Origin of the sequence: Pyxidicoccus caerfyrddinensis, assembly GCF_010894405.1 — a bacterium.
GTDB classification, from domain to species: domain Bacteria; phylum Myxococcota; class Myxococcia; order Myxococcales; family Myxococcaceae; genus Myxococcus; species Myxococcus caerfyrddinensis.
In genome coordinates, this window is sequence record NZ_JAAIYA010000020.1 from 1 (window position 1) to 115343 (window position 115343).

At 68.9% G+C, this 115343-nt stretch carries 93 protein-coding genes and 1 pseudogene (1 of these 94 running past the window's edge); 52 read left to right on the plus strand and 42 right to left on the minus strand.

What is annotated here, in order from left to right:
• Positions 1-55 precede the first annotated feature (55 nt).
• The 5 genes from G4D86_RS36580 to G4D86_RS36600 all read right to left on the minus strand — a co-directional run bounded on the left by G4D86_RS36580 (position 56) and on the right by G4D86_RS36600 (position 6436).
• Positions 56-451, minus strand: coding sequence for a hypothetical protein (locus G4D86_RS36580; RefSeq protein WP_240360665.1), 396 nt, complete (start codon positions 449-451; stop codon positions 56-58).
• Between the two features lie 371 nt (positions 452-822).
• Positions 823-2016, minus strand: coding sequence for a hypothetical protein (locus G4D86_RS36585; protein WP_163998772.1), 1194 nt, complete (start codon positions 2014-2016; stop codon positions 823-825).
• Positions 2017-2228: 212 nt separating this feature from the next.
• Positions 2229-3653: a lipase maturation factor family protein gene (locus G4D86_RS36590; protein WP_163998774.1), complete on the minus strand. Its 1425-nt coding sequence runs from the start codon at positions 3651-3653 to the stop codon at positions 2229-2231.
• A 126-nt stretch (positions 3654-3779) separates the two neighbouring features.
• Complete coding sequence (locus tag G4D86_RS36595) at positions 3780-4328, minus strand: SgcJ/EcaC family oxidoreductase (RefSeq protein ID WP_163999022.1); 549 nt, start codon at positions 4326-4328, stop codon at positions 3780-3782.
• A gap of 92 nt (positions 4329-4420) precedes the next feature.
• Entirely contained in the window at positions 4421-6436 is a 2016-nt protein-coding gene (locus G4D86_RS36600) for a right-handed parallel beta-helix repeat-containing protein (protein WP_240360666.1), read from the minus strand.
• Between the two features lie 137 nt (positions 6437-6573).
• Here G4D86_RS36600 and G4D86_RS36605 point away from each other — a divergent pair, with 137 nt between their 5' ends.
• Entirely contained in the window at positions 6574-6840 is a 267-nt protein-coding gene (locus tag G4D86_RS36605) for a hypothetical protein (RefSeq protein WP_163998775.1), read from the plus strand.
• A 77-nt stretch (positions 6841-6917) separates the two neighbouring features.
• On the opposite strand, the gene G4D86_RS36610 is transcribed toward G4D86_RS36605, so the two are convergent.
• Positions 6918-8525, minus strand: a complete 1608-nt coding sequence (locus G4D86_RS36610) for a patatin-like phospholipase family protein (protein WP_163998777.1) — start codon at positions 8523-8525, stop codon at positions 6918-6920.
• Between the two features lie 141 nt (positions 8526-8666).
• Positions 8667-9329 carry a QsdR family transcriptional regulator gene (locus G4D86_RS53975; RefSeq protein WP_163998779.1) on the minus strand — a complete coding sequence of 221 codons (663 nt, stop codon included), beginning with the start codon at positions 9327-9329 and terminating at the stop codon, positions 8667-8669.
• Positions 9330-9429: 100 nt separating this feature from the next.
• Between G4D86_RS53975 and G4D86_RS36620 the strand changes: the two genes are divergently transcribed.
• The 4 genes from G4D86_RS36620 to G4D86_RS36635 are packed head-to-tail and all read left to right on the plus strand — an operon-like array spanning position 9430 to position 15080.
• Positions 9430-11520, plus strand: a complete 2091-nt coding sequence (locus G4D86_RS36620) for a 3-hydroxyacyl-CoA dehydrogenase NAD-binding domain-containing protein (protein WP_163998781.1) — start codon at positions 9430-9432, stop codon at positions 11518-11520.
• Positions 11521-11538: 18 nt separating this feature from the next.
• Complete coding sequence (locus tag G4D86_RS36625; RefSeq protein ID WP_163998783.1) at positions 11539-12717, plus strand: acetyl-CoA C-acyltransferase; 1179 nt, start codon at positions 11539-11541, stop codon at positions 12715-12717.
• A gap of 2 nt (positions 12718-12719) precedes the next feature.
• Complete coding sequence (locus G4D86_RS36630; RefSeq protein WP_163998785.1) at positions 12720-13925, plus strand: acyl-CoA dehydrogenase family protein; 1206 nt, start codon at positions 12720-12722, stop codon at positions 13923-13925.
• 12 nt (positions 13926-13937) lie between these two features.
• A complete protein-coding gene (locus G4D86_RS36635; protein ID WP_163998787.1) occupies positions 13938-15080 on the plus strand; it encodes an acyl-CoA dehydrogenase family protein in 1143 nt (380 codons plus the stop codon).
• Positions 15081-15142: 62 nt separating this feature from the next.
• On the opposite strand, the gene G4D86_RS36640 is transcribed toward G4D86_RS36635, so the two are convergent.
• Entirely contained in the window at positions 15143-15823 is a 681-nt protein-coding gene (locus G4D86_RS36640; RefSeq protein WP_163998789.1) for a winged helix-turn-helix transcriptional regulator, read from the minus strand.
• 55 nt (positions 15824-15878) lie between these two features.
• Between G4D86_RS36640 and G4D86_RS36645 the strand changes: the two genes are divergently transcribed.
• Positions 15879-16451, plus strand: coding sequence for a GNAT family N-acetyltransferase (locus G4D86_RS36645; protein WP_205520033.1), 573 nt, complete (start codon positions 15879-15881; stop codon positions 16449-16451).
• Between the two features lie 19 nt (positions 16452-16470).
• Here the strand turns inward: G4D86_RS36645 and G4D86_RS36650 are convergent, their stop codons facing one another.
• Positions 16471-18162, minus strand: coding sequence for a long-chain fatty acid--CoA ligase (locus tag G4D86_RS36650; protein WP_205520036.1), 1692 nt, complete (start codon positions 18160-18162; stop codon positions 16471-16473).
• Positions 18163-18192: 30 nt separating this feature from the next.
• Here G4D86_RS36650 and G4D86_RS36655 point away from each other — a divergent pair, with 30 nt between their 5' ends.
• Positions 18193-18462, plus strand: a complete 270-nt coding sequence (locus G4D86_RS36655) for a hypothetical protein (RefSeq protein ID WP_163998770.1) — start codon at positions 18193-18195, stop codon at positions 18460-18462.
• A gap of 15 nt (positions 18463-18477) precedes the next feature.
• Here G4D86_RS36655 and G4D86_RS36660 read toward each other — a convergent pair whose 3' ends face one another.
• On the minus strand, positions 18478-18756 hold the full coding sequence (locus tag G4D86_RS36660; protein ID WP_163998790.1) for a DUF6289 family protein: 279 nt from the start codon (positions 18754-18756) through the stop codon (positions 18478-18480).
• Between the two features lie 329 nt (positions 18757-19085).
• Here G4D86_RS36660 and G4D86_RS36665 point away from each other — a divergent pair, with 329 nt between their 5' ends.
• On the plus strand, positions 19086-21419 hold the full coding sequence (locus tag G4D86_RS36665) for a Kelch repeat-containing protein (protein ID WP_163998792.1): 2334 nt from the start codon (positions 19086-19088) through the stop codon (positions 21417-21419).
• Positions 21420-21633: 214 nt separating this feature from the next.
• Here the strand turns inward: G4D86_RS36665 and G4D86_RS36670 are convergent, their stop codons facing one another.
• From G4D86_RS36670 to G4D86_RS36685, 3 genes are all read right to left on the minus strand, one after another.
• Positions 21634-23472, minus strand: coding sequence for a T9SS type B sorting domain-containing protein (locus tag G4D86_RS36670; protein ID WP_163998794.1), 1839 nt, complete (start codon positions 23470-23472; stop codon positions 21634-21636).
• 655 nt (positions 23473-24127) lie between these two features.
• Positions 24128-24805 (minus strand): transposase, encoded by a 678-nt coding sequence (locus G4D86_RS36680; RefSeq protein ID WP_163998796.1) that lies wholly within the window; start codon positions 24803-24805, stop codon positions 24128-24130.
• 56 nt (positions 24806-24861) lie between these two features.
• Complete coding sequence (locus G4D86_RS36685; RefSeq protein WP_163998798.1) at positions 24862-25527, minus strand: dihydrofolate reductase family protein; 666 nt, start codon at positions 25525-25527, stop codon at positions 24862-24864.
• Between the two features lie 196 nt (positions 25528-25723).
• Between G4D86_RS36685 and G4D86_RS36690 the strand changes: the two genes are divergently transcribed.
• The gene (locus G4D86_RS36690) at positions 25724-26275 is read left to right on the plus strand and encodes a hypothetical protein (protein WP_163998800.1); all 552 of its coding nucleotides are present in this window, start codon (positions 25724-25726) and stop codon (positions 26273-26275) included.
• Positions 26276-26524: 249 nt separating this feature from the next.
• Positions 26525-27961 carry a serine/threonine protein kinase gene (locus G4D86_RS36695; protein ID WP_163998803.1) on the plus strand — a complete coding sequence of 479 codons (1437 nt, stop codon included), beginning with the start codon at positions 26525-26527 and terminating at the stop codon, positions 27959-27961.
• A gap of 951 nt (positions 27962-28912) precedes the next feature.
• Here G4D86_RS36695 and G4D86_RS36700 read toward each other — a convergent pair.
• The 7 genes from G4D86_RS36700 to G4D86_RS36730 form a co-directional block, all read right to left on the minus strand.
• Entirely contained in the window at positions 28913-29209 is a 297-nt protein-coding gene (locus tag G4D86_RS36700; RefSeq protein ID WP_163998804.1) for a hypothetical protein, read from the minus strand.
• A 201-nt stretch (positions 29210-29410) separates the two neighbouring features.
• Complete coding sequence (locus G4D86_RS36705) at positions 29411-30415, minus strand: fasciclin domain-containing protein (RefSeq protein ID WP_163998806.1); 1005 nt, start codon at positions 30413-30415, stop codon at positions 29411-29413.
• A 1582-nt stretch (positions 30416-31997) separates the two neighbouring features.
• Complete coding sequence (locus tag G4D86_RS36710; protein ID WP_163998808.1) at positions 31998-33104, minus strand: hypothetical protein; 1107 nt, start codon at positions 33102-33104, stop codon at positions 31998-32000.
• Between the two features lie 134 nt (positions 33105-33238).
• Positions 33239-34282 (minus strand): hypothetical protein, encoded by a 1044-nt coding sequence (locus G4D86_RS36715; RefSeq protein WP_163998811.1) that lies wholly within the window; start codon positions 34280-34282, stop codon positions 33239-33241.
• A gap of 103 nt (positions 34283-34385) precedes the next feature.
• Positions 34386-35324: a right-handed parallel beta-helix repeat-containing protein gene (locus G4D86_RS36720; protein WP_163998813.1), complete on the minus strand. Its 939-nt coding sequence runs from the start codon at positions 35322-35324 to the stop codon at positions 34386-34388.
• Positions 35325-35465: 141 nt separating this feature from the next.
• On the minus strand, positions 35466-37418 hold the full coding sequence (locus G4D86_RS36725) for a PAS domain-containing sensor histidine kinase (RefSeq protein ID WP_240360667.1): 1953 nt from the start codon (positions 37416-37418) through the stop codon (positions 35466-35468).
• Positions 37419-37622: 204 nt separating this feature from the next.
• Complete coding sequence (locus tag G4D86_RS36730; protein ID WP_163998814.1) at positions 37623-37826, minus strand: BTB/POZ domain-containing protein; 204 nt, start codon at positions 37824-37826, stop codon at positions 37623-37625.
• Between the two features lie 323 nt (positions 37827-38149).
• Here G4D86_RS36730 and G4D86_RS36735 point away from each other — a divergent pair, with 323 nt between their 5' ends.
• Together G4D86_RS36735 and G4D86_RS36740 are read left to right on the plus strand one after the other, a co-directional pair.
• Positions 38150-38749, plus strand: a complete 600-nt coding sequence (locus G4D86_RS36735; protein ID WP_163998816.1) for a hypothetical protein — start codon at positions 38150-38152, stop codon at positions 38747-38749.
• Between the two features lie 130 nt (positions 38750-38879).
• Complete coding sequence (locus G4D86_RS36740) at positions 38880-39914, plus strand: hypothetical protein (protein WP_163998818.1); 1035 nt, start codon at positions 38880-38882, stop codon at positions 39912-39914.
• A 30-nt stretch (positions 39915-39944) separates the two neighbouring features.
• Here the strand turns inward: G4D86_RS36740 and G4D86_RS36745 are convergent, their stop codons facing one another.
• Positions 39945-41846 (minus strand): hypothetical protein, encoded by a 1902-nt coding sequence (locus tag G4D86_RS36745; protein ID WP_163998820.1) that lies wholly within the window; start codon positions 41844-41846, stop codon positions 39945-39947.
• Between the two features lie 241 nt (positions 41847-42087).
• On the opposite strand from G4D86_RS36745, the gene G4D86_RS36750 reads away from it, so the two are divergent.
• A complete protein-coding gene (locus G4D86_RS36750) occupies positions 42088-44022 on the plus strand; it encodes a lysyl oxidase family protein (protein WP_240360668.1) in 1935 nt (644 codons plus the stop codon).
• Positions 44023-44228: 206 nt separating this feature from the next.
• Positions 44229-45365: a nucleoside hydrolase gene (locus tag G4D86_RS36755; protein ID WP_163998822.1), complete on the plus strand. Its 1137-nt coding sequence runs from the start codon at positions 44229-44231 to the stop codon at positions 45363-45365.
• Positions 45366-45396: 31 nt separating this feature from the next.
• Here G4D86_RS36755 and G4D86_RS36760 read toward each other — a convergent pair whose 3' ends face one another.
• From G4D86_RS36760 to G4D86_RS36775, 4 genes are all read right to left on the minus strand, one after another.
• Complete coding sequence (locus G4D86_RS36760; RefSeq protein WP_163998824.1) at positions 45397-46626, minus strand: Kelch repeat-containing protein; 1230 nt, start codon at positions 46624-46626, stop codon at positions 45397-45399.
• Between the two features lie 15 nt (positions 46627-46641).
• Entirely contained in the window at positions 46642-47505 is an 864-nt protein-coding gene (locus G4D86_RS36765; protein ID WP_163998826.1) for a hypothetical protein, read from the minus strand.
• 39 nt (positions 47506-47544) lie between these two features.
• Positions 47545-48432 (minus strand): hypothetical protein, encoded by an 888-nt coding sequence (locus G4D86_RS36770; protein WP_163998828.1) that lies wholly within the window; start codon positions 48430-48432, stop codon positions 47545-47547.
• A 251-nt stretch (positions 48433-48683) separates the two neighbouring features.
• A complete protein-coding gene (locus G4D86_RS36775; RefSeq protein WP_163998829.1) occupies positions 48684-49709 on the minus strand; it encodes a helix-hairpin-helix domain-containing protein in 1026 nt (341 codons plus the stop codon).
• A gap of 135 nt (positions 49710-49844) precedes the next feature.
• Between G4D86_RS36775 and G4D86_RS36780 the strand changes: the two genes are divergently transcribed.
• Together G4D86_RS36780 and G4D86_RS36785 are read left to right on the plus strand one after the other, a co-directional pair.
• The gene (locus tag G4D86_RS36780) at positions 49845-50687 is read left to right on the plus strand and encodes a hypothetical protein (protein ID WP_163998831.1); all 843 of its coding nucleotides are present in this window, start codon (positions 49845-49847) and stop codon (positions 50685-50687) included.
• 115 nt (positions 50688-50802) lie between these two features.
• On the plus strand, positions 50803-52359 hold the full coding sequence (locus G4D86_RS36785; RefSeq protein ID WP_163998833.1) for a hypothetical protein: 1557 nt from the start codon (positions 50803-50805) through the stop codon (positions 52357-52359).
• Positions 52360-52431: 72 nt separating this feature from the next.
• Here G4D86_RS36785 and G4D86_RS36790 read toward each other — a convergent pair whose 3' ends face one another.
• Positions 52432-53679, minus strand: a complete 1248-nt coding sequence (locus G4D86_RS36790) for a sterol desaturase family protein (protein WP_163998835.1) — start codon at positions 53677-53679, stop codon at positions 52432-52434.
• A gap of 67 nt (positions 53680-53746) precedes the next feature.
• Between G4D86_RS36790 and G4D86_RS36795 the strand changes: the two genes are divergently transcribed.
• Positions 53747-54334, plus strand: coding sequence for a Crp/Fnr family transcriptional regulator (locus tag G4D86_RS36795; RefSeq protein ID WP_163998837.1), 588 nt, complete (start codon positions 53747-53749; stop codon positions 54332-54334).
• Positions 54335-54503: 169 nt separating this feature from the next.
• Positions 54504-54908: a DUF1622 domain-containing protein gene (locus G4D86_RS36800; RefSeq protein WP_163998839.1), complete on the plus strand. Its 405-nt coding sequence runs from the start codon at positions 54504-54506 to the stop codon at positions 54906-54908.
• Positions 54909-54920: 12 nt separating this feature from the next.
• On the opposite strand, the gene G4D86_RS36805 is transcribed toward G4D86_RS36800, so the two are convergent.
• Positions 54921-56318, minus strand: coding sequence for a DUF2254 domain-containing protein (locus tag G4D86_RS36805; RefSeq protein WP_163998840.1), 1398 nt, complete (start codon positions 56316-56318; stop codon positions 54921-54923).
• A gap of 283 nt (positions 56319-56601) precedes the next feature.
• Between G4D86_RS36805 and G4D86_RS36810 the strand changes: the two genes are divergently transcribed.
• On the plus strand, positions 56602-57219 hold the full coding sequence (locus G4D86_RS36810; protein ID WP_163998842.1) for a hypothetical protein: 618 nt from the start codon (positions 56602-56604) through the stop codon (positions 57217-57219).
• A 58-nt stretch (positions 57220-57277) separates the two neighbouring features.
• Here G4D86_RS36810 and G4D86_RS36815 read toward each other — a convergent pair whose 3' ends face one another.
• Entirely contained in the window at positions 57278-58063 is a 786-nt protein-coding gene (locus G4D86_RS36815) for an alpha/beta fold hydrolase (RefSeq protein ID WP_163998844.1), read from the minus strand.
• Positions 58064-58391: 328 nt separating this feature from the next.
• Here G4D86_RS36815 and G4D86_RS36820 point away from each other — a divergent pair, with 328 nt between their 5' ends.
• The 13 genes and pseudogenes from G4D86_RS36820 to G4D86_RS36880 form a co-directional block, all read left to right on the plus strand.
• Positions 58392-58685, plus strand: a complete 294-nt coding sequence (locus G4D86_RS36820; RefSeq protein ID WP_163998846.1) for a hypothetical protein — start codon at positions 58392-58394, stop codon at positions 58683-58685.
• Positions 58686-58841: 156 nt separating this feature from the next.
• Entirely contained in the window at positions 58842-60704 is a 1863-nt protein-coding gene (locus G4D86_RS36825; protein ID WP_240360669.1) for a hypothetical protein, read from the plus strand.
• A gap of 1 nt (position 60705) precedes the next feature.
• A complete protein-coding gene (locus G4D86_RS36830; RefSeq protein ID WP_163998848.1) occupies positions 60706-61707 on the plus strand; it encodes a hypothetical protein in 1002 nt (333 codons plus the stop codon).
• A 10-nt stretch (positions 61708-61717) separates the two neighbouring features.
• Positions 61718-63310, plus strand: coding sequence for a DUF1501 domain-containing protein (locus G4D86_RS36835; protein WP_163998850.1), 1593 nt, complete (start codon positions 61718-61720; stop codon positions 63308-63310).
• A gap of 190 nt (positions 63311-63500) precedes the next feature.
• A complete protein-coding gene (locus G4D86_RS36840; RefSeq protein ID WP_163998852.1) occupies positions 63501-64691 on the plus strand; it encodes a Kelch repeat-containing protein in 1191 nt (396 codons plus the stop codon).
• A 53-nt stretch (positions 64692-64744) separates the two neighbouring features.
• A complete protein-coding gene (locus tag G4D86_RS36845; RefSeq protein ID WP_163998854.1) occupies positions 64745-64972 on the plus strand; it encodes a hypothetical protein in 228 nt (75 codons plus the stop codon).
• Between the two features lie 53 nt (positions 64973-65025).
• Positions 65026-67320, plus strand: a complete 2295-nt coding sequence (locus G4D86_RS36850; RefSeq protein ID WP_163998855.1) for a hypothetical protein — start codon at positions 65026-65028, stop codon at positions 67318-67320.
• Between the two features lie 93 nt (positions 67321-67413).
• Entirely contained in the window at positions 67414-68172 is a 759-nt protein-coding gene (locus tag G4D86_RS36855; protein WP_163998858.1) for a DcrB/PsbP domain-containing protein, read from the plus strand.
• A gap of 3 nt (positions 68173-68175) precedes the next feature.
• Complete coding sequence (locus G4D86_RS36860; RefSeq protein WP_163998859.1) at positions 68176-69252, plus strand: energy transducer TonB; 1077 nt, start codon at positions 68176-68178, stop codon at positions 69250-69252.
• Between the two features lie 172 nt (positions 69253-69424).
• Positions 69425-71497 (plus strand): alpha-amylase family glycosyl hydrolase, encoded by a 2073-nt coding sequence (locus G4D86_RS36865; protein ID WP_163998861.1) that lies wholly within the window; start codon positions 69425-69427, stop codon positions 71495-71497.
• A 102-nt stretch (positions 71498-71599) separates the two neighbouring features.
• Positions 71600-73375, plus strand: a complete 1776-nt coding sequence (locus G4D86_RS36870; protein ID WP_163998863.1) for a serine hydrolase domain-containing protein — start codon at positions 71600-71602, stop codon at positions 73373-73375.
• Between the two features lie 72 nt (positions 73376-73447).
• A complete protein-coding gene (locus G4D86_RS36875; protein WP_163998865.1) occupies positions 73448-74593 on the plus strand; it encodes an acyltransferase family protein in 1146 nt (381 codons plus the stop codon).
• A 240-nt stretch (positions 74594-74833) separates the two neighbouring features.
• Positions 74834-76870: pseudogene (locus G4D86_RS36880) on the plus strand (Kelch repeat-containing protein); the annotation flags it as partial.
• Between the two features lie 28 nt (positions 76871-76898).
• Here the strand turns inward: G4D86_RS36880 and G4D86_RS36885 are convergent.
• Positions 76899-77297 (minus strand): hypothetical protein, encoded by a 399-nt coding sequence (locus tag G4D86_RS36885; RefSeq protein WP_163998868.1) that lies wholly within the window; start codon positions 77295-77297, stop codon positions 76899-76901.
• 166 nt (positions 77298-77463) lie between these two features.
• Between G4D86_RS36885 and G4D86_RS36890 the strand changes: the two genes are divergently transcribed.
• The 4 genes from G4D86_RS36890 to G4D86_RS36905 all read left to right on the plus strand — a co-directional run bounded on the left by G4D86_RS36890 (position 77464) and on the right by G4D86_RS36905 (position 80398).
• Positions 77464-78231 carry a polysaccharide lyase family 20 protein gene (locus G4D86_RS36890; RefSeq protein ID WP_163998870.1) on the plus strand — a complete coding sequence of 256 codons (768 nt, stop codon included), beginning with the start codon at positions 77464-77466 and terminating at the stop codon, positions 78229-78231.
• Between the two features lie 199 nt (positions 78232-78430).
• Positions 78431-78580 (plus strand): hypothetical protein, encoded by a 150-nt coding sequence (locus tag G4D86_RS36895; protein WP_163998872.1) that lies wholly within the window; start codon positions 78431-78433, stop codon positions 78578-78580.
• A gap of 382 nt (positions 78581-78962) precedes the next feature.
• Positions 78963-79895 carry a DUF2381 family protein gene (locus G4D86_RS36900; protein WP_163998874.1) on the plus strand — a complete coding sequence of 311 codons (933 nt, stop codon included), beginning with the start codon at positions 78963-78965 and terminating at the stop codon, positions 79893-79895.
• 11 nt (positions 79896-79906) lie between these two features.
• Entirely contained in the window at positions 79907-80398 is a 492-nt protein-coding gene (locus G4D86_RS36905) for a serine/threonine protein kinase (RefSeq protein ID WP_163998876.1), read from the plus strand.
• 144 nt (positions 80399-80542) lie between these two features.
• On the opposite strand, the gene G4D86_RS36910 is transcribed toward G4D86_RS36905, so the two are convergent.
• The 3 genes from G4D86_RS36910 to G4D86_RS36920 all read right to left on the minus strand — a co-directional run bounded on the left by G4D86_RS36910 (position 80543) and on the right by G4D86_RS36920 (position 83722).
• Entirely contained in the window at positions 80543-81202 is a 660-nt protein-coding gene (locus G4D86_RS36910; RefSeq protein WP_163998878.1) for a hypothetical protein, read from the minus strand.
• 154 nt (positions 81203-81356) lie between these two features.
• Positions 81357-82049 (minus strand): LytR/AlgR family response regulator transcription factor, encoded by a 693-nt coding sequence (locus tag G4D86_RS36915; protein WP_163998880.1) that lies wholly within the window; start codon positions 82047-82049, stop codon positions 81357-81359.
• Complete coding sequence (locus tag G4D86_RS36920) at positions 82046-83722, minus strand: sensor histidine kinase (protein WP_163998881.1); 1677 nt, start codon at positions 83720-83722, stop codon at positions 82046-82048. Before G4D86_RS36920 ends, G4D86_RS36915 begins: the two co-directional genes overlap by 4 nt.
• A 129-nt stretch (positions 83723-83851) precedes the next feature.
• On the opposite strand from G4D86_RS36920, the gene G4D86_RS36925 reads away from it, so the two are divergent.
• From G4D86_RS36925 to G4D86_RS36935, 3 genes are all read left to right on the plus strand, one after another.
• Entirely contained in the window at positions 83852-85258 is a 1407-nt protein-coding gene (locus G4D86_RS36925) for an alpha/beta fold hydrolase (RefSeq protein ID WP_163998883.1), read from the plus strand.
• 140 nt (positions 85259-85398) lie between these two features.
• Positions 85399-86433, plus strand: a complete 1035-nt coding sequence (locus tag G4D86_RS36930; protein ID WP_163998885.1) for a ComEC/Rec2 family competence protein — start codon at positions 85399-85401, stop codon at positions 86431-86433.
• Between the two features lie 2 nt (positions 86434-86435).
• The gene (locus tag G4D86_RS36935) at positions 86436-92201 is read left to right on the plus strand and encodes a hypothetical protein (protein WP_163998886.1); all 5766 of its coding nucleotides are present in this window, start codon (positions 86436-86438) and stop codon (positions 92199-92201) included.
• A gap of 14 nt (positions 92202-92215) precedes the next feature.
• On the opposite strand, the gene G4D86_RS36940 is transcribed toward G4D86_RS36935, so the two are convergent.
• Positions 92216-93529 (minus strand): aminotransferase class I/II-fold pyridoxal phosphate-dependent enzyme, encoded by a 1314-nt coding sequence (locus G4D86_RS36940; protein ID WP_163998888.1) that lies wholly within the window; start codon positions 93527-93529, stop codon positions 92216-92218.
• Positions 93530-93626: 97 nt separating this feature from the next.
• On the opposite strand from G4D86_RS36940, the gene G4D86_RS36945 reads away from it, so the two are divergent.
• Both G4D86_RS36945 and G4D86_RS36950 read left to right on the plus strand, forming a co-directional pair.
• Entirely contained in the window at positions 93627-95087 is a 1461-nt protein-coding gene (locus G4D86_RS36945; RefSeq protein WP_163998891.1) for a circularly permuted type 2 ATP-grasp protein, read from the plus strand.
• Positions 95057-96424: a hypothetical protein gene (locus tag G4D86_RS36950; RefSeq protein ID WP_163998892.1), complete on the plus strand. Its 1368-nt coding sequence runs from the start codon at positions 95057-95059 to the stop codon at positions 96422-96424. Before G4D86_RS36945 ends, G4D86_RS36950 begins: the two co-directional genes overlap by 31 nt.
• A 24-nt stretch (positions 96425-96448) precedes the next feature.
• Here G4D86_RS36950 and G4D86_RS36955 read toward each other — a convergent pair whose 3' ends face one another.
• The gene (locus G4D86_RS36955) at positions 96449-98377 is read right to left on the minus strand and encodes a M4 family metallopeptidase (protein ID WP_163998894.1); all 1929 of its coding nucleotides are present in this window, start codon (positions 98375-98377) and stop codon (positions 96449-96451) included.
• A 200-nt stretch (positions 98378-98577) separates the two neighbouring features.
• Between G4D86_RS36955 and G4D86_RS36960 the strand changes: the two genes are divergently transcribed.
• Both G4D86_RS36960 and G4D86_RS36965 read left to right on the plus strand, forming a co-directional pair.
• Positions 98578-100833, plus strand: a complete 2256-nt coding sequence (locus G4D86_RS36960) for a S41 family peptidase (protein WP_240360671.1) — start codon at positions 98578-98580, stop codon at positions 100831-100833.
• Positions 100834-100919: 86 nt separating this feature from the next.
• Positions 100920-101198, plus strand: a complete 279-nt coding sequence (locus tag G4D86_RS36965; RefSeq protein WP_163998896.1) for a hypothetical protein — start codon at positions 100920-100922, stop codon at positions 101196-101198.
• Positions 101199-101263: 65 nt separating this feature from the next.
• Here the strand turns inward: G4D86_RS36965 and G4D86_RS53260 are convergent, their stop codons facing one another.
• From G4D86_RS53260 to G4D86_RS36980, 3 genes are all read right to left on the minus strand, one after another.
• Entirely contained in the window at positions 101264-102175 is a 912-nt protein-coding gene (locus G4D86_RS53260; RefSeq protein WP_240360672.1) for a peptidoglycan-binding domain-containing protein, read from the minus strand.
• Positions 102176-102375: 200 nt separating this feature from the next.
• Positions 102376-103185, minus strand: coding sequence for a LytR/AlgR family response regulator transcription factor (locus G4D86_RS36975; protein WP_163998898.1), 810 nt, complete (start codon positions 103183-103185; stop codon positions 102376-102378).
• Positions 103182-104276, minus strand: coding sequence for a sensor histidine kinase (locus G4D86_RS36980; RefSeq protein ID WP_163998900.1), 1095 nt, complete (start codon positions 104274-104276; stop codon positions 103182-103184). Before G4D86_RS36980 ends, G4D86_RS36975 begins: the two co-directional genes overlap by 4 nt.
• A 317-nt stretch (positions 104277-104593) precedes the next feature.
• On the opposite strand from G4D86_RS36980, the gene G4D86_RS36985 reads away from it, so the two are divergent.
• The gene (locus tag G4D86_RS36985; protein ID WP_163998901.1) at positions 104594-105070 is read left to right on the plus strand and encodes a hypothetical protein; all 477 of its coding nucleotides are present in this window, start codon (positions 104594-104596) and stop codon (positions 105068-105070) included.
• 100 nt (positions 105071-105170) lie between these two features.
• Here the strand turns inward: G4D86_RS36985 and G4D86_RS36990 are convergent, their stop codons facing one another.
• The 3 genes from G4D86_RS36990 to G4D86_RS37000 are packed head-to-tail and all read right to left on the minus strand — an operon-like array spanning position 105171 to position 106928.
• Positions 105171-105842: a hypothetical protein gene (locus tag G4D86_RS36990; protein WP_163998902.1), complete on the minus strand. Its 672-nt coding sequence runs from the start codon at positions 105840-105842 to the stop codon at positions 105171-105173.
• A gap of 30 nt (positions 105843-105872) precedes the next feature.
• Positions 105873-106328, minus strand: coding sequence for a hypothetical protein (locus tag G4D86_RS36995; protein WP_163998904.1), 456 nt, complete (start codon positions 106326-106328; stop codon positions 105873-105875).
• A gap of 48 nt (positions 106329-106376) precedes the next feature.
• The gene (locus G4D86_RS37000) at positions 106377-106928 is read right to left on the minus strand and encodes a hypothetical protein (protein ID WP_163998906.1); all 552 of its coding nucleotides are present in this window, start codon (positions 106926-106928) and stop codon (positions 106377-106379) included.
• Between the two features lie 19 nt (positions 106929-106947).
• On the opposite strand from G4D86_RS37000, the gene istA reads away from it, so the two are divergent.
• The 7 genes from istA to G4D86_RS37035 all read left to right on the plus strand — a co-directional run bounded on the left by istA (position 106948) and on the right by G4D86_RS37035 (position 112802).
• Positions 106948-107700 carry an IS21 family transposase gene (gene istA, locus G4D86_RS37005; protein ID WP_275899189.1) on the plus strand — a complete coding sequence of 251 codons (753 nt, stop codon included), beginning with the start codon at positions 106948-106950 and terminating at the stop codon, positions 107698-107700.
• Positions 107701-107928: 228 nt separating this feature from the next.
• Positions 107929-109365, plus strand: a complete 1437-nt coding sequence (locus G4D86_RS37010; protein WP_163998910.1) for a hypothetical protein — start codon at positions 107929-107931, stop codon at positions 109363-109365.
• A gap of 161 nt (positions 109366-109526) precedes the next feature.
• Positions 109527-110033: a DUF4139 domain-containing protein gene (locus G4D86_RS37015; RefSeq protein ID WP_163998911.1), complete on the plus strand. Its 507-nt coding sequence runs from the start codon at positions 109527-109529 to the stop codon at positions 110031-110033.
• Positions 110034-110160: 127 nt separating this feature from the next.
• Positions 110161-110487, plus strand: coding sequence for an IS66 family insertion sequence element accessory protein TnpA (tnpA, locus tag G4D86_RS37020; RefSeq protein WP_163998914.1), 327 nt, complete (start codon positions 110161-110163; stop codon positions 110485-110487).
• Positions 110481-110846 (plus strand): IS66 family insertion sequence element accessory protein TnpB, encoded by a 366-nt coding sequence (tnpB, locus tag G4D86_RS37025; RefSeq protein WP_163998915.1) that lies wholly within the window; start codon positions 110481-110483, stop codon positions 110844-110846. The genes tnpA and tnpB overlap by 7 nt, the downstream gene beginning before the upstream one ends.
• A 58-nt stretch (positions 110847-110904) precedes the next feature.
• Positions 110905-112398, plus strand: coding sequence for an IS66 family transposase (gene tnpC, locus G4D86_RS37030; protein ID WP_163999040.1), 1494 nt, complete (start codon positions 110905-110907; stop codon positions 112396-112398).
• Positions 112399-112547: 149 nt separating this feature from the next.
• On the plus strand, positions 112548-112802 hold the full coding sequence (locus tag G4D86_RS37035) for a DUF4139 domain-containing protein (protein ID WP_163998917.1): 255 nt from the start codon (positions 112548-112550) through the stop codon (positions 112800-112802).
• Positions 112803-112823: 21 nt separating this feature from the next.
• On the opposite strand, the gene G4D86_RS37040 is transcribed toward G4D86_RS37035, so the two are convergent.
• Positions 112824-114032, minus strand: coding sequence for a hypothetical protein (locus G4D86_RS37040; RefSeq protein ID WP_163998919.1), 1209 nt, complete (start codon positions 114030-114032; stop codon positions 112824-112826).
• 91 nt (positions 114033-114123) lie between these two features.
• On the minus strand, positions 114124-115008 hold the full coding sequence (locus G4D86_RS37045) for a hypothetical protein (protein WP_163998921.1): 885 nt from the start codon (positions 115006-115008) through the stop codon (positions 114124-114126).
• Between the two features lie 37 nt (positions 115009-115045).
• On the opposite strand from G4D86_RS37045, the gene G4D86_RS37050 reads away from it, so the two are divergent.
• Positions 115046-115343, plus strand: partial view of a hypothetical protein gene (locus G4D86_RS37050; RefSeq protein ID WP_163998922.1) — the 5' portion only. Its footprint extends 122 nt past the window's final position; 298 of the gene's 420 nt are visible here — the first part of the coding sequence; its start codon is at positions 115046-115048; the stop codon falls past the right edge of the window.

The following is a 115343-nucleotide window of genomic DNA, read 5'->3' on the forward strand; positions in this document are numbered from 1 at the left end:
CGCGGGCGGATGGGCTGAGCGGGCGCCGGGCTCCCTGCCAGCGGCGCCCGCGCCCTCAGGGCTCCGGAGGCGCCATCCCCGGGCACTGACCCGGTGTCATCTGCTCCGCGTTCCTGTGGATCTCCTCGCTCAGCCGGTCCTGATGCTTGGGGTCGCTGGCTCTGTAGGTGATGACGACTCCGCTCGGGACGTCCTCGATACGGGCAGCGGACGGAACACTCGGCGCACCCGCCGAGCCCGGGAGGCCACTGCCACCCATGTTCTTGTATTCGACCCCGGGCGGCTGAGCCTCTCCCCGGCGCCCCGCCGTGCCGCGCTCCTGCTGCCGCTGCATCAGCTGGCGGCTGAGCTCGCGCACGTCCGCCACCTGGTCTTCCTCGGAGGTGACGATGGTGAGGGCCACGCCTTCAGGCGTGTCCTCCGCTCGCGCCTGGGCCCCGGGGACAATCATGGGGCAGTCATGCTCGAGCTGAGGCGGGCGGAGTGGCTCCTGGGGTGGGGCCTCCTTCGAGGCGGTAGCCTCTGTCTCTGGAGGGTACTGCTGAGAGGTCGTTGCACTCTTGGAGCAGCCGACCGCGAAGCACAGCGCCGCCGAGACAGCGAGCACCGACGGAAGTCTGGACGAGAACATGATGGCCTCCTCTGCCGTGAGTCCTGTGCGGAGAAGGTGGGGAGCGGCACACGGGCCACGCAACGTGGCACCGCATGCCAGGCTCCCCCGCCCCAGGGGGCAGGCTCATGTCGTCCAGCCCTCGCGTGCGGGGACACCCGGGCCTTGCGTCTGCCCGGGCCTGTCAGCACCCGGGCAGGTTGCGGCCTGGCCTACAGGCCGTCCGGGTAGCAGAACCCGTAGGTCCGGTCGTTCCCTCCGCCGGGACGCCCGTAGCTGACGTAGCCGAGCTCCTCACCGGGGCCACACTCCGAGCGCGCGCGCGCATAGCGGCGGCACACGCCCCGCCCCGAGCCCGTCAGGTCCAGGCAGACGCCTCGCGCGCCCTCGACGCCGCAGAACTCGGCGAAGCCGACGCTGCATGTCTCCCCGATGAGCGCGGGGTCGAAGGCAAAGCCGATGGGCTCCATGACCGACTGCGCGTTGCACAGGCCGTAGACGCCGCACACGGTGCCGCTCGGGCAGCCGGGGTCCGCCGCCATGTAGTCGCACGTGGCCAGGCACTGCGGCGCGTCGGTATAGGCGTCGGTGCAGGCGTAGCCCCGCGCGCAGTCCGTGGACGCAAGCGCGTTCTCACTCGCCGCCGTGTACGTGCACGCCTCGCCCTGCGTCTTCGTGCCGAGCGACTTCTCCAGCGTGCCGTCGTCGGCCGCGTAGTCGTTGGCGACGCAGGTGTGGCCCGGCAGGTTCGCCGTCAGCGAGCCCTCACGCGGGTCACACCCTCCGGCGCGGACCGTGTTCCACGTCGCGAAGCGAATCCACCGGCACTCGCCCCCCGCCACCGCTGCGCTTCCGGTGTACGGGGCGGACAGCGGCGCCGCCGCCACCGACTCACGCAGGACGACGTTGGAGAGCGCGCCCACCGTCTGCTGCGGGGAGACCTTGAGCGCGAGCAGCAGCGCGCCCGACTCGGCGACGAACATCTTCTGTCCCGTCGTCCCGGAGTCCTGGAGGCCCCACACGCACTGCTCGCACGTGAAGAGGTTGGTACCGCCCGCGGCCAGGTCATGGAGCCCCGGCGCCGTATTCACGTCCAGCCGGATGCGAGCGAGGTCCGCGACCGCGGGGTCCCCCAGGTTCGAGAACTCACCGCGATACGTCGGCTGCGAGCCGTACAGCACGGGCGTCAGCTCGATGCCGTTCTGGAGCTCGCCCAGGGTGATTTCCGTACACCCGGCGGGCGGCGACAGCAGCGCGGCCTGTTGCTGTGCCACCTGGAGGGCCTCCTGCTCCGGCGCGGCGACCGGCGCCTTCGTTTCCTGACCGCAGCCCACCATTGCCGCCAGCAGGATTGCACTCCATCGCCACTGATTTACAGATGCAACTCCCAGGTCATGAGAAGTCACGATGTCGTCTCCCAGATGTTGGTACACGCGTGTTGGTTGGTGTCTCCCCAGAACTTCGGGGAGGGGCACGGGTACGTGAATTGATGTGTCGGTTTCAACGGGCCAGGGTCGGTGCGTCGCGGATACTTTCCGCGTGAAGGCCAACGGCGCGCGTGACGCGACTTCCGCTTCGGCCGTACGTCTGTCGTTTCCGCGCGGGGCGTGTCGGGCCGTCAGCCGAGGAGCATCATCGGAGGGTGGTACTCGCCCAGGCGCGTGCGCTCCCACCATGCGCCCGTGTCGCGCCGCTCCTTCCAGGTCGTGAAGCGGTAGCGGTAGAGGGTCGCCCGGACCGCGCGCGGCGGGTGTTGAGGGAAGGGGTTGCGCCGCAGCAGGCGGAGCGTCGCCGGGTCGTTCTGGAGGAGCTTCACCAGGAACGGCCGGAACCACCTGGGCGCATACGCCGGCGAGAGCGCGGCGAACCACATGAGCCAGTCGAGCCGCAGGTGGTACGGCGCCCACTGTGGCGGTCGCCGCTTCGGGTCGGTCGGCTTGCCCCGGAACTCGTACTCACGCCACTGCGTGTCCGGGGTGATGCGCTCGTCGCTCGTGCCTTCGACGACGACCTCGTAGCGCTCGCGGGTGATACTGCCGAAGGCCCCATACGTGTTCACGAGGCGCAGCGGCTCGAAGCTGGCGTTCATCACCTGCTCCCGTGAGAAGAGGTTGCGCGCGGGACGGTAGGAGAGCGCGACGATGAGCGCGGAGACCGCGAGGACGAGCGCCTCGTGCCAGGGGACGACCGTCGTCCCGGCACGCTCGAGCGGCAGCACCCGCGCGAGCACGGAGTCGTCGAAGGCGGAGAAGGCGAGGACGATGGTGACGAAGTTGAGCCAGGAGTAGTTGCCGCTCAGGAGGAGCCACGCCTGGGTGAGCGCGATGAAGAGCCCCGCGAAGGTGGCGATGGGCTGTGGGAAGAAGAGAAGGACGGGCGCGACGAGCTGGGCGAAGTGGCTCCCGAGCACCTCGGCCCGGTGCAGCGGCGCGGGCAGGCGGTGGAAGTACCAGGAGAGCGGGTTCGGCATCGGCTGCGTCTCGTGGTGGTAGTCGAGGCAGGAGAGGTCGCGCCAGCAGGGGTCTCCGCGCAGCTTGATGAGCCCTGCCCCGAACTCGACGCGGAACAGCAGCCAGCGGAAGAGCCAGAGGAGCGGGGCGGGCACCGCGCTCCACGCCGGGCCGAGGAACGCGGCGAGGAAGCCGGCCTCAAGGAGGAGCGACTCCCAGCCGAAGGAATAGAAGGTCTGCCCGACGTTGACGATGGAGAGGTAGAGCGCCCAGAGCACGAGCCAGACGGCCATCGTGAGGGGCACCGGCCACGCGTCGGGAAGCCCGAGCACGAGGGTGAGCGACAGGCCGATGCCTGCGAGCGCGACCACGACCAGCAGGCGGTCGGAGTACCGGAAGTGGAACACGCTCGGCGCGTCGAGAAAGCGCACCCGGGTGAGGTAGCTCGGGACGGGGAGGAGGCCCTTCTCCCCGAGCAGCGGTCGGAATTGTTCCAGCGCGACGAGGAAGGCGAGGAGGTAGCCGAGTCCCAGGCCCCGCTGGAGCACGAGCCGCGCAAGCCAGGCGTCCGATGCATGGAACCACTCAGGCATTGCTCAACGCTATGGCCGTGCTCGTGCACCTTCGGGAGTGGCGGCGCGCCGACCCGGTGACGCCCTGGCGCCAGGGCGGCGCGGGAGGCACGCGCCTGCCCGGGCCGTGCTCCCATGTGCCTGCCGTCAATGTCCGGCAGGTACCGGCGAGCCCCCAGCCGGGACAGGCGCGGGCGCGGGCTTCACGTCGGTGTTCTGGCCCGCGACGATGAGCCACCGGCCGCGGGTCTTCTTCAGCACGTACCGCATCTGGGTTCGCAGCACGCCCGGCGTGGTGGCCTGCACGCCGGGAGGCAGCCCGGCGTAGCCAGTCACCTGGTGCTCCGTGTCGACCACCGCCACGCCTGCGTCGAGGAAGAGGAGCTTGCGCACCGTCACCTCGCTCCGGCTGCCCTTGAAGAGGGTGCCGAAGACGAAGGCGTGGCGCTTCTCGATTTCGGCGCGGCCGCTGAAGATGGTGCCGACGATGTTGATGAACTCGGCGTCTTCGGCGAAGTCCTTGCTCCACGCCGCCGCATCCTGGCGGTTCCAGGCCTCGGTCTGCTCGGCCACGAGCTTGCGGAGGGCCGCTTCGTCCTGCGTGCGCGCTCCGGCCGGGGCCGCACCGGCCAGGGGGGAGAGGGCGAGGGTCAGGAACACGGCAACGACAGTCACGGGGGAGAAATAGGCTCGAATCACACGGCCTCCAGGGGCGCCAGGATGGTTCTCGGTTCGAAGGGCAGCATGACTCCGCTCGGGGGCTCCGTGAAGGCTGCGCGCCGCGAAGCTCAGGGCCTTGGCCCGTACACCGGCAGCGCGGCGCCCACCTCATGAGCCCCGAGGTCCGGCGCGGCGCCGCTGAAGCCATCCGTGATGCCTGGAAGGACCTGGCCCGCGTTCTCCGCGGACGAGCCCGCGCGGACGCGCAGGTCGGGCGCCGCGTACTGCGTCATCGGCGCGGCCGGGTAGGCGACGCTGGCGGCGAAGACGCCGAGGTCCACCTGTACGGCGCTCTTCTCGCTGGTGCTGGCGCGCAGCGTGCTGAGGTTGGTGAAGCGGGTGCTTCCCCAACTGCCAGTGAGCTCGCCCGTGGTGGAGCCGAAGCCATCATGGTCCAGGCTGGAGTTGGTGGTCACCAGGTCGGGGATGTGCAGCGCGCGCCCGGAGCCGCTGCTGTAGCCATTGAAGGTGCCGCCTGGCCCGCCGAGGAACAGGTTGTTGCGCGAGTAGAGGTGGGCCACCGGCCGGCCCGCGTAGATTCCCAGCGCATCGCCGTTCTTCACCACCGTGTTGTGGAGGAGCACGTCACCGGTGCTGCCGCGGTAGAGCTTGAAGGCGATGTGGACCGGGTTGTAGACGACGTTGCGCACGAACCAGGTGGGCCCGCCGAGCCCTGGCTGCGATGACAGCGCGATGAAGTTGTTGGTCAGGCGGTTGCGCACGATGCGGCAGTTGTGGAAGCAGAAGTCCGCCTCGATGCCGTCGTCCGCATTCTCCCGGAGGTCATTGTTCAGGATGTCGATGCTGAACTGGTCCACCGCCTCGCCGTCCTCCAGCAGGGAGATGCCATCGCGGAAGCCGGTGACCCGGTTGTGCTGGATGACGTGCCCGGGGCCTGTGACGGCGATTCCCTCGCCCAGGTTGTTGCCGTTCACGCCCAGCGACGACTCGGCCCAGGTGGTGAGGCCCGTCACCACGTTGTCGGCGATATAGGCGTTCTCCGCCCGGAGGTACGTCACGATGCCGTCGCCCCCGGAGCTGGCGCTGGCGTTGACGGTGCAGCGGGTGATGGCGAGGTGGTTCGAGCCATTGAAGCGGATGCGCCCGTTCACCGTGAGCCCTACGAGGTGCACGTAGCTCTGGTTGAAGACGTTGAGCGGCCCGTTGACGACGGCGCCCGCGGTGCCACGAAGGACGATGGGCTTGCCGGCGGTGCCACTCCGGGACCAGTCGAAGCCGCTGTAGATTCCCGCGCCGAACTCCAGGACGTCACCCGGCTGGGCGCTCGCGGTGACGGTGGCGAACGTGCCGGGCGTCACCGCCTTGACCGGGGCGCCCGCCATGGCCGCCGGCACCGCCCGGGTGGTGCCGCTCACCGTGCGCGTCGTCGCTCCACCGTCCGGGTCCGTGAGCGTCAGCTCCAGCTCATAGGTCGTCCCCGGCTGCAGGTCGAACACGCTGCCCGAGTGGCGACTGGTCCAGCTGAGGCCTTCGTTGCCGCCAGCGGGCACGCGGCGCAGCGGCAGCGACTCGCGCCAGGGCGTGGTGCCCGATGGCCGGTAGCGCACCGTCACCAGGCCATTGGCATTGTCATCCCCGCTGAAAGCCCACTCCACCGTCAGGTGGTTCAGCGTCGGATACGGAAGGCGGACCTCGCCGGCCACGGTGGCATTGCCGTCACTGCCGGTACCTCCATCCGGGGGGGCCTCCAGCTCCAGGGTGGTTGCCTCGGTGGGGGCGGAAGCCTCGCTGACGTTCCCCGCGGCGTCGAAGGCGGAGAGCCGGTAGCGGTAGAGCGTCCTCGCGGCGAGGTTCGAATCCTGGTGGGCGAACCCCGTCTGGGTTCCCACCACCGCGAAGTGGGTGCAGCCCTCGCCCGTGCACCGCTCGATGCGGTAGCCCGTCACGCCGACATCGTCGGTGCTCGCCGTCCAGGCCAGGGCGATCACCGAGCTCGAGACGGGGCCGGCGCGCAGCATGCCGGGTACGGAGGGCGCATGGGTGTCGAGAACCTCTGGCGGCCCTCCGTCTCCGCTCCCGTTGCATCCGGCCCACACCAGCAGCCCGACCGTCCACCCCAGCATCCGATGCGCCTGATGGTTCATAACCTCTCGCGAAGCGGCGACTGGAATCGCGCCGTGCGGAGAATTCCGCGAAACTTGACGGATGCGTCCCATGCTGCGTGCATCCCGTTTCTACCAGAGTGAAAGGGGTTTCACGCATGTTCCGACGTGTCGTCGTGTCCGCGTTCGTTGTCTCCGCCATGGGGCTGCTGGGCTGTGGCGGAGGGGCCGTTCCCGACAGCAGCGGGGACGACGCAGCGCTGCAGCAGGACCCGTCGGCGCTCGAGACGCCCTGCTCGCAGCTCCAGAACCGGGGCTGTGGTCCGTTCTCCGAGCTGTCCTGTCAGTTCCCCGATGGGCAGCCCGGCTGGTGCATGTGCCAGGACTTCCCCCACAACCAGTGGCAGTGCTTCTACCTGGACTGACCTCCAGCCCACGCGTGGACGTGCGACGGCCCGCCTCGGACATCCGGGGCGGGCCGTTGTGTCGTCGGGGCAGGAAGCTAGGCCGCGACGGAGGGCTGGGCCTCGGGCGCGCGGACGCCCTGGTTGAACCCCGCCCACTCCTTGCGCAGCCGCTGGAAGAGGCCGTACAGCGGCTGTCCCTCGGATTCGTACTGCCCCTTGCGGTGCTCGACGATGTGGCGCAGCAACACGAAGCAGACGGTGGCCTCTCCGGCGGACTCCAGCGTGGTGAACTGGCTGGCATTGCTGAACCAGAGCGTGGTGGGCATCTGACAGGCCTGCTGGGACAGTGCCACCAGGTGCGGCCCGGGCTGCAGCCACGGGTACTCGGTGAACAGGCGGGGACGGTTCACCGTGAGCGCGTAGATGAGGTTCGACATCCGCCGGTCCTTGAAGTCCTGGGCCTGGTACACGCGGTCGAACACCAGTCCCCGCACCCGCTTCATGAACACGCTGGAGGTCAGCGCCAGCAGCGAGCTGCCGCGCAGCACCAGCATCTGCGCGAGCTCCGCCACCGTGAGCTTCATGAACGACGGCCAGGCGTCCATGTCCAACGTCTTGCGAAGCATCGCGTTGACGTCATGCAGGCGTCGGTGGGCCCAGACCAGCGCCGCCGCCACGGACGCGGTCAGCGCACCGGGCATCAGGTACAGGAAATAGTCCTCGGGGCTCCAGGTGCCCGTGCGCGCGGCCTCGAAGCCATGCCACGCCAGGATGGCCGCGCAGGCCAGCGTCAGGAAGAACAGCCCCCAGCCCATCCTCGAGACGCCGTTCAGCGTCACCCAGCCCCGCTTCGTCGGGTCCTCGGGGATGTTGTAGATCTCGTCTTCCTGCACGCTGACGTCCGAGATGAGCAGCGTGGGCGGGTTGGGCGTCCCCTCGAAGGCCAGCATCAGGCTGTCGACGCCCTGGTTGTCGTAGATGCCGCCATCCATCAGCGGCAGCCCGCCATTGAAGCCCGGCGCCAGCTCACCGAGCGCGGCGCTGAGCGGGAAGTCCTGGGGCCAGTGGAACTGCTGCGGGAAGACCAGCGGCTCGAAGCCGCCGGGGAAGCAGGACGACGCGGCCGCGATGTCCGCCAGCCGGACGTGCTGGGCCACCGAGCGCGGCAGCTTGTAGTTGATGTTGCCCAGGAGCGCGGCCGGGTTGTTGCTGCGCCGGAAGCGGAAGTCCAGGCCGGTGTGGAACTCGGTGGAGTTGAAGATGGCCTCCTGGAACTGCAGCCCGCTCGCGCCGAGGACCTCGCCGAAGCACCGCTCCCCGAGGAAGTCCGGCCGGGCATACACGTCCGCGGCGGAGCGGATGAGGCTGGCCCAGTTGTGGCTGATGTGGTCGCGGTTCGAGGTGAGCTCGCCCAGCGCCTCGCCAATCACGTTGGTCCGCTTCAGATACGCCGAATAGCCGTCGTAGAACTCCGTGAAGGGCTTGCCGTCAATCTGGCTCACCACCCAGGCCAGCCCGGTGAGTGTTCCGCCGGACACGGTGGACAGCCCCACCACGTCGGGCAGCAGTCCCACGGTGTCCAGGAACCGCAGCGTCCCCAGGTGGAATGCCGCCGCGCGATAGCCGCCGCCGGACAATGACACCGCGATGGGTCCGAGCGGACCGTGGGGCTTCGAGGTGGATAGCGTGGATTCGGAGCTCATGCGGGGGCATTTCAGCAACGTCCATGCCGCCTGGGAAGGTGGGCCCCTCCGCCTGGAGTCTCCGCGGGTAGGGGGCGGTGAGGCCCCGGGAGACTGCGTGCGGTGGGGACGCGGCGCGTCCCGCACGTACGCGGCAGGTCGCTACCTCGGCTTGCCGCCGAGCAGCACGAGGATGGCGGCGGCGGCCTGGTCGATGGCCGGCTCACGGCCGCTGATGACATCCGCGTACACGAACGCCTCTCCGATGCGCACGATGACGTAGGCGAGGGTATCAATCGGCAGGGGCGGGGTGAGGTGCCCGCGCTCCACCTGGTCCATCAGGTTCTCACGCACCAATTCCACGTTGCGGCTCTGCACCGTGCTGCTCTTCGAGGTGAGCACCCGCAGTGCGTACTCGGGGTCGTTCTCGATGAAGCGGCGCAGCGGAGCGAAGGAGCGGATGCCCTCCATCAGCCGCTCGCTGACGCCCGCCACATAGTCCGCGCCCTTCGCGCCGCGCCCCCTCACCTCGGCCCGGGCCTTCTCCATGAAGGGCACCTGGAAGGACCAGATGATTTCGCCGATGAGCAGCTCGCGGCTGCCCACCCAGCGGAACAGCGTCGCCCGCCCCACGCCCAGCTCCTTCGCGAGCGCCCCGATGTCGATGCGCTCCCCGGCCAGCCACTTCTTCCGCGCCAGCTGGAACGCGTCCAGGGGCGTGGCCTTCGCCTTCGCTCCTCCGCCCGCCAGCTCCCGTGCCAGCCGGGTCGCCTTCGGAGGCGCGTGCCGCTTCCTGCCGGCGGCCCTGGGTCGAGATGTTGCCATGAATCGGTAATAGCCGTCTTGACATGAAAACTCAACGTGAGTCACTTTGACGGAGTGACTCACCCGGCTCGCGGCGCGCGGCTGCGAGAGAGGAGCTGACATGAGCAGCACCCACTACGCGCAGCACGGCAGTGTGGCCGTCATCCGCCTGGACAACCCGCCGGTGAACGGCCTTGGCCACGCGGTGCGTGCCGGAATCCTGGAGGGGCTCCGGAAGGCGGAAGGCGACCCGGCGGTGAAGGCCGTCATCCTCATCGGCTCTGAGCGGGCCTTCTCGGGCGGCGCGGACATCCGCGAGTTCAACACGCCGAAGGCGCTCGCCGAGCCCCACCTGGGCACCGTCATCCACTACGTGGAGTCGTCCTCACGGCCGGTCATCGCGGCCATCGGTGGCGCGTGCATGGGCGGCGGCCTGGAGCTCGCGCTCGGCTGTCACTACCGCGTGGCGCAGCCCGGGGCGCAGATTGCCCTGCCGGAGGTGAAGCTGGGCCTCTTGCCCGGCGCGGGCGGCACGCAGCGGCTGCCGCGCCTCGTCGGCGTGGAGGCGGCCCTCAACATGATTGTGTCCGGCGCCACCGTCCCCTCCGAGCAGCTCAAGGGCACCGCCCTCTTCGACCACTTCGTCGAGGGAGACCTGCTGGAGGGCGCGCTCGCCTTCGCCCGGGTCGTCATCGAGGAGGGCCGGCCGCTCAAGCGGGTGCGAGACGTCACCGTGACGCACCCCAGGCCGGAGGCATTCTTCCTGTACGCCCGCACGGCCGTCGGGGCGGCGTCGAAGAACTTCCCCGCGCCGCTCAAGTGCGTGGACGCCGTTGAGGCCGCCGTCACGAAGGGCTTCGACGAGGGCCTGCGGGTGGAGCGCGAGGCCTTCGTCAACCTCATGCAGACCTCCGAGTCGCGCGCCCTGCGGCACGCGTTCTTCGCCGAGCGTGCCGCCTCCAAGGTGGCCGGGGTGGGGGAGGACACGCCGGTCCGCGCCATCCAGACGGTGGGCATCATCGGCGCCGGCACCATGGGCACCGGCATCGCCATCAACTTCCTCAACGCCGGCATCCCCGTGGTGCTCCTGGAGATGAAGCAGGAGGCGCTGGAGCGCGGGCTCGGCTCCATCCGCAAAATCTATGAGGGCCAGGTCGCCAAGGGGAAGCTCAAGGCCGACAAGGCGGAGCAGCGGCTCGCGCTGCTCAAGCCGACGCTGTCCTACGAAGACTTCCGCCAGGCCGACCTCGTCATCGAGGCGGTGTTCGAGGAGCTGTCCGTCAAGGAGGCGGTGTTCCGCAAGCTGGACGAGGTCTGCAAGCCGGGGGCAATCCTCGCGAGCAACACCTCCACGCTCGACCTGAACCGGATTGCCGGCTTCACGCGGCGGCCCCAGGACGTGGTGGGTGCGCACTTCTTCAGCCCCGCCAACGTGATGAAGCTGCTGGAGGTCATCCGCGGCGAGAAGACCGGCAGCGACGTGCTCGCCACCGTCATGCAGCTCGCCAAGAGCATCAAGAAGACCGCGGTGGTGTCGGGCGTCTGCGACGGCTTCATCGGCAACCGCATGATTGCCATGTACCAGCGTGAGGCGCTGGTGATGCTGGAGGAGGGCGCCTCGCCCCAGCAGGTGGATGGCGCCATCGAGGCGTTCGGCTTCGCGATGGGGCCGCTGAAGATGGCGGACCTGGCGGGCGGTGACATCGGCTGGGCCATCCGCAAGCGTCAGTACGCGGAGCGCCCGGAGATGCGGCGCGTGCTCATCGCCGACCGGCTGTGCGAGCTGGGGCGTTTCGGCCAGAAGACCGGCTCCGGCTTCTACCGCTACGAGCCCGGCCGCCGCGATGCCCTGCACGACCCGGCGGTGGACGCGGTCATCGACGCGTGCCGCCAGGAGCTGGGCGTCGCGCCGCGCAAGCTGAGCGACGAGGAAATCGTCCAGCGGTGTGTCTACGCGCTGGTGAACGAGGGCGCGCGCATCCTGGACGAGGGCATTGCCCAGCGCGCCTCGGACATCGACCTCGTCTACCTGACGGGCTACGGCTTCCCGGTGTTCCGTGGCGGCCCGATGCTCTACGCCGACTCCGTGGGGCTGATGAACGTGGTGCGCGCGATGGAGGGCTTCGCGGCCAACCCGCGCGGCCACCGCGCGTTCTGGCAGCCCGCGCCCCTGCTCGCCCGGCTCGCGGCCGAGGGCAAGACCTTCAACTGATTCATGCGGGAGACACTCATGACCGACGTCGCAATCGTATCGACCGCCCGCACCGCGCTGGCGAAGTCCTGGCGCGGCGGCTTCAACATGACCCACGGCGCCACGCTGTCGGGCCACGTCATCCAGCACGCCGTGCAGCGTGCGGGCGTGGACCCGGCCGAGGTGGAGGACGTCATCTTCGGCTGCGCCCTCCCCGAGGGCTCCACCGGCAACGACGTGGCGCGCATGGCCGCCATCCGCGCGGGCCTGCCGGTGAGCGTCGCCGGCGTCACCGTCAACCGCTTCTGCTCCTCGGGCCTGCAGGCCATCGCCATGGCCGCCCAGCACATCCTCGTGGATGGGGCAGGGGTGATGGTGGCCGGCGGCGTGGAGTCCATCTCCACCGTGCAGGCGAACGTCAACACCCTGTACCTGAAGGAGGAGTGGCTCGCCCGGAACAAGCCCGAGCTCTACTGGACCATGCTGCAGACCGCGGAGACGGTGGCGACCCGCTACAAGATTTCGAAGGAGGCCCAGGACGAGTACGGCGTGCGCAGCCAGCAGCGCGCCGCGGCGGCGCAGGCGGCGGGGCGGTTCAACGACGAAATCGTCCCGCTCACCACGCTCATGGGCACCGCCGACAAGGCCACGGGCGCCCTGGGCACCCGCGAGGTGACGGTGGCCGCCGACGAGGGCATCCGCCCGGACACGACACTCGAAGGGGTGAAGGGCATCCGCTCGGCCGTGGCCGGCGGGGTGGTGACGGCGGGCAACGCGAGCCAGTTCTCCGACGGTGCCTCCGCCTGCGTGCTGATGGACGCGAAGCAGGCCGCGCAGCGCAACCTGAAGCCGCTGGGCTACTTCCGCGGCTTCGCGGTGGCGGGGTGCGAGCCGGACGAGATGGGCATCGGTCCGGTGTTCGCCGTGCCGAAGTTGCTGAAGCGGGCCGGACTCAAGGTGGACGACATCGGCTTGTGGGAGTTGAACGAGGCGTTCGCGGTGCAGGTGCTCTACTGCTGCGACAGGCTGGGCATCCCCGACGAGCGGCTCAACGTGGATGGCGGCGCCATCGCCGTGGGGCACCCCTATGGCATGTCGGGCGCGCGCCTGGTGGGGCACGCGCTCATCGAGGGCAAGCGCCGAGGCGTGAAGCACGTGGTCGTCACCATGTGCGTTGGCACCGGCATGGGCGCGGCCGGACTCTTCGAGGTGGCCTGAACATGGACCTGAACGACACTCCCGAGCAGTCAGCCTTCCGGCGCGAGGTGCGCGCCTTCCTCGCGGCCCAGCTTCCTCCGGCGTTGAGCCACAAGGTTCAACACCGCCTCCGGCTCGGCAAGGAGGACACGGTCCTCTGGCAGCGAATCCTCCACCAGCGCGGGTGGGGCGCGCCCGGGTGGCCGAAGGCCTTCGGCGGCACGGGCTGGAGCGCGATTGAGCAGCACATCTTCGAGGAGGAGGCCGCGGACGCGGGCGCGCCCCGGCAGCTCGACTTCGGGCTGAGGATGGTGGCGCCGGTCATCATGGCCTTCGGCAACAAGGCGCAGCAGGAGCGCTTCCTGCCCCGCATCCTCAGTGGCGAGGACTGGTGGTGCCAGGGCTACTCGGAGCCGGGCGCGGGCTCGGACCTGGCCTCGCTGCGTACGCGCGCCGAGCGCAAGGGACAGCACTACGTCGTCAACGGCCAGAAGGCCTGGACGACGCTCGGGCAGCATGCGGACTGGATTTTCTGCCTCGTGCGCACCAGCACCGAGGGGCGGCCCCAGGAGGGCATCTCCTTCCTGCTCATCGACATGAAGAGCAAGGGCATCACCGTGCGCCCCACCATCATGCTGGATGGTGAGCACGAGGTGAATGAGACGTATTTCGACGACGTCGAGGTGCCTGTCGAGAACCTCGTGGGCGAGGAGAACCGGGGCTGGACGTACGCCAAGTTCCTCCTCGGTCACGAGCGCACGGGGCTGGCCAACGTGGGCCAGTGGAAGCGGCTGCTCAAGCGACTGGAGACGGTGGCCCGCCGCGAGACGGCCTCCAATGGCCGGCCGCTCATCGAGGACGCGCGCTTCCGCGACAAGGTGGCCCAGGTGAAGGTGGAGCTGCTCGCGCTGGAGGTGACGCTCCTGCGCGTGCTGTCGGCGGAGGCGAAGGACGCGAAGAAGGGGCTGGGGCCCGTCGCCTCGGTGCTGAAAATCAAGGGCACCGAAATCGGCCAGGCCATCTTCGAGCTCACGATGCAGGCCAGCGGGCATGACGCCCTGGCGTACCTGCCCGAGGCGCTGGAGCCGGGCTACTCCGGCCCTCGCGTCGGAGGCGAGCACGCGGCGGCGGCGGCGGGTGACTACTTCAACATGCGCAAGCTGAGCATCTTCGGCGGCTCCAACGAGATTCAGCGCAACATCATCTCCCAGATGCTCCTGGGCCTGTGAGGCGAGGCGGACATGGACTTCAGCTACACCGAGGAACAGCAGGCCCTCCAGGACTCGCTCCGCCGCTTCCTGGCGAAGGAGTACGACTTCGAGAAGCGGCGCCAGATTTCCCGCTCGGCCGCGGGCTACAGCAAGGAGCATTGGAGGACGCTCGCGGAGATGGGCGTGCTCGGGCTCGGCATCCCCGAGGCCCACGGCGGGATGAATGGCAGCCCCGTGGACACGATGCTCGTCATGGAGAGCTTCGGCCGCGCGCTGGTGCTGGAGCCGTACCTGCCCACCGTGGTGCTCTGCGGCGGGCTGGTGCGGGACGCGGGCACGGAGGCGCAGCAGGCGGCGTTGCTGCCCGCCATCGCCATGGGCGAGTTGCTGATGGCCTTCGCCCACTACGAGCAGGGAAGCCGCTACGCGCTGGAGCACGTCGCCACCACGGCGAAGCGGGAGGGGAACGGGTATGTGCTGAACGGGGCCAAGTCCCTGGTGCTCTCCGGGCTGCAGGCCGGCAAGCTCCTCGTCTCGGCGCGGACGGCCGGAGGCGCGCGTGACAGGGCGGGCGTGTCGCTCTTCCTCGTGGACCGCGAGGCTCCTGGCGTGAGCGCCCAGGGCTACGTGACGCAGGACGGAGGGCGCGCGGCGGAGGTGAAGCTGGCGGACGTGCGCGTGGGCGCGGACGCGCTGCTCGGGCTGGAAGGCGGCGCGCTGCCGGTCATCGAGCGCGCGGTGGACCTGGCCATCGCGGCGCTGTGCGCCGAGGCGGTGGGGGCCATGGACGCGCTGCTCGAAACCACGCGCGAGTACCTGAAGACGCGCAAGCAGTTCGGCACGCCCATCGGCCGGTTCCAGGTGCTCCAGCACCGGATGGCGGACATGCTGATTGCCATCGAGCAGGCCCGCTCCATGGCCATGGTTGCCGCGGTGAAGGTGCAGTCCGAGGACGCCGCCGAGCGGCGGCGGATGGTGTCCTCAGCCAAGGCGCTGGTGGGGCAGTCCGCGCGCTACGTGGGGCAGCAGGCCGTGCAGCTCCATGGCGGCATGGGCGTCACGGACGAGCTGGCTGCGGCGCACCTGTTCAAGCGACTGACGGTCATCAACGCCACCTTCGGCGACGCCGACCATCACCTCGCGCAGGTGAGCGACTCGCTGCTGGTGGCGTGAGCCAACCGCGAGCCGTGCTCATGGGACGCGGCCGCGTTCAGGGAGGACTCGGTGCCGGCGAGTCATCCCTCGGCTGCGGGGGTGACCGCCGCGAAGGCGTAGCGCTCGAACCACTTCGGGAAGGCGCGCACCCACTCCCGCCGACCTTGGACGACCATCCCCGCCGAGCGCGCGTCGGCGAGTGAGAGGTCGCCGCGCCACCAGGCCGTCAGGGTGCGGAGCGGAGCGCGCACGACCAGCTCCTCTGGGAAGCCGGGATTGACGGAGCACAGCGACACCTCGCTCCGGCGGAGGAGCAGGTAGCGCACGGCCGCGCGCCCCCGGGTGTCGGTCAGCTCGAGCCGCGCCAGGACGGGGACGGAGGGAAGGGCTTCGGCGTCCACCCGGCGCCGCATGTCCCAGACGAGCGCGTCCACGTCGAGCTCCTCGCGAGGGAGCTCCCGGGGGAGCCAGCGCTGCCCCCAGGTTCCGAGCTCGCGCACGACGCCCACGAGCTCCTCTCCCGCGCGGGTGAGCACGTACGAAGGCCCCTCGTCGCCGTCATCGCGCGCGACGACGCCCGCGTCGACCAGCTCGCGCAGCCGCGCGGAGAGCATCGTGCGGGAGATGCGTGGAATGCCGCGGCGCAGGTCGCCGAAGCGCCGGCTCCCGCAGAGCAGCTCGCGGACGATGAGCAGGGTCCATCGCTCACCAAGCAGGTCGAGAGCGCGCGCGATGGAGCAGAACTGGCCGTAGGTCTTCATCGGCCGAGGGTACCGTGAAGCCGCCGGGCACCCGGTCCGGATTTCGTACCGCCCCATGAGCAGCGGTCTCCCTATCGTCCAGGCCTCTTCAACAGCCGAGGGCCGCGCGATGCAGAGCCACGTCACCATCCGGGAAGCGAGAAGCGACGAGTTCGAGGGACTGGGGCAGTTGATGGTCTCCGTCTACTCGCGCCTGGAGGGGTTCCCTGGGCCGGACGAGCAGCCGAAGTATTACGAGCTGCTGGCCCACATCGGGCGGATGTCCGAGCGCCCCGCCACCCGGCTCCTCGTGGCTGTCAGCGGGGACGCGCTCGTCGGCGGAGTGGTCTACTTCTCGGACATGGCGCAGTACGGCTCGGGCGGGAGTGCCACGCGGGAGAAGGACGCCGCCGGGTTCCGGTTGCTGGCGGTGGACCCCGGGGCGCGCGGGCTGGGCGTGGGCAGGGCCCTGGTCGAGGCCTGCATCGCCCGGGCGAAGGAAGACGGGGTGAGTCAGGTCATCATCCACACTACGCGCGCGATGACGGTGGCCTGGAAGATGTACGAGCGGATGGGCTTCGAGCGCTCTCCCGACCTGGACTTCAGACAGGAGGCGCTCGAGGTTTTCGGGCTGCGCCTGCGGCTGTAGGAGCGCGCGTCCGCGGTGCCTACGGCTTCGCCAGCTCCTGGTCCTGGAGGAGCTTCCACAGCACCTTGCCGGTAGCCGTCTTCGGCAGCGTGTCCACGAACTCCACCACCCTGGGGACCTTGTAGGCGGCCATCTTCTCCTGCGCCCACTGGATGATGTCCTCACCCGTCGCCGTCGCGCCGGGCCGCTTCACGATGACCGCTTTGACTGTCTCGCCGCGGTACGCGTCCTTCGCCGCGATGATGCAGCACTCCTGGATGGCCGGGTGCTGGTACATCATGGACTCCACCTCGGCGGGCCAGACCTTGAAGCCGCTCGCGTTGATCATCCGCTTCAGGCGGTCGGTGAAGAAGAAGAACCCCTCCTCATCCATGTAGCCCAGGTCCCCGGAGCGGAAGAACCGCTTGCCGTCGAGCTCGGCGAAGGACTCCTCGGTCTTCTGCGGGTCGTTCCAGTAGCCCTTGAACACCTGCGGGCCGTGGATCCATATCTCCCCGACCTCGCCCCGTGGCACCTCCTTGAAGGTGATGGGGTCGACGATGCGCGAGTCGACGTTCAGGTAGGGGACGCCCAGGCATTGCTGCTTCATGCGCCGGCGCGGGTTGATGTGCGAGGCGGCCATCGTCTCGGACAGGCCATAGCCTTCCAGGTATTGCTGGCCGGTGAGGTCGAGCAGCTTCTGCGCGATGGCCGCCGGCATGGCCGCGCCGCCACCCGACACGAGCCTGATGCCGGAGAGGTCGTATTCACCCAGTCGCGGGTTCGAAAGGAAGTCGATCATCATGGTCGGAATCAGCGTCCACGACGTCACCTTGTAGCGGGTGATGAGCTGGCCGGCCGCGTCTCGGTCCCAGCGCGGCAGCATGACCACGGCGCCGCCGGAATAGACCATCGCGTTCATCACCGACTGCATGCCCGTCACGTGGAAGACCGGCAGCACCGCCAGCGCGACGTTGTCGGGCACCACCGGCCCGCACCAGGTCGGCGTGGCCATCGCGTTGAACATCACCGTGCGGTGCGTGTGCACGCAGCCCTTGGGCCGTCCGGTGGTGCCGGAGGTGTAGGGCATGCACGCGAGGTCATCCGGGCCGGCCAGGTGCTCGCGAGGCGTGTGCTTCGCGGCCAGCGCTTCCTTCCAGGGCACCACGCCCGGTGCGGCGGGCACGGAGTAGGGGGCGCGCACGAAGTCGGGCACGTTCAGCTCGGTCGGCTCGAGCAGGGAGTCGGAGTAGGCCGCCACCACTGCCTTCGTGAGGCACGTCTTTCCAAGCAGCGGCGCGACGCGGGAGAAGATCTCCTGCGAGGCGATGGCGACCTTCGCGCCGCTGTCGGTGACGTAGTGCTGAAGCTCCTCGGTCAGCAGCATGGGATTGACCGGGACGACCATCGCGTCAGCACGGAGGATGGCGTAGAAGGCGATGAGGAACTGCGGGCTGTTCTGCATGTCCAGCAGCACGCGGTCGCCGCGCTGCACGCCACACTCGTTCTGCAGATAGCCGGCGAGCGCGAGCACCTCCTCATGCACCTGCGCGTAGGTCCGCACCGTGTCGTAGAAGACGACCGCGGGCCTGTTCGGGTAGCGCAGCGCGGAGACCTGCAGATTTACATACAGGCTGGTGTCGGGGATGGAGATGGAGTGAGGCAGGCCCACCGGCCAATGGGCGTGGTGGGCGGTGTTCATCGCCTTCGCGTCTGGATTGGGAATCATCATCGGACCGGCGACCTCCTGGAGCGGGTCGTCATGGCACGAACGCGATGGCGAGGACCCATCCTAAAGGAGGGGAATGACCGGCAGCGGAACAAACAGGCACCGCTGGTAGCGCACGGGGCCGCGCCAGTTGCCCCGTCGCTCATCGGCATCCGCCACGGCCGGGGACGGGCCTTCGTTCTCCAACTGCAAGCGCAGACGGCGCTCTGTCAGGTGGCCATCGAGGCGAACACGCGCCGGGCTGCCGACACCGTCGCGGCTTCGCACGCGCCGGCCGTGGCGCAGCTCACCCAGGTCGGCTGAGCACTCCGCGCACGGTTACGGGCAGTCGCCGGAAACCTCTCGGTAGAACGCGGTGGACCGTCCCCAGCTGCTGGGGCCGTCGCAATCACACATGCGCTCGCCCACGGCCACGGTCATGGCCGCGTCGTCGTAATAGATCCACTTGTGGTAGGTCCCGACTTCGTTGCAGATGAACTGATCCTCGCGGGTCTCCAGAGAAGGCGATTGCTCCTCCGCGACCTCCATGCCGCCACAGCCAGCCAACAGCATTCCCGCGGCCAGCAGCAGTCCTCGTGCGACGTGCTTCCCTGTCATGTGTTTCTCCGTGCAAGACGCCTGTACCGCCGTGGCACAGGGTCTGCGGTAGGAGAGCTGGCGACTTGGAAAATGATGCAGAGAATCCGCGGAGGACGTGGACGTCGGCTCCGGTGAGCCAGGAGCTGCTCCAACGGATCGTCACCTGCCCCGCGAGCCGGCAGCTCTCTTCTGGAGACAGAACCAGGCGAAGGCGCCGCGCCCCCGCTCTGGGGGCGCTTCCCTGCGTCATGCGGATTGTCTGCATCATTTTCTCATTCGCTGGCTCCTGAAATGGAAGTGAACCCGGCACGATCCCGGTCCCCGGGTTCTCTCGGAAAGGTTCCCCCATGACGCGAATGACAAAGCATGTGTGGCTGTACCTGACAGCCACACTCCTGGCCCTCGTGGCCGGGTGTGGCGCGTCCTCCCCGCAGGAGGAGGACACCACGGGCTCAGCCCAGTTGTTTGGCACCACGGCGCAAGCCATCACCTCCGCTGACGTCACCCTGGTGCGCGTCACGGTGTCCGCCGCCGACATGCCGGCGCGCACCGCCGAGCTCGTCAAGACCAACAACCAGTGGAGCGGCCTCCTCGGCATGCTGCCAGCGGGCACCGGCCGCACCTTCTCCGCCGAGGCCTTCAACAGCAGTGGCACGAAGATGTACGCCGGCTCGGCCACGGGCGTCACCATCCTCGCCAGGCAGACGACGGCCGTCTCCATCACGCTGCAGGACGTCAGCCCCGCGGCGCCCTTCGCCAACGCCGCCCCCGTCATCTCCTCGCTGTCCGCCGCCCCCGGCACTGTCGAGCCCGGTGGCACTGTCACCCTCACCGCCTCCGCCTCCGATACCAACCCGGGCGACACCCTCACCTATGCCTGGAGCGCGCCCTCGGGCACCTTCGCCCAGCCCTCCAGCCTCTCCACCACCTGGACGGCTCCCTCGTCCGCCCTCACCGTCCCCCTCACGTTGACGGTGACGGACTCCAAGGGCCTCCAGGGCAAGGTGACCTTCAACGTCAACGTCACCTCCGGCAATGGGGACGCCGCTGTCAACGCCTCCCTCAATACCTGGCCGCAGGTGAGCAACCTCTCCGCCAGCGCCACGGCCCTCCAGGTGAATGAGTCCACCACCGTCTCCGCCACCGTTTCCGACAACGATGGCGACACCCTGGCCTACAGCTGGGCGGCCTCTTGCGCTGGCACGTGGACCAACGCCACCTCCGCCACCGCGCAATTCACCGCCACGGCGTTGCCCGGCAGCAGCACGTGCAACAACTGCAACCTCACTGTCACCGTCACCGACTTCCGCAATGGCCAGGCCATTGGCGGCCAGACCACGGGTACCCTCTCCATTTGCGTGGGCCCCAAGAAGACGGCCGGCTTCCCACCCGACATCACCGAAACCCTCCAGTCCGCCGCCTCCACCTCCGCCAACGGCACGGTGGTTTTCCGGGTGAAGGCCGTGGACCCGCAGGCGAGCGCGATGAGTTTCTCCTGGGCCTCCACCACGGGCACTACCGGCACGCCCACCACCACCGCCGACTCCAGCGAGGTGGCGTGGACGGCGCCCTCCTGCACGCAAACGGGTGTCACCCCCACCATTACCGCTACCGTCACCAATACCTACGGCCTCTCGTCCACCCAGAGCTTCGCGGTGACGGGGCTGCTTGCCTGCGATCCCTCGGGTTGGGCCTCAGCGGGCGCCATGAGCTCGGCCCGTTCCTCCTTTACCGCCACACAGCTCGCATCAGGCAAGGTGCTTGTCGCAGGTGGCAACAATGGCAGCGGTTATCTCTCCTCCGCTGAGTTGTACGACCCAACGACCCACTCCTGGTCCCCCGCTGGGAACATGGCCACTGCACGCTACCAGCACACGGCAACCCTGCTCTCGTCCGGCAAGGTACTTATCGCGGGAGGCAACAATCCCTGGGGGCTCTCCTCCGCGGAGCTATACGATCCAGCCACCAACGCCTGGTCTTCAGCCGGCTCGATGGCCCAGGTGCACTCCGCCCATACCGCCACCCTGCTCCCCTCCGGGAAGGTGCTCATCGCGGGGGGCGACAATTACCAGGTGAGCACCATCGCCGCTGCGGAGTTGTACGACCCGGCCACCAACTCCTGGTCCTCCGCCGGCTCCATGAGTTCGGCACACTGGGGCCACACCGCCACCCTGCTCTCCTCGGGCAAGGTGCTCATCGCGGGGGGCAGGGGGAGCACCCCCATCGCCGCTGCGCAGTTGTACGACCCAGCGACCAACTCCTGGTCCTCCGCCGGCTCCATGACCTCGGCGCGCCTCTCCCATACAGCCACCCTGCTCTCCTCCGGAAAGGTGCTCATCGCGGGGGGCTACAATGGCAGCAGCGCGCTCTCCGCCGCGGAGTTGTACGATCCGGCCGCCAACTCCTGGTCCTCCACTGCATCCATGGCAGCGGCCCGCTATTCATACACCGCCGCCGCGCTCTCCTCCGGCAAGGTGCTCGTCTCAGGTGGCAATAGCGGCAGCAGCGCTCTGTCTTCCGCGGAGTTGTACGATCCTGTCACCAACTCCTGGTCCTCCACTGCATCCATGGCAGCGGCCCGCAGCGGTTACGCCACCGTCCGGCTTTCCTCCGGTCAGGTGCTCGTCTCGGGGGGCCAGAATTCAGGTACCCTCTCGTCCGCAGAGCTCTACTCCCCCTGAGAGAACCGGCCGTTGTAGCTGCCCGTTCGAGATGCTCTCTCCGTCCAGCCTGTGACCCGGAACAGGGAGGGCCGTCATGGGCTTGCCCCACGAAACCCGGGGCAAGCCCATCCGGCTTGAAGGCATCATTGCATGCTAAGCATTGGGCCGTGGACGCGTTTGGAGGAGCCCGCGCAGCCGAGGTAGGAGCGGCATGCGCGGGCCACGGGCTGGCCTACCGGATAAGTGTCACCGTTCCGGAGGGCCTGTTGTCACCCGTCGTGGCGTTGTAGAGGTTGCCCCAGCATCCACTCATCGAGACCCGCCAGGCAAAAACACCCCCCGGCTGTGGGGTGCCATTGAAGGTGCCATTCCAGGAGTACGCCTGCTGGGTGGGGCCCTGGGAATAGAAGACCTCCTGTCCCCAGCGGTTGAACACCCAAAACTCGGATTCCGGGTAGTCCTCAAGGTTGATGGGCCTGAAGTAGTCATTCAGACCATCGCCATCCGGGGTGAAGGCGTTGGGCACGTAGACCTTCCGCGGGTTGTGATGTGCCACGGTCTGGGGGCTGGATGCCGAGCAGCCGTAGTTGGTGTTCGTCACCGTCAACATATAGGAGTAATTGATGGGGGGCGCCGGAGGCCCATTGGGTGGCGGCGTGGAGCCTGCCGAAGGCAGGGTGGCGTATGGAAGGGCCGAGGCCGTGTTGCTGAGATACGTGGACGGCGACCAGTTGAAGGTGAAGTTCTGGGAGACGGACGGATCCGCGAACTCCAGGTAATACGACGCCGGCAGACTGCCTGAGGCGGCACTCCCGTTGCAAGAATAGAGCCTGTAGGTCTTGGGTACCACCACCATGCGCTGCACGAAGTATGTGAGTGGGTTTGAGACAACAGATTGAGAGGGATTCGAGGTCTCGTAGCTCAAGATCCGGTACTGGTAGATACCGGGGGTGGGCTCCGTGTGGGCGGTCGTGACGGAGGTGGCGCCGGGGATGTTGCCCCAGGTCGCACCATTATCGGGGCTACGCTGCCATTGGAAGGACGGCGAGGTGAAGGGCACCGTGGAAGGCCACCAGGAGTACAGGTTTACCGAGCCGTTGTTGCAGGTATGTGCCCTGTCGACCACCACGCCGTTCTGGAACGAGGCGATGATGGAAGGGTAGCAGGGCGCGAAGGAGATATCGTCAATCACCAAGTCGTTTCCGGAGTTGCTCTGGTTCCGGTTCACGATTGCCACCTGGACGTCGGTGACCCCCTGTGGCAGGTCGAACATGAAGCCGACCCGCTGCCACTGGAAGGTTGACGTAAAGGGGATGACGATGTCACCGCTGGTGCCCAGCAGGCCGCCGCCAGGGGCATAAACCTCGAAGCGGACGCGGGGTTCTTGAAAGCCCGAGGTATTGATGAGGTTTCCCACCCAGGCAGAGAACTCATACTGAAAGGCGGAGGTTAGCCCGCTGACGGTGGTCCGGTAGAATTCTCCCCGGCGGTCGTCCGCGTCTACCATCAGGAAGTAGCCGTTGGTGTCATTCGGGGTGTGGTCCTCCGGGATGCCATGCCAGAGGCTCCTGCACCCCACGGAGCTGTTCGTGTTGGTGTATTGGTCGGGGCTGATCGCACAGCTCGGGTTATAAGTGTAGGTCGTCGAGCCACCCGTCAGGGGCGGCCCGGGGTTGCCACCACTGCCGAAGTCCTCCGCGACGGCGGGGGGGCCCAGGATGCCATTGCAGAACTCCGATTCGCTCGTGTTGGTGTTGAGCAGTTCCACAGCCAGCCCGCCGGACTGGCTGCCAAGATCCTCATAGACCTCGACAGTCCCTTGGAGATCGCTGTTGTTCTCGGCGGTATTCCATTGGATAGTGGCGGATTGCCTGTCGGACGCAAGGACAGTGCCGTTGCTGGCGGACCATGTGACGTTCGCATACCTCTCATACGTGCTGTCCCAGTAAGGCCATTGGACGAAGTAGGTCTCCACGGCGCCCTGCTGGACGCGGGTGTTGCCGGTGACGATGTTGTCGGCAAGGGATGGAAAGGATAGGAGACAGGAAATCAAGAGCAGCAAGTGTTTCATGTGTCAGGCTCGGTTCGAGGCGGATGTCTGCGCTGCCAGAGAGAAATAGGAGGAAGCCTGTCGTTCCCTGGGAGTCCAACGTGAACGAGGCTCTCACATTTTCTTGGAATCTGAAACAGGTCTGTCCGTGTGGGTAGTGGGCCTGGAGCGGTACTCGCGGGGCTCTGTCGCTGGCTGAGTAGCGTGCTCCCGGGACGAGCCACTAGAAACTCCATGCAGGAGTTGAATGTGGGGACCGGCTTAGAGGGGGAGGGAGGGTGCGGAGGGGCCGAGGAGGGCCGCTGACGGGGCCGCCCGAGCAATGCTCCTGGCCGGTGGACAGGCGGCGCAGCCCCTTTGGGGTACGCGACTGTCCAGGCCGCGCTCCCCTCAGGTGCGTGGCAGGGACCGGGACCTCTTGGCTGTCTTGCGCCTCAGCACCCCGCGGCCTGGGGTGGCCCTCGTGCCGGGGCCCACCTCGCACATGCCGTGGGCAAGCCCAGGTGATCCAGAATCGCCCGCACCCCTGGTGCTTCCTTCACGTACGCCAAGACCCTCAAGCCTGCCTCCACATCTCACGCAGGCAAACACGTCGAGCGCGAACGTCCGGCGCAGCAGCCCGGCCCAATCCACTCGCGGCGTCCGCTCCTTCTTCGCTTCCACCTTCGCCGCCGCCTCAGGCGGTGGGCAAAGCCTCTTGTGGCTTCGGCCCTGCCCACGCTTGGGGGAGCAGAAATGGCCGGAGTTTGGCGCCCGGAGCGAAGACGCCGTGGAATCTTGTGAGGTTCGCCCTCGGCGGGGGGACCAGGGACGCCAGGCGACCCAGCAACTCCAACTCGGTGAAGAAGAGGTGCGTGGTGCCGCCCGGCAGCGGGCGCTTCAGCCGATAGGCGATGCGACCGTCCTCCGCTCGTGACAGCCGCTCCAGCGCCAGCGCCAGCGCACCGCGCGCGCCGTAGCGGCATCGCCGTTCCAGTCCCTGCCTGTCGTTGGCATGCAGGTGCGTGTTGGCGTGCAGGGAGAAACCCTCCAGCAAGGCGCACCGCGGCTGCTTGCTGGGAGGCAGCCGGACGTCCACCTCCGTCCAGCGCAGCCGTTGCTGCAGGGAGTGCGCCTGGTACGCCTGCAGCGCGTCCTCAGTCCCTTGCGCGTGCAGGGCCCCTCTTTTCTCCAGCAGGCGCAGCACCCGGTGACGCACCACCCTCAGCAGCGGCTCCACCTCACCTTGCGTAGGCGGCGGCAACGCCTCGAAGCGCATGCCGCCCTCCCCCGGCACGAACAAGCCGTCCGGTACCCGCGAGTGGAAGTGCGGCGTTACCTGCAAGGCGGAGCCGAAGAACTGGATGAACGACACGGCTCCGGCCTGCCCGCCACGTAGGCCCTGCCGCCGTGCCCTCCGACGCTTTGGAGTTACTTCGTCAGGACAACATGCGTGGCCAGGCTCGTGGAGACGTGCTCCGTGCACTTGTAGCCGAGGCTCACCGTATCGATGCCGGCGAGGAGGTGCTCGCCACTGCCGAGGAGCACGGGAGAGATCGCGAGGTGGAGCTCGTCGATCAGCCCCGCGGTGAGGTACTGGCGAATGGTGGCAACGCCGCCGCCGAGTCGGACGTCCTTGCCCTGAGCTGCCTCCGTCGCGCGTTTCAGCGCGGCGTGGATTCCATCGGTCACGAAGTGGAACGTCGTTCCGCCCTCCATCGTGATCGGCGCGCGAGCATGGTGCGTGAGCACGAAGACGGGCACATGGTAGGGCGGGTTGGCTCCCCACCAGCCCTTCCAACTGTCGTCGGACCAGGGGCCACGCATCGGCCCGAACATGTTGCGGCCGAGGATCCAGGCGCCGACGTTCTCGAAGCCGCGCGCGACGAAGTCGTCGTCGACGCCTGCTCTACCCGCTTCGTTGCCGATCATCTCTCCGGCGAAGTCGCTGTGGATCTTCTGGAACGTTCGCGTGCCGAAGACCCACTGGTGCAGCGCGGTGCCTCCGACTCCCAGCGGATTGTCCAGATCCTGGCCGGGACCGGCGCCGTAACCATCGATCGAGATTGAGAATGCGTTTACCCGAAGCCTCGACATGAGCGTAACTCCTTCTGGCACAGGCATCGCCTGCGACCCTTGGACCAACCGTCTTCTGAAGTGGCGACGAACGAGGCAGGGCCAGATCGACACGCCCGCTGTTTTTGCTGCGGCGCTTCGGGCCGGCGCATTCCTGGCTGACCCCGGACAGGCCCGGTACCCTGCGCGCCTCTCTCTCTCGAAGGAGCCGCACCCGGTGTCCATCCGCAGAACGACCGCCAGCACCCGCAATGCCACCGTCAGCGCCATTCTCGACCCGGCCCTGGGCAGCGCGCGCGACGCGCTCCAGGTCTTCCTCGAGAAGGCCCTGCGCGCCCAGTTCGGCGCCGACTGGCAGGCGACGCTGGAGCGCGACCGGCTGGCGCAGGGCCGCCCCGCGAGCGAGCGCTGGGACTGGGGCAGCATCAGCTATCGCCTCGGGCACTTCCGCTCCCCGCAGGCCACGGGCAGCGGCGCGGTCACCGAGTCGCTCGTCGCGCTCGCCCGGCTCGCCAAGGCCTACCGCAACCTCTTCCAGCACGAGGAACTCACGGACGCGCAGGTGCGCCACGCCATGGAGGGGCTCGCGCTGCTGCAGGAGGCGCTGGGCAACAAGACGCGCGCGGCCGAGACGCGCGCCTCGCTCGAGGTGTGGGCGGGCCCGGCCCGCGCCGCGAAGCGCCCGGCGCGCAAGGCCCCGGCGGCCGCGAAGCGTGCGAAGCCCGCGGCGAAGAAGAAGGCGCCGAAGGCGAAGAGCGCCCGACGCTAGCCGCGGGGCTCGGGAATAGGGGCGCAGGCGAGCGTTGAGGCGCAGCCCGACGCCCCGTGGACATGCGCGCCCGAAGCCGCGCGCGGCCCACCTCGGGCGGCACCTCGCAGTCCTGCACGGCGTGCCGGCCGTTCACCGCGGGCCTCAGGGGGATGAAACGCCACGCTCCACCTGGCGGATTGCTTTGGGGGTCGAGGACCTTGCGAGTAGCCTGACCGTACGCGGAGTGGACCGCCTACGAGGCCATTCATGGAGTCCGAATACCTCAATCCGGCAAGCCTGCCCCCGGGGACGTCCATCGGCCGGTGGCGCCTGCTGGAGCAGCGCGGCCGGGGCGCCTACGGCGTTGTCTACCGGGCCGAGAGCCTGGAGGAAACTCCGGGTGTCGTGGCCCTCAAGCTGGCTCTGTACCCCGGCGATGCCCGCTTCGTGCGTGAGGCCGAGCTGCTCTCTCGCATCCACCATCCCGCTGTTCCGCGCCTCTTCGACCACGGACAGTGGCAGCCCCGCGACGGCGCGCCCTACGCCTGGCTCGTCATGGAATGGGTCGAGGGCGTGCCGCTCTATGACTGGGCCGTGGCGCAGCGCCCGTCGTCACGGCAGGTGCTCCACGTCCTCGCCCGGTTGGCGCGGGCATTGGAGGCCACCCATGCCGCCGGAGGTGTCCACCGGGATGTGAAGGGTGAAAACGTCCGAGTGCGACGTGCGGACGGACAGCCCTTCCTCGTGGACTTCGGCTCGGGGCACCACCTGGGCGCTTCCACGCTGACGTGGCAGCCGTTTCCTCCCGGCACTCCCGTCTACCGCGCTCCCGAGGCCTGGCGCTTCGTGCTGCGCTCCGCCAAGCCTCCCTCCGTCGCCTATGCGCCCGGCCCCGCCGATGACGTCTTCGCCCTGGGGGTCACTGCCTACCGGCTCGTCACCGGCAAGTACCCTCCCTCGGCGCATCCGCGTGGCGACGACGCCTGGCTCTGGCACCCAAAGAAGCTGGCGCTCTGGACTGCCAGCACGATCAACGCCCGCTGCGCTCCGGAGCTGAGCGCCCTGGTGTCCCGGATGCTCTCGCTCCGACCGGAGGCACGGGGCCGTGCGTGGGAGATATCCGAGGCACTGGAGCGGGCTGCACGGCAGGCGGGGCCTGAAGCGGATGCGCCTCTCTTCACCGGGGACGAGGCGAGACCCGCGGGCCTCTTTCCTCCGGTCCAGCGCGTGACGGTGCGGCGACCTCCTCGCGTGGCGAGGCGGCCATGGTTCGTCGCGGCCAGCCTCGGTGCATCCCTGGCCCTGGGCGCGGGAGTGTTGTTGAGCACGCGGTCGGTCGAGCCGTCTGAGAAGACATACGTCGCGGAGGGTGAAGAGGCGAAGGATGGAGGCACGGTCGCCGTCGGAGACGCCGCGCTGACGGCACCCGTCGCTCCCGAGCGAGCACCCTCCATGGGGACGTCCATCCGGGCTGAGCTGCCGCCGAAGCCCTTCCCAGCTCAGCGCAGACCCGATGGTGCGGGACGATGCCCCGGTAAGGAAATGGTCGCAATCAACGGCGGCTGCTGGGCGAAGTTGCTTGTGGAGCTGAAGGACTGCGAAGCCACGGACGGCTTTGCGTACAAGGGCGAGTGCTATGTCCCCGTCTGGGCACTGCGACGCCCTTCCACCTCAGGACCCACGAATCGCGACGACGCTCCATAGCGGGTAGGGCCGAGGTACCGGCTGCGGTGAGAAAGTCGCGAAAGAGGGAGTCCACCGTGCTCGCGTCCTGGGATGGGACGTCCCCCTTCAGCCGGCCCGTGAATGAGGTCCCCCGGGCCGCCTCGGTGTCTGTGAAGCAGGCCTTCAGGCCAGGCGGTTCAGTAGTAGCAGTCGCAGCTCCCGTCGTATTGACAAATGCCAGCCCGGGCGCCGATCTCTTCGCATGCCGCCTGGCAGCGGGCCTGGCAGTCATTCATGAGGGGCATTGCTTCGGGGCTGGAAAACGCCTGCGTGGCACCGAACGACATCACAAAACCAGCGGCGACGGCGAGCACGACCTGACCAGTCTTCTTCGCGGAACGAAACACAGAGACCTCTCGGAATGGGTTGGCGGGCTTCTGGCACGACGGGGCAAAGGCTAGCGCGAACGGGGTCCCGACGGTATGCCCCCCGTCACTCAATCGTGGAGTTCGTGACGCGGATGGGGTGTCCGCGTGGTTCGAGATCTGGGGATAGGGTCTCGCACCAGGAGCCGCCCTGGTTGTCAAAGACAGCGTCCACTGCCGGTAGGGCACGCGTGCGTATTCCGACCATGCCGATCAGCGATTCCGACCGAAGCCGATCACCCGTTCCGGAGCATGCCGATCACCGGGATGACGACGCTGGTGGGGGCTACTTCGCCGCCTACTTCCCTCTGGGCACACGCCGGCCCAAGCGGCCCAGGCAGGCAGCAGGCCGCAGGGGTGTGGGCGTCCAGGGCACTGCGGGTGCTTGGGGCTCAACCCCACGAGCTCTGGGGGGGGCCCTGCGATGAGCAACCTGGAGCAGCCCGAGGCGGTGAACGCCGCCATCTCCACGTTCCTGGACGAGATGACGGGAGACCCGCTCCAGGCGGTGTGAGGGATTGAGCAATCCCTCACGGCCATGTCTGGGGTTGCGTCCCGGGCGCGCTCAGCTCTCGGCGGTGGGCGCGGACTCGGACACCTGCGGCTCCTCGCATACGGGCGCCGCGTCGTCGGAGGTCTCCATCTCCTCGCTCACGGAGGCCTGCGGCGCGCTGGGGGCGCGACAGTAGTCGATGCAGAGTTGCTCGGCGCCGCAGGTGGTGACGACGGCGCCGATGTTGCAGCGGAGGTCGCAGGGCACGCCGCAGCCACAGTAGCCTTGGCATTGAGCCGCGGCGGCCGGCAGCGGCGCGAGGGCCAGGAGCAAGGCGGAGGCGAGCAGCGACTTGAGCACGGTACGCATGGACAGCTCCTTTTGGTGGACTGCCGCGTCAGCCTCAGGGGATTGTGGTTCGGAGTAAATACGTACTTCCGCGTAACGCGCCGGGATACACCGCTTGTGATTGAAGCGGTGGGCAAAGCCTCTTGTGGCTTCGGCCCTGCCCACGCTTGGGGGAACTCCCAGCACGAACTGCGGGCCAGGTGCAGGTCTACTTCTAAAGCGTCAGTCGTAGATGACCTTGTCGATGGGAATGATGATGCCGTTAGGCGCGCTGAGGGGCGTGCCGGTGGTGTTGGACCGGTGGATGCGGAGGTACTCGTCCTTCACCAGGATCTTCAGCGCCTCTCCCGCGACGGGCTGAACGGACTTCAGCTTCGCGAGCTGCTCGTAGGTGTAAGAACCGGAGACGATGTGCCGGAGCCAGAAAGCCTGGATTTCTTCCTTCGAGAAGCCTTCGCCAGCGAGTTGCTTCTTCACCCTCTTGGCCATCTGGCCGTACGCTTCGTCGGTGGGGGCCAACACCACGTAGGGACCGGCTCCCGTGAGCCACGTCGTCCCGCCGCTGTCTTCGAGGGCTTTCAGGAAGCCAGAAAACTGGCCCGCCTCTTCCAACACATCCTTCAGCGTGGTCCCGCCCCTGGACGGCTTCGGGGCCTCCAGCGGCGTTGCCGTTGCGACCTCGGCGGCGCGTTGAGACGACTCTTCAGTGGGGGCCTGTTGGGGCGCAGTCCCACCGTTGGCTCTCCGGGCTTCCTCGGCGACCAACCACTCCGGTTCGGCGAACTTGCGGAAGAGGTCATCCTTGAAGAGGAGCGGGGTGAGCTGCTCACAGTCAAGGTGGTTCCGGTCATTCCACATCTCGATGCTCACCTTGCTGTTGTAGCTGCCGTTGACGTCTCGGACCTGGTTGACCCGATTGAGCTCCCAGCTGCAGTTGTTTCCGATGCCGAAGTACCCGTGCAGCAGGTGGACCTGGACCAGGGGAGCGTTCTCTGACACGCGCTGGACAAAGCAGCAGGTCCCGTCTTCGTAGTATTCCGCTTTGCCCTCCGGCAGCCAGTGTGGCACCGCGGTCCAGTACGACGTGTACCCTGTATCGTTGTCGCGATGATGCACAGGCGGGCGATGGCCCGAGTATTCGACCTTCGGAGGGATGGGGGTGGAGGAGTAGAAGGCCTTGCATGCTTGGAGGGATAGCAGCAGGAACAGAAAGAGGACTCGGCGCATGGCCACCATCCTCCGCCGCTCGTTTCCGAGGAACAAGCCCTTCTCACACGTTACTGCCGGAGCGCGACTCCGGCGGCGACTGCCACAGCCAATGCCTCCGCCGACCTCGGCAATGGCCGCATATCCACGCCGACTGCACCCCTACCAGCCGCTCCCGAGTATAGGACGGACAGCTCACCTGGAGCGGGCGGAAGAGGCGCCACATGCGGCGGCGCAGGGGCCGCCCCGGATGGCAGACGGGTACGTGGCGTTGCACCCACCCTTGGCGCTGGGGCGGGCCTGATTGATGGGCTCCTGCTGCGTCGGGTCCAGCAGAGCCCGCAGGAGACTGGCTGGGCGACTGGCGTGTGGCCGCTGGAGGTCTCACCAGAAGCAGGAGCCCGCAACGACGGGGCACGTCGAACACTTACGATACGTCTTCAAGCGCCATGCCGCTCGTGTGGCGTGGTGGAACGCTCAGCCACGCCACACAGGCTTCAACGCACGAGCCGCGTCAACTCAGCCACGGCACGGGCCGTACTCGGCATGCGTGCCTACGATGGATTGATAGTTCCTCGTGGAATTGCCCTCATAGGTCTCCTCGATGCTAGAGGGCGGGCTGCTGCAAGTATTGTAGGTCTCAGTGCGGCGATACACATTGCATGTCTCGGTATAGTAGCCATAGATAGGGTAGTAGCAATAGCCGCCCGACGCCTGGCCAAGCCAAAAGGAGATGTCGGTATACAACAGCGTCGATGAACAGTTGCGCGTCACCGTGCCCAGATTCGTGCTGCTGCATTGTGCGCAGTCACTAAAGCAACTTGAGCAGTTCTCCCCAGCCGAGCAGGTTCCGTCCCCGCAGACGGGATTCTGATACATGCAAGTATTGTAGACGTCGTAGCACGTCATGGTTCTTTGATTGCGCAAGTACTCATCGTCATACTGGTTTGCATATCCCAGGCAGTCATTCAGTTGTGTGCCGCAACTGTTGGGCACCGGGGCCGGCGGGGGCCCTGCCGGGCACGTTGCAGAAGCGCTCCCCGCCGAAACCAACATGGCCATTGTAAAGGCTGCGAAGGTCCATCCAAGATTCAGAGACATGCAGATTTTCCTTAAGCTCCTGATAGTCAGGAGAGTTTGGGGTGCGTCCCCGGAGTGAGCCGACGAGGAGGAAAATGATGCGGAAAATCTGATGGCGTCCGTAGAACACGAGGAAAATCGGGCGCTTATGGCGTATCTTGTGCCGGACAGTGGCCTCGCCGTGGACGGACGTGGAATTCTGGCGAGGATGGCTTCTCGGTCTACCCCTGGCGACTGAGAACCGGACCCACCTGTAGCAGGACGCCACCGGGACGACGACGGGCAATCGGGTGGTGTCTACGCCGGTGGCCCGCGGGACTGTTGGTCAGTAGATTGTGTGGAATTCGATTTCTGTTGTAACTTGATTTGAATGCCAGGCATGATTGCGTCTGTTTTTGGGCAGGCACACTCGCATCGGCACCGAGGGCGGCAGCCAGCCCAGTCCCGTCCGGCTCAGCACCAGCGGCGTCCAGCCCAACCCGGAGAACGACACCGCCAGCACGTAGATGCGGCCGACAGGCCGTCACACCCTGACAGGCGCCCCCGTGTCCTCATGCGTCGGTGCCCTGGCATCCATGAGACCCGCCTGGGTTTCCGCGACGGGTGGCTCAACCTTGCGACTGCGCGGGTCCAGGCTGTCTCCGGCGAGCTTGGGAGGAGGGGCATTGGGAGGCGCCTTCTTCTCGTCCGCCAGGCCGGCGACCCGCTTCACGACGCCGAGGAAGAACGGCTCGGAGAAGCCCGCGAGGAAGCCGAAGACGGTGTGGTGCTGCCAGGTGAAGGAACTCACGTCGAGGTTCGCCACCTGGATGAGCCCGCTCGTCAGCACGGCGAAGAGCAGCATCGCGGCCGTCGCGCCCACGAAGGGCTGCGCGGTCAGCACGGGCCAGAAGGCGCGGAGCTGCCGGATGCTCATGACTTCGTCCCGCAGCGAATAGACACCGCCGAGGACCGACCCCAGGGCTCCGGCCGCCATCGCCGTCAGGAGGAGGGTGTTCACGGGGCCGTCAAAGGGCTTCCCCTCCCAGAGCGCCATCACTCCCGCCAGGCCGAGCACCACGCCGAGCACGGCCGTCACCGCGAAGAAGTAGTTCGCGCGGAGCTGCTCATTCGCGCGGTCATGTCGCCAGGCGTCCATCCGCTGCTGGTAGAGCGTGGCAAGCCGGTCGACGACCACCTCCCGCCGGCCCGGTGAGAGCGCTTCGCCCGTCTTCTCGGCCGCCGCGCGCTGCTCTCGGAGCTCCTTCAGCTCCGCTTCGCCTTCGAGCAGCGAGGACAGGTGCGCGTCTGGCGCGAAGTAGAGCAGTGCGATCTTCAAATCCTCGGCGGCATCCCACGCCGCGTCGCGGCCGAGCTTGCCGGTGATGCGCTGGAGGACGGAGGTGACCGCCTGGACGGGCGGAGGCGGCCTGGCCACGGCGGCTCCGAGCTCCAGATACACCCGGAGCTCGACGAGGCGCGAGGAGACCCGCGAGAACGCCTTCACGAGCTCCGGGTCCTTCTTCTTGAACCCCGGCACCTTCCACGGATTCGCGAGGAAGGCGTTCACCGTCTGCTCCGTCTCCTGAAGCTTCTGGGCCAGGTCGTTCGCGTTGCCGGACGTGGACTGCGCAGCGGGGATTGGCTCCATGGCAAGCCTCCGACAATCAGACAGCCTGACGAGCATAGGCCGGTTGGGGACCCTGGCGGCGGCGTGCTGGAATGACAAAGGCCCGGGGCCGCTCCTGGCGACCACCGGGCCTTTCTCAGTGCTTCAGGACGCCGTTACTTGTTCGGGTTGTCCACGCCGTTGCTGGTCCAGGTGTAGCGCTGAATCCAGTCACCGCCGACGCCAAGGCCCGTCTCACGCTTGCGGTCCTGGACGAGGGCCGGAGGCAGGCCCTTCTCCTGGAAGGTGGCCGGCACGCGGGTGCCCGACTCGAAGTGCGAGTTGTTGACCACCTCGTACGTGAGGTTCGGCTTGCCGGTCTTCTCGTCGATGCCGGTGCACTTCACCTCGGTGCGGTACGAGCCGATGAACCACTCCAGCGACGTGTACTTCTCCTTGCTGGCCTCGGCGGTGCCCGGGCCCGTGAAGCGATACAGGGCCTTGTCGTTCTGCTCCGCGGTGGCGTTCTTGGGAGGGAACACGTCGCCCGGCTTGGGGTTCGGGTACAGCTTGAAGAACTCTTCCGTCACCTGCTGCTGGTGCGGGCGGCCGGCCAGGTCCTCCGTGTACGCGTTGTCGCGGACGGTGACGCGGTCGGTGCCGTTCGCCGTCTTGTCCCACGTGCCCAGGTCCTTCGGCTTCTCCTCGAGCAGCCACGTGCCCCACAGCTTGGGCCAGTCACCCTGCAGCTTCTGGCCCGTCACCGGGTCCGTGGTGCGGGTGATGCCCTCGAGGTCCACCTTGCCCAGCGTCTTCAGGCTCTCGGTGAGCGAGGAGTTCTTGCCCGTGAGCAGCTCGGACGTCTTGGCCAGCGCGTCCACGCCGCCCTCGGCGGCCTTCACGAGCTGGTTCGCCGCGCCGTCCGGCAGCAGCTTGGTGGCGCCGTCGTACGCGAGCCGCAGGCCCGTCTGGAACGTGTCGCGCGCCAGGTCCTTCGGGTCGGTGACCGCCTTCTTCAGCGCGTCCGTCACCGGGTTGTGCTTCACGACCTCGAAGGTGTCCTTCGTGGTGTCGACGACGGTGTTCTTCACGTCCTTCGCCGTGTCGACGACGGTGTTCTTCACGTCCTTCGCCGTGCCGACGACCGTGTCCTTCGCGTCCTTCACGGTGTTGGTCACCGTCTTCTTCACATCGCTGAAGCTGGGGATCTTGAAGCCCATGAGAGCCCTCGGGGGTAAGGGGGCGGTTCCCTACATGGTAGTTATCGGACCCACGGGTCATTTGTTTCCTGGGAAGTGAGATTGAGCGTGGACCCGCCTGATTTCAGGGGGTTGGCGCGGAGGAGGCCTCGGCCACGTGCAGGCCGCTCCCGTTGCCCGACCAGGTATTGCCCTGGACGTCGAGCGTCCGCGCGCGGGCCTCCAGGCCCGTGGCGTTGTCGAGGAGCCACGAGTCGCGCAGCACGAGGTGCAACGGCTTCCAGGCCGATTCCCCGGCGGGGCCGAAGGCGCCGTTGCTCGAGACGACCGTGCTGACGAACCTCGCCTCGCCGCAGGTGCCGTAGCCGAACTCGCCCAGCGGCACCTGGCCCACGACCTCATTCTTGTAGAGCAGGCTCGACCTGAAGGTGACGCTGCCGAAGGGGCACCAGAACACGAGCGCGTTGTCACTGAAGGTCGAGCGGTCCACCTCGACGGAATGGAAGTTCGCCGCGAAGGCGAGCCTGTTCCCGCTGAAGAGCGATGAGCGCACCCTGAACGCGCCGTTGCCCGCGTCCTGCTCACTGGCCAGCCCGGTGCCGTTGCGCAGCAGGCGGCAGTCCGTGAGGGTGAGTGTCGTGGCGCTGCCGTAGCGGTTGTAGACGGCGTTCTCGTTGTCACTGAAGGTGAGCCGGGACAGCCGCACGTCCTGGCCGGAGTCGACGAGGTAGCCCCAGGTGAAACCCTGGATGGTGCCGTTGCGCACCGTGCTGTCGGCCTCGACCAGGATGCCCTCCGACACCCCCGTATCCGGGCCGGAGCGGCGCACGGTGTGGCCTCCCAGGTCGAGCACGACGCCCGCGCGGGTGATTCGCAGTGCCGGGCCGTTCGTGCCCGGACACGCGAGGTCGTGGGTGAGCCGCGTGCTGCGGGTGATGGCGTCGCCGCACCGGAGGCGGCGACTCGCGTCCGCTGCTCCTGCGCCGGCCCGCGCGGAGGGTGACACCGCCAGGAGCACCGCCAGGCCCAGGGCCACGGCGGCGACAGCTGCTGCACGACGCATGTGCCTACCCCTTGCGAGAGCCCCGGCCCCGTGCCGTGGAGGCTAGGCACAGAGCCTCTTTCGGCTCACCTCGCCGTCGGGGTCAGCCCGCTGCCCGAGCGTTGACAGTCCAGAGGTGTCGCGGCACCTCGGACGCGGGGGCTACTCCACGAGGGGTAGCGAGAAGTGGAAGGTGGAGCCGCGCTCCACCCCGCTCTCCACCCAGATGCGTCCGCCGTGCCGCTCGATGATGTCGCGGCAGATGAAGAGCCCCAGGCCCAGCCCCCCGAAGCCGGAGATGGGCGCATTCCTCGCGCGGAAGAAGCGCTCGAAGAGGTGCGCCTGCTGGTCCTCGGGGATTCCAATGCCCTCGTCCTGCACGGAGACGACGGCATTGCCTCCCTCGCGCCGCGCGGTGAGGCGGACCGTGCCGCCGGTGGGGCTGTACTTGAAGGCGTTCTCCACCAGGTTGGTCAACACCTGCGCGAGCCGGCCCCGGTCTCCCATGATGACGAGGGGCTCGCCGGGCTCCTCGAACTCGAGCGAGTGGAGGGTGCTGACGACGCGGAAGTCCGAGAGGACTTCGCGGATGAACTCCCGCAGGGGGATGGGCTCGTTCGACAGCTCCAGTTTTCCGGCCTGGATGCGCGAGGTGTCCAGCAGGTCATTGACCAGCACCGACAGCCGGGCGACCTGGGTGAGCGCCTTGTCCACGTGGTGCGGGGCCACGGGGCGGCCGGCGCCGGCCTGTCCCTTCATCATCTGCAAATGGAGCTTGAGCGGCGTCAGCGGCGTCTTCAATTCGTGTGCGGCGATGGACAGGAAGTCGTCACGGATGCGGATGGCCTCCTGGGCCTCGCGCAGCAGGTGCTCGCGCTCGGCATGGGCGCGGCGCTCCTTTGTCACCTCGACCACCACCGCTCCCACGCCCAGGATGGCGCCGCTCTCCGTCCGCACGGGGTAGTAGCTGACCTGCCAGTGTCGCGGCTCGCCCGGCGTGGCTGGCACCTCCCCCGTCATGTTGATTCCGATGATGGGGGTGTTCGTCTCCAGGACCTGGCGCATGAGCGGTTCGATGACGGGCGCCATCCGCGGCGTCATCTCGCGGACCGTCCTGCCAATCTCCTCCTCCCGGCGCCGGCCATGGAGCGCGGCCAGCGCGTCGTTGATGCGGATGTAGCGCAAATCCCGCCCGAGGAAGCCCAGGCCGATGGGCGCATGGTTGAGGAAGGTGTCGAGCACGGCGAAGGACTCTTCCAGTCGCTCGCGCGCGCGGTGCTCGGCGCCGAGCAGCCGCGCCTGCTCTGCCTGGGCGTGACGCTCGGCCGTCACGTCCCGGTAGCTCCAGATGCGGCCGACGATGGCGTCTCCCACGCGCTGCGGAATCGACTTGCGCTCGAACACCCGGCCATCCCGCAGCTCGACGATGTCGGAGTCCTCTTCGAGGGAGGGAGTGAATCTGCGCTGGACGAGCCTGACGAACTGCTCGGGGTCCTTGACCAGCGGGGCCGCGCTCGCGAGGGCCTTCTCGGCGCTTCGCTCCAGCATCATCTCGTCCGTGAGGCCCCACATCTCCTGGAAGCGCTTGTTGAAGGCGGTGATGTCCCGTTCCAGGTCCACCACCACCACGCCGTCGGTGATGGAGTCGAACGTGGCGCGCAGCAGCGACGTCTTCTGCTCGAGGTGCTCCCTCGCCTTGCGCTCCTCTGCAATCTCCACCGTGCAGGCTCGCGGCTCCCTCGCGGGCATCGGCTTCGGGGGCTCGACGGTCCGGAGGCGGGCGCATGCTCCCAGTTGCGTGCCGTCCTCTCCGAAGACGGGCACCACCACGGCGCTCAGGCGCTGCTCCCGCCCGCTGCCCTCGCACAGCCCTTCCGTGCCGGCGAGGGCCGTGTCGACCGCCTGCGTGAGCCAGGGAAGGCCGCCGAGCACCTTGTCCATGCGGTGGCCGACGGGCGCGCTGCCTCGCCACCCGGCGGCGCCGGCCAGCACCGGGTCCATCCACACAATCCGCCCGAGGCCGTCAACGACCAGCGTGGCATGGAGGCTCGCCCCCACCTGGAGCAGCCGCTCGTAGGGGGAAGCACTGGAGAGGCGGGGTAGCCCAGCGCTCATGTCGCCCTTCATCGCGGCCACCTCCCTCCGAAGCCACGGGACGGCCCTCCCGAGATGGAAACATGCGGAGTACCGGAGCCGCGTGAAAGGGTCTGCTCGCGCGAGGACTCCAGCCCCCGTCCGCGAGCGCGGCACGGAGCCGGGCCTGCTGGACGGACGCAGGCAGCCCCGCCCGCCGCCGGTGGCCGAAGCCGTCGTGGCGCGCTAGCGGCCGGGCGGGAACGACGGCTTCTGGAACGTGGGAACGGGCAGCGACACGTTGACGGGGAAGCCCCGCGTGTCCCCCGTCTTCAGGAACGCGATGACCTGCGCGAGCACTTCGGGGTGCTGGTCGAACACGGGGGCGCGAGTGTGGTGCACGCCGCGGTGGACCAGGAGCGCCCGGCCGTTGGGAAAGTACGGCAGCATGCTCACCCTACGCGGCACGGGAGGCACTGGCCGCGGGACGGGTCCACTGAGCGGAGCGAGTAGGGCGCTTCAGGGCTCGTGCGAGGGCCGCGAACACGCGCGTGTCGGTAGGGTATCGGAGGCGAGGAATGACATCGGCCCGCCGCGCATGGCGCCGCCGCTGGAGACGCCCTGCTTTGGTCATGACAGTCATTCTCGCACGGCGGCAGGAGAGGGCTGACGGGGCTCCGCAGTAACTGGGTTGCTTGATTCGGATAAAACATGTAAAACGAGACAAGTTGGATTGTTCTCCGCCCGTTTCGCCACGCACCCTGGAGGCCCCGATGAAGCGCTCGAGCACGTGGATGATGGTCAGTGCACTCACGCTGGTGATGGGCTGCGGAGGGGCGCCTGAAGACGTGCCGCCGGATGCGCCCGAAGCCCAGGAGGACGTGCTGTTCTCGCAGACCATCCTCCGGGAGCGGCCGGATGGGACGATGTCGCAGGAGACGACGTTCATCACCCGCGAGGAGCAGCTTGCCCAGATTGAAGCGCGCGACGCGCTCGTCCGGAGTCTCGGGGCGCGAGTCACCCAGCAGGACCTGGACGACCTGCTCATCGACAGCGGGTGTGCGGGCTCCAGCCTCTGGCTCTTCGACCAGACGTCTCGTACTGGTAACCAGCTCTGCCTCTACAAGCAGGCCGGAGCGGACGCGGCCTGGCTGAACCTGGGGACGGTCATCCGGAAGTTCACCAACCCCTATTTCGTGACGTGGGCGAACGCCGTCCGAAGCCTCTATTCGGGCGTCCATCCCGGCGCCTTGCAGTCCTGCACCGCGACCTCCTGCAGCACCCTCATCTACCAGAGCTTCAATGCCTATCAGCTGCTCAACACCATCTCCTATGGGACGCAGCTGAACTGGGCCTACCTCTACACCCCTTGAGGGATGGCGGAGCGCCCGGTGGCCCACCGCGGCCACCGGGCCGGTACGAATCCGTGAGACGGCGGCCGGGGACGGGCCCTCATGGAGGGCGAGCCTGAATTCCTCAGCTCGTCTCGCTGCGAAGGTCCCCATGAATCTGAAGGTCGCCGTCCCGGTAGTGGTCTCCCTCGCCTTGCTCGGTTGCGGAGGCGTCGAAGCGGAAGCTCCGGCCGGGCCCGATGCGCTGGGCACGGCCCCCCAGGAGATCGCGGTGAACACCAACACCGGCTTCCTGGTTGTCTACAACGTGAACTACGAGAACCTGCCGACCGCGAGCGACACCTGCGCGGGGGACTGGCAGGACCTCGTCTATTTCATGAAGACGCAGGCGTACTCGCCGGACGTCCTCATCGTCCACCAGATGAGCGGCGCCGCGCAGGCCGCCCAGCTCGCCCAGTTCATGGAGGACAACCTGCCCGGGCTGTATGACTCCATCGTGTCCGAGGCCAATCCGGCTGCCATGAACAGCCCCTGTGGCCCCGCGAAGGACTTCCAGACCAACGCCATCATCTATCGCACCGGGCGCCTGCAGCCCCTCTCGGGCACGAAGGCGACGTGGCAGGTCTACAAGGGCGCCAACGGCTCGTGCGTGATGAACACCCAGGCCCGGTCGATTGGCCTGCGCGTGGCCTTCACGGACGTCATCGCCAACAAGAAGGTCGTCCTCGGCTCGTCACACTGGCCCACCGACCAGGAGGGCCCGGCTTCCGACTCCGGCTGCGCGGAGAAGAACATCCAGCTCACGGACTCGAAGATGCGCGGCGTCACCGGCGCCAACCTGATTGTCTGGGGCGTGGACTCCAACGAGGGCGACCACAACGGCAGCTCCTACAAGGACTGGTACAACCAGGCGAACTCCCAGATTGCGAGCACCATCGAGTACAACTGGAACGACCCCATCTACGAGGCCTGCTCCGGGAGCCGCGGCTGCCTCGACGACAACTGGACCATCGGGTCTGGGGGCCGCATCGACTTCCTCTTCTTCAATGCGGCGGCGACCTCGTCGAATGGTCATACGGTGACCTTCAACGAGGGGGATGACGCCGACATGCAGTTCACCGGGAGCGACCGGGGCGACCTCAACTACTCGGACCACCGCGCCATGAGCGCGCGCATCCACTACTGACGGGAGCGCGGGCATTCCCGGGGCGTGGCGCTACACCATCGAGGCGAGCAGGCGCAGCATCGAGTCGGTGGTGACGTACCCCACGCCGCCGTGGGTCGGGGGCGGCCGGTGGTCCTGCATCCACGTGACGAGCTGCTCCGCGGTGCCGCCGGGGTTGGCCGTGCGCGCCTGCTGATAGAACTGCATGAAGTAGAAGAAGCCCGGGTCGGCCGGAGTCGTCGCTCCCGGAGGGACGAGCACGTCGAGGAGGCGGTTGATGTCCTCCGGGCCCATCTCGAAGTCCCGGGCCAGCGTCACGACGCTGCCCGTCTCCATGAGCCCGCGGGAGACGAGCTCTCCCATCCGCCGGTAGTCGATCCCCAGGAGCGCCAGGTCGCGCGCCTGGGTGGGGTGGTCCATGCCGAGACTCACCCGCGCCTCTGCGTCGGAGATTCCCAGCCGCGTCGCCCGCGCGATGGTGTCCTGGCGCACTTCCTCGCGGTGGATGCGCGCCTCCCAGAACCTGCCGAGCTGCGTGGCGATGAAGGCGCCGGCGGCCACCACGCCGCCCACGGGGCCGCTGATGAGCCCGAGCGCGGAGGCCGCGGCGAAGGCTCCGCCGACGGACTGCGCCCCTACCTGCAGCCAGGTTCCATTGTTCGGGTTCTGTTGGGAGAGGAGCTGCAGCACGTTGAGTGCCGACGTCATCGCGCCCAGCGTGGAGCCCAGCCTGCTCAGGTTCTGCGCCAGGCCCGAGATGGCCGCCGCATTCCCCGCCGCGCCCGCGAGGCTGGTGCGCGTGACAACCTCCCCCACGCCCTTGAGGGCCAGGCCGAGGACCGTCGCGGCCATGCCGGTGCTGCCCAGCGGAGCGATGAGGCTGCTGAGGAAGGTCGGAGACTGGAACCGCTCCGGCTGCTCGAGCATCGCCATGGACAGCGCGGCGGAGACCAGGGCGCCGGCCCCCGGCGTCCCGAGGTCCGCCGCCATCCGTGACAGGTCGGTGATGGCGCTCACGTCTCCCGAGGCGACGCGCGCGAGGGCGCCCAGCGCCGCGTCCGGGTTGCTTCCGAGGACGTGCTGCCGCACGGAGTCGGGCATCCGCGAGATGAGCGTGCGCACCGACTCGACGGCCTCTCCCGCCGTCTGGCCGGACGCGAGGGCGCTCGTCATCGTGGCGGTGACGGCCGGGCCGTAGATGTCCCGCTCGAAGTCATGGCCGGCGCCCGGGGCGACCATCCCCAGCAGCCGGCCGTGCTCGTTCAGGAAGTCCACCGCCGTGGCCGCCTGTGCCGAGTTGGCCACCAGCTTCAGCCCGTCCATCAGCGGCAGGGCCGCCGCTCCCGTCGTGTACTGCGACTGCTCGTGGTACGCCGCCAGGTAGCCCTCGAGGTTGGCGCCCTCGGCCTCCAGGTGGTCCGCCACGGCGGCCACGGCCGCATCCCGCTGCGCATAGGCGTCCGTGTGCTCGGCGCGGAAGTTCTGGATGTAGGAATCCCGCTCCTCGGGCGTCAGGGTGGGGCCGAGGATGGCCAGGTCATCCGCGAGCTGCACCTCCAGGTTGTCCACGCGCAGCTGCGCGTCCTGGGCCGCCTGGACGCGCGTCTCCAGCTCAGCGTACGCGTCCGCGCCCGCGAGCCCGCGCACCACGTGGGTGCGCTCCACGCCGCCGGCCGCCACGCCGCCGGCGTTCCCCCCGAGGAACAGCGGGTCCATGGCGCCGCTCTCCGCGCCGCCGCTCACGGGCTCCGGCAGCCTCATGGAGGACGTGCCGCCGGACTGCTCGGACCACTGCCGCAGGCGGGCCTCGCGGCGGTTGGGGACTTCGAACGTGCTCTGCTGGCGGGGGAGTGCGCTCGCAGGCTTCTGGAGGATGGCCGGGGCCGGCGGGGCGGCGGGCGCCTGACGGGGCGGGGCGGGGGGCGGCGCGGTGGGGGGCTTGATGCGGACCATGGCGGCGAGCTCCTGGATGGAAACGGAAACCTCTCCTCCAGGTGTCGCGCCGGGGCGGATGCCGGTTGAATTAAACCGAGTTAAATCCGCGGGCGGCGGGGGGGCCGAGCGCGTCGAGAAGTGGCCCGCGTCAAGAGCGCCACGCCACCTGGAAGGCATTGTTTCGCGGTGACCTGCATTCTCCGTGAGGGGATTGGGTGGGGACTACCGTTACAGCTCACAACGACGCTGGGGGCTGTGCATGGCAATCCTGAGGACGTGGGCGGTAGCGGTCCTGGCGGTGTCGCTGTGGGCCTGCTCGAGCGACCTGGAGCCTTCTCCGCCGGATGCGGGTTCAGCGCCCATGCTCTCCGAGACGCCGCTGTGGGCGGCGGACGGAGACCCCACGCATGACGGTGGGTGCTTCGGGCGGTCCCTGGCGCTGGGTGACCTCAACGGTGATGGCCGCAAGGACCTCGTCGTCACCGCGCCGCCCTGCAAGGCCACCGCCCTGGACCCGGGCCGCATCTCGGTGTTCGCGGGAGAGGACGTCTATTTCTCCCGGCAGGCTGTCACCACGGAGTTGGCATGGCAGAACACCCATCCGCGCACCAACGGCAGCAACCTCTTCGTGAGCCTGGGCAACATCAACGGAGACGCCTTCGCGGATGTGCTCGTCAACGGCAGGTATGGCATTTCCATCTACGCGGGCCAGGAGGACCTGACGCGAGTCTTCTCCGCGCCGCTATTCCGGGTACCGGGCAATGGCTTGTTCCAGCCCGCGAAGCTCGTGGACCTGGATGGTGACGGGCTGCATGAGCTCGTGGGCGCGGACCTCAGCACGGGGCTGCTGTGGGTCTACCGCCGCGCTCCGGATGGGACGTTCTCCATCGTGCGGACGCTCCCGGGCTCTTCCAGCCGCCAGGTGGGCGACACCAACCTGGATGGCGCCGAGGACCTGCTGGTGGCGGACAGGGAGGGACGCACCCTGCTCTACCTCGGCTGCAAGCCCGGCAGTGCGCTCGCCTGTGAAGGCCCGCTCACCGTGGAGCCGGTGTGGTCCATCCAGGCCGAGGGCGCGTATGCCCTTCCGGACCTGAGCGGCGATGGTCGTCCGGACCTGTTCCTGAGCGGCCTGGGCGGCGCGCTCCAGCTGCACCTGTCCCGTCCGGAGGGTGGCTTCGCGTCCACGCCGGTGTGGCAGTTGCTGGACGACGCCGCCTTCTTCGGCATTGGCTACCCCACCCTCGCGCTGGGGGATGTGACCGGGGATGGCCAGGACCGCGACTTCGTGATGGGGGCCGACGGGCGGCTCTACCTCTTCGCTCCGACGGAAGCGGTCTCCGGCCCCCTGAAGCCGGTGTGGGCCTGGCCCCGGGAGGACCGCTTGCTGCCGGCCAGCTTCGTGACCTTCACCGGAATGACGCCCGCGGCCGCGGGGGACCTGGATGGAGATGGGTACGACGACCTGGTGGTGGGGTTCGCTCCCACGGGGCATGGCGCGGCAACGGGGCGGGTGTGGGTGCTCGGCGGCGGCCGCGTGCCGGCCACCCCGGAGGCACCGCCCTTCCTGCCCGAGGCGAAGGCGTGCGGCCTGTCGGTGGACCCGGTGAACGGGAAGGCGGACCTCACGGTGGACGCGGACGTGCTCGCGCGGACGCTGTTCGTGGATCGGCGCACCTTCGCGGCGGAGGCCTGCGAGGTGCTCGAGGGGTGCGTGGCCTCCGGTGGCGCGCGGCGCCTGCTGCGCTTCAGCGCGTCCATCGTCAACCGGGGCACGGCGCCGGCCACCGTTCCGTCACCGACGGAGCGCCCGGACCTGTTCGTCTACGACGAGTGCCACCTGCATGACCACCTCGTCGGCTTCGCCAGCTACACGCTGCGGGACGCGCGGGGAGACACCACCGCGGTGGGCCGCAAGCAGGGCTTCTATCTCGCCGACGCCACCCGCTACTGCACGGACGCGCCGCCCTACACCGACTACTCCCCGCGGATGGGAATCTCGCCGGGCGCCGCGGATGTCTACACCGCCGCGATACAGTGCCAGTGGCTGGATATCACCGACGTGGCGGACGGCGAGTACTCGCTCCAGGTGGGCGTGGACGAGCAGGACGTCATCGAGGAGGAGGACCTCCTCCCCAACCAGGTGACGCTCAAGGTCCGCCTGAGCGGTGACGCGGTGACGGTGCTGCCGTAGGCCCTCCCCATTCCGGAAGGGAGCACGGCCGCCGCTCGTCTCTGTCACCCCAGGGGCAACCCCTGGCGTCCCCTGGGTGACGCGCCCCTCCTCCTGGAAGGCCGCTGATTTCCCGTTGGCACATGCGCACCTACCGGCGTGGGTCACGCGGAGCGGTGGCCGTGCGGAGCGCCTGCTCGTCGCGTCATCGGCCCGGGAGGCCTCGAATGAAGCGTCAGCACGTCTCAGCCACGCGCTGGAGTGTCCGCTGGGGGGCCGCGTGGGTGGCGGCGGCACTCGTCGCGCTCGCCGGGTGCGCGCGGGAGGACGTGCCCGACGATGGCCTCCCGTCGGGGCGGGACGTCAACGCGGACACCCTGCGGCCCCTGGTGATTTTCGACCATGACATGGACTTCGATGACGCCGCCGCGCTGGCGCACCTGGCCCGGCTCCACAAGGCCGGGCAGATAGATTTGCGGCTGGTGACTGTCACCAGCGCGGGCGCGGGGCTGCCGGGGCGCGCCATCCGTCACACGCGCTGCCTGCTCGAGCGGTTCGGGCTCGCCGACGTGCCCGTCGCGGACAGCCGTCGCGTGGGCGCCAACGCCTTCCCGGAGATATTGCGGCTGACCTTCGAGCAGGTGCTGACCGATGTGACACCGGGCTGCACCGCGAGCGAGGAGCCCTCCACGGTGCCCGCCGAGCAGGCCCTCATCAACGCGCTCGTCGGGTCGGAGCGGCCCGTCACGCTCATCGCCACGGGGCCGCTGACCAACGTCGCCGGGGCCATCGAGCTTCGCGCATCGCAGGGCGGCAAGTCGCTGGCCCCGAGCGTCTCACACGTGTTCGTGCAGGGCGGTGCCCTCCACGTGCCCGGTGGCCTGTGCTGCGGGCTGGAGACGACGTTCGACCAGACGCAGACGTTCAATCCGTGGGCGGACCCGGCCGCGGCGCAGGCGACGCTCGACCATTTCCTGTTGACGGACATCGTCATGGTCGGCGCTGACGCGACCAACCACGTGCCCATCCGCACGGACTTCATCGCGCGGCTCGATGCCGAGGCCACCACGCCCGAGGCCGAGTTCGTCCGCGACGTGGCGAACCACCCGGTCATCACCTCCGCGGTGACCTCCGGCCTGCCCGTCTTCTGGTGGGACCCGCTTGCCACCGTCGCCGCCACGACGCTGGACATCGTCGACTACGAGCTCGTGCGCATCGCCATCATCCAGAGCGGCCCCTCTTCCGGGCGCACGCTGGAGGTCGGCGCGCACCAGGGCGGCCGGCTGGTCCGGTTCGGCATCTCGGCGAACCAGGCGCTCTTCGAGGACGCGTTCCTCAACGGGCTCAACACGCCGATTCCCTGAGCGCCTCGGCGAGGGCACGCCCGGTTGCGCATCAGGGGCCGGGAGAGAACAGGGCTCCATCCAGCAGGGTGGCTTCGCTGCCACGGCCGACGCCACCCCAGATGAACATCCTCGTCCCCAGCCATGCGGCGGTGTGATTCGAGCGGGCCTCGGGGGCGCTCCGGCGGCTCATCGGCGTCCAGGTGTTGGTGGCGGGGTTGTAGGCCGCGCCATCCTGACAAGCGCCAGACGAGTCATCCGCGCACTGCTCCGCCGCGCCGCCCCAGATGAGCATCTCCTCGCCCGTCCAGACGGCCGAGTGCCCGGCGCGCGGAGTCGGCGCATTCGCTCCCGGGAGCGGAGTCCACGCATCCGTCTCGGGGTCATAGCGGGCTCCGTCGCCACACAGTCTCGGCTCTCCCGCTCCGTCGCGCGAGCAGCCCAGCCCGCCCCAGACGATGAGCTCGCGGCCCGTCCAGACCGCCGTATGCGCCCACCGGGCCGCGGGCGCGCCCGTCTGCCCGAGCGGGCGCCACGTGTCCGTGTCCGGTGCGTAGGCGGCCCCATCTCCCAGCGCCACGTCCCGCCTGGCATCACCGCTGCCACCCCACACGAGCAATTCACGTCCGCTCCACGCCATCGAATGATAGCGGCGGGGCGACGGCGCACCCGACGCGGCCATGGGCGTCCAGACATTGGCCTCCAGTGAGTACCGGGCGCCATCCCCCAGGACCCGGTTGCTGGCGGGCTCCTCGCCACCCCACACCAGCATCCGCGCGCCCGTCCACACCGCGCCATGCCAGCCCCGGGGAGACGGCGCGCCCGCGGAGGCCAGTGGAGCCCAGGTGTCGGTGGCGGGGACGTAGGCCGCGCCATCTCCGCAGGGCGTGAGGAGGCTCGAGCCGCAGCCCACGCCGCCCCAGACGAGCATGCGCTGGCCCGTCCACACCGCCGAGTGCAGGTAGCGCGCGGCGGGAGCCTGGACGCCCGACAGCGGAGTCCAGGCATTGGCGGCGGCGCTGAAGCGCGCCCCCGTGCCGCACAGCCCCTGGCTGGTACAGAAGCCCAGCCCGCCCCAGACGAAGACGTCGTCTCCGCTGGCGACCAGGGTGTGGTGCAGCCCCGAGGCGGGGCTGTCCGCGAGCGCCACGGGCGCCCACGCGCCGAGCCCCCCGGAGTCGTTCGGGGGGCCTTCATCCGCACAACAGGCCAGCAGGCCGAAGAGGCACGCCGGCAGGAGGCGCACCTGAAAGAAGGAGCGGTTGTGTTTCAGGTGCGCCATGGGTGGACCTTTCGGCTACCAGGGACGCGGGCTACCGCAGGTGTAGCCCGGGCCGTTGATGAAGCGTGTCACGGCGCGCGTGTTCGCATCCGCCGCCGCCGCCTGCCGCACGGTGGCGGGAACCCACCACTGCGGCTGGTCCGCCACGTCGCACAGGAACTCTACCTGCACCTGGTTGGGCGAGTGGAAGCGGCTGGCCGTGCCATTGTTCTCCCACATCGCGCCGAAGGCATAGGCGCCGATGCCGTGGAAGTAGAAGTAGTCGCAGCCGTTGATGGTGCAGCCGCCCTGAGGCCCCGCGCGGTGGCCGCCCTGGTCGCCGTTGTTGATGCCGTACTTGTCGAAGTACGCGTGCCAGCCCTCGTGCATGAAGTCACCGCCGCGCGAGCCCGGATTCGCATTGGGATGGGTGCGGTTGTAGAGCGGGCACGCCGTGTCCACGCGGTCCGTGTCCCACGGCCAGAAGCGCGGGGTGAAGCGGCCGAAGATGCCGCCGTCGTCGGTGACGCCGTGGTACAGGCTGTCGTGGAAGTTGCTGCTGGCCGCCTCCGCCGTCGCCCGGTAGTCCACGGTGCCGTGGAAGGACTGGGCGCCATTGTCCGCCAGCCCGTACGTCACCAGGTACGCCGCGTTCCAGTGCTTGGGGAACTCGAGCGCCACGTTGCAGGCGTCGTTCCAGCCGCGGCTGCTCCAGTCGCCGGAGCGCAAGTCGTAGGCCTGGTACTGCCAGAGGTAGAAGTCCTGCCAGCAGCCATGCATGTTCCAGAGGTCCCGGTCCGCCTGGCTGGCGCCGGACTGGTCACACACGGCCAGCGCCTCGGAGGCAGCGCCCAGCGTGCACAGGGTGGAAACAAGGGCAATGCTTTGCTTGAAGTTCATGACGGTAGTCCTTTCGTCGTCCCTGGGAGCCCGAGGGGTCTAGTGGGCGGGAGGCGGCTCGTTGAACCGGTGGGGGTTCTGCTCCGCCGGGCGGGACTGGCCAGACAGCTTCTCGGGCGCGGGCGGCAGGAGCTCCGGGTGGGCCTCCAGGTACGCGGCCAGCTTGCGGTTGAAGGTCTCCGCGCTCTCGCCGCTGACCCGGCGCACGCGCTCGAGCAGGAGCTGCTCGTCCTTGCGCACGTGCGGCGCCAGCGCGCGGCGGGCCTCGTCCGTGTCGCCGTGGTTCCACAGGTACGCGCTGATGGCTTCGGCCCGGACGATTTTCGACGGGTGCCGGGCCGCCACGCGCAGCACCTCCGCATCCGCGTCACGCGTGCGCCGGTACGCCAGCCCGGCCACGGCCTTGGCCTGGAGCTGCGCCAGGGCGGTGGCTTCAAGGAGGTCTCCCTCGACGACGGTGCCCGTTGTGGGCAGCGGTTGCTGGATGAGGTCCCTGAGGAACTTCTCTCCCTCCGCGCTGCGCATCTCTCCCAGGATGGCGAGCGAGACGAGCGCGCGGCTGTGGTCCGACTCCTTCGCGGTGCGCGCCTCGTCGATGACCGCGCGGACGATGTCCGGGTTGCTCGCGGCCGCGGCGATTTCCCGGCGCGCCGTCTCACGCTCGTCCGCGACGGACATGCCGGCCCAGTCGATGAAGGCCCGCGTGTTCTGCCGCGCCAGCTCTCCGCTGCCCACCAGCGCGGGCGGACGGTGCAGCTCCCTCGCCCGGAAGGCCGCGCTCGGAGCGCCCGCGGGCGGCTGCCGCGCCGACGGCGGCTCGGAGGCACTGCCGGACGGGCCGGCGGCGAATGCGGGCACGGAGCCCACCATCCCCAGGAGCGTGACGAACGCTCCCAGGCGTGGAGTACGCCTGTTGCTTCCCTTCATGTCTTCCCCCTCATTGAGGCCTGGCCGCGCGCTTCGGGCGCGAGCGAGGCACTGGCCAACGCCCATCGCGGACGGTGGGCCGGCTGCTCGAGGAGGAGGATGGGTGGACGGGATGAACGGGCGCTCTCCGCCGGCAAGCAGCGGGCAGGCGGACTCTACTCATCCACGTCCGGAGTGTTTCCGCGTGAGCGACAACTGCTTGTGAAAAGGCGCCTGTCTTTGGAGGACAGGCGCCTCGAGGTCCTACGGGCTCACTCGCTCCAGTAGGTGTGCGTCATCACGCTGAAGCCATTCACCGTGTCGACGTAGATGGCGATGTTGTGGCCGCTCCACGGGTCATCCGCGTAGCTGAGGTAGCAGCCCTTGAAGGTGCGCCCCGCGGTCAGCGCGTCGAGGTTCGCCAGGCCGGCGGTGACGACGCCGCTGGAAATCTGGTTGTTGCGGTTGGCGAAGCTCACCGTGCCCAGGACCTCGGCGCGCACCTCGGCGGCGTCGGCCAGGTTCGGCCGGACGGTCGCCGCGTACGGGGTGCTGGTCGGCTCGAGCCCGAAGCACTCCAGCTGATGGCCGTAGTGGTGCTGGGTGATGACGGTCTGCCACCAGTCGAAGTGGCGGGCCATCCGCGCGCCGTAGTCCGGCTGCGGCAGCGCGTTCACCGCGTTGATGAGCGCCTCCAGGGGCCGGCTCAGCGTGGCCGAGTTGCGGATGTTGCGCAGGCTCACGTCGCCGATGCCATAGACGTCCGAGATGGCCTGGGTCGAGGTGAAGGGACGCAGGCCGAGGAGGTTCGCGGCGCCGTTCCACGCATCCGGCAGGACGTCGTGCAGCTCCGAGTCGCTGATGGTGTTCACCAGGGACACGATGGCGGCGTCGTCATCCGCGGAGACGGCGAGCGTGTCCATGATGCCGACACAGCTGGGGCCGATGTAGCTCTGGGCGCGGGCGCCGCCCTCGATCTGCTCCAGGCGGGCAGGGCCCACGCCGCGGACCGAGGTGACCTGCGCCAGCGAAGCGAAGGGCGACACCGTGCGCGCGGCGACGAGGTTGCTGGCGACGTCGCTCGGCAGGTACGCGTCCAGCGTCTGGTAGGACGCACCGTTCACGAAGTTGAGGATGCCCTGGCACTCCGGGGCGACATCCACGTCCGTGGTGGTGAGCGGCGCCTGCTGGCTCTCGATAGAGGAGGACTCGGAGGGCTCGGAGGCGGGGGCGGATTCCACACCGCCGCAACCGGCGAACATGCTCACGGCGAGAAGGGCTGAGCCAATACGACGCATCAGGGACTCCTGGTTGGGGAACTGCGGGGGAGTTGTCTCAATACACCAATTTTCCCTGTCTCACCCGGCTCACTCATCTCCCGGTTCCAGTGATGTCACCGCTTCGTGATTTAATGTGCCCGTATGGATACCTCCGTGACTCGGCGTCGTGGTCCGCTCCACGCCGCGCGCTGGTGGCTGGCGCTGCTGGCTTGCGGGCTGTCGGCGTGTGCCACCACCGCTGCCTCGGGCGTGGAGGCGCCCGTCGACTTCGCCTCGCGCTGCGACGCCGGTGACATTGGCGCCTGCATGACGTGGGGCGCGCAGCTCCTCGCCGAGGGCCGACGGGAGGAAGCGGCGGCGGCCTACGGACGGGCCTGCCAGCGGGAGTACACGACGGCCTGTCTGACCGAGGGCCGGCTGCGGATGGAGCAGGGCGACCTGGACGGCGCCGAGCCGCCGCTGCGCAAGACGTACGACGCCAACCTGGAGGAGGGCGCCCTGGCGCTGGCGGACCTGCACGCGGCGCGGGGCGACGAGGTGGGCGCGGCACGCCTGCGCGAAGATGCGCTCTCCATCGACAAGTCCGTGGTGGAGGTCGTCCTGGGCTACCGCTTCGCGATGGCGGGCGACAGTGGCGTGGCGCTGGACATCAATGTGCAGCCCATGGCGTTTCTCGCGCGGCGCCTCAACGTGGGCGTCAACATGACGGTGTCGACCGCCCGCGCGTCACGCGGGGAGCTGAACGGGTACGCCGGCTACCAGCACTTCATGACGGACTGGGCGGCGCCCTACGCGCGGTTGCTCACGGGCACCCAGCTGAACTCCCGGGGCGCGCGGTTCAACATCGGCGCGGAGGCGGGGCTGAAGCTCTTCGCCGGAGCGTTCGGACACCTGGGCGTCGGCGTGGGGACCTCGTTCGTGGGCTCCATGTACACGTCGGTGGAGCTGGGCGTCGACTGGGTCGTCGCCCTGATGATTCTCGCCAACCTCCGCTGAAGGCTGACTTCGGCGGCGGGGCGGAAGACGCGCGCGAGAGAAGGTTTTCGGGGGTCGCCGTTCTCCCGTCGGTGAAGGGCTCATTCCGGGCTTTTCGCCCGAAAAGGAGCCCTGCATGAGGACGTCTCCAGGACGGCGACTCGCGACCGCCGCACTCACGCTGCTGGCCGCCGCCGGCTGTATGACCGGCCCATACAACGGGACCACCACCGCCGACCCCGTCGCTGGAAAGACGTTCCTGTTCCAGGGGTATTACAACGAGCCGAGCACCACCATCTCGCTCCAGGTCCTCAAGACGCCGGACGCGGACCCGACGGTGGCCGCCAACTGGCTGCAGTTCGCCACGGCCGTCACCAGCACCAGCCCGACGACCTTCAACAGCACCGACCCGCTCTACTACTGGAGCGTCAACGCGGCCCCCGTCCCCAACTTCCTCTACGGGGCCCGGTGGCCCTCGGGAGGTCTGGTGAAGGTGCGCGGCATCGCCAAGGACCCGGACGGGGACATCAACCTCTACACCTTCGACGACGTGACGTTCGGCGACTGCTTCGCCGAGCACGTCAACGACGACTGGGTCACGGTGGGCACGGAGTGCCAGGGCGTGGGCGTGAATCGCTCCGCGCTCGTGTCCACGTCGCCCAGCCCCGTGGGCTCCGCCACTCCTCCGGACTACCTCGGCCGCAAGGGCGACATCTCCACCGCGGAGACGGAGCAGTACTACGCGCAGATTCAAGCGCCCTCGAGCTTCACCGCCTTCCGCACCAGGTACGGCTTCGCCAGCGGCGACACCACCGCGACCTACTACAACGACGGAGACCTGGGGCTCGGCCGGGAGATGCACTGCCGGACGTTCCTCACGCCCGCGCTGCAGACGGGCGTGGCCTGCTACGTGAAGAACTACGGGGTGCTCAACGGCCAGCCGAACTTCGGCGGCGACCCGAACGCGGCGCTCAACGACGCGGTGAACCGGCAGAACTCGTTCGCCACCGTGGCCATGGTCTACCAGCCGCCCGCCAACACGGCCAACAGCGTGCAGTTCATGGTCTACGACGGCGCCACGGGCCTGCGCACGCCCACCGCGAAGCTGGACAGCACCGGCCAGCACGTCTCCGTGCCCAACAACTGCCTGACGTGCCATGGCATCAACTCGTATTACGACCCGGCCACCAACTCCGTGTCCGGCGCGGCGAAGTTCCTGCCCTTCGACATCTTCAGCTTCCGGTACTCCACCGCCTCGGGCTTCACCCAGTCCGCCCAGGCGGACGCGCTGCGGCGGCTCAACAATCTCGTCTCCCTCACGTCACCCACCACGGCGACCAGCCAGTTCATCGCCGGCATGTATGCGCCCAAGGCGGTGAGTGACTCCACGGCCGTGGCCAACAACGCCTATGTGCCCGTGGAGTGGACGACGACGAAGCGCAAGGGGCTCGGCCTCTACAACGGCGTCGTGAAGCCCTACTGCCGCACGTGCCACATGTCCGCCACGGTGGCCTCCTATGACTTCCTGGAGGAGGACGACCTCCACAACCTCAAGGCCGCCATCAACACGGACGTGTGCGGCGCGGGCCATGAGATGCCGCAGGCCGAGCACGTCATGCGCAAGTTCTGGAACAGCGGCGCGCGTGCCTACCTGGACATGGGGCTGGGGCTCAACAGCGCTTGCAAGCCGTAGCACCGGGCCCCGGGGCCGCCTCCGACCGGGCGGCCCCGGACCCTCTCTCTCCGCGCGTGGCGGCGGAGCCGGTCAGCCCGGGAAGGGATTCGCGGGCGCCCGCCGGGTGGCGCCACCGCGCGCCACCAGCAGCCAGGTGAGCGAGACGAGCAGCCACGCCGCGGTGAGCGCGCTCGACGCCTGGGGCGCTCCGGCCCGCACCAGCCACAGCGTCACCGCCACGCCCATGGCGAGCACCCGCGCCAGCTCCAGCGGCAGGCTCCAGCGCTTGGACTCCAGCATCCCGCTCCACGCGGTGGCCATCGCCCAGAGCAGCAGGCTCAGCGCGACCTTGTGCCAGCCCGACAGCGGCGAGGCATGGTGGCTCACCAGCAGCATGAACGGCATCGACGCGAACAATTGGAAGACGAGGTAGCCGCGGATGCCGGGCAGCTCCGACGAGCTGAACTTCACCTCCACGCCGTCCTGCTTCCAGTACCCGAGCGAGCGCGGCGCAAGGTCCGCGGGCCGCCAGCCCGTGGGCATCACCCAGATGCGCAGCCGGTCCCACGCGCTCTTCGTGGCGACGGCGTCACCGACGAGCCGGGCCCACGCCTGGAAGTTGATGGCCGTCGGGTCCCAGGTGTTCGCCGGGGTGGTGAGGCCGTAGGAGCACGGCTCGGTCTCCTCGGCGTAGGTGCCGAACATCCGGTCCCAGATGATGAGGAAGCCCGCGTAGTTCTTGTCGATGTACGCGTCGTTGCGCGCGTGGTGCACGCGGTGGTGCGACGGCGTGTTCAGCCACGACTCCACCCACCGGGGCAGCTTGGGGATGACGCGCGTGTGCGGGATGAACTGCAGCACCAGGTGGAAGGCCACCATCGCCAGCACCGCCTCGGGCGGGAAGCCGACCAGCACCAGCGGCCAGTAGAAGAGGAACGAGAAGAGGCGCTGCGTCACGCTCGCGCGAAGAGCCACGGCGTAGTTGAGCTCCTCGGTGGAGTGGTGCGGCGAGTGGGCCGCCCAGCCGATGTTGGTGCGGTGGCCGAAGCGGTGGAACCAGTAGAAGAGGAAGTCGACGCCCAGGAAGAGGGCCACCACCGACAGCGGCGACGAGACGTCCAGCTTCCACGGCGCGAGCTGGCCCAGCTGCGCGAAGAGGGGCAGCACCAGCAGGGCCACCGCCACGTTGACGCACTGGTTCATCACCGCCGTGCCCATGCTCGCGATGGAGTCCTGGAAGCTGTAGTAGCCGTTGCGCCGCACCCCGCAGTACGCGAACTCCGCCAGGGCCAGGACGATGACGAAGGGGGTCGCCACGGCATAGACGTTGATGGACATGCCCTCCGGTGTATGGCGTCCGGCGCGTCCGCCGCCTTAACCTGGGTCAAGCCGAGGTCTTTTCCCCGTGAGATTTCCAAAGCTCTTCGAGCGCCTCGCCACGCTGGCCCCCCTGCCTCCCGACGAGTGGGAGAAGGCAGAGGCGGTGGCGAAGGAGCAGGTGCTCGCCAAGCGGGAGCTGTTCCTCCGGCCCGGAGACGCGGCGGACCGGTTCGCGGTGGTGCTCCAGGGCGTCTTCCGGGCCGTGCGCGTGTCGGCGCGCGGGGAAGCGTCCATCAAGGCGTTTCGCGCCGAGGGCGAGCTGATTGGCGCCTACGCGGAGATGCTTCAGGGCCTGCCGTCGATGACGTCGATTGAGGCGCTGGAGCCGAGCCGCGTGCTGGTGTTCCAGACGCGCGAATTCCAGGCGCTAGAGCAGGGCCACGTGTGCTGGGAGCGGCTGGCGCGCCGGGTGGCGGAGCACCACTTCATCCTCAAGGAGCGCCGCGAGCAGGAGTTCCTCGACCTGTCCGCGGAGGAGCGCCTGGTGAAGTTCTGGGAGGAGCATCCGCACCTGCACGGACGCGTTCCCCAGCGCGACGTGGCGGCCTACCTCGGCATCACCGAGGTGGCGCTGAGCCGCATCATGTCGCGCCGCCGCAAGCGGCCGGAGTGAGCGGGCGGTCCATTCCCAGGCACCCTCCGACGGAAGGGATGCGGAGGCAGGCCCGCGGGCGCGTGCATGGCGGCATCCGCGAGGGCTGGTGCACGGGACGCGCCGTCCTCAACGTCATCGGGCCGTCCCCCAGCCGGAGGCCGCCCAACCGCGAGCCGAGGAGCGCTCGATGGAATTCACCCGCTTCGTGGCCCTGGCCGCCTGGCTCTTCGAGGCCTCGGGCGTGGCGGTGATGGTGCTGGGCATGGGGCTCGCAGCGGTCCTCACCCTCGTGCGTGGCAGGGGCCGTCCGGTCCGGGAGGTGTACCGCTCGCTGAGGAACCTCCTCGGCTCGGCCATCCTGCTCGGGCTCGAGCTGCTCGTGGCTGCGGACATCATCCGCACCGTCACCGAGGACCCCACACTGCGCCAGGTGCTCGTGCTGGGGCTCATCGTCCTCATCCGGACCTTCCTCAGCTTCACGCTGGAGGTGGAGCTGGAGGGGCGCTTGCCCTGGCGGCAGGGCAAGCGCTCCCGGAGGGGACCGCCCCCGGTGGAGGAAGAGGAAGGTGGGGCCGAGCCTCCTCCGCGCTGAGGCCGCGGCGTGTCAGAAGCCGATGGCGGGCAGGGCCGGCAGCGGGCCGCCCTCCAGCGCGCGCTCCGCCGCTTGCGCGTGGCCGCGGATCCGCTCCTGCCAGGGGGTGTCCGTCAGGGCGCGCTCCGCCTCGGCCTGAATCTGCCGCAGGGTCTCCCGGGCCGCGTGCCGGTCCTCCGCGCGCCGCGCGCGCTGGCCGACTTCGCCTATCAGCCGCAGCAGCCGGACCACCACGGCGGGCTCGCCCGCGCCGTAGCGGAGAATCTGGTCCGTGGCGAGCGACACGTAGTCTTGCAGCGTGGCGGCGTGAAGGAAGACGCGGGGGTGCCCGGACGCATCCGGCAGCACGCGGGGGCCCAGCTGCATCCGGCTCATGGCGCACAGCAGGAAGGTGAGCTGGTCCACCACCTCCACGGCCGTGTACGGGTCGTTGATGCCCGGCGAGAGCGCCTTGATGGCCACGTCCACGAGCTGCCGCACGCCCAGCGCCACGTCCGAGTCCAGGTCCCTCCAGCGGTCCAACAGCAGCGCGGGCAGGAGGGCCTCCGCCACCTCGCGCGACTCCGCCGGGCCGCGGACGCCGGGCTCCACCCGGCCCACCACCGCGCCCCGCGTCACCGGCTCGCCGATGGTGACGTCCAGGTGGACCACGAGCCCCAGCTCCCGGGCCACGGCCACGAGCCTGCGCCCGTCCACGTCCGCGACGAAGCCATTCGCGCGGGCCCGGAGCGGCCAGGACGTGCTCGACGAAGGCGGCGGAGCCGGGCGTGGCGCGAGGTCGTTCTGGCGGCGCGCTTCCATCCTCTGCGCGACGCGCAGCGTGTCACGCCCCACCCGCCGCACCAGGTTCTCCACGCGCATGAACTGGAGCGTCTCCAGCACCTGGAAGATGAGCGACGCCTCGCAGAGGACGAGCAGGAGCATGGCCAGGCTCAGCGCCGGACGCGGCTGCCGCCCGGCCCCGGGAACGAATCCGAACAACTGCGCGGCCACGAGACAGAAGACGCTCGTGGCGACGAACATGGGGATGACCACACGGATGCCCGCGCTGTGCAGGTACAGCCGCAACAGGCGTGGCGAGTACTGCCCGGCGGCGTTCTGCACCACGAGCATGGACAGCGACAGCACGATGCTCAGCGAGGAGAGCGCGATGCCCAGCACCGAGGAGAGCATCGTCCGCGCTTCCTGCACCGAGGCCTGCCACGCCACGCCGCGCAGCACCGTGGCCAGGAGCCCCGGCGGGCGCACCATCAGCACGCCCAGGAGGGCCCCCAGCAGTGCGCCCACCACGGGCAGGAACCACAGCGTGTGGTGGACCCACCAGGCAACGGGGTTGAGGTCACCCGGCCGCGAGCGCCAGGGCACACCGGGTCTCGCCTCCCCGCGCGTGAGTGCCCGGGCTCCCGCCATGTGCACACCTCCGCTCCGCGCACCGGTATCGCCAGGGCGCCAGGGGCCCCGGTGCGCGCACCGCGGATGAAGAGCGCCTTCGACGAAGCTGCGAGCGCGCCACGGTGAGAACAACCCGGAGGGTCCCGGGGGCCGAGCGCAGGTGCCGGCGCACGAGCCAGCCCGAAGGGTGGGGCAGGCGCGCTGGCGCGCACCGCCGGTGACGGAGGCGCGTCCCGGGTTGAACATCGCCGCCTGCGTCCACAGCGTACCCGTGAACCCGGGTCGCAATGGAGATGGGGACATGAAGAGCATCCAGACATTGTTCGTGGCGTGCGCGCTATGGGGGACCGGCGCCCTGGCCCAGGGCGAGCAGGCTGACATGCGGGGCCTCACGTTCTCCGCGGGCGGCGGCGTGGAGGGCTACAGCGGTGGGCTCGCGCCGCGGTTGGACCCGGGCGCGGCCTACGGCGCGACGGTGGGCATCAAGCCGTCCCGGGTCATCGGGGTGGAGCTCGGCTACAGCGGCGCGGTGAACTCCATCGACCTGGGCGGGGCGGAAGACCTGGTGGGCAATCCGGATATCGTCCGCAACGGCGGACAGGTCGTGGGCACCCTCGGGCTCACCGCCAGCCCCGTGCAGCCCTACATCCTGGGTGGCATCGGGGTGAGCGACTACAACGTGCGCAAGGGCAGCGAGACGCTGGGCTTCAGCGACGACACCGTGGGCTCCATCCCGGTGGGCGCGGGCCTGCGCTTCTACACCGGCAACTTCTCCGCCGACCTGCGCGGCAACTACAACTTCCTCTTCAGCGAGGAGTTCGCTCCCGAATCGGCGGTCGCGAATCAGGACGCCGCCGACATCACCTTCGCGGATGGCAACAGCTACAACGCCACGCTCAACCTGGGCGTCACCTTCTGAGACGGACAGTGCCGCCCGGTGAGGTCCGTGCACGACGCCGGAAGCCCGGCGCGGCGCTTCAGGGGTGGTGGTGCCGGCACTGGCCGAGGAAGCGGACCAGCTCCGTGTGGAACCACTTGTCCGCGTCCAGCATCAGCCAGTGGCTGGCGTGCGGCGCCACGGAGTGGGACAGCGTGGGGTGCTGGCCCGCCAGCGTCTCCGGACCCGCGGTCGCCACCAGCGCATGCGTGGGCCCCTTGAACTGCTCGAAGGCCGCGTCCGGGTCATGGCCGAGCAGCGACTCCAGATTCCCCGCGATGGCCTCGCGGCGCGAGGTGCGCATCGTCTTCATCACCAGGACGCGCGTCGCCTCCCTGGCGGCGAGCAGCTGCGGGGCGAGCCAGTGCTCGTGGAAGGTCCCGTACTTCGCGGCGCTGAAGTTGTCGAGCCACGCCTCTGCCTCGGCCTTGGGCATGCGGCGCAGGTCTCCCGGGGCCTCGACGTAGAGGAGCCCGGCCAGTCGCTCGGGGTAGTACGCGGCGAAGGCGCCGGCCACCGCGGCCCCGAAGCCATGGCCCACCAGGACGAACTTCTCGGAGGCCAGCGCGTCGGCCACCGCGGCGACGTCCTCGACCGCCGCCTCCACGCCAAAGGGCCCGTGGGAGCCACCGCTCTCACCCAGCCCTCGCAGGTCGAAGGCCACGCTGCGCGTCGCGAGGCCATGCTGTACCTGGGCCCAGTGCGTCCGGTCGGCGGCGACGTCGTGCACGAAGAGGGTGGGGATTCCGCCATCCCCTTCCACTGTCGCCATCAGCCGTCCCGCGGGTCCGTTGACAGCCGTCGTCTTGGCTTCCACGTGCTTCATGGTTCGGCTCCCGGCCCCCGGTACGGGCGCTGCCCGTCCGCCCACCGCGCTGTCCGTAGCGCCAGGGCCATGTCCCCAGTCTGCCCTACTTCCCTCCGCGACGCCCCACGGGCGGGCGCTGACGGCCGCTACCGTCTCCAGGTGAGCACCTCGGAGGGCATCCGTCATCACGCCTGGTTGTCTTTGCTGGCGGGTGAGAATGGATTGGACACAGCGCGCCGTGACATCCACGTCCGGCGCCACTGCGCGCGGCCTCTGACAGCGGTGTCAGGCGCCCGCCCTTGCTTCGCGGGGGGACGGCTTCTTCCTCCAACCCAAGGTGGGCGGCATGTGGAGCCATGAGCAGGACCGCCCCGAAGGCGAGACGGAGGGACCCGCCGAGCGGAGCACGACGGGTGGACAGCTCACCCTCGGCCTCGACCTGGGGTACCGGAAGACGGCCCCGCGCTCCCGCACCTTCCTCGCCGCGGTGATTGGCGCGAGCGTGGGCTCCAACTGGAATCAGCGGCGGGAGAAGCTCGACCTCGGTGCCCAGTACGGCCTGCCGTGGGGCGATGCGAAGAGGAACGGGCGCATTGTCGACATCAACATGGACATCCTGCGTTTCGGCTTCACCTTCTGACGATGTGGGATCTGGGGGGGACGGGCCTCAACGTGTGGGGGGCATTCCCCGTCGACGCCTCTTCCCCTGCCCGCACTGCGCGTGTTGTCTCCGGGCGAGACGCACCTGTCGCCAGCGCCGGGAGTGCGCGGCATGCAGGTTGCTCTGTCGGGTTGAATGAACCCACGCATCTCGATGTGTCTCGACGCTCGGCTGGAGCCGCCTGCCCCGGTGCGCTCGCCGAGCCCGCTGTGGTGGGTGCTGCCCCTGGTGGTCTGGGTGGGGTGCTCGGGCGAAGGCAACTCACCCGTTGAACCGCCCGGAGATTCGCAGGACGCGGGCTGCGTGGAGCCACCGCCCACGAACACGCCCGACGCGGGTGAGCGGAGCGACGTCCTCGCGCCGAGCCGGTTGCTGCGGCGGGCCTCGCTCGCGCTGCGCGGCATTCCGCCGACGGACGCGGAATACGCGGAGCAGGAGGCGGCGGGCGACGCGGCCGCGCAGCGGGCCTTCGTGGACGCCTTCGTCGACCGGACGCTGAAGCAGCCGGTCTTCTACCAGACGATGTTCGAGCACGCGCGCGACTGGTTCAACATCCCGCTCGTCCCGCGCACCGCCGACGAGCCGGAGTACGGGCTGCTGCAGCAGCGCTCCATCCAGCGCTGCCCGGCGGGAACGGCCAAGGCTGGCGCGTGGAAGTACTTCCGCGGAGACGCGACGGCGTGCGACGGCCTGAAGGCCGACGGCTCGCCCGCGGAGGAGCGCAACCTCGAGCCGTGGTGGGCGCCCGGTACGACGGTGACGCTGGTGGGTGGCGCGGCCAACGCCTCGGCCACGGGAACCACGAACGTCAACGGCAACCCCGTCACCGTCAACTGCGCCACCGCCGGCCCGGAGGGGACGTGCGGGTGTGGCCCCAATGCCGTGCGCTGCCACGCCGACTTCCAGCAGTACGCGGGGTGGGAGGACTACGTGGCCTACAACGGGGAGGGCCAGCGCAGGCTCGCCTCCGAGGAGCCGGCCCGGCTCTACGCCCACCTCGCCTGGCATGACCGGCCGATGACGGACCTCATCCTCGGCACCTACTCCGTCGCGCCGACGCGCCTCCAGGCCGCGTATGTGATGCAGGGCATCGTGGGCGGCGCGACGGGCCTGCTCGACGACGACTCGTGGTGGCGGCCGTCCCGCTTCTCCAGCGCGCCGGTGGACCCGGAGCACTCCCCGGGAGACCCGCTGGCGTGGCGCGAGTACCCCGTCCCGGCGCGCAATCCATTCTTCCTGGCCGAGCGCGACTACCGGTTCGACCCCCGCACCCAGACGGGCGCCTCCAAGGGCATTCCCGCCGCGGGCATGCTCACCAGCCTGGGCTTCCTCAACGCCTACCCGCGCGAGCGCGTGCGCGGCGCGCGGGCGCTGGAGACGCTGGCGTGCGAGGTGCTCGCGCCGCCCTCGGGACAGACGTTCAACGCGTACCGGCGGGACCCGGGCACGGAGGGGCCGTGCCAGCACTGCCACCGCCGGTTGGACCCGGCGGCCATCCACTTCAAGCGCTACGCGAAGCAGGGCTCGGCGTCCGAGGGCTACGGCGCGCAGTACTTCATGCCCGGCGTCGGCACGGTGTGGCACTGGCCGGCGCGGTGGCGCACCGGCGAGTACCCCTACGGCGGCGACCCGTTCAGCCACTGGAACCGGTGGTACGCGCCCGACACGCTGCTCACGCCCGTCACCGAGGCCCAGGCGCAGACGAACCCCGAGGCCCTCTTCGTCGACTTCCTCCCGCCGGAGCACACGCTGCTGGGGCAGGTCAGTGACGGGACGGTGGGGCCGCTCGGCTTCGCGAAGCTCATCGTCGCGGCGGGGGCCTTCGACCGGTGCGTCGTGCGGCACCTGCATGCGCAGGTGCTGGGGCGGGACATCGACCCGGCGAAGGAGGCGGGCTACCTCGACGAGCAGGTGGCGCGCTACATCGCGGACGGCCGCAAGGTCCGCCCCTACGTCAAGTCACTCACCCGGTCCGACCTCTTCCAGAGGGGGCGCTGACATGAACCGCTTCGTCTTCGTCCTCGTGTTGTCCGGAGTCCTCTCGTGCGGCACGGAGGGCACCCCGTCCGCGCTGCGCACCCGGGGGCAGGCCGCATGCGCCACGCCGGCCAGCTCCGAGACCGTGCGCATCATGGAGGGCCTCAAGCCCCACTGCGAGGGCTGCCACGCGCAGGGCGCGCGCGGCTACTTTGCCTCCACCGAGTCCTTCCAGGCCCTGCTGGTGTCCGACGTCCGGCTGGTGAAGCCGGGCAGCCCGGACGACAGCGAGCTGCTGCGGCTGCTGGAGGGCCGGGGCACGGGCGCGTTCAAGCAGATGCCCATCGGCCAGAAGTCCTACGCGCAGCTCGTCACCGAAGGCACGGCGACGCTGCCCGTGGCCGACGTCCGCGCGTGGATTCAGGGCCTCGCGGCGCAGCAGCGCGACTCACGTCCGGACCCCGATGCGCCGCGCATCAGCCGCCTGACCGCGGTCCAGGTCCAGCGGGCGCTCTACCAGCAGCTGGGCCTGCGCCATGAAGACTTCTTCATCTCCGCGAACGAGTTCGGCCTCCCGATGGCGGAGTCGCGCGGTGACGACTTCTATCCGCTGCAGCCGCCGGACGCCCTGCCCATGCCCAGGCAGGCCGCCACCGGGGAGCGCTACCACGCGCTGGGCGGCGGCTCCGTCGTCAACCAGGTGACGCAGGACCGCACCGCGTCTCCCACGTTCGCGCTCACGCTGACGCAGGTCTCCCAGCGGTGGTGCCGCCGCGCGCTGGCCATGACGGAGAACACGGCGTTGTTCCCCGCCGGCACGACGCGTTCGGCCAACCCCGTGGACGTCAAGGCCACGCTGCGGCGCTGGTCGCTGCACTTCCTGGGCGAGCGCTTCACCGACGCGCAGGTGGACGCGCTGTACCAGGACGTGTTCGTGCCGCTCGCGACGCCCACGGATACCGAGCCGGCCTACGTGGGCGCGTGCTCGTACTTCATCCGCCACCCCCACTGGATTTTCTACTGAAGAGGCACGCATGAAGCTCTCTCGTCGCAAGCTGTTCGAGCTGGCCTTCGGGGCCGCTCACCTCGGGCTGATGACGCGCTTCGGCTTTCCGGTGGCCTCGGCCCAGACTGTCTCGGGGCGGCCCACGAAGCTGCTGGGCATCTGGCTGGATGGAGGGCTCCATTGGGAGACCTTCTTCTCGCCGCTGTCGCGCGCGGGCATCGACAAGTTCATCCCCACGCCCCGGGGCGGCAACATCCCCGTCGGCTACCTGCCCGCGCAGGTGGAGAACTTCGACCGCTCCCCGGTGGACCTGGATGCGCCCGGGCCGGTGCGGAAGCTGCGCGGGCCCGCCTTCTGGAACTGGGCGAACCCGGCCGACACGAGCGGGGTGAATCCCGCGTCGGGGAACCAGCAGGTCTACCGGCCGTGGGGCTACGCCTGGGCGAACCCCAACTACCGGCTCTTCGACAAGACCGCGCTGCTCGTGGGCGCGGACCAGAACACGGCCGCGCACACGAGCGGAATCATCGCGAGCATGTGTGGCGTGGCGGGCTCGAACTTCCGGGCCCCCTCGCTTCAAGCGGTCATCGCCAACGCGCTGGCCCGGCGCTTCCCGGACCGGCCCATCCCCAACGTCAGCCTGGGCGGCACGCTGCCGGGCGCGCTCGGGCTGCCCGCGCTGGCGAACCCGACGGTGCTGCGCTCCGCCGGCTCGGTGGAGCCGACGCTGTCCGACAAGCGCGACAGCGCCTGGAAGGGACTGCGCGCGCGCAGTGACGTGCCCGACGCCGCCTTCGACGGCTCGGCCCTGCCGGGCACGGTGCCCGCCACGGCGGTGGACGCGGCCCTGATGAAGGCGCTGCGCGAGGAGCGCGGCATCTCCAGCACCGGCACCGACGCGATGCTCGAGCAGCTCTACGACACGTACAAGGGCGCCAGCAGGACCATCCGCCGGGACATCCTCTCGGTGCTCGGCAACACGCCGTCATGGGAGAAGCTCAAGGCGGACCCGGCCTACCCCGTGGACTGGACGGCGTGCATCGGCTACGCGGACGCCTGCGGCACGGGCGCGTCGATGGGCGCGTACACCTTCGCGCTGCAGCTGCTGAAGTCGGACCTGGTGACGTCGGTGAACCTGCGGGCCTCCAGCTTCGCCAACACCACCTTCGACACGCACAGCTCGAACGGCGTGCAGATGCACACCAACCACCTGCGCATCGCATTGGAGATGGTGGGGCGGCTGTGCCTGGAGATGAGCCTGACGCCGAGTCGGGAGGACCCGTCCCGCACCCTGCTCGACGAGACGCTCGTCTACGTCTACAGCGACTTCGGGCGGACCTTCCCGAAGCAGGGGAGTGACCACCACCCGGCCACCTGCGCCATGCTCGTGGGCGGCGGCGTCCAGGGCAACCAGATGCTCGGCGGGTACGACGAGACGATGAACGGCTCGCCCATGGGCGCGCCGGTGACGCTGGTGGAGGAGTCCGGGCAGCGGGTGACACGCGCGCCGCGCTCGCAGGACATCGTGGCGACGGCCATCCGGGCCTTCGGCCTGGAGCCGGGGAAGGACTTCTTCATTCCCGGCGGCTACGGCGTCTACGACGGCGTCGTGAGGGGCTGAACCGCCCCGGCCGCGCACACCTCGGATTCTGTTTTCACGTCATCGCGCTGGATGGGACATGCAACGAATGATTCGTAGGGTCGTCCCGCTCTCGGCCCTTCTCTGGGGCCTCTTCACACCGGGATGCGGCAAGAGCGAGTCGGTCGAGGTGCCTCTCCCTGGTGATGGGGGAGGTGACGCCGGGACTGGCGTGGATGCCGGAGCCGGTGTCGACAGCGGTGTGCCCGACGCGGGCGGAGTCGAGCCCGGGCCGATAGACGCCATCATCGCCGCCATGCCCGAGGGCTCCTGGAAGGAGCTGCCGAACACGCAGATGGCGGACGTCTGCCCCCAGCCGTACTCCAGCTACCCGTGCGAGGCGGTGATGATTGCCTGGAGCGGCGGCGCGTACGACTCGCTTCGCGACCGCCTTGTCGTCTGGGGCGGTGGGCACGACGACTCGCCGTACAACAACGTGTTCACCTTCGACCTCGCGTCGATGACGTGGAAGCGGTGGACGGACCTGCCCGCGGGCATGACGGGCAACAGTGTGACGCCGGTGATGCGCGACAAGCGGGTGGAGTCGTGCGGCCTGTACCCCTCCGTGACGTCGCTGGACATCCCCGACGCGGGGCTGGGGTCCACCGGCTACGTCCGTTCGGAGCTCTGCGAGGACCCGAGCATCCGCTCGCAGCTGGATGTGCAGCAGCCGCGCAGCGCGCACACCTACGGCAACATCGCCTTCAGCGAGGCGACGGGCCGCTTCTACGTGCTGGGCTCGGTGGGGACCTATCCCAGTGGCCAGACGGGCTCGCAGCTGGTGATGGGCTTCGACTTCGCGACCGCGCGGTGGGTGCGCGGCGCGAACAACCCGGTCATCGACTACGGCGCGAGCGCCGCCGACGCGAAGGGTCACCTCTGGTACATCGGCTCGCGGAAGCTCCACGAGTACGACCCGGTCGCCGACACGTGGACCGCACACGCTCCGAACGGCGCGGGCTACTACTACGCGGGCGCCGCCGTGGACACGAAGCGCAACCTCCTCGCGCTGGTCCGTGAGGGCGCCACCGTGTCGACCTACGCGCTGAACGAGCCCGGAAAGACGCACGCCACCGTCACCACCACCGGCCTGAGCGAGCCCGTGGGTGGGGCGCCCGGCCTGGCGTACTCGCCGGTGCTCGACCGGTTCGTGGCGTATCCGGGTGGGCGCCGGCTGGCGATTCTCGACCTGCAGGCCGGGAAGTGGGTGGAGGTCACCGGCACGGGCGACGACCCGGGGCCGCCGGCCTCGAATGGCACCTACGGCCGGTTCCGGTACAGCGCCGCGCGCAACGTGTTCGTCGTCGCGAACAGCACCCGGCGGAACGTCTTCATCTGGAAGCCGCCCACGGTCGCGCCATGACGCCCCGTGCGGCACGCCTCCGCTCCCGGCGGAGGCCGAGACCCGGTCGCCTGGTGCGGGCGCATGGGCCGCTCTATGCGCTGCGCCAGCACGGCGGTCAGCGCCGGAGCCGCGGTGAGCTGCAGGGCGGTCTCGCCGAAGAACGCCTCATCGCGCTGCTCGACGGCCTTGCCGAATGGGAGGGTGCGCATCTTCCTGAGCCGGTGCTCCACGGCGTCCAGCTCGCGGGTGAGGCCGGCGAGCGTGAGTCGGTTGTCGCCCAGGTCGAGCGTCCGGGCTGAGCCTCCCGGGGGGATTTTCGAGGCTCGTGGGCGTTGGTCTAGGCTTTGGGGCCATGGTCAAGATCACCCGCCCACCCGCTCCGCAGCTCGCGAAGGTCGATGCTCCCATGGCGCGGGCGACGCCGACCGCCGCGCCCGCTGCTCCGGCCCCCGCCAGGCCCGAATCGTCGATGGAGGCCGCGCGCCCGTCGGTGTCCAAGGCGCCCGCGCAAGCGAAGCTCGAGCAGCAGCTCACCACCCTCGCGGAGGGCCCCATCCGTCAGGCGCTGCAGCAGGCGCTGTCCGGAGCGCTCTCCGCGCCCATCATCGGCGCGGCGGCCCGGGCCATCACCGGGTTCAGCCCCAACCAGCAGAAGGACCTGGCGACCCTGCTGTCGAAGGCAGGTGTCAGCGCCAAGGCTTCGCCCCGCGCAGATGCCGGCGCCGAGCGCGCCTTCCTCCTCCAGGCCATCGCGGGTGGCGCCGTGGGGGCAACCCTCAAGCGCCTGGCCGACCAGATTCGCGGGCGTCCGCCCACCAATCAGGCCTTCTCGTTCAACCCGATGTCCGCCTCGGCCACGAAGAGCAAGGCGGCTGCCGGTCCGGTGGACACGGCGGCCGCGAAGCTGAAGGCCGCGATGGACGACATCTGGGGCACCGACGAGGCCGCGGTCTTCGAGGCCCTGGAGGGGACGGACCCGGCGCTGCTCCCGCAGGTGGCGCAGAAGTACGAGAAGCTCACCGGCACCTCGCTGCGCGATGCGCTCGCGCTCGAGCTGGAAGGGCCCGACCTGAAGCGCGCCCTCGCGGCGCTCGACAGGCCGGTGACAGCGGCTCCTACCGCTCCTGCCGCTCCTGCCGCCCCGACGGGGCCCGCCGCTCCGGTGCAGGCGCCGGTGAAGGCCGCCGCCGTGGCGAAGGCCTCGGCCGCCGACATCCAGAAGAACCTGGACGGCATCAAGGTGACCTCGCACGACGAAGGCACCATCAAGCGCGGGAACGCCGTCGAGCTCAACCTGTTGATTCCCATCAACGTCGCGACCTGGAAGCCCCCGAAGGCGAAGGTCTACAACCCGCTCAAGCAAGCCGTGGCGGCACGCAACGAGGCGCAGCAGGCCGTCGACAAGGCGACCACCGACACGGCGAAGAAGGCCGCGCAGACGAAGCTCGAGGCCGCCGACAAGAAGGTCGCCGCCGAGGGTGAGAAGGTCAAGGCGTGGCTGAAGACGCACATCGGCTCGAACCCCGAGCTCCAGCACGCGAGCGCGGACGTGAAGCATGCCGAGGAAGCGGTAAGCAAGCTGAAGGCCCAGCACCAGAAGGCGAAGGTGCCCAAGGACCCGCTCGAAGCCGAGAAGCTCAAGAACGCGCAGAAGACCGAGCTCGACGCGGCGAACGCCCGGCTCACCACCGCCCAGGCCACCGAGAAGAGCGTCAAGGCCACCGCGCTCGCGAGGGTCGACGCGTACCAGCCGATGGTCGACGTGCCGCAGACCCGCTCGGACGTCACGGTGGACGGCACCACCGTGCGGATGCGCGATGGCCGAGAGACGGCCTACACGAACTCGTGGAAGGCGCTGGATGGCGGCGCCATCAAGGGCGATTCGCGCACGGACGTCGACACCCAGCTGGAGAAGAGCGGCATCAGCGAGGACCGGCAGAAGGTGCTGGCGTCCATCTCGGGCCTCGAAGGCACCTTCAGCAAGGTCAACACCTGGGACATCGGGCGCGTCTCCTGGGGCTTCACCCAGTGGACGCTGGGAAAGAGCGGCAACGGCTCCCTGGCCGAGTTCATGCGGGACCTGAAGAAGAACGACTCGGCGCTCTACGAGAAGCACTTCGGCCGGTATGGGGTCGACATCGACGACAAGGGCGTGGTGCTCACCCGCGGTGACGGCACGGTGCTCAAGGGTGTCGAGGCGGCGGAGGCCATCCGCACCGATGTGAAGCTGTCGGCCGTCTTCATGGCCGCGGGCGCCGCCTCGGAGATGCAGCAGGCGCAGATCAAGTTCGCCAACCAGGGGAAGATTTCCGACATCCGCAACCACTCGGTGTCCGTGACTGGCAAGGATGCCAAGGGCGCGGCGGCCAAGGGGCAAGTCAAGCTCAAGGACGTCATCACCAGCGAGTATGGCAATGCCATCATGACCGACCTCGCGGTCAACGCCGGCACGGGAATGAAGAAGGCCTCCGAGGCGCTCGCGAAGTACGTGAGCGAGAAGGGCGTCGACCCGGCCAAGGTGAAGGACTGGGCCGCGGACGCCGAGAAGGCCGTCATCGCCGCGCTCGAGCAGGCCTCCCGCTCCGAGCGGCTGACGCATCATGGGAAGGCGGGCTTCAGCAAGGAGCCCAACACGTTCACCGACTGACAGCACGGCCAGGGCTCGGGCCCGTGTAACACCATGAGTGCCCGGGGACCCGCGTTGCTTCCACCGCCCCCGGCCCTCTAGCGTTTCGGGTGCATGTCCGAACCGACTCCTGAAGCCGCCGCACCCGAGAAGCAACCCGAGCACCCGCTGGGCTTCCTCGTCGCCCTCATCGGTGGACCGCTCCTCTTTGTCTTCACCCTGTGGCTCGCGAGCGTGACGGGCCGCTTCTTCTACGTGCTGGCCATTGCCGGAGCGCTCGCGTTCGTCGTGGGCGCGGTGCAGGGGCTCGTCTTCGCGGGCAAGAGCCTGGTGACGCGGCCAGTGCCGAGCCTCGCGGTGCTGGCGGTGCTCGGCGGGGTGGGCTTCCTCACCGTGCGCAACGCGGAGGCCGTGCGCGGCTACGTGTCGAAGCTCGGCGAGGACCCGGAGCTGGGAGGCCGCTACGAGGGCGATGGCTTCTCCATCGAGTACCCCCAGGGCTGGCGCCAGCGCGACATCGACGGCTTCGAGGTGGCCGGCATCCGCCCGTCGGGGACGGGGAACTCCAAGTGCCTCGACAACGCGGGCGTCATGCGCTCGCGCAAGGACGACTACACGCTCGATGCGTACCTGCAGCTGCAGCGCGACGTCTTCGGCAAGAGCGAGTACTGGGTGGTGCTCGAGGACAAGCCCGCCACGGTGGGCGGGCTGCCCGGCCGTGAGCTCGTGGTGAGGAACGACACCCACGTGGGCCACATGTACATCACCGTGAAGGACCAGCGCGGCTACATCGTCTCCACGCAGTCCTGCCTCGCCAATAACGGGGAGTACGAGGAACAGTTGCTCACGGTGGCCCAGAGCTTCCGGTTCTGAGCCGTGCGCCACTCATACATCGTCCTCGCCGCGCTGCTCCTGCTCGCGAGCGGCTGCCGGCACGCCCTCCTTCCCGAGCTGCCCGCCAGCCATGGCCAGCTCTCCCGGGTGATGGAGCGGTACCTGGATGACGACCAGGGGCCGGACAGTCTCATCGAGGCGGTGCGTGCCCCGACGTATGCCGGCAAGACGCCTCCGCGTGCCGTGGAGCCCGCGCAGGCGCCCGCTGTCATGGCGGAGGCACTCCGGAGGTTGGAGGGAAGTCCCACGGAGGCGCAGGTCCGCCAGTCGCTGGATGACCTCGCGGGCGCCTGCCGGTCGCCGCTCCCCGCCGCGTGTGATGCGCTTCGCGAGCGCTGGGAGGACCCGAAGCAGATTTCGTTCCAGCACGTCGCCCTGCCTCATGAAGCCCGTGATTTGAAGGCCGCGACCCTCGTCATCATCGAGTGCCAGTTGACGGAGCGGGCCCGGCTCCGGGACTGCCGGGTGGTGGAGAGCGCTCCGTACGGCATCACCGCGGCGATGATGGATTCCGTGTCCCGGTCCGTGTTCTGGCCGGCGAAGTTCGCGGGTCATCCCCTCGAGGTCTCCTACACCTTCCTCTTCAACATCCCGCTCAACCCGGAGCCGCTCACCCCCACGCAAGAGCTGGGCTGGGCCCGCGCACGCACGCAGCGGTTTCCCGCCAGCCCCTCGGCCTGGGCGCACCTGGCGAGGGCGCTCGCGAAATTCACACCCGACGACCCCACGTACCCCGAGGTCCTGCGGCGCCTCCACGCGCTCGTTCCCGATGAATGGTGGACCGCGAACGAGCTGGCCTGGCTCCATGCACGGGACGGCCGGTACGCGGAGGCCGAGCCCCTCGCATTGACGGCGTGGCGGGAGCAGCCGCGCAACCCGTATGTCCTCGAGACACTCGCGGTGGTGAAGGCGGGGCTGGGGCGGTGCCCGGAGGCCGTGGCTGACCAGCGTCAAGCGATGGAGGCCCTGCCGGAGAAGTGGCCTGCACCGGAGCGGGAGCGCTTCCAGCGCACGCTGGACACGTACCGCCAGCAGTGCCCCGACATGGCGCCGCACTGAATCCAGAGACTTCAGGGCTCCTCGTCGCGGATTGCGCGGTTTCGATGTTCGCGTCTGGAGAGCTCGAAGGCCCGTGCCGCCCGTAGGCAGGGGAGTCCGGGCCCGCACGCAACCCGCGCGGCGATGACCTCGATATTGTCCTGACTCCCCCATCACGGACAGCGGCCGAGCCATGACCTCCCGGATTCCCCACCCGAGCCGACCCGCAGCCTCCACCTCCACCTCCACCTCGCGCACCGCGGAGCCCAACGCGAAGGCGCCGCAGACACCCGTGAAGCCCGGTGTCGCCGCCCCCGCGCAGCGCCCGCCGGTGAAGGACTTCTTCGACGACGTCCGCCAGACGCGCAATGCCGAGGCCCGGCGTCACGTCCCCGCTGACCGCATGGAGCGCGGTCCCCGGGCTCCGGCGTCCGCGCGGAGCGAGGCGGGGCGCACCACCGCGCCGTCACGCACGAGCCTCACCGGGGTGCCCACGCAGCCGTCCAGCCGTCCCGGCATGGGCGCCGTTCCGTACGACGGCGGCACCACCTTCCGGGTGTGGGCGCCCAACGCCCAGCGCGTGCAGGTGGCGGGCGACTTCAGCAACTGGCAGCCGGTGGAGCTGCAGCGCGAGCCGAGCGGCAACTTCTCGCTCGACGTCCCCGGCGCCGGGCATGGCCAGCAGTACCAGTACGTCGTCCAGGGGAAGTACGGCGACTGGCGCTGGAAGGGAGACCCGCGCGCCAACGACGTGACGAACTCCACGGGCAACTCGGTCATCGTCGACCACAAGGCCTTCCAGTGGCAGCACGACTGGGAGTTCCAGATGCCGAAGTGGAACGAGGCGGTCATCTACGAGATGCACGTGGGCACCTTCAACGATGAGCCCGGCTGGGGCCCCGGCAACTGGCAGAGCGCCATCGACAAGCTGGACCACCTGAAGGACCTGGGCATCAACGTCATCGAGATGATGCCGTCCGCCGAGTTCGCCGCCGACTTCAGCTGGGGCTACAACCCCGCGTACCCGAACGCCCCCGAGAGCGCCTACGGCAGCCCTGATGACCTCAAGCGCTTCGTCGACGAGGCACACAAGCGCGGCATCGGCGTGGTGATGGACGTCGTCTACAACCACCTGGGCCCCAGCGACGTGCCGCACTGGGACTTCGACGGCGAGACGTACGGCAAGGGCGGCAGCTACTTCTACACGGACTCGCGCGCCAGCACGCCCTGGGGCGACACGCGTCCCGACTACGGCCGCTCCGAGGTGCGCGACTACCTGCGCGACAACGCGATGATGTGGCTGCGCGACTACCACATGGATGGGCTGCGGCTCGACGCCACGAAGGAGATCCGCAACGCGAATGGCGAGGTCAACCCGCAGGGCTGGCAGCTCCTCAAGGACATCAACGCGGCGGTGAACAGCGAGTTCCCACAGAAGCTCGTCATCGCGGAGGACCTGGGGAACGAGCCGGGCGTCACGCACCCGGACGGGGCGGGCTTCGACAGCCAGTGGGACAGCAACTTCGTGCACCCGGTGCGCACGGCCCTCACCGCGTTCTCCGACAGCGACCGGGACATGGACGCGGTCGCCCGGGCCATCGGCTTCAAGTACAACGGCAGCGCCACCCAGCGCGTCATCTACACCGAGAGCCACGACGAGGTGGCCAACGGCAAGCAGCGCCTGCCGAGCGAGGTGGGCGGCTGGGACGCGGGCGGCTACCACGCCAAGAAGCGCTCCATCATCGGCGCCGCGCTCACCATGACGAGCCCCGGCATCCCCATGCTCTTCCAGGGGCAGGAGTTCCTCGAGGACGGCCACTTCCAGGACGGCGACCCGCTCGACTGGAAGAAGAAGGAGTCCTTCGCGGGCATCAACCAGGCCTACACGGACCTCATCCACCTGCGGCGCAACTGGAACGACAACACCGCGGGCCTGCGTGGGGAGAACGTCAACGTCCACCACGTGAACAACAACGACAAGGTCATCGCCTTCCACCGCTGGGACAAGGGCGGGCCGGGCGACGACACCATCGTCGTGGTGAACTTCGGTGGGAAGCAGCTCACCCACTACGACCTGGGCCTGCCGTCGGACGGTACGTGGAAGGTGCGCTTCAACAGCGACTGGCAGGGCTACGCGGGCGACTTCGGTAACGCCCAGAGCTTCGACGTGGGCGGCCACTGGGGCGGGCGGGACGGCATGCCCGCGAGCGGCACGCTCAACAACCTCGGGCCCTACAGCGTGGTCATCCTCTCGCGCGACAAGTAGCCCGACGAACTTCAGGTGGGTTGCAGGAGCAATCGTTCTTCGTGACGTGCGTAGGGCCCGGAGCGGCAAGCACCGTGCCCTGCACCCACGAGGACGTCCGCCATGCTCCTTCACGCCCACCGCCGTCTGGCGGTTCCGCTATTGGTGTTTTCACTCGCGTCCGGAGCGGGGCTGGCGCAGCCCGCGGCTCCCGCGAGCCCGGACCCGGCGAAGCAGCTCGCCGGCATCTGGGGCGGTGAGCGCGTCTTCGGTCCAGAGGTCCAGGGGGAGCTCACGCTCCTGAGGGACAACGGCGCGTGGGTGGCGCGGATTGGCGGCTTCGAGGCTCCGGGCCGGGAGGAGAAGAAGGCGCTCTCCGTCGTCCTGCCCGGAGGCCAGGGTGAGCTGCGAGGGGCGCTGACGCCGGGCGGCAAGCGCTTCGTGGGGCACTGGATTCAGCGGGCCATCGTCGTGGGCGGCGTCCGCTATGCCACGCCCGTCGAGTTGCGCGCCGTGCAGAAGGACGTCTGGCGCGGCGCCGTGAAGCCGATGGAGGACCGCTTCACCCTCTACCTCGTCGTCCAGGAAGCGCCCGACGGCACCGTCCAGGCCATCATGCGCAACCCGGAGAAGAACTTCCCGCCGCAGCCCGTGTTCCGTGTCTCGATGACGGGGAACACCGTCCGGCTCGTCAGCGCGCGAGAGGGCGGTCCGCGCTTCGAGGGCACCTACGACGCGCGCGCCGAGAAGCTGTCGCTGCCCTTCATGTTCCTGGGCACGTTGGACCTCACCCGGCGGGACAGGGAGCAGGCCGTGAGCCTTTACGCGCGCACGCCTTCCCCGGGCCCGTACACCTACCGCAAGCCCATTCCGGAGGAGGACGGCTGGGCCACCGCGTCGCTCGCGGACGTGGGCATGGACCCGGCCCCCGTGCGTGAGTTGGTGCAGCGCATCCTCGATGCCGAACCGGGTGACGCGTCCGCGCCCCGCATCCATGGGCTGCTCATCGCCCGCCACGGGAAGCTCGTCGTCGAGGAGTACTTCCACGGCTACGACAAGGAGCGGCCGCATGACCTCCGCTCCGCCGCGAAGACCTTCGCGCCCGTGCTCGTGGGCATCGCCATCGACCAGGGCGCGCGCCTGGCGCCGGAGACGCCCGTGTACTCGCTGTTCCCCGACTACAAGGAGCCCGGCACGCCCGACCCGAGGAAGGCCCGGCTGACGGTGGAGCACCTGATGACGATGACGTCGGGGCTCGCGTGTGACGACGACAACGGCGACTCCCCCGGCAACGAGAACACGCTCCAGGAGCAGGAGTCCGACTGGTACACGTACACGCTGAACCTGCCGATGGAGCGGGAGCCGGGCGCGGAGCAGGCCGTGTACTGCTCCGCGGGGATGAACCTGCTCGGCGGCGTGCTGCGCAACACGACGGGCACATGGCTGCCGGACTTCTTCGCGCGCTCGCTGGCGACGCCGCTGCAGATGCGCGACTACCACCTCAACCTCACGCCCGCTGGTGACGCGTACCTGGGCGGTGGCTTCCACCTGCGTCCCCGGGATGCGCTGAAGCTCGGGCAGCTCTACCTGTCGGGCGGCGTCTGGAACGGGCGCCGCGTCGTCAGCAAGCGCTGGGTGGAACGCTCCGTCGCGCGACACTCCGTCATGAGCGCCGACCGGACCTACGGCTACGCCTGGTGGCGGCATGAGCTGAAGGTGGGCGACCGCGTCTATTCCGAGTACGAGGCCGGAGGGAATGGCGGGCAGTTCATCATGGTCATCCCGGAGCTCGACCTCACCGTGATGTTCACCGGCGGCAACTACAGCCAGTTCCCGGTGTGGAAGAAGTTCCGCGAGGAGCTGCTGCCGAAATACATCCTCGCCGCCGCCCGGAAGTAGGGGAGGGCCGCGGGTTGCAATCCCGCGCGGCACCGACGTCTAATCCCGCATCCCCGAAGAAGTGTCCCCCGGATGCCAGCGGATTCCAGACCCCGGTATGTCTTCATCGACGCGTTGCGAGGCTTCGCGGCGCTCGCCGTGGTCGGCTTCCACGCCCGGGAGGGCAGTCACCTCGCGCAACTGGAGCCCTTCCTCGGCGCCGTGCTGAATGGCGTGCTGCGCCGGGGAGACGCGGGTGTCACCGTCTTCTTCGTCATCAGCGGCTTCGTCATCGCCGCGAGCATGGCGCACGCGCACGTCACGCCCGGCTACGTGGGCCGCTTCCTCGCTCGCCGCTCGGTGCGGTTGGACCCGGCCTACTGGACGTCCCTGGCGCTCACCGTGGGATTCGGGCTCCTCTCGGTGCGCTTCGTCCCCGGCAAGACGTATGTGATGCCGACCTGGGGCGAGGTGCTCGTCCACCTCACGTACCTGACGGACCTGCTGGGCGTGCGGCAGCTCAGCGCGGTGTACTGGACGCTCTGCTACGAGTTCCAGTTCTACGTCATCTTCGCCCTCCTGCTCCTCGGCGTCACCCGGCTGCGCGGGCGCCTGGGCGCCGAGCGTGCGCTCACGACCGTCATCTGGCCCGCGACGCTGCTGTCTGACTTGTGGCTGGTGGGGCTGGAGCCCTTCCATGTGCACGGGCTGTTCGTGGACCGCTGGCACCTGTTCCTCACCGGGGTGCTTTTGTGGCGCGCGGTCGTGCGTCGCGGTGAGGGCTCGGGCGTGCACGTCGCGGTGGCGGCATTGCAGGTGGCGCTGGTGGGCGTCATGGGGCTCGTGCGCGCGGACGTGCAGCTGCACGTGGCGGCGGCGACTGGCGCCCTTGTGCTGGCCGTGGGGCTCGCGGGCCGGCTCGAGACGTGGCTGTCGTGGCGGGCCTTGCAGGGCCTGGGCGCCATCTCCTACAGCCTCTACCTCACGCACAACACGGTGACGGGCGCGCTGTTCCGCGTGGGCTTCCGGCTCACCGGCCGGAGCCCGGCGTGGGAGGCCGTGTGGTTCGTGCTCGCAACCGCCGCGTGCATCGGCTTCGCGTGGGTCTTCCACCGACTCATCGAGGCGCCGAGCCTCGCGCTCAGCCGGCGCATCCGGTTGGGTTCCTCCACCGAGCCCGCGACGCAAGGCCCGGCCTCCGTCCAACACGAGACTGCTAGCAAGATGTTTGGGGCATAGGCGGAGCCTGCTGCTGCAACCCATACTCCGCGCCCAGTTGCTGGCTGTACGGCGAGCGCCATCGGTCGTGCCTGCTCGCTCCTGGGGAAACGCCATATGAGAAAAGTCTCTCGGATGCTGGCGCTCTCGGTAGCGCTCCTGGCGGGCTGCTCTGCCTCTTCCTCTGACACCGAGCCCCTCGCCGACTCATCCAACCTGGCGGCCATCCGGAGGTGTCCGGGGGGGCCAACCTGTGTGGGCTGGAGCCAGACGGGTTCCATGTCCTCTCCTCGCGAATACCACACGGCGACGCTGCTGCCTGATGGCAAGGTGCTCGTCACGGGGGGATTCGCCATTCGCGAATCGCTCGCGACGGCCGAGGTGTACGATCCGGCCTCGGGCAGCTGGAGCGCGACCGGCTCCATGGCTGGCCCGCGCAACAGACACACGGCGACGCTACTACCCGACGGCAAGGTCCTCATCGCGGGTGGACTCAACGCGGGCAGCCGCCTAGCGACGGCGGAGCTGTACGACCCAGCCTCGGGCACCTGGAGCACGACGGGCTCCATGTCCGCTGCTCGCGAATTCCACACGGCGACGCTGCTGTCCGACGGCAAAGTCCTCGTCTCGGGGGGAGCTGGCAGTAGCGGCGAGTCGGTCGCGACGGCGGAAGTGTACGACCCAGCCTCGGGCACCTGGAGCACGACCGGCTCCATGGCCTCTGCTCGCAGGTTCCACACGGCGACGCGGCTCCCCAGCGGCAGGGTGCTCGTCGTCGGGGGGCAGGTTGGTATCAGCGCGCTCGCGACGGCAGAGGTGTACGAGCCGGCCTCGGGCACCTGGAGCGCTACCGGCTCCATGGCTGGACCTCGCGCGGCGCACACAGCGACGCTGCTGCCTGATGGCAAGGTGCTCGTTACCGGGGGCGCCGCCAATACCAGCTATTTCGCGACGGCGGAGGTGTACAACCCGGCCTCGGGTAGCTGGAGTGCTACCGGCTCCATGGCCGCGGCTCGGGGCGAGCATTCGGCGACGCTGCTGCCCAGCGGTAGGGTGCTCGTCGCCGGGGGACGAACCAGCACCAGCAACCTCTCCTCCGTGGAGGTGTACGAGCCTGCGTCGGGTACATGGAGCGCCACCGGCTCCCTGGGCGCACCTCGCTTCGAGCACACTGCGACGCTGCTGCTCAACGGCAAGGTCCTCGTCACGGGGGGATTCTCCTCGGGGGCATCGACCCATCTCGCGACGGCGGAGGTATACGGCCCGCTTGCGGGCACCTGGAGCGCTACAGGCACCATGACGGAGCCTCGTCATGCGCACACGGCAACGGTGCTGCACAATGGCAAGGTCCTCGTCGCGGGCGGGGATGGCGAAGTCTCCATGCGCATGGCGAGCGGCGGCTTTCTCGCGACGGCGGAGGTGTACAACCCAACCTCTGGCACCTGGAGCGCGACCGGCTCCATGGCCCAACCACGCCTCAGACACACGGCGACGCTGCTTCACAACGGCAAGGTCCTTGTCTCGGGGGGAGCAGGCCTGGAGAACGGCGTCCGCGTGGCGGAGCACTACAACCCAACCTCGGGCACCTGGAGCACGACCGGCTCCATGGCCGAGGATCGCTGGGACCATGTGGCGACGTTGCTGCACAACGGCAAGGTCCTCGTCCTGGGTGGACAAAACAACAGCAGTCTCCTCGCGACAGCGGAGCTGTACAACCCGACCTCTGGCACCTGGAGCGCGACCGGCTCCATGTCCGAGCGTCGTCGCGCGCACGCAGCGGCACTGCTGCACAACGGCAAGGTTCTCGTCATGGGAGGAGACAACCTCATCAGCGGCCTGGCGACGGCGGAGGTGTATGACCCCGTCTCGGGTACCTGGAGTGCTACCGGCTCCATGGCCTCATCTCGTACCAACCACACGGCGACGCTGCTGCACAACGGCAAGGTGCTGGTCGTCGGGGGCGTGAGCAGTACCGGCTACCTCGCGACAGCGGAGGTGTACGACCCGCGCTTGGGGACATGGAGCACGACTGGCTCCATGGCTGGACCGCGCATCGCCCACACCGCGACGCTGCTGCACGACGGCAAGGTCCTCGTATCAGGGGGAGTCAACGCGAGCAGCTTCCTCGCGACGGCGGAGGTATACGACCCTGCCTCGGGTACCTGGAGCGCGACCGGCTACCTGGTCGAACCTCGCTTCAGGCACACGGCGACATTGCTGCACAGCGGCAAGGTGCTCCTCTCAGGCGGGGAAAGCAATTTCGGGACGGCGGAGCTGTACACGCCCTGCGCCCCGTGAGTCCTTTCGGGCCCGATGCCCTTCGCCGTCAGATGACGCGCGGCAGGGAGCCCAGCGTCTCGGTCAGCAGCTGCAGTGCTCGCGCCTCGAACTTCGTGGCATCGCCCCAATCATCGGAGGCACCGAGGTTGTGATGCCCCTGCGCATCGAACAGGCAGAGATGGTGTGACTGGCCTTCGGTGCTCGGCAGTTCGTTCTGCTCGATGCCCAGCTCGCGGAGCATCTCCAGGTTGGCCCCGGGGTTGTTCTTCTCCGACGTGACGAACATGAGCGGCTGCTCGGCGCCGTCGCCGAACACGACGATGATGTATTCGTATTCGATGGACCCCGCCGGAACGACTCGCTCGAGGAAGTGCGCTTCGTGGCGTTCGAACCTGTAGCGCTTTCTGGGTACCGCCGACTTGATCAATGGCACATACATCGTCACCCCCCGGTTCGGAGAACTGCTCCCGGACAGTCTCGGCGAAGTCTTCCATTCCGCCCCGAACACGCGCAAGTCCGCACCGGCCCACAAACAAGAGCTGAATCTGGATTCTCGGATTATATGGCGATCCTGCGGGCCTGGTGCCCGCCTCCCCTCACCTCCGAGAACAATGAAAACCAAGAACCTCCGAATCGTTGTGGGTGCCTCGCTGCTGGCGTTCGGCCTGGTTGCCGAGGCGGCGGTCATCTTCCACAACACGGGCACCGTGTCCGGCTGGAGCTCCATCAACCGGGAGCACAACGGCTCCGTGAATGAAGTGACGAACGTCACCTACGAGGGGCCCACGGCCATCAAGGTGACGCAGATCTACGACCCTTCGTACACGGGTCGGTACCACTCCGAAGTGGTGAAGAACAACGTGTACCGGCGCGGCGACACGGGCTTCTACGGCTTCGCGTTCCGACTGCAGGCCGACTGGCAGTTCCAGCCGCAGTCCTACAACATCGCGCAGTTCATCGCGGACTTCTCGGACACGGGCTGTGACGACTACATGCCGTCCAGCATGGTCTGGCTTTCGGGCAACCAGCTCTTCACCCGCGTGAAGCAGGGCACGGTCTGCAACCAGAAGACGGTGACGTTCGGCAACCTCGCCACCGTCAAGGCGGGCGAGTGGCACAAGGTCGTCATCCAGGCGAAGTGGGCCAGCGACGGCACCGGCTTCTACAAGCTCTGGTTCGACGGGACGAAGGTCCTCGAGCAGTACAACCTGAGCACCACCGTCGCGGACGACCGGTACTTCCAGTTCCGCGTCGGCCTGTATGCCAATGGCTGGCACGATAGCGGGTACATGCAGGGCAGCCAGGGGACGCGCAGCCTCTGGTTCGACGAGATTGGCGCTGGCACGACGTTCGCCGACGCCGACCCCGCGCAGTGGTGAAACGCGCGGACTCCCGCTTCAGGTCGGCCGCGGCTGCCAGTTCACGCGGTTATCGCGGAACCCGTCCAGTGCGCGGCCTATTTTCGGCGTCACGTCCCACTTCAGGTGCATCGCGCGTGCGCCACCAGCCCGGCGACTCACGGCCGGCCCACCTGCGATGACGTCGTGGGCATGCGCCCCGTGAAGTGGGAGCGGGGTGGTGCCACGTGACGAGGGGGGCAGCTATGAGGTCCTGGTGGCCATGGAGCAGCACCTGTCGCGCGTCTTCGTGAACGGCTACACGGGTGAGGTGGCGCTCCCCGAGGAGATGGTCGACGTCGTGGTCATCCCCGAGAGCGCCTGCAGGTAGCGAGTTCCCTGCCGGATGTCATCAGGGACGCCAGCATCGTTCGTCTGCCGCCGCACCCGGGGCAGGCGAACACGTCCAGTGCGAAGTCCCCGCATGCGTACAACGAGCGGTGGTTTGAGTACACGGGCTCCCCCAAAGCAGGGGCGAAGCCGGAGCCGGGGAGGGGCGCCCGAGCTTTGCCGCGACGGTAGAGGAGGCGAGGTATGCCCGGTCGACCGCGCGTCGAGGGCTCCACCATGCGGAAGTCGAAATTAGCGCCTGATTGTGACGGCAAATTGATGACCATGAATTGATATTCATGAAACAGGGGTGAGCAGCATCCCTCAATCGAGGCCCAGCAAGGTTGGATGTCCTACGTCCATCCTGCTACGTTGTCCCCTGCATGCGCGCTCTCTCACTCTTCAGGTGTGGCCTGCTTCTCGTCCTGACGACTTCCCCGGCACTGGCCAGGGACATGGGCGAAAAGCTCACGATTCGCACCCTCATGGTGTCGGACCATCCGAGCCAGGAGGCGCAATCCATCTACGTTGCTGGGCAGGTGGTGACCGCGCTCCGCTTCGAGAAAGAGGTCGATCCGACGAAGACGAAGTTCCTGGCGTGGGAGGGGCGTTTCGAAACCCCGCTCGTGGGTGGCAAGAAGGTGGTTCTGGAGCCGATTCGCGACCTCGATGACGGTGAGGCGCTGCCTTTGCTCGTGACGCTCGTTGACGGAACGGAATACACGTTCCTCGTGAAGGCCAGGAGCCGCAAGGGCTGGGGATGGACCGACTATCAGGTCAACGTGTTCAAGGACCCTGGCAGCTACAATGCCGTGCTGTCGAACCTTCACGACGCGCTCAAGCGAGAACGTGAGCTCCGCGAGGAGAATGAGCGGTTCAAGAAGGAAGAGAACTCCGTCGATCACGCCTACGCGACGCTGCTCACGAAGGGTGATTGGAGGAAGACGCCGTTTACCCGCAAGCTGGTCTACAGGCCGAAGAATCAGGACATGGACATGGTCGTCGAGGTCTTCGCGGGCCCCGACAAAGCGGCAGCGCTCGTTACCTTGACGAACACCTACTACGGCGGGCCATGGGAGCTTGATGGCGCCTACCTGACTCGGGACTTCACCCACTCCACGGCTCGGCCCTTCGCGCTCCGCATGGACCGCGCCACGATTGCTCCAGGGGAGACGGGAAGAATCGCGGTGGTTGCGGACAAGAGCGCCTTCTTGACGGACGACGGGCAACTCACAGATCTGGCCCTCCAGATCTTCCGCGGGGATGGCCTTCTTCAGGTGTTCGTGAAGTTGGAACGCACGCTCATTCAGAAGTAGAAGGCCCGTTCATGCCGAGTCCCAAAGCCCTGCTGATCAGCATGAGCGCCCTGCTTGCAGCCGCTTCCGGTTGCACCACTGCCGGAGGCGTGGCGCTCCGCTCCGACGGCAGTCCGGGTTCGCAGGAATGCTCGGAGGAGGCCAAGAAGTTGATGCGAGCGCTGCGACTGCGGGTCGGGGACAGCGCGCTGGTCGACCTCGACGCGAACCAGATCGGGAGCCGGCGTGTCACGCTCTACGACGGGCCGGTTGAGAGCGTCTTGCAGGAAGGCATCGGCACGCTCCAAGCGGTCTCCCGCCTGTACGGACACGTCTGGACGAGTGGGCCGCAGGTCGTCATCCGGTACTACGAGGCCCAGCCGCCGGATGGCGACAAGGTACCCATCTGCGCGGTGGCGCGACTCGGCTATGACCAGATGAAGAAGTTGCCCGAGTCCAAGCCTGGAACCGCGATCCTCGAGAGTTCGGTCGCGGCGGCTTTCATCGTTGATGCGTTCCGGTAGCGCACTCGCGCGGCTCAACCCGGGGATTCTCAGGCGGGCGTCCACTGAGAAGCCTGCTCCTCGTGGTGTTTCTCTCCAGTTGCGCGCGAATAACGGGGCCACGCCAGGCTCTGCGGAAGAGGCGCGGAACCGGGGCAACGTCACTTAGAGGATGGCCCGGACGAAGAGGTACGCCACGTACCCGGCCCAGGGCAGCACGACGGCGAGCAGCGCGATGGCGACGGGGCGCACCCATGTCGGAGACTTGTCGCGCCAGGGCAGGAGCATCAGGTAGCCGCCCGCCAGCGTGGGGATGGGAAGCAGGTTCAGGGCGGCCATCCGGGCGCTCATGATGCCCCACGCGCGAAGCAGCTCTCCGTCACGCAGCAGTCCGACGAAGCGCTCCACGCGGCCCGGCAGCGCGGCGAGGTTGAACACCGCGGGGAAACCCTCGGTGAACTGGTGGAAGCCCTCCGCGGGGCCCAGGCACGCCATGGCGACGCCAATCTGCACATACCAGGGGATGGCCAGGGACAGGGCATGCAGTGGCGGGGGCAGCTTGTTGAGCCGGCTCTTGAGGCTCGTCGCCTGCGCGCCGTCCTCGGCCTCTGGAGTGAATGACGCGGAGCTGCCCAGGACGATGGGGTGGAGGCTCCAGCCGATTCCGGCCATGCGCCACGCCAGCAGCTTCGGCCCGTAGCCGACCTGCACCGTCAGCGGCCGGGCGCCGAACGCGCTCGCCACCACCGCCTGGGCCAGCGCCCACATGATGTTGACCGCGACGAACAGCATGCCCAGCCAGAAGAAGAGCGCGACCCTGTCCATGCGCTGAAGTCTATCACGCCCGGAAATGGCCCCTCCGCGGCCCGGGTCAGGTCAGACTTCCACGTGTCTGTCCATTCACCGGCAGGCCGGGTCACATCCGCTTACCTGCTCCAGGCGACCCACGTCCCGGTGGCCGACAGGCCGCCGATTCGCCCTATGCGTCCAGCCGCGCCTTGAGCGCCTTCACGCGGCTGCGGCCCACGGGAAGCCGGGTGCCCGACCTCAGCTCCACGTCCGTGCGGGAGCCCTCCTGGGTCCACAGGCGGGCCACGTCCTGGAGGGGGACCAGATAGGAGCGGTGGATGCGCACGAAGTCCGTGGGCAGCAGCGCCTCCAGCCGGTCCAGGCTCTTCTCGCTCAGCTCGGTGCGTCCATCCCGGAGCACCAGCTCCGCGTAGTCCCCCGCGCCCTGGATGTAGGCCACGCTCTCCAGGGGCACGAGGACGATGCCGCCGCCCTTGCGCACGGCCAGCGTCCGCAGCGGGCCCGCGCCACGGCCCCCGACGCGCGCGAGTGCCTTCTCCAGGCGCTCCCGCGTGTAGGGCTTGGCCACGAAGTCCAGCACCCCGAGCTCGAAGGCGCGCAGGGCCTGGTCCGTGTTCGCCGACACCACCACCGTGTGGAAGGAGCCGGCGGCCACCTCCTCCAGCAGCCGGAAGCCGTCCTCCCCCGCGAGGTTCAGGTCCAGCAGCACCAGGTCCACGGTGCGCCCGGCCAGGACCTCCCGCGCGTCCGCGAGGCTCGCGCACACGAGGGGCGGCGGCAGGTCCTGCCCCAGCAGCTCCCGGCACAGACGCTCCAGGCGCCGGGCCGCCAGGGGTTCGTCCTCCACGATGAGCACCTTCATGCGGGGACCTCCAGCACCGTGGTCCACCCCGCCTCCGTGGGCCCCTGCTTCAGGCTCCAGGCGCCGGGGAAGACCTCATCCAGCCGGGCTTCGAGGTAGCGGGTGCCCGTGCCCTCGCCCATGCCCGGTGTGGCGCCCTTGCCGGCGGGCGCGCTGAAGACGTAGCGCCGGCGGCCTCCCTCGCGAACTTCCTGGAGATGGAAGCTGACGGGCGTCGTGTAGCGGTTGTGGCTGAAGGCGTTCTCCAGCAGCGTGTGGAGCACGGCCGGCGGGACGACTGCCGCGCCATCCACGCCCGGCGCCTCCAGCGTGAAGGCGAGGCCATGGCGATAGCCCATGACCTCCAGATAGGCACGGCACAGCTCCAGCTCCCGGGCCAGCGAGATGGCCCGCTCGCCCGAGACGCTCAGCAGGTGCCGGTACACCGCGCCCAGGGACTCGATGAAGCGCACGGCCTGGGCGGGCTCCGTCTCCACCCACTCGCTCACGGCGCCCAGGGTGTTCATCAGGAAGTGGGGCTGGATGCTGCGCTTGAGCAACTCCAACTGGAGCCGCTCCGAGGCTCGCGTGGCGGACTCCAGCCGCTGCTGCTGGCGGCGGAGCTGGTAGGCGTGCGCCGCCCCCAGACACAGCAGCAGCCCACCGAAGGCGACGAAGAAGCCGCGCTCGGGAAAGTCCAGCGGGGCCATGAGGTAGAGCGCCATCGCGAAGCCCAGTCCTCCCAGGGCGGCCCAGGCGCCGGGCTCCTTCCGAGACCGGGCTCGCAGCGCGAGAACGAGGGAGACGCCCAGCGAGAGCCCCAGGGCCACCGTGTTCCTGCCATCGAAGCCCGGGACCGCGGCGAGGCCGAGCAGGCTCACGGCCAGCGCCCCCCACCAGGGAGCCCGGCGTGGCTCGCTGAAGGCCACGTGCAGCGTGGCGGGAAGGAGGACCGCCACGGCCACCGTGGCGCCCGACAGGAGCCAGAGCCGGATGATGTGCCGGGGATAGGGATAGCTCTCCAGCCCCCGCCACGCTTCGAGGAGCAGCAACGCCGAGGCGGCGAGGCAGAGCAGTCCCAGCAACAGCGTGGCGCGGCTGCGCCGCTGCATGAGGTACCGCGCGAGGTGGTGCAGGCCCATCAGCACCAGCGCCCCCAGCGTGGCCAGCGAGGGCACGAGCCAGAGCAGGCGGGCCCGGGCGAGCTCGGAGGCCTCACCCACCTGGAGGCGGTAGAGCGTGCCGACGGGCTGGAACCCGCGATGGTGCGCGGACGCGCGGATGACCAGCAGGTGCGGGCCCGGTGTGGCGTGCTCGGGGGGAAGGGGGAGCAGGACGTCCACGTTGCCCGGCACTTCTTCTTCTGGTGTCCGTCCCACGTGGCCGTTGCGCCCCAGGAGCGCCCCATCCCACCAGGCCTCCCACGAGCCCAGCAGGGACAGGGCCAGGACGGGTGTGGGAGCCCCTGGCGCTCGAGGAGGGACCTCGACTCGCGTGCGCAGCCAGAAGGGCGCCGGCCCCTCGACGACCTGTTCGCGGGGGACGGTGCGCCAGCCTTCACCGCCAGGGCGCAAGGCGCGTTCCACGGAGAGGTCTTCCGCGTGGACCTCCACCGTGCGCTCCAGGGGCTGGGAAAGCGGCGCCTGGAGCGGCAGCAGGACTCCCAGACACCCGATGAGCAGCCAGCAACGCATGACGCCAGCATACGCAGTCCAGCGCGGTCCGCCTCGCAGCCGGGCGACGCCAGGAGTCGTTGGGCGATGCCCTCCGACGCGAGGCGCGGGTGACTCGTAGTTTCAGGGCGAACCCACTGGAGGACCTCCATGCGAGCCGTGCTGCTCTTCACCCTGTTCATCCCCCTGGCCGTGGCGAACGCCGCGGACCTTCGCTTCGAGCCCCACACCTTTCGAGCCGCAGATGGCCGGACGGTGGAGACCGAGCTGGGGAGTCTGACCGTTCCCCAGCGGCACGACCGGCCCGAGGGCGCGTCGCTGACCCTGCGCTTCGTCCGCTTCAAGAGCACCCACCCCCAGCCGGGAGCGCCCATCGTGTACCTGGCGGGCGGGCCGGGGGGCTCGGGCATCGACGCCGCGAGAGGCGTCCGCCACGACCTCTTCCTCGCCCTTCGCGAGGTGGCGGATGTCATCGCCCTGGACCAGCGAGGCACGGGGCAGTCCACCTTCCACGCGGAGCTGGGCCAGCCCTGGTCCGTCCCGCTGGACAAGCCCATGGATGAGGCGCTGCTGGCGACGACGATGAAGGGGGCCGCCGCCAGGGCCGCGAAAGCGTGGGCCGCGGCGGGCGTGGACCTGGGCGCCTACACCACCGTGGAGAGCGCGGAGGACCTGGAGTCCCTGCGCGAGGCGCTGGGCGTGCCCCGGTTGAATCTCTGGGGCATCAGCTATGGGACGCACCTGGGGCTGGCGTATCTGCGGCGCCATGCGGACCGGGTGGACCACGTCATCCTCGCGGGCGTGGAGGGGCCGGATGACACCTGGAAGCGGCCCGCCCACGCCGAGGCGCTGCTGGACCGCTGGGATGCACTGCTTCGCGCCCGCGACCCGAAGGAGCAGGGACTGAGGGTCCGGCTGAAGGCCCTGCTGGAGGGGCTGGGGCGCCGGCCGCGCACCATGAAGTTCATGGACCCCACGACGGGCACCGAGCGCATCTGGGTGGCCACCCGGTTCGACATGCAGCGGGCGGTGTTCGAGTCGATGCGGGACCCCACCACCTTCGAGCGCTTCCTGACGCTGCTCCCGGCTCTGGAGGCGGGCTCCTTCGAGCCCATGGCGCCCCTCGCGTCGCGCCTCCGGGATGGGGAGCTGGGGCCCATGTCGACGACCATGGACGCCGCCTCCGGCCTCAGCCCCGCGCGCCGCGCCCGGATTGCCCGCGAGGCACGCACTGCCCTGCTGGGAGGCGCGGTCAACGCGGGCGCGGTGGAGGCCGCCTGGCTCCCCGGTGCGGTGGACCTGGGCGAGAGCTTCCGGGGTCCGCTGAAGGCGCAGGCACCCGTGTTGCTCATCAGCGGCACGCTGGATGGCCGCACGGCGCCTGACAACGCGGAGGCTCTGCGCCCCGGGCTGTCCGGGGCCGTGCACCTGGTGCTGGAGGGCGCGGGACATGACGGCCTCTTCCAGTCGGACCCGCGCATCCTGGAGCGCATGAAGGCCTTCCTGCGAGGCGAGAAGCTGGCGGATGAACGCCTCCAGGTCCCGGCCGCGCACTGAGGTGAACCTGGAAGGCTGGCCCCATGAAGCCCCCGAAGCATCGCCAGGGAGTGCGGTAGTAGACTGCGAGCACCGCACTGTCCGAGGACAACCGCGGGCGCTCGGTCCCTGCCCGTGCGTCGCCCCCGGAGGAACGACACATGGCGAACCTGTTCGTGCGCTTCATGGACATGGGCCTGGGCGACTGCATCGTCGTCAAGCTGCCGGGAGGTGAGGTGCTGATGGTGGACTGCGGCTCGCGCCGCGACGTCCCCGACACCTCCCAGATGTGGAACAACATGCAGGACCTGGTCGGCTCGCGCATCCACGCCCTGGTCCTCACCCATCCGGACAGCGACCACTGCAACCACCTCGCGAGGGTGGTCCCGGACACGGTGAAAATCGACGCCGTCTATCACAGCGGACAGCTCGTCGAGTACCTGGGCTACGGCAGCCTGGTGGCCAATCAGCGGTGGGACCTCGACGACTCCAAGGTCTTCGCCGTCACGCTCAACGCCACCGGCTGCCAGCTCGGGACGACGACTCCGACACAGAAGCAGGCCAACACCCCGGTGGCCCTGCGTGAGCGGGACTCCCGGGGCTTCCTGAAGATTCTCCAGAGCACGACGAATCCCGCGTGCAACGTGTGGATTCTCGCCTCGAACGTGCCCAGCCAGAGCCAGGGCCTGTCGGAGAGGCGCAACGCCGCCAGCATCGTCACGCTCATCGAGTACGGCACGACGAAGGTGCTGCTCACCGGCGATGCCCGCATCGAGACGGAGGGCTTCCTCACCGCCTCCGCCAACGCGACCCTGGCGAACCTGACGCTGTCGCAGATGCCGCACCACGGCAGCGCCCGGAAGACGTTCTCCAACACCTTCATCCAGCGGCTCAATCCGGGCATCGCCGTCGCGAGCGCCATCCCGGAGAACGGGGACTATCTGCCTGACAGGCCGCTGCTCCAGCGCTACGCGCAGTACGCCGATGCGCTGGCCAACAGCGCGTCCAACACCCTGCGGTGCTGGGACGTGGCGCGGCAGGCGACGACCACGAAGCGCAAGGCGGACGGGTCCTCCACCACGCAGACGCACGACATCTGGGACATCGTCTCGCTGACCACCACCCAGAAGCTGTGGTCCACGGATGGCCACTACGTGGAAGTCGAGCTCGACGGCAACGGCGCGGAGGTGTCCTGACCATGATCTCGCTTTCCTTCGAGAACAGGAACGGGCTGTCCGTGCTGTCGGCGACGGCGGTGGCGGGGCTGCCGCAGGAGCTGGTGCTGCGCGGACTGCAGAGCGCCGCGCAGGGCTGGGAAGGCACGGCGGTGGGGGGCATCTTCGACGGGCTTCAGGTGCGGGTGTCTCAGACGGATGGAGTCATCCGGCTGGGCGCGGTGGCGCCGGATGGCTGGCGGCTGTCCCAGGCCTTCCCCGGCCTCCAGGCGTCGGCCCTCTCCGCGCTGCCCTTCCGCGAGGCGACCCTGGACGTGGATGGAAACGGGCTCGCCATCTCCGGGACGCTGTATTCGCAGTCCGCGCTTCCACTGGAGGGAGACCCGCGCGTCACGGGCCGCGTGAGCTTCGGCGCGGAGGGGCCGTCCTTCCTCCTATCGACTGCGCCCGTCGCCTCGCTGGAGCTGGGGCCGGTGCGGCTGTCAGGGGTGCGGCTGGAGCTGGTGGGCGGCGCCGAGGGCGTGGCCCGGCTGGTGGGAGTGGCGCGGCTGGGCGGCCGGGACTTCCAGGTGGAGGCTCGGCTCCAGGACCCGAAGGGCACCCTGCGCTTCAGCGTGGCGGTGGCGGACGGGGACGTGCTCTCGCTGGCCGATGTCGCGGAGTGGCTGGACGGGTTGTCGGTGCCGGAGCTACCGCCGGAGCTGGGCGCGGCGGCGGACAGCTTCGGGTTGGAGCGGCTGGTGTTCACGGTGGACCCGGCGGGCACTCCCAGGCTGCGGGCGTTCGCCGTCGTCCTCCGGACTGGCAAGCGGTGGGAGCTGTTCAGCTCGGGCGAGCGGAGCTTCGCGGTGGAGTCGGTCGCCGTGGCGGTGGGGGTGGTGCTGGCACCGCTGCGAAAGGTGTCCGTCGTGCTGTCCGGGCGGATGAGCCTGGGCACCGCGCTGCTGGAGGCGAGCGTCTCCTGGCCGGACTTCCAGGTGAGCGCGGGGCTGGCGCCGGGGAGCACGCTGAACGTGCGCGAGGCGCTGGCGGTGTTCGCGGACCTCCCGGCGGACGCCGTGCCGGAGACGCTGCTGAAGGTGCTCCGGCTCGACCTGGCGCCGCGCGAGCGCCGCTTCTCCGTGGAGGTGGAGGCGGAGGGCTCGTGGGAGGTGGACCTGGGCGATTCGGCCACGCTGGAGGTGGTGGGCGCGGAGCTGTCGCTGGCGGTGGGGCCAGACGGGACGCAGCTCGCGGTGTCCGGCGGCGTGGTGGTGGCGGGCACCTATTGCGAGCTGTCGGGCCAGCTCGCGGACTCCGTGCTGTCCTTCGGCGTGCGCGTCCCGAGCATCCAGTTGAGCGGGCTGATGGACCTGCTGCTGGACGGCGAGGAGCTGCCGCCGGAGGTCTCCGACCTGCTGCTGTCCGACGTGGCGCTCAGCGTGACGCCCGCGCGGAAGGCCTTCGTGGCGGACGTCACGGTGTCCGGGTCGTGGCCCATTGGCGTGGGCGGTGCGGCGGCCGGGCGTCTCGAGGTGCATGCGGAGGGCGGCAAGGGCCTCGACGGCCGCTTCCGGTCGACGGGCCGTCTGGCGCTCTCCGGTGACGGGCCCTTTCCCGTGACGGACGGCTTCCAGGTGGACCGCATCGGTCTGGTGCTGGAGCGCGCCGCGACCGGCTGGACGGTGGGCGGCACGCTGGGCGCAACCGTCTTCGAGCATGCGTTGACGCTGACGGCCTCCACCACCACGGTGGCGCCGGGCACCACGCCGGGGACGACGGGCACCACGACGGTGGGGCAGGGGACTGCGACAGTCACTCCGGCGGTGACGACGCGGACGACGCGCCTCGAAGTGCTCCTGAAGGACCCTTTGTCCGCGCAGCTCGGTGACGCGACGTTGTCGCTGTCACGGGTGGCGTTGGAAGTCGTGCGAGGCGCGACCCAGGGCGGGAAGCTGAGCGTGGCCGGCCGACTGTCCCTCCTGCCGCTGCTCGACCTGGGCGGCACGCTGATGTTCGAAGACGGGCCGACGAAGACGGGCTTCCAGTTCCGGCCGGAGGGCACCTCGCTGCGGCTGCCGCTTCCCATTCCGGGGAGCACCCCGGAGCCGGAGCTGGTGCTGACGCTGACCGATTTGGCGGTGGCGCGAGAGCAGGGGCGGTGGACGGCGCGGCTGGACACCACCGGGGACGTCAGGTCGCTCCCGGCGTCGGTGCAGCAGCGGCTGCCGTTGCCGGTGCGGGTGCGGCTGGAGGTGGGGCCCGCCTCGTTCGTGGAGGTCCGCCCGCTGCTGCCAGCGCAGACGTTGCCGTTGCCGACCCTCGAGGTGGCGGGTGCCCGGGTGCCACTGGGCGCGCTGGGCCTCGAAATCGCCGCGCTGCGGGTGGAGCTGGGGACCTCCTGGTCCGTGGGCGCCGAGCTGGGCCTGGGCCTGCCACCCGAGCTGAACAACATGTTCGGTCAGCGCGACGGCCAGCCTCGCGTGCGCTTCTTCCGCACGTGGACGCCGGACGCGCCGCCGCAGTCCATGGTGCGGGCCCGCATCGACCTGGGCACGACGCAAGGACTGCGCCTCCAGTTCCTCACGTCTCCGCTCCAGGCGCTGACCTTCACCCCGGTGGGCCCGCGGACGTGGTGCACGCTGGACATGGGCGACTTCGGCGCGGCCCGCCTGCTGGTGCCGGAGGTCGGCTATGACGGGGCCCGCTTCCTGGCGCAGGGAGGCTGGGAACAGCTCCGCCCGTTGTCGCTGCCGCTGGAGCCCCTGAAGTCGCTGCTGGCGGCCTGCGGGCTGGATGCCCTGGCGGACAGCTTCCCGGACGCCGTGCCGCTGCGCGAGGTGAAGCTGCTGGACGGGCAGGGGCGCCTGCGCACGGAGGCGCTGGAGCGCCTCCTGTCGGACGCCGGCGTCTCCGTCCCGGACGAGGTGCGGCAGGCCCTGGACACCCTCGCCGAGCGTTTCGAGCACCTGCCCGACACCTTCAAGCGCTACCTGGACATCGTCCTGCCGGAGCGCTTCCGCTTCGAGCTTGGCGCGACGCCGGACGGCAGCGCGCGCATCCGGGTGGAGACGGAAGGGGCCCCCATCCGGCTGCTGCTGCCCACGATGGGGCCGCTGGGGCCCCGGCTGATGGGGGTGGAGCTGCGCAAGCTCGTCTTCGGCGAGCTGATGGCGGGCACGCTGGCGGTCCTCCAGATTGACGCCACCTTCGACACCTTCGACCTCGTCACCCTGGCGGCGGTGCTGCTGCTCCCGCTGGAGAAGCTGCCCCTCCTGCCGGACCCGCGCGGCCTCCAGAACCAGGTGGTGCTGGACGACCTGCTGATGGTCATCCTCTACCAGGCCGGAGTCCCCATCCCCGTTCCCGTCTTCTTCGACGAGGTGGCGCTGCGCTACCAGGGGCTGGAGGGACTGTCGCTCGAGAGCGCCTTCCGCTTCCCCGCGCCGGCCCTGTCGCCCTCCACCGCGATGGCGCTGTTCCGCCAGTTCGAGTCGTTCTTCACGCAGCGCGACGCGCTGCTGGACCCGAAGGCGGTGCCCGCGGACGCGGACCTCGCCTTCACCATCGGCCCCAACTGGTTCCAGCTCCCGCCGTACCTGGGCGGCGCCATGCTGGGGACGAAGGAGGGCCTGGCACCGCTGCGGGTGTGGCCCGCCATGGCCAGCCTGCTGAACTGGGCGAAGACGCTGGACGTCGAGCAGCTCGTGGCCGCCGTCCCCCGGGAGGTCCGCGTGGGGAGCGTGGACGTGCGCTTCGTGGGGCTCGGCATCGCCGTGCACTGGGCCATCACCACGCTGGCGGAGCTGCGGAGCCAGCCGGACCTGCTGCCGGGAGGCCGCGTCGTGTCGGTGGAGGGCGGCCTGGTGCCCGAGGGGGCGAAGGGAGTCGTCGCGGTGCTGGGCGGCAGCGTCGGCATCGGCCAGGCGCTGACGCTCGCGGCGGACTTCGGGCTCATGGGCTCCACCCAGGGCATGGAGACGGGGTTCCGCTTCGAGGGGAGCCTGGCCGGAGGGCTGCTCGCGCTGTCCATGAATGGCCGTGTCGCCATCACCCCGAAGCAGGAGCCGGCCTTCGCGGTGCAGGGCGCGCTGGCGCTCACCGCGGACGGACGCCCGGTGCTGACCGGCACTGTCTCCGCCACCGACTCGCGCTTCGACCTGGAGGCCATGCTGGACCTGCTGCCCGGAGTGCCCCAGCTCCAGGTGGGCGGGCAGGTGCGCGGGCACCTGGACTCGAGCAGCTTCCTGCTCCAGGGCACGGCGCGCGTCACCGTGGCGGGGTGGGACGCGCTGGGCGCGCTGAGCACCACCGTGGGCGACGACGGTGTGCTCCTCCAGGGGACGCTGCTGGGGCAGACGCTCCAGCTCGCGCTGGCCCGGCCCTCGCTGGTGCCCGACCTGCCGCCGGGCTTCGAGCAGTCGAAGCTCGTGCTCTCCGCGCGGCTGGATGGGGGCCTCCAGCTCCCCGGCTTCAGCCTGGGCGCCAGTGCCCGCGTCATCGTCGGGGGCGACGCGAGCGGGCGCCCGCGCGTGGTCGTGGGCGCGCGGGTGAGCCTCCTGGACCTGGCCGACGTCCGGGCGGTGGTGGAGCTGTCCAGCGCCGGCTTCGCCTTCCAGGCGGAGGGTCGGGTGTTCACGCTGTTCCAGGCGCGCGTGGACGCCTCGGGTGCCTCGCTGACGTCCATCAAAGACTTCCAGGTGGCGGTGGACCTGGCCCTGGGAGACTTCTTCGCGGTGCTGGCGAAGGCGTGCGCGGACGCCATCAAGGACGCCGCGGGCGTGGCCGCGGAGGCCGTGCGCATCGGAGGCGCGACGCTGGACGCCGCGAAGGGGACACTCACCGCGGCGGAGGGCACGCTGACGGGCGCGCAGAAGGCGCTGGATGCGGCCAGGGGCGTGCTGAAAGCCGCCAGCAAGACGATGGACGCGGCCACCGGCGCCCTGGAGGCCGCGAGCGGAGGCCTCATGGCCGCGCGCAAGGGCGTGGAAGTGACGGCCAGGGCGGTGGAGGCGGCCAAATCCACGCTGAAGGTGGCCGAGGGCGGGCTGGCCGCGGCGCAGGGAAGTGTCACGGCGGCGCAGAAGGCGCTGGACGTGGCCAATGACGCGGCGAAGGCGGCCAACAAGGCGAAGGATGGCTTCCTCGACGTCATCGGGGACATCGCGAAGTGGCTGTTGCCGGAGAAGGACAAGAAGAAGCTCGACCGCCTCATCGACGATGCGAAGCGCAAGAGTGACCTCGCCGCCGCCGCGAAGCGCGACCTGGCCACCGCCCAGGCACGGCTGCTCGGCGTGCAGCAGCAGATCGACAGCGCCGAGCGCGACGTGGCCAGGTCGGGGCGGGACTTCGACAAGGCGTCGAGGGAGGTGGAGTCGGGGACCGAGGCCGTGCGGCAGGCGGAGGCGAAGGTGACGCAGGCCCGCGGGGACGTGGAGCGTGCCCAGCGAGACGTGGAGTCGAAGCAGCAGGACGTGGACGCGGCGAAGCGCGGCCTGGACGGCGCGAAGCAGAAGGTGCGTGACGCCCAGGACCAGGTCACCCAGGCGCAGCAGCGCGCCAGGCGTCTGGCGGACCTCATCCAGCGCGAGGCCGGGGGTGTGGCCCTGGTGGCGGTGGAGAGCGCGAGCTTCCGAGGGCAGCTCGACACCGTGTCCGGCGGCCGCGTCTCGCTGGCGGTCCGGCTGCGAGTCCTGGGAGAGAAACCCCAGAGCTTCCAGGTGTCCTACGACTTCCACGACCCACACGAGGACGTGAAGGCGCTGGTGGAGCGGCTGCTGGGGCTGCCTCCGCTACCCTCCTTCAGCTGATTCGTGCTCGACCCTCATTCGGGCGCGGTGAAGCGCAGCGCCTCCCGGCAGCGCACGAGGGCCTGGATGAGACGTTCGACTTCCTCCGCCTCCAGGTCCGCGCGCATGGCCAGCCGCAGCACCTCGCGGCCCACGGGCATGAGGGGGCCCTGGAAGACGGAGATGATGAAGCCCTCGCGCCGCATGAACTCCAGCACCTGCGTCCCCACGCGCGCGTTGCGCAGGGGAATGGCGAGGATGGGCGTATCCGTGTGGCTCACCAGCTCGAAGTCCGCCTGCTCCAGCCGCTCGCGCACCTGCCGCGAGATGCGCCGCACCTGCTCGCGGCGACGCTCGCCATACTCGCCGGACACCAGCTCCAGCACCTTCACCGTGGCCGCGGCAATCCACGGAGCGATGGGCGCGGAGAAGACGTGCTGCGGGCTGCAGAACTTCAGCAGGCTGGCGAGGCCGGAGTCGTTCATCACCACATAGCCGCCCGGCTGGCAGAACACCTTGGTGAGCGTGCCCATGAGCATCAGGCGCTCCCGGTAGCGCTCGAAGCCGGCGACCTTGGCGGTGATGCCGCGTCCCTGGGGACCGAGGGCACCCACCGCGTGTGCCTCGTCCGCGTAGAGCATGCAGTCGTACGTCTCCGCCAGCCGGCAGAGCGTGGCCATGTCGAACTCGCGGCCGGTGGCCGACTCCACGGTGTCCGTGAGGATGACGCGCACCGCCCGGTCCCCGTGCGTCTCCAGGGACTGACGCAAGAGCTGCTCCAGGTGGCCCGCGTCGCCGGTGCGATACGTGGAGGCGGCGCAGGCCTCGGGCTGGAGCTTGCGCGCGAAGCGGATGCCGTGGCGCGCGGAGAAGTGCAGGTCTCCGTCCATGAAGAACAGCGTGGGCACGTCCGCGGTGGCCCTCATGGGGGCCACGTCCTGGTGCATGCGGATGAAGTGGCTGTGCGTCCTCAGCCCCAGCGCCTCCATGATGGAGAAGTTGGTGCCGTAGCCGGCGCTGAAGGTGATGGCCGCGCCCCCGCCCAGGTGGTAGCGCGCCAGGGCTTCCTCGAGCGCGTGGGACTGCTCCATCTGGATGATGGCCTCGCTGCCGGGAATGCCGCAGTCGTGCCGGGCGAGGCTCTCCGCCATCAGCGCCTTCACCTTCGGGTCGGAGCCCAGGGCCAGGTAGTCCAGCCCCGACAGGTCCACCGCGCGCACGCCCCCGAGCTCCAGGTGCTTGCCTCCAAAGGGCCCCCGCGTCCGGTGCCGGGGTTCGAACATGGCGACGTCCTCCGCTCCCTTCCGGAAGGCCGCACCCTCGCTCTGGAGAATCTGGATGGTTCCCATGACCGGATATTCAACCTTTCATGTTTAAATTGGAAGAGTTGACATGTCGGTAAGTCTTGAAGAAGCTGGATAGCGGCACTTCTTCTCGGAGGTCGACGTGCGCGAAGCAGGCGACACCGGCAACCCGGCGTTCCAGGCGCTCATGAGCGCACTGCGTCAGCGGGGCGGTTACAACCTCATCGCGGAGGAGGCCGCCGCGCTGGTGCCCGCGGAGGTGTTGCGGGAGGACCGGGGCCAGCAGGACGCGTACCTGGAGGCCCAGGGCATCCGGCAGGAGCACAAGCCCATCCCGTTCGTGGGGTTGCCCTACGTCGTCACACAGCGCGCCTTCGAGCGGATGGTGAAGCAGTTCCGGCAGCTCTTCGGGGTGCTGGAGCGCGTCATCGACCTGTACCTGGACGAGCCGGCGGTGCGGGAGTTCTTCCGGTTCGAGCCACGGCACGAGCGGCTCATCCGGCTGGGGGCGTCCTACCGGCCGCGCATCCAGTACTGCCGCTACGACTTCACGCTGGGGCCGGAGGGGACGCCCCGCATCTACGAGCTCAACACCCATTCGCCGGCGGCGGCGACCTACGCCTGCCACTTCGGACAGATGCTGGCGCGCAGCCAGACGCTGGCGAGGTTGCGGGAGCTGGGGCTGCGGCCGCTCCAGGCGCCGTTGGAGCGGCCGGGCTCGTTCGCGCGCGCCATGCTGGCCTCGGCGGAGAAGTCGGGGCACCTGCGCGGGGGCCGCAACGTGGCGGTGCTGAACAGCCGCTACCTGACGATGACCACGGAGCTGGAGCACATCGCCGAGCAGTTCCGCGCGCAGGGCTGCACCGCGGTGCGAGGCTTCGTGGAGGACCTGCGCTTCGAGCGGGGCCGGCTGTACCTGGACGAGGTGCCCGTGTCGCTCGTGTACAACAAGTACGACGACTCGCGGGGGCCGGAGGCGTACGAGTGCGCGTTCAGCCGCACGACGGCGGAGGTGCAGGCGTACCTGGACGCCTACCAGGCGCAGGCGGTGCTCGCCATCAACTCCTTCCCGAGCATGTACCTGACGGAGCAGAAGAGCACGCTGGCCTTCCTGTGGAGCCCGCTGCTGCATAAATACCTGGGGCGCGAGGACGTGGCGCTCATCGAGGAAATCGTCCCGCGCACGCGGCTGGTGCGCCATCTGGACGCGGGGGCGCTGGAGGAGGTGGCTGCCCATCCTGAGCGCTATGTGCTCAAGCGCTCGCTGGACACCCGCGGGCGCAGCGTCGTCATCGGCCGGAGCACGGCGCCTGACGCGTGGGCGCGCCTGGTGTCCGAGGCTCGCGCGGAGCCGCCCGGTGACGACTTCGTGCTGCAGGACCTGGCCCTGGCCGAGCCGAACGTCACCCGGCGATTGGAAGGGGAGGTGCCCACGCAGGTCTTCACGTCCCTGGCGTGTTTCCTCTTCTGTGGCGAGCCCACGGGGCTCATCGTCCGCACCTCCGTGGACGAGACGACCAACGTGGGCCGGCGCGGCTTCATGCAGCCCCCCCTGCTCATCGAGGACCCATCTTGGACCTGGACCCCATCCTCCAGCCGCTAGCGGTCGACTCCGGGGCTGACTCGCGGGCCTTGCTGGACGGCTTTCGTGCGCGGCTCGGGCGCACGGCCTGGGGGCGTGAGACTCCGGACACGCTGGTGGCGCCCGTGTGGTCCGCGGCCTCGTCGGTGGCGCGTTTCGAGACGCGGCTGGTGGCGCTGTTTCGCGCGCACTGCAAGGTGCTGCATGCCCTGCTGGTGGGGGACTCGAGGGGAGGGCCGTGGGAGGAGTACGTGCGGCTGCAGCGCGTGGTGGGGGCCCGGAGTCTGGACTGGCCGGTGCTCGGAGAGGGAGCGGCGTTGGAGCCGGAGCTGCTGCTGTCGGAGCGGGCCACGCGGTTTCTCTTCGGCCGTCCGGACATCGTGCTGGGAGCGGACGGTCCGAAGGTGGTGGAGACCAACTTCGACTCGGCTGTCGGCGGGCAGGAGCGGCCGGACGACATGTGGACGATGGCGGCCGAGCTCTTCGCGCCGCCGCCCGAGTACCTGGTGACGGGGCGTCCCCTGGCGGGCATGCGGGACTACTTCGCGGAGTGGGCGGAGGGGGCGCCGTGTCAGGTGCATTGGATCATGAAGAACGACGACAAGGTGCGCGGGGAGATGGCCCCGCTCCTGGCCACGCTCAATGACAATCCGCACCGTGTCGAGCACCTCATCCACTACGCGGGAGACGCGCTGGCTCCGCTGCGGACCGATGTGCCGGCCTGGCTGCATCGGGCCTGCTCCATCTACTCGGTGAACCGGGACCGTGAGCGGTTCGCGGCGTTGCTGGCGCATCTGTCCCCGGTGGTGAAGGGCTGCACGGTGCCCGTGATGTTGTCACTGCTCGAGTCGAAGCTCTTCCTGGCGTGGCTGAGCGACCCGGCGGCGCGACCCGTGTCGCTGACGGCGGAAGAGCACGAGGCGGTGGACACGTTGCTGCCGTGGACGCGGGTGCTGACGTTGCTGGATGGGAGCGAGCGGGAGCGGGTGCGGCGCAACCGGGGAGACTTCATCCTCAAGAAGACGGACTCGCATCAGGCCCGGGATGTCTTCTTCGGCTGCAACCTCTCGGAGGAGGAGTGGTCGTCGTTGCTGGAGGCGCGGGGGCGGGAGCCCTCGGAGGTGGATGGCGCCTCCAACATCTGGATCCTCCAGGAGCGTGTTCGTCCGAGAGAGTTCAACCTGCTGGAGTACACGGACGCGGGGCCCGTGGAGCGCCGCTCGGGCCTGTCGTGCTGCCCGTATCTGATGGGCGGCAGGCTGCGCGGCCTGGAGACGTGGGTGACGCCGGCTACCCCGAACATGAAGATGATCCGCCACATGCAGTTCGTGGCGCACTTCATCCGGCGCTCCGCCTGAGAGCGCCGGACAACTCCAGCGCGGCTATTGCCTGCCGAAGCGCTGACGGTACTCCGGGGACGTGATGAACCCGTTGACGACCTGGCGGTAGTCGGTGCGGTTCAGGACATCCAGCCACCAGGAATGCTCCGACGCCGACGGCTGACGCCGCAGGAAGTTCGTGTAGCAATGGGTGATGAAGGCGGCCTTGTAGTTCGGCGAGGCCGGGTTCAGGTCCGGGTCCTGCTGCCGGTTCTCCGGTGACTCGAGCATCCCCTGGGCGATGAGGGCGCGGTAGTTGGCCAGACAGGTGGCGTCCCCGTTACAGCTCCCCAGGATGTTCAGGTAGTAGGCCAGTCCGCTGGCATCCGCCGCGCGCGCGAGGACGTCCTGGTACGTCTGGCGGACGAAGAACTCCGAGTGGTCGATGGCATTGGCGCCAACCCCCACCGCGTTCCATGCGGCGGTCACCGAGGCGATCTCCGCGGCGCTGTACCCGAGCTGCGCCGCCGCCTGCTCCGTCGCGACCTTGGCCTCGGCGAACCCGGCGAGCCTGTTGCCAAGGAGGTTCACCGTGATGGCCCGGTAGAAGACCTGCGCCGCCTTGGCGATGCCAATCCCCGTCACCTGGGTATAGGAACGGCCGCGCGGGTGCTGTCCTCCCTGGGCCAGCAGGTAGAAGGCCAGGTTGGGGATGCCCGAGCCCAGGTGGACCTCGACGAACGTGTCGTAGGTCATGTCGTAGTATTCGAACGAGCGACCGTCCTTCTTCGGGTCGCTCATGTAGCGCAGGGCATCTCCCGCGACACCTGGCGTCCAGATTTCCTCGCCGGCCTTCCAGGTGTTGGCGCTCACGACCTGGCCATCGCGGTACCACTCGCAGACGGCGCCCATGCTGTCGGCCATCGACTCGTTCAGGGCCCCCGGCTCCGCGTAGTAGTGGAGGTTCGAGGTGGCGTTGATGACCGCGTGGGTGAGCTCGTGCGCCGTCACGTCCAACGCGTTGGCGAAGTTGCCCCACGTCACTCCATCGCCATCTCCGTACAGCATCTGCTGGGCCGTGCTGCTCCAGCCCGCGTTCGCGTAGTTGGTCCCATAGTGGACCGAGCTGACAATCTTCGCCCCCGCGTTGTCATAGGAGTCGCGGTTGAACAGGTTCTTGTAGCAGTCGTAGGTCAGCCCCAGCAGGTTGTAGTTGGTGTTGACCACCGCATCGGCGACCGCCGGGCCACCCTCCACCCGGGCGGTGGGGCCCGGGAGGACCTGGCCGTGGTTGAGGTCATGAACCTCCCGGTTCTTGAGCGTCTGGAGATTGGAAGCCCGCGCCACGATTCCTCCATGCATGGCGTCGACCACCACCTCCTCGTCCACGGGAGCACCGTCCTCGCGAACCCCGGTTACGTTCACCCGGTACACCAGCGAAAGCGCGTCACCCGTCTTCCAATAGGCCAGCTGTGGACGCGCTCCCGTGTCGAGTGGACCCACGAGCGAAGTGTCCTTCCTCGCCAGGGCCACGGCCTCCGTCACACCGAGCCCCGGGATGCGCGGTGCGTCCAGGTCGGCGCGAGCGCTTCCGTGGACTGCATAGACGGCCTCGTTTCGCGAGTGGAGGACGAGCCCTCCGCCTACCACCTCGAGCCCATGCTTGTGCTGCGCGTAGACGTAGTGTCGATCTCCGATGTTGTCCGTCACGGCCTGTTGGAAGACCAGCTCCTCGGGACTCGCGTGGAACAAGGGCTCCAGGGCGGCGAGGACGGGCCGCAGCGCGACCTGCTCCGTCTTTCCGGCGCGGAGCTCCTTGCTCGCGGCGATGCGGCCGAAATCCCCCTTCACGAACGTCGGAACGTGGGAGGCGTCGAGAGAGACCACCACGAGATTCTTCATCGCCTCGACGCCGGGCGCCGCGACCTGTTGGGCGTCTCTCGCGCTCGTGGCTTCGTCTCCCAATCCCTGACAGGCCACGACGCCCGCCATGAGTCCCGCGACACCTAGACCTCGAAAGAGACCGTTCATCGTCATGAAGCTCCGTCCTTGGTTGTATTTCCACTGCGGCAGGCCACCCTCCCGCCTACCGTTGAAAACAGTCTAGTCTGGCGTCTCATCGGCTCCGACTCGATGGCGCCGACGCTCGCCGCGGGAGCTCGCTCGCGGGTTCCCGCGACAAGGGGGTTGGCATGATGAAGAGCAGTTGGCTGCGATGGGTCTCATGGCTGAGCCTGGGGGCCCTGTTCCTCACGGGAAATGCCCTGGCGCAGGTTCCCGCCACCGCCTCGCCCGAGGCGCTCCGCGCCGAACGCCGGGTGCGCCTGGTGAAGCTGTGGGGCGACGTTCGTTTCCGCCACCCCCGGGCCTTCTCCATGCCCGCCGAGTGGGACGCTGCCTTCCTCTCCGCGCTGCCCGGGGTGGAGGCCGCACGGGACGCGGAGGCCTATGCCGCCGCGGTCCAGGGCATGCTCGCGGCCCTCGGGGACCCGGCCACGCTGGTGGAGCGCGAGAAGCCCCCGGCCTCCTCCGGCCCGGCTCCCACCCTGCGCGCGCTCAAGAGCTGGGAGAAGGACGTCCTCGTGCTCGACTTGCGCAACCTCCTGGGGCCACAGGGGGATGCCTCCATGCAGGAACTGCAAGCGACGCTGGACGCGGACGCCGCGAAGGCTCGCGCGGTGGTGCTGGACCTGCGCATGCGCGGCCTGCGGCGCTATGGCCTCTCGTGGATGGTGCCGCGGCTGCTGCCGCACTTCATCGACGGCGAGCTGAGCGTGCCCGGCCTGCGCGAGGTGCAGCACATGGGCCTGAGGCCACAGGATGGCGCGCAGAGCCCCTATCGAACCGAGCTTATATTGCCCTCGGATGAGGTCGTCACGGGCACTCCGGGCAAGAAGCCGGCCCTGCTCGTCTTCCTGGTCGACGAGGACTCCGCCATCGACCTGTCCGTGCTGGCCCTGCGCGCCCGTGGGAAGGCGCTCCTGGTGGCCGAAGGCTCGCTCAATGAGGGCGCCACGAACACGCAGGACTCCGTGCCGCTGGGCGAGGGGTACCGCGCGCTGGTGAGTCTCAATGAGACGGTGCTGCCCCTGGAGGCGGACGTGAAGCGGCCCGCGCGCGACCGTCTGGATGGCCCGGACGAAGGGATGCGCCAGGCGCTCTTGCTGGCCGCCCGCCCCCCCAAGCAAAAGGCCGGCGTGGCCGCGGCCCTTCGGCCCACGGTCGCCTGGCGCCCGGAGCCGAGCTACCAGGACGCGCTCCTGCCCTCCCGGGAGATGCGGCTGCTGGCCGGGGCCAAGCTGTGGACGGTGGTGCGCTTCTTCTTCGCCTACCCGGACCTGATGGACCGGCCGTGGGAGGCCCGCCTCCCGGAGCTGCTCGAGAAGCTGGACGCGGCGAAGGACGCGACGGCGTACGTGCTCGCGTTGGCCGAGGCGGCCACCTGGCTCCAGGACGGCCACGCCTCGGTGCGAGGCCATCCGGAGCTCCTGCGCTTCTTCGGCGTCGCCCCGCCGGTCTGGGTGACGGACATCGGCGGCAAGGCCGTGGTGGTGGAGGTGCTCGATTCTCAGTCCGCGCCCGGGCTCGTGCCGGGTGACGTCATCGAGAAGATTGACGGCGAGCCCATCGAAGCGCGGGTGCGGCGATTCGCCCCGTACGTGTCGGGCTCCCTGCCCGGTCATCGCCGGGACGTGACCCTGCTGCGCACGCTTGGGGGAGAGGAGGGCTCCACGGTCGTCCTCGGCGTTCGCGGCGCCCGGGGGCCCAAGGAGGTGAAGCTCACTCGCACGCCCCGGTGGAAGCTGCCTCCCTCGAAGGCGGAGTCCTACCGGGTGCTGGAGGGGAACATCGGCTTCGTGGACCTGGGGAAGCTGGAGGCCTGGCAGGTGCCCGCGATGTTCGAGAAGCTCAAGGACACCCGCGGCATCGTGTTCGACCTGCGCGCCTACCCGCGCGGCACGATGTGGGCGCTCGGGCCCTACTTCGACGTGAAGGGCTCGCGCCCCTATGCCTGGTACGAGCGCCCGTTGGCGGGAGGCCTGCACGCGGGCTGGCTGAAGCTCAGCGATTCGCTGCCAGAGGTGGATGTTCCCAAGTACCGGGGCCGCACGGTGACGCTCATCGACTCGCGAACCATCAGCCAGGCCGAGCACACCGGGCTGATGCTGGAGGCCGCGGCGGACACCGTCTTCCTGGGCAGCGCCACCGCGGGCACCAATGGCGACGTCACCCAGGCGGTGCTGCCCGGTGGCATCACCTTCTATTTCACCGGACAGCAGGTGCGCCACGGGGATGGACGGCAACTGCAGCGCAAGGGGCTCGAGCCCCACGTGAAGCTGCGGCCGACGGTGGCGGGACTCCAGGCGGGCCGTGACGAGCTGCTGGAGCGCGCCGTCCAGCTCCTGCGCGAGGCGCCCGCCAACGAGGCGGCGTCTTCGAGTCGCTGAGCCCGCGCTCGGTACCGCGCAGGCGTCACCGCTCGGGCTAGGATGCGCCGTTGAAGTCCAACCCGTGGAACCCAGGAGTCCGTCCCATGCGAATCACCCTGTCCCTGCTGGCTGCTGTCGTGGGCCTCACCATCTCCGCGGGCTGTGGCGGCACGTACGAGCCCGAGCAGGCACCGGCGTCCGAGCAGGCCCCTGTCGATGAACAGCTCCCGGAAGGCACCGTCACGCAGCAGGCCATCTGCCCGCAGAAGTGGACGTGCAATTACACCCGCTGGTACGGCTCCGAGGCGACGTGCGTAGCGGGCTGTGGCGGCACGCCCTGTACTCTCGACTACGCGTGTACTGGCAGCTGCCTCTGCCCCTGAGTTACCCCTGCCGGAAGGACTGGGGGATACCTGGGGTATCCCTCAGCCCTTCATCCCCGGTTCCCTCACCTCTCGATATGGATGTGGGGACCGCCCCAGACCCGCTGTCCCGCCGGGCGTGTCCGTTCGTCGCGCACGGTGTAGCCATGGGCCCGGGCATCGGCCATGAAGGCGTCGAGGCGCTCCGGCGACACGCCGCGGCTGCGCACGTCGATGGCCCGCCCCTGGTAGTGCCTCGAGCGGGTGTTGTGCGCTCCTCCCGTGGTCGACGTGACGGTGAGGCCGTGCTGTTCCGCGAGCCGAGCCATCGCCTCGAACGGCCGGCCGGTCGCCGACACGGTGCTCGCGGCGCGGGCCTTGGTGTTCTGCGTGAAGCTCGAGGCGCCGTTGAGCGCCTCGAAGGTTCTCTTCCCCACCACGCCATCCGCCTTGAGACCCTTCGCGCGTTGGAAGTCGCGAACGGCCTTCTCCGTGGCGGGGCCGAACTTCCCGTCAGTCTTTCCAGGATTGAAGCCCGCCGAGCGCAACCGATCTTGCAGACCCCGAACGGTGTCGTTCGTCGTTCCCTTGCGGAGCGAGCCGCTCGTGTAGCCGAGCACGCTTGCCCTGTCGGCGGCCCGCGCCGAGGCCATCGAGCCAGGCTTCGAGAAGCTGCTCTCGGCGGAATACCCCTTCACGCTCGCCCGGTCCGCCGCCCGCGCCGCGGCCATCGAGCCGGACTTCGCCGCGGTGCGGCTGTCGGCGGAATACCCCTTCACGCTCGCCCTGTCGGCGGCCCGCGCGGCGGCCATCGAGCCGGACTTTGCCGAGGTGCGGCTGTCGGCGGAATACCCGCTCACGCTCGCCCGGTCCGCCGCCCGTCCGGCCGCCATCGAGCCGGACTTCGAGGCGCTGCTCGCACTCGAACTTCCGGCCGACCGACCGGCACCCGTGCTTCCGCTTCTGTTGCTCGACGAACCCGCACCGCTGACGGACATATGCGCTCCTGATGTAGGAGAGGGGGCGTCCGGGGGGACACGCCTTCCCCGTCGTATCTCCATTCTCGGAGGAGCGGTCGAAGAGTTGCCGCCGAACCTGTTCCGCTCGACGCGGGTGTGGGCGGAGCAGCCAGCCCGGTCGGCACGGACGAGGTGAAGCCCGCCGTGCCGGCCAACGAGACGCAGGGTGGCTTCCGGACTCAGCGTCCGGAGAGCACCTGGTCGAGCCGCTCGCGATAGCTGCGGCTCAGCTTGAGCCGGCGCCCATCGTGGAGCAGCACCCAGAACTCGCCGTGGAAGAGGGGCTGCAGCTCTCGGACCCGCTCCAGGTTGACGAGCGTGGAGCGGTGGATGCGCAGGAAGCGGCGAGGGTCCAGCTGGGCCTCCAGCTCCCGCAGGGACTGACGCAGCAGGTGCACCCGGCCCCCCACGTGCACCTGGACGTAGTAGTCCTCGGCTTCGACCCAGTCGATCTGCTCGACGGGCACCAGGAGCACCCGTCCTGCCTCCTTCACCGCGAGCCGCTCCAGGTATGTGGAGGCCGCGGCGGGTGGTGTGGCGGGAGCGGGCGGCGCGGCCGCGTACAGCTCCCCCAGCCTGCGCGCCATGCCCTGCACCCGGAGCCCGCGGACGTGCTCCTTCGCGCGGGCGAGGACGCTGGCGAAGCGCGCGTCGTCGAAGGGCTTGAGCAGGTAGTGGATGGCGCCCACGTCGAAGGCCCGAAGCGCATGGGTGTCGAAGGCCGTCACGAACACCACGGCGGCCGCTGCACCCGGCCCTGCGGCCTGGAGCACCTCGAATCCGTCCAGGCCCGGCAACTGGATGTCCAGGAAGAGGAGGTCCACGGGCCCCTGCTGGAGTGCCTGAACCGCCTTGCGCCCCGTCGCGCACTCTCCCACCACGTCGATGTCCGGATCCGCCGACAGCAGCAGCCGGAGGCTCTTGCGGGCAAGGGGTTCATCGTCCACGACGAGGGTGCGGATGCGCTCCCCGAGCGGCGGCGTGCTCATGAGACCGTCCCGGCGCGCAGGAAGGGAATGGCCACTTCGGCCACCGTGCCGCCGTCCTCCGTCTTCCGGAGCGACAGCCGGTGGCGCTCCCCGTAGAGATGGCGCAGGCGGGCCCGGGTATTGGCGAGGCCGATTCCTCCGGACTCGGTCGCCGCCGGCCCATCCGGTGCGTTCCCCGCGCCCGAGTCCTCCACGGACAGGCACAGCATCTCCGCCTCCCGGCGGATGTGGACGGACACCCGCCCTTCGCCCTCCAGGGCGCGCGTCCCATGGCGCACGGCGTTCTCCACCAGCGGCTGCAGCAGCAACTGGGGGACGAGCGCCTCGAGGACGTCCGGGTCCACGCGGAGCTGGGTGTGGAGCCGCTCCTGGAAGCGGAGCTGTTCGATGCCCAGGTAGCGTTCGACCAGCTCCACCTCCTGGCGAAGCGGCACCTGCTGGTTCGCGTCGCCGCGCAGCACCGCGCGCAGCAGGTCCGCCAGGTCCGCGACCACCCGCAGCGCTCCTGCCTTGTCGTCGGTCCGCACGAGCCCGGACACGGTGTGCAGGGCGTTGAAGAGGAAGTGGGGGCGCAGTTGCATCTGCAAGGCCAGCAGCTGGGAGCGCAGCAACTGGGACTCCAGCTCGGAGGTCCGCACGACGCGCTCCAGGTAGAGCCGGTGGAAGCGCAGGGCGTGGCCCACGGCGAGCGCGCCCAGGTAGCAGAAGAGGCAGTAGATCAGCGCGCTGAAGAAGTAGTGCAGCACCGGGCGCTGCGGGTGCTGGACGAACAGGTCCAGCACCGAGCCAAAGGCGAACTCGAGGCCCCAGAGCACCAGGAACAGGGCCGCGTGTACGCCCACTCCGCGGCGCCACTCCGGCCCGTCGAGCGGGTAGCGCTCGCAGAGCGTGAAGATGAGGGGCGTGTAGAGCGCCCACAGCCACATCCCCAGGATGTTGCTGAAGAAGAAGAACGTGCTGGGCAGGGGCCGGCCGGTGGAGAGCGCGGCCGCCACGCCGCCAGCGACGGCCACGCAGCCCACGAGCGTCCACGCACCGAAGATGAGCGCCGCCGCACGCCAGCGCGAGATGACGACAGGAGAGGAGCGCATGGGCATGAGGGTTCTCGGGTTCGCCGCACTCTAGTCCCGACGGGGGCGTCACGCCGCGCGGCGGGAGGAACGGCGGCTTCCACGCGGTGCGGCGGTGCCAGCCCCGTCCCACGGGCCAGCGCAGACCTCCGGCTCGGGCCCGCGCCAGGCCGCTTCGCCGTGCTCCGCCGCCGGCTCACTGCAAAGTCGGGTCATCCGCGGCGCACGGCGCGCATGTTGAGGGGCGCACCTCGCGGGGATGGCGTACGAGCAGCCCACTCCTCCACGCGGGGCGCACGAGGAAGCAGCGCGCATTCAACGACTGGAGAGGTATCCCCATGACGGTAGCGAGTGTCACGAAGGCCCTGGCTGTGGTGGTCCCGGTTTGCGTTCTCGCGTTCGCGCCCGTGGCGTGGGCGGACGGATGCAAGGAGTTCCACGCGGACCTGGTGGAGCACAAGTCCACGCAGGGATGCCTCAACCCGGCGAGGTCGTGCTTCCTCGGTGAGGTGGACGGCAATCACGGCCTGCGCGGTGTGACGCACTTCCAGGGCGAGGAGGTGCGCGCCTTGCCGCCGGGCTCTCCGGGCTGGGTCAGCTACAGCGGCTTCTTCCACTACACCCTGGAGAAGGGCACCCTCGTCGCGCGAGAGACTGGCATCACGAACGCCAGCTTCGTGACGGCCCACCATCAAATCGTGGACGGCACGGGGGCTTTCGCCGGCGCGACGGGTTATTTCTTCGTGAGCGGCGTCAAGTTCGACAACGGCGACACCATCTTCACCCGGGTGACGGGCGAGCTCTGCATGCCCTGAGGGTAGCGCGCTTCGCCGAGCGTGCCGCCCAACTGACGGACCGGATGGAGCGCGAAGACGCCGTGAATTCGCCCCGTCGCCCCGCGGGCGTGTTCATGGCTCAGCGGTGCTCCAGTGTGGGAAGCGGCCTTCCCTCCCTGGCCACGTACGAGACCGTCACGAGGGTTCCCGCGCGGGCGTCCCCCTGCACGGAGGAGTAGGTGGCTCCATTCCAGAGCACCGGCGCGGGCGCCATCAGGACCTGCTCGCGAAACTGCTCCAGCGCCTCCTGGCTGGGGTGCGAGGTCTCCAAGCGACACAGCGAGGCACCGCAGTGCACCGACTCCAGCCGGGAAGTGGTGAGGATTCGCCCCAGGTTGGAGCGGGTCAGGTCCTCCGCCTGCCGGCTCCAGTGTGGATCGATGGGCTCGCCGTGGACCGCTTCCTCCAGGCTGGCCACCCTCTCCTGCTCGGACGGTGGCACCGGGTGGTCAGGCGGAGTCACCGGGGGCGGGCGCTCCATGCCAGCGCCGGAGGCGGGCGGCTCGGCGGGGAGTGCCAGGGTCGGGCCGGGCGCGGAGACAGGCGTGCGTGTCACTTCCCGGGTGAGGCGCTCCAATTGTGCCTGCTGCTCACCCAGCGCGCGGGTCATCTCTCGGAGCTCGCGGCGGGTGGCCGCGAGCTCCGTCTGTTGCTGCTGGTGCTGCTCCTCCAGTGAGGTGTGTTCCAGCCACTGCCAGCCCAGGAAGGCCAGCAGCACGGTGATTCCGGCCAGGGGCAGGGGGCGCGGCATCGCGGGTCTCCCAGGGCAGTGGCGAGGGAACTAGTCGTCCCACTGGACGGAGTAGACCTTGGCGTTCTGCGCCAGGTTGCACAGCAGGTAGAGGGAGCTCTTGGTATCCGTGAAGAGTGTGCCCAGGGCGATGGTCTGCGGGCTGCCCGCGGCCGGCAGCGAGACCCAGCTCCCCGCGTAGAAACCGGTCTGGGTATTGGTGGTGGCCGCGATCCGGCAGCTCACGTCGCCGGTGGTGGCCCCCTGCGCCATGACGGAGAAGGTGCGGTACCCGGCGGCTCCAGAGAACGGCAGGGCCACGATGAAGGACTTCGTCGCGGCGCAGCTGTTGGCGATCCACCCATAGGCGTAGACGGGGCACGTATCGTCCGCCACGTTGGAGGCCTTCATGGAGGCCCCTCCGATGCCGTTGGCGTTGGCGGGGGTGGCCTGGATGGCGAGGGCGAAGGCGGCGGCGAGGGACAGGCTCTTCAGGGAGGTCTTCATGGCTTGCTCCGTTGGGAGTGGGTTCGTCCGTTGAGAACCGCGAGCGGATTAAACGGGCAAGCGAGTGATTTTTTCCGGCTCCGGCAAGCGCGAGGCCTCAACCTCCATAGGGAGCGGCGAACTCCGCCCACCGGTTGTTGGGCTGCAAGCCGGTGCCGGGATTCTCCCGCGATTGGCGTCGGTACGCAGCTCCCGCGCCGACTGGGACAGCGTCTCGATGGACCGCACCCGCGCATTGATGTCCGCGTCCTCGGCACCCTCCAGACGCGCAATCCACGTCCGTATGAAGCGGACCGCGTTGAGCACCTCGGTGTGGTCGAAGATTTCGCCTGTATGCTTCAGGTCCTCCTCGACGAGGAAGATGAACATGCGGGCGAAGTTGGCGAACATCCGGTCATGGACCGGACGCCGGCGGTCGCCTGCGGGTGGCGGGCTGAAGTTGTCGCGCAGTTGCTTGAAGCTGAAGGTGCGCACGCTGGCCAGCTTCCCTGTCCCGGTCCGGAAGCCCGGCGCATCCATCCACCCCTGCGCCGTGGACTTCTCGACCGCCATCTTCGCGACGATGAAGGCGTGGTGGGCGTCGTAGAAGGGCAGCAGCACCGACTCCAGGTAGTCCCCAATGAAGGTGGCGAAGCTGAGCTGGCCGCCGCCGCGGGAACTGGATGAGGACGATGCCCTGACGCGGTTATTGTTCGCCGAGGAGGGCCAACCGCGCCCGAGCCGGCCGGAACCGGATTGGGTGCGGATGCACCTAGAGCTACGCAAGAAGCACGTGAGAAAGCAGTTGCTCTGTGAGGAGTACAAGGCGGAGCAGCCCGACGGGTACCAGTACAGCCAGTACTGTGAGAGGTACGCGCGGTGGGCCGCGACGCTGAGCGTCACGATGCGCCAGACGCACGTCGTGGGGGAGACGTTGTTCATCGACTTCAGCGGTGACGGCCTGGACGTGGTGGACCCGAAGACGGGCGAGCGAAGGAAGGCGAAGCTCTTCCTGGCGGTACTGGGCGCCAGCAACTTCACGTACGCGGAGCCAGTGCTGAGCGAGGACCTGCCCACGTGGGTGGGGTGCTATGCCAACGCGCTCGAGTACATGGGCGGCGTGGCGTGGATATGGGTACCGGACAACCTGAAGAGCGGCGTGAAGAGTCCGGACCGGTACGAGCCGGACCTCAACCCCACGTACGCTGAACTGGCGCGGCACTACGGCGCGGCGGTGATTCCGGCCCGGGTGCGCAAACCTCACGACAAGGCGAAGGTGGAGCAAGGTGTACTGCTGGCCGAGCGGTGGATACTGGCGGCGCTGCGCCACCAGACCTTCTTCTCGCTTTCAAGCGGCGACCTGCCCGGCATGATACCGGACGGGGGAGGGTGAGAGTGCAGCAATCCTCAAGCTGATTCGGCAAGCCTGAACGGCTCACGCAGGGTAGACAGCAGCACTGAGCCTATTGGCGAAGAGCTTGCACCGCTGCTCAACCTTGGATCTACAATGCGCGAGACCTTTCGCTGGTACCAGCTTCACAGTGGCCAAGTCCCGCATCGCCCAGTTTTGTAGTGCACCGAGAATCGCTTTCCATCAACTCTATTAACCGAAGAGTTACCTATGATGCAGGCACCCAGAAATGTCGCAATCCTGCCGTATGTTCGCACAATCAAGGACATCACCATCAATGGATTTACCTTATGGCCAAACACTTCAGGCAACTGGATATCTAAGATCGGCAAGGATTACACGCCGCTAACAACTGCCTACGTTGATCAGAGGGGCAAGCCTGTCGGCGCCAGTGCCTCCATCCTGTCCCGAGATAATGGACAGTCGGCTACCTTGGCAGAACTCCGCGACGTCGTTGTCAGCCTTTCATCTATCGCATGGCTACAGCGAACACGTGCCGCAGACAGCTGGGTATTTGAGTCTTGGCCGCTTCTTGACCAACAAGATCCTGACCCATACTTCGTTAGGATCGGTAAGTTTAGTCGAACAATTGGAACTCCTAGCACAAGCAGGGTGTACCCATCTCCGTACACGTACCCAATCCAATTCGGCCCCGAAATTCCTCAGCCGGTTCTGGATTATTTCGATGCCGAACTGAAGAAGCCCAAGGAGAGCTCGATCATAACGAGCCTGTCGCACTTCCACAGAGCACGCTTTGAGACCCCTTTTTTCTCCCTTCCTATTGATGACATCGAAACCTTGTGGTCTGGATTCGAGGCCTACTTTCATTTCCCGTTCCCGCTTCCTCCAGCCACCAGCAGGAATCAGCACATGCTGGACTCCTTCAAGAATGAACTCAAAAACGAGCCTCTCAGACAGGAGTTTTGGGGCGGCCTAGAGAAATGGATTGATGCAACATACTTGGCTCGCTGCAAGCATACTCACGGATCCGAAGTGCCTGATGTGGACCTGCTGCTTCATCCATACGATGCTGATCTTCTTCATTTGGGTTTGACACTTGCAGGGGCACTCATCAGGCTGCGAGCAATGTCAGGCAATGATTACATCCGGTTCGATACTGTGGAGCGTCTGAATCACCTGTTTATCGTGCGGTCTACGATAGACGCTGTCGCAACAAGACTTAAGGCAGACCGCAAATCGTTGTACCCCGGTGACGGCACTCTGTCGCAAACCGACTTTTCCGAACTACGCCAATTGCTTCAAGATCTTGTAGCATTCCAAACGGTGCATCCCGGGTATCGGAATAGCAAACTCATAGCGGATGCCCGCAAGAAACTTGGATTGGTACTATCTGCGTGGGCGGAGGAGTTGACAAAGAACCCTCCCCAGTCTGTCAACGTTGAGTATCTAAGTGGCGTCAGGGAAATCATCAAAGAAGGCTCTGCAGCCAAAAAGAGCAATGACGAGATCGACAAAGAGATCGCGCTTCATCTGGTCAATTCAGAACTCTACTATCCGGGGTCTTTCATTGAAAGCGGCAATGCGGATATTGAGAAGCTCAAGATGGGCGGAGCGATCCCTTTCTGGTTGGTCGTTGATGCATTTATTCACCTGGAAGAACTCTACATCGGCTATGAACTGAGGTAGGAGCAGTGGCATTCTTGGAGTGTTTGACAAATATTAACGCTCAAATCCAAAGCGATTGCCCACCCAGGATAAGAGGTAGAAACAACGCTCAAGCTAATTCGGCCAGTTTGAGCGCAATGCGTCTGCCCGGCAGCAGCGCGGGGTCTTCGGGGTGCTCCAGCTTGATCGGGACCTTGATCATCGCCTTTGCATCTGCCCACACCCTCAACAGGGCTCCCATTCCGCCTATACTTACGGCGCGCTCGTCGCTGGGAATCGGGCCGCCGCTGCTGGGCGACGACCTGCTCACCGTGAAGAAGAAGAACGAGACGGTGCAGGCGCGGCAGATGGAGGTGCAGAAGGCAGGCCTGGGCAGCGCCCCCGCGAACGGCGCTACGCCGGCCACGGTAGACCTGCCGAGCGTGGATGAGGGCGGCGAGACGCGCAACCTGAGGGCGCCGGGGAAGAGCACCGTCCCCTCGGATGGGCGGCCCAACGTCGTGCCGCTCTTCACCTTCGAGGACGCAGCCCGCTCGGAGCGGGTGTACTTCCCGGATCTGGAGCCCAAGGCCTTCCTGCGGGCGGTGGCGCGCAATACCTCCCCCAATCCGGTGCTGGCGGGCCCGGTGGAGTTGCTGCGCGACAACGGCTCCGTGGGCTGGACGCAGACGCTGTTCGTGGCGCCCTAGGAGAAGTTCGAACTGAGCTTCGGCCCGGACGACGCCATCAGCATCCAGCGCGAAGACAGTATCCGTACGACGGACGACGTGCCGCAGGGCCTTGAGGGGATGAGCAAGTCAGGTCATCCCTTGTCGTGTGCCGAAGAGAGCTGAGAAGCCGGAGTGGGCGCGCGTCGCCGAGGAGTTCGAAGCGAGCGGGCAGACGCAGCGGGAGTTCGCCGAGAGCCGAGGGCTGCGGCTGAGCACGTTGCAGTCGTGGGTGTACCGGCGTCGGCGCCAGGTGAGTACCGAGGCGGAGCCGCCCGTGCGCCTGCTGCCGGTGCAGGTGAGCGGAGCGGGCATGGCGGAGGAGGTGCCGTTGGAGGTGCTCACCGTCGGCGGGGCGCGCGTGCGCTTCGCGTCGGGCACGGACGTCGACTACGTGGCGCAACTGGTAGCGGCCCTGGGGCGTACGGCGTGCTGACATTGCCGGCCTCGGTGCGAATCCTGCTGGCCACCGGGCCGGTGGACATGCGCAAGTCGATAGATGGCCTCATGGCGCTGGTGCGCACCGGCTGGGGCGAGGACGTCTACTCCGGCCACCTCTTCGCCTTCGTCAGCCGACGCGGAGACCGGGTGAAGATTCTCACCTTCAGTCGGGGCGGCTTCGTCCTGTACTACAAGCGCTTGGAGACGGGCCGCTTTCGGCTGCCCCGGGTGGATGCCGACGCGCAAACGGTGGCGCTGGACGCCACCCAGTTGGCGATGCTGCTGGACGGCATCGACGTGGCCGAGGTGAAGCGCCAGCCCGCCTGGACGCCCCCGGGACGGACAGGTAGCTAAGCACGTCACGTGGGTAAGGGCCTACCTCGTGGGGTGTTACGCGCGGGTGCCACGTCAGCTGCCACTCGACCACTATTGCCCCTGGCGCGAGGAGGCCGAGGAGCTCAAGGCCGAGGTGGGCCGTATCGGCGGGGAGTTGGACACCCTCAAGAGCCAGATGGCGACCCTCCAGCGCCACGTCTTCGGCAAGAAGGCGGAGAAGCTACCGACCGTGGCCGCCGAGCTTCGCAAGGAGGCGGCGGGCGAGCAGGCGCAGGCGGCACGGGCCGAGGCGGCGCTGAAGAAACGACGCGAGCGCGCGGCCCGGAGAGTCGAGGGCGCGCCCACGCGCGAGATTCGCCACACCGTCCCTGCCGAGGAGCGCCACTGCCCCGCCTGCGGCAGCGAGGAGTTGAAGGCGCTGGGCAAGGGCCGCACCAGCGAGGTGTACGAATACATACCGGCCCGCTTCGAGCGCCAGGTGCACGTGCAGGAAGTGCTGGCATGCGCGTGCGGCCAGGGCGTCGTCACCGCGCCCCCGCCCGCGAAGGTGGTGGACAAGGGCGGGTACGGCCCCGACTTCCTGGCCCACGTGGTGACGTCCAAGTGCGCCGACTCCATGCCCCTGCACCGGCTGGCGCAGCGGATTGAGAGAGGCGGCGTCCCCATGAGTCGCAGCACCCTGACGGACCTCTTTCACCTGTCGGCCTCGGTGCTGCTGCCGCTCTCGCGCCACCTGCTGCAATGCATTGCCTCCTCGGAGGTGGTGTGGGCCGACGAGACGCCGCTGCGAGTGCTGGACGTGAAGAAGACGCGGCTGGGCTACCTCTGGACATTCCTCACCCAGAACGAGAAGGGCGAGTGGCTCATCGGCTACCGCTTCAGCATGGGGCGTGGGGGCAAGACGCCCCTGGACGTGCTGGGCGGCACGACGGGCGCGCTCGTGGTGGATGGGTACACCGGCTACAACCCGGTGACGCTGCCCGACGGGCGCACTCGCGTCGGGTGTTGGGCGCATGTACGCCGCCGTTTCTTCGACGCGCTCGCCACCGCTCCCGAGGCCCGCGAGGCCATGAACTTCATCCTCGCCCTCTACCGGGTGGAAGCCAACGCGCGCGACGCGGACGTGGTGCGCGCGGCCGCCCACCGCGAACTGCGCCAGTTGCACAGCACCCCCGTCCTCGCGCGTCTGCGAGCCTGGCTCGAGGAGCAGGCCCCTCGGCACCCGCCGAAGGGGCCGCTGGGCCAGGCCATTTCCTACGCGCTGAAGCAGTGGGACGCGCTGAGCCGCTTCGTCTCGGATGAGCGCCTGCCGCTCGACAACAACCGGAGCGAGGGTGCCCTGCGAAAGGCAGCACTGGGCCGGAAGAACTTTCTCTTCGTCGGCCACGAAGCCGCGGGGGAGAACCTCGCCGGTCTCTACGCGCTGGTGGCCACCTGCGAGGTCAACGACGTCAACCCCGAGGCGTACCTGGCCGACGTGCTGCTGCGCGTGCAGACGCATCCCCAGTCGCGCATCGGCGAGCTGCTGCCGCTCGAGTGGAAGCGCTTGCGCGCCGCCGACTCCTCCTGAGCACCTCGCTCAGCTCCATCCCATCCACTCGCTCACGCCCAGGCTCGCGACCACCGCCGAGCACAGCTCCCGTCCGTCCTCAAGCGGTCCGGCACGGCGTTCACCGGACGGATACCGAAGACAAGAAGCACTGCGAGGAGGTGGACGCGGTGAGCAAGTGGACCGAGCACACCCTGCACCGGCTCATCTACCTGTCCGACGAGGCGCGCACCGTCACCGAGCTAATCCCCATGGCGGAAATCGAGCACGTGAAGGTGGAGTTGGACACGAAGAAGACCACCTGCGAGCCCGTGCTCGACGAGAACGGCTTCGTCACCTGGACGGTGGAGCTGCCCGCCAACGGCTACACCCCGCTCCACCCGTGGTTCAGGATGTCGATGGCGCCGGGGGTGCAACGCTCCTGAGTGACGGCGCGGCGCCTGGGTTCAGCGCGGGGCGAGCAGCAGCGCCCAGGCCTCCTTCGTATGGATTCCTCCCACCTTGACCAGGCGCGACGAGTCGACGTCGTACAGCATGAGTCCTTCGGGGTACGTGGACAGGAGGAGCGTCCGCCCATCCGCGCTGATGTCGAACACCTTGTGCAGCGACTCGATGTCAATCTCGCGAGTCGCGTCGCGCTCGAGGTCGTGCGCGAACAGGCGCTGGCCGCCATCGACGGGGTCGGGGCGCGCCCCGTAGAAGTACACGGTCCGCCTGCGCGCGTTCGCCAGGAGGAAATCACTCGAGACGCACCAGTCCTCGAAGGTGTGGAAGGTGCGCTCCTGGCCGGTACTCAGCTCGAAGCGCCGGTACGAGCCGGGCCTCGTTTCATCACAGCCGCCGTACTCGGGATGGTTCTCGCCCTCGCGAAAGAAGACCAGCGAGTCCCCCAGCAGCGTGGCGGCTGTCATCTTTCGGCGCTCCTGGCGCAGGGGTGGGCCCAGTTTCCACGGCTTCGTGCCCGTCGGGTCCAGGGTGGCGATGCGGACGCCATCGCGCTTGCTCCTCAGCACGGTGCGAAGCTCGCCATTCGCCGGCGGGTGGCAGGTGTCTGTCATTCCGGGCGGGAGCACGCGAACGCCGACGGGCCGAGGGGCAAAGCTCCAGCTCCACCACTGGCACACGGCGCTCTTGGAATTACTGACGAGCACGCGAGAGCCGTCCGGAGTGAAGGCCTCCGGGCCCTGGGAGTAGACAGTCCCGTCGCTCGTCCACGTCTCGGGGCGGCCGAGGGTGACCGCCAGGACTCCCTTGCGGTCGCCCATGAGGATGTAGTCGCCCTTCGTCGGGCGTCCGGCCTTGTCGGTGGGCGGGACGTACTCGCGGCCATCCACGGCCAGGCGGACTTCGCCAGCCATGATTGCCGCCGACACCGCCCAGCGGCCTGTCGGCGCGTGCACGGCCAGAAAAGAGAGGTAGCAGGGCCTCCATTCGTGCTCGACCTGGCCCCGCTTGGGCCCCGCGACGAAGCGGGTCTCATTGAGGGCACGGCAGTCCGCGAGGGTTCGTGTGCCGTCCTGGTCGATGAGGGAGACCTTCCCTTCATCGGCGACAATCAGCGGGATTGGCGAGGTGGAGGGCTCGGCCCACGCCGCGGCCGCGAACGTGGCGACCAGGGCGGATATCAGGAGTTGAGTTCGCGAGGTGTTGGACATGCCGATGACGACGGGCTCGCCGGGCCTGTATTCACACCCACCGTGTGACCTGGACCCCCTCTCGCCACGGTGGCTGAGGCAGGCGGGCTGGCTATTCGAGAGCGAGCAGCAGGGCGTCCCGCTCCGCGACGAGCTTCTTCGAGTTGAGGGCCTTGCGGATGAGGCGCCGCGCCTCGACCCGGGCCGCCGCGTCCGTCAGCCGGGGGAGCCAGTGGGTGCGGAGCGCCTCGAGTTGCTGCCGCTGCGTCAGCCCCGCATCGTCGAGCCAACGCTCGAGCTCGAGGATGACGTCGGGCCGGGGAGCCACGGTCTTCTCGGCAGCGACGACCTCCGTCGGCTTCGGCGTGTACCGCCGCGCGGCCTGGTCCTCGGGCAGCGGCCCCCACTGTTCGGCCAGGGCGCGCAGGCCGCGCTGGACCTCGTCGAGGTAGGATTCGGCGCGCGGGTCGGAGAGCACGCCCCATTCGACGAGCCGTTGCCGCAATGCCTCGCGCCCGTTCACTTCGTCGTGGACCTCTTCTCCGAGCGTGGCCGTCCCCCACACGTCGAAGTGATGGTTGTGAGAGAAGACCGCGCTCTCGACGTGGGCGTCGCCGAAGACGTAGGTGCCGTCCGGCTCGTCCTCGCCGAACAGGCGCCGGACACGGAGCTCTCCCAGCACGATGAGGTAGCCGCTGGTGAAGAGCGTCTGCGCGATGAGGTTGCCACGCACGAAGACGAGCCCGCCCGGGTTCTCCAGCCACCCGTCGACGAGCAGGTCGCCGTCGACGAAGGTCGAGCCCCGGTCATTCTCGAGGACGAGCGACGCGACCCGTCCTCCCGAGAACAGCCCGGCGCCGCTGTTGGAGAAGCCGTGGGAGAGCACGGAGGCATCGACATCCATGCCGATGCGGGCGCCGGTGCTCCGGAACGCGTCGTACGGGCGCAGGTAGGAAGGGGCTTCGGCCGGTGGCAGCCAGCGTTGCAGGGGGAGCATCTGTCCGGCACCTTCGAGTCTTCAAGAGGGCGTCCAGATGCGCCGTAGCACACAGCCGAGGATGGCTTCGAGCCGCTTCTCTGCCTGGCGGGCACCCCGGATGCTGGCGGGCTACACCCTGTTGGAACAGCGGCAGTGGTTCCGCCCCGGTGAGTTGGAGCTCGGCCAGGAGCTGGACCGGGAGGCCAACATCGCGCTGGGCCACTGGTACGCCACCGCGAGCCGTCCCGCGGAGAAGAGCGCCTTCCTCCAGTACGTGACCGGACTGGGGCGGAGGCCCCAGTACGCGGACGTGCGGCGCGCCTTTCATATCCTCTCGCACTGCGGCCACGCGG

What these genes read in the sequence shown, in the direction of transcription:
- G4D86_RS36580 (WP_240360665.1), bottom strand. Translation starts at nt 451, where the DNA reads ATGATTGTCCCCGGGGCCCAGGCGCGAGCGGAGGACACGCCTGAAGGC.
- G4D86_RS36590 (WP_163998774.1), bottom strand. Translation starts at nt 3,653, where the DNA reads ATGCCTGAGTGGTTCCATGCATCGGACGCCTGGCTTGCGCGGCTCGTG.
- G4D86_RS36600 (WP_240360666.1), bottom strand. Translation starts at nt 6,436, where the DNA reads ATGCTGGGGTGGACGGTCGGGCTGCTGGTGTGGGCCGGATGCAACGGG.
- G4D86_RS36605 (WP_163998775.1), top strand. Translation starts at nt 6,574, where the DNA reads ATGTTCCGACGTGTCGTCGTGTCCGCGTTCGTTGTCTCCGCCATGGGG.
- G4D86_RS36610 (WP_163998777.1), bottom strand. Translation starts at nt 8,525, where the DNA reads ATGAGCTCCGAATCCACGCTATCCACCTCGAAGCCCCACGGTCCGCTC.
- G4D86_RS53975 (WP_163998779.1), bottom strand. Translation starts at nt 9,329, where the DNA reads ATGGCAACATCTCGACCCAGGGCCGCCGGCAGGAAGCGGCACGCGCCT.
- G4D86_RS36620 (WP_163998781.1), top strand. Translation starts at nt 9,430, where the DNA reads ATGAGCAGCACCCACTACGCGCAGCACGGCAGTGTGGCCGTCATCCGC.
- G4D86_RS36625 (WP_163998783.1), top strand. Translation starts at nt 11,539, where the DNA reads ATGACCGACGTCGCAATCGTATCGACCGCCCGCACCGCGCTGGCGAAG.
- G4D86_RS36630 (WP_163998785.1), top strand. Translation starts at nt 12,720, where the DNA reads ATGGACCTGAACGACACTCCCGAGCAGTCAGCCTTCCGGCGCGAGGTG.
- G4D86_RS36635 (WP_163998787.1), top strand. Translation starts at nt 13,938, where the DNA reads ATGGACTTCAGCTACACCGAGGAACAGCAGGCCCTCCAGGACTCGCTC.
- G4D86_RS36640 (WP_163998789.1), bottom strand. Translation starts at nt 15,823, where the DNA reads ATGAAGACCTACGGCCAGTTCTGCTCCATCGCGCGCGCTCTCGACCTG.
- G4D86_RS36645 (WP_205520033.1), top strand. Translation starts at nt 15,879, where the DNA reads ATGAGCAGCGGTCTCCCTATCGTCCAGGCCTCTTCAACAGCCGAGGGC.
- G4D86_RS36650 (WP_205520036.1), bottom strand. Translation starts at nt 18,162, where the DNA reads ATGATGATTCCCAATCCAGACGCGAAGGCGATGAACACCGCCCACCAC.
- G4D86_RS36655 (WP_163998770.1), top strand. Translation starts at nt 18,193, where the DNA reads ATGGCACGAACGCGATGGCGAGGACCCATCCTAAAGGAGGGGAATGAC.
- G4D86_RS36660 (WP_163998790.1), bottom strand. Translation starts at nt 18,756, where the DNA reads ATGACAGGGAAGCACGTCGCACGAGGACTGCTGCTGGCCGCGGGAATG.
- G4D86_RS36665 (WP_163998792.1), top strand. Translation starts at nt 19,086, where the DNA reads ATGACGCGAATGACAAAGCATGTGTGGCTGTACCTGACAGCCACACTC.
- G4D86_RS36670 (WP_163998794.1), bottom strand. Translation starts at nt 23,472, where the DNA reads ATGAAACACTTGCTGCTCTTGATTTCCTGTCTCCTATCCTTTCCATCC.
- G4D86_RS36685 (WP_163998798.1), bottom strand. Translation starts at nt 25,527, where the DNA reads ATGTCGAGGCTTCGGGTAAACGCATTCTCAATCTCGATCGATGGTTAC.
- G4D86_RS36695 (WP_163998803.1), top strand. Translation starts at nt 26,525, where the DNA reads ATGGAGTCCGAATACCTCAATCCGGCAAGCCTGCCCCCGGGGACGTCC.
- G4D86_RS36700 (WP_163998804.1), bottom strand. Translation starts at nt 29,209, where the DNA reads ATGCGTACCGTGCTCAAGTCGCTGCTCGCCTCCGCCTTGCTCCTGGCC.
- G4D86_RS36705 (WP_163998806.1), bottom strand. Translation starts at nt 30,415, where the DNA reads ATGCGCCGAGTCCTCTTTCTGTTCCTGCTGCTATCCCTCCAAGCATGC.
- G4D86_RS36710 (WP_163998808.1), bottom strand. Translation starts at nt 33,104, where the DNA reads ATGGAGCCAATCCCCGCTGCGCAGTCCACGTCCGGCAACGCGAACGAC.
- G4D86_RS36715 (WP_163998811.1), bottom strand. Translation starts at nt 34,282, where the DNA reads ATGGGCTTCAAGATCCCCAGCTTCAGCGATGTGAAGAAGACGGTGACC.
- G4D86_RS36720 (WP_163998813.1), bottom strand. Translation starts at nt 35,324, where the DNA reads ATGCGTCGTGCAGCAGCTGTCGCCGCCGTGGCCCTGGGCCTGGCGGTG.
- G4D86_RS36725 (WP_240360667.1), bottom strand. Translation starts at nt 37,418, where the DNA reads ATGAGCGCTGGGCTACCCCGCCTCTCCAGTGCTTCCCCCTACGAGCGG.
- G4D86_RS36730 (WP_163998814.1), bottom strand. Translation starts at nt 37,826, where the DNA reads ATGCTGCCGTACTTTCCCAACGGCCGGGCGCTCCTGGTCCACCGCGGC.
- G4D86_RS36735 (WP_163998816.1), top strand. Translation starts at nt 38,150, where the DNA reads ATGAAGCGCTCGAGCACGTGGATGATGGTCAGTGCACTCACGCTGGTG.
- G4D86_RS36740 (WP_163998818.1), top strand. Translation starts at nt 38,880, where the DNA reads ATGAATCTGAAGGTCGCCGTCCCGGTAGTGGTCTCCCTCGCCTTGCTC.
- G4D86_RS36745 (WP_163998820.1), bottom strand. Translation starts at nt 41,846, where the DNA reads ATGGTCCGCATCAAGCCCCCCACCGCGCCGCCCCCCGCCCCGCCCCGT.
- G4D86_RS36750 (WP_240360668.1), top strand. Translation starts at nt 42,088, where the DNA reads ATGGCAATCCTGAGGACGTGGGCGGTAGCGGTCCTGGCGGTGTCGCTG.
- G4D86_RS36755 (WP_163998822.1), top strand. Translation starts at nt 44,229, where the DNA reads ATGAAGCGTCAGCACGTCTCAGCCACGCGCTGGAGTGTCCGCTGGGGG.
- G4D86_RS36760 (WP_163998824.1), bottom strand. Translation starts at nt 46,626, where the DNA reads ATGGCGCACCTGAAACACAACCGCTCCTTCTTTCAGGTGCGCCTCCTG.
- G4D86_RS36765 (WP_163998826.1), bottom strand. Translation starts at nt 47,505, where the DNA reads ATGAACTTCAAGCAAAGCATTGCCCTTGTTTCCACCCTGTGCACGCTG.
- G4D86_RS36770 (WP_163998828.1), bottom strand. Translation starts at nt 48,432, where the DNA reads ATGAAGGGAAGCAACAGGCGTACTCCACGCCTGGGAGCGTTCGTCACG.
- G4D86_RS36775 (WP_163998829.1), bottom strand. Translation starts at nt 49,709, where the DNA reads ATGCGTCGTATTGGCTCAGCCCTTCTCGCCGTGAGCATGTTCGCCGGT.
- G4D86_RS36785 (WP_163998833.1), top strand. Translation starts at nt 50,803, where the DNA reads ATGAGGACGTCTCCAGGACGGCGACTCGCGACCGCCGCACTCACGCTG.
- G4D86_RS36790 (WP_163998835.1), bottom strand. Translation starts at nt 53,679, where the DNA reads ATGTCCATCAACGTCTATGCCGTGGCGACCCCCTTCGTCATCGTCCTG.
- G4D86_RS36800 (WP_163998839.1), top strand. Translation starts at nt 54,504, where the DNA reads ATGGAATTCACCCGCTTCGTGGCCCTGGCCGCCTGGCTCTTCGAGGCC.
- G4D86_RS36805 (WP_163998840.1), bottom strand. Translation starts at nt 56,318, where the DNA reads ATGGCGGGAGCCCGGGCACTCACGCGCGGGGAGGCGAGACCCGGTGTG.
- G4D86_RS36810 (WP_163998842.1), top strand. Translation starts at nt 56,602, where the DNA reads ATGAAGAGCATCCAGACATTGTTCGTGGCGTGCGCGCTATGGGGGACC.
- G4D86_RS36815 (WP_163998844.1), bottom strand. Translation starts at nt 58,063, where the DNA reads ATGAAGCACGTGGAAGCCAAGACGACGGCTGTCAACGGACCCGCGGGA.
- G4D86_RS36820 (WP_163998846.1), top strand. Translation starts at nt 58,392, where the DNA reads ATGTGGAGCCATGAGCAGGACCGCCCCGAAGGCGAGACGGAGGGACCC.
- G4D86_RS36825 (WP_240360669.1), top strand. Translation starts at nt 58,842, where the DNA reads ATGAACCCACGCATCTCGATGTGTCTCGACGCTCGGCTGGAGCCGCCT.
- G4D86_RS36830 (WP_163998848.1), top strand. Translation starts at nt 60,706, where the DNA reads ATGAACCGCTTCGTCTTCGTCCTCGTGTTGTCCGGAGTCCTCTCGTGC.
- G4D86_RS36835 (WP_163998850.1), top strand. Translation starts at nt 61,718, where the DNA reads ATGAAGCTCTCTCGTCGCAAGCTGTTCGAGCTGGCCTTCGGGGCCGCT.
- G4D86_RS36850 (WP_163998855.1), top strand. Translation starts at nt 65,026, where the DNA reads ATGGTCAAGATCACCCGCCCACCCGCTCCGCAGCTCGCGAAGGTCGAT.
- G4D86_RS36855 (WP_163998858.1), top strand. Translation starts at nt 67,414, where the DNA reads ATGTCCGAACCGACTCCTGAAGCCGCCGCACCCGAGAAGCAACCCGAG.
- G4D86_RS36865 (WP_163998861.1), top strand. Translation starts at nt 69,425, where the DNA reads ATGACCTCCCGGATTCCCCACCCGAGCCGACCCGCAGCCTCCACCTCC.
- G4D86_RS36870 (WP_163998863.1), top strand. Translation starts at nt 71,600, where the DNA reads ATGCTCCTTCACGCCCACCGCCGTCTGGCGGTTCCGCTATTGGTGTTT.
- G4D86_RS36875 (WP_163998865.1), top strand. Translation starts at nt 73,448, where the DNA reads ATGCCAGCGGATTCCAGACCCCGGTATGTCTTCATCGACGCGTTGCGA.
- G4D86_RS36890 (WP_163998870.1), top strand. Translation starts at nt 77,464, where the DNA reads ATGAAAACCAAGAACCTCCGAATCGTTGTGGGTGCCTCGCTGCTGGCG.
- G4D86_RS36900 (WP_163998874.1), top strand. Translation starts at nt 78,963, where the DNA reads ATGCGCGCTCTCTCACTCTTCAGGTGTGGCCTGCTTCTCGTCCTGACG.
- G4D86_RS36905 (WP_163998876.1), top strand. Translation starts at nt 79,907, where the DNA reads ATGCCGAGTCCCAAAGCCCTGCTGATCAGCATGAGCGCCCTGCTTGCA.
- G4D86_RS36910 (WP_163998878.1), bottom strand. Translation starts at nt 81,202, where the DNA reads ATGGACAGGGTCGCGCTCTTCTTCTGGCTGGGCATGCTGTTCGTCGCG.
- G4D86_RS36915 (WP_163998880.1), bottom strand. Translation starts at nt 82,049, where the DNA reads ATGAAGGTGCTCATCGTGGAGGACGAACCCCTGGCGGCCCGGCGCCTG.
- G4D86_RS36920 (WP_163998881.1), bottom strand. Translation starts at nt 83,722, where the DNA reads ATGCGTTGCTGGCTGCTCATCGGGTGTCTGGGAGTCCTGCTGCCGCTC.
- G4D86_RS36925 (WP_163998883.1), top strand. Translation starts at nt 83,852, where the DNA reads ATGCGAGCCGTGCTGCTCTTCACCCTGTTCATCCCCCTGGCCGTGGCG.
- G4D86_RS36930 (WP_163998885.1), top strand. Translation starts at nt 85,399, where the DNA reads ATGGCGAACCTGTTCGTGCGCTTCATGGACATGGGCCTGGGCGACTGC.
- G4D86_RS36935 (WP_163998886.1), top strand. Translation starts at nt 86,436, where the DNA reads ATGATCTCGCTTTCCTTCGAGAACAGGAACGGGCTGTCCGTGCTGTCG.
- G4D86_RS36940 (WP_163998888.1), bottom strand. Translation starts at nt 93,529, where the DNA reads ATGGGAACCATCCAGATTCTCCAGAGCGAGGGTGCGGCCTTCCGGAAG.
- G4D86_RS36955 (WP_163998894.1), bottom strand. Translation starts at nt 98,377, where the DNA reads ATGGCGGGCGTCGTGGCCTGTCAGGGATTGGGAGACGAAGCCACGAGC.
- G4D86_RS36960 (WP_240360671.1), top strand. Translation starts at nt 98,578, where the DNA reads ATGATGAAGAGCAGTTGGCTGCGATGGGTCTCATGGCTGAGCCTGGGG.
- G4D86_RS36965 (WP_163998896.1), top strand. Translation starts at nt 100,920, where the DNA reads ATGCGAATCACCCTGTCCCTGCTGGCTGCTGTCGTGGGCCTCACCATC.
- G4D86_RS53260 (WP_240360672.1), bottom strand. Translation starts at nt 102,175, where the DNA reads ATGTCCGTCAGCGGTGCGGGTTCGTCGAGCAACAGAAGCGGAAGCACG.
- G4D86_RS36975 (WP_163998898.1), bottom strand. Translation starts at nt 103,185, where the DNA reads ATGAGCACGCCGCCGCTCGGGGAGCGCATCCGCACCCTCGTCGTGGAC.
- G4D86_RS36980 (WP_163998900.1), bottom strand. Translation starts at nt 104,276, where the DNA reads ATGCGCTCCTCTCCTGTCGTCATCTCGCGCTGGCGTGCGGCGGCGCTC.
- G4D86_RS36985 (WP_163998901.1), top strand. Translation starts at nt 104,594, where the DNA reads ATGACGGTAGCGAGTGTCACGAAGGCCCTGGCTGTGGTGGTCCCGGTT.
- G4D86_RS36990 (WP_163998902.1), bottom strand. Translation starts at nt 105,842, where the DNA reads ATGCCGCGCCCCCTGCCCCTGGCCGGAATCACCGTGCTGCTGGCCTTC.
- G4D86_RS36995 (WP_163998904.1), bottom strand. Translation starts at nt 106,328, where the DNA reads ATGAAGACCTCCCTGAAGAGCCTGTCCCTCGCCGCCGCCTTCGCCCTC.
- istA (WP_275899189.1), top strand. Translation starts at nt 106,948, where the DNA reads ATGAAGGTGGCGAAGCTGAGCTGGCCGCCGCCGCGGGAACTGGATGAG.
- G4D86_RS37010 (WP_163998910.1), top strand. Translation starts at nt 107,929, where the DNA reads ATGATGCAGGCACCCAGAAATGTCGCAATCCTGCCGTATGTTCGCACA.
- G4D86_RS37040 (WP_163998919.1), bottom strand. Translation starts at nt 114,032, where the DNA reads ATGTCCAACACCTCGCGAACTCAACTCCTGATATCCGCCCTGGTCGCC.
- G4D86_RS37045 (WP_163998921.1), bottom strand. Translation starts at nt 115,008, where the DNA reads ATGCTCCCCCTGCAACGCTGGCTGCCACCGGCCGAAGCCCCTTCCTAC.